Genomic DNA, 115,343 nt, shown 5'->3' with positions numbered 1-115,343 from the left:
GAAGAAAAGCCAGCTGCTACAAAGAAAGAAGAAGAGCTCCTGCTGATTGATATGCAGCTGTCTGAAGTGCTCAGTCGTTTAAGCATCGAGCCTTCTCATGAGCTTGAAGAGACGTTTCAAGCGTTGTTAAAAAGAAAGAAGTTGTTAGAGTCATAAAAAAAGCCCCTGTGTTTACTGCACAGGGGTCTGTTCGTTTCGTTCTTTTTTCAATTGTTCAAGTTCGCTGACTGTGACAAGCTGGTAGCCTTGTTTGGTGAGTTCATGTATGATCTTCACTGCTGCTCGAGCGGAGCTGTCATAAATATCGTGCATGAGTACGGTTTTGCCATCTGCTGCATGTGAGAGAACATGGTTTGTGATCTGCTGGCTGTTGCGAATTTTCCAGTCTTCAGGATCGACATCCCACAATGAAACGTTCATGCCAACCGCTTGATTGATGTCGGGATTTGTTCCTCCATATGGCGGTCTAAAGTGCGTAGGAGTATAACCGCTGGCCTTTTCAATCAGTTTCTGCGTGTCTTTTACTTGTTTGACCGCTTCTTTTAGAGGGAGTCTCGTTAATAACGGATGGTTATATGAATGGTTTCCGATCTCATTTCCGCCCTTTAAAATGTCGGCAAGCATTCCAGGATAATACTGAACCCTGCTTCCTAATACAAAAAAGGTGGCGTGTCCTTTATTTTCCTTCAGCGCTGCTAAAATGGTTGAAGTTGTGGCTGGGTTTGGACCGTCATCAAATGTGAGTGCGATGGCTTTTTTATTCGGATCAAGCTTTGGCTTTTGCGGCAGCTTGACGGCTTTTCTTTTTGGATTCGGTTCTTTGATTTCATTCTGATTTTTGGTCTTATTCATATATTCCGGCTTCAAGATATCTTTTAGCAGCGTCTTTTTGATCGCCAGCGTTTGCGGACCTAAGTCCTTTGCGGCTACTTGAGAAGCTGGGAAATAGAACTCTATATATTTCTCTTTTAAGGCGAATTGACTGAAGTTTTGATCAGTAGGGGCTGTTCCTTTTTGAAGGAGTGATAGATCCTTAGACAAGGTTTTATCTTTTTTAAGCTCCGTGTATGTAATATAGGATAATTTTTTCAAATAGTCCTTTTTGGGTTGAAATAAATCTTTTGTGTCAAGAAAGTCTTTTTTCTGAAAATCGAAATTGATTGTGACGTGATGAGTGGTTCCATTTTGCTGACCTGTATATGTGTAGGTCGTAAAATAAATGGCCGCAGATTGTTTTGCATAGTGCACCATGTCATAGTCAATATTCAGTTCAAACCGTTTGTTTTCATCAATGTCCTTTGCTTCACTAAATGTCTTTTTGAAATGCTCTAATGCTGAATTCGCATAGCTTTGAATCTTGTCATCTAGCTTTTTTTGATGAAAAAGTGGATAGTTCACCGCATATCTCATAAACTTCCCGTCATTTACAAGAGTGACAATTTCAACATTTTTATAATTCGTATCCTGCTTCACATTTTTCTTCTCTGTACCGCTTGCTTGCTGATTTTGAAAGAATGCAACTGCTCCAATGACGATGGCAAGCGCAAATAGGATGATACTCCATTTTCCCTTTACTGACACAACTTTCAATTCTCCTCTCATGACGGGTCATTCTTTATTCCTTTGACATCTGTTTGTAATATTTTTATAACATTTGACTTACTTTTGTAATTTTAGGGGATTTTCATGCGGAATGTCAACTATTTTCCTATTAAAATACTGTAAAAATTGATAGGTCTTTCAGAACGAGAAAAAGCAGAAGAAAAGAATTCTCTTATTTGCCGTCTACACATACCTTCAATAATTAAAAAAATGAGCCGTACATTGATTTTTCAGAGGCTGACGGCTATAATTTTGATGATTATGATTCTCATTTTCAAACTGACTTTTAATGAAGAAAAGGATGACACCGATTTTGCCGGATAAGCGAACATCTCAACAAAAACGATCATCACCTATTTTGTTCTTTTTATTGTTTTTTCTCGCTGTCATTGGTTTATTGGCGGCTATGTTTTTGGCTGTTTCCTACGGTGCAAAGTCATTGTCTTTGCAAACGGTCTGGACAGCTGTGTTTGACTATCAGTCTCATGTGACAGAGCAGCAGATCATTCATGAATTAAGGCTTCCACGTGTGCTAGGAGCTGCGCTTGTTGGAGCGGCGTTTGCTGTGGCAGGTGCGCTGATGCAAGGCATTACAAGAAATCCGCTGGCAGATGCGGGGATATTGGGCATTAACGGCGGTGCGATGTTTGTAGTCGCTCTCTGTTTTGCTTTTTTTCCAGGAATGCCTTATTCGGCATTGATGTTATTTTCTTTTTTTGGTGCCGTTCTCAGTACACTGCTGATCTTTGCCATTGGGGCGGCTGGCGGCGTGCTGACCCCACTTCGGCTCACTGTAGCTGGAGCTGTTGTTGCCGCATTGCTGCATGCGCTAAGCTCGGGTATCGCCATTTACTTTGATCTCAGTCAGGATCTGGCTTTTTGGTATGCAGGGGGTGTGGCAGGTGTCAAATGGCCGCAGCTGATGATCCTTGCTCCAGTCATTCTCATTGTCATCGTTTGGGCGATGTTATTAGGACGATCCCTCTCGTTATTATCACTTGGTGAAGATGTAGCTGCGAATTTAGGGGTGAAAACCCGGCAAGTGCGAATACTAGGTATGGCAGCTGCGGTTCTGCTGGCAGGCGTTTCTGTATCGGCGGTTGGGTCTATTGGGTTTGTCGGGCTTGTCATTCCGCATATTGCACGAAAGCTGGTTGGGGTCAATTATCGTTTCGTCATTCCGATGTCAGCGATTTTAGGCGCAATGCTTCTCGTCTTCGCTGATCTTGCCAGCCGGACAGTAAATCCGCCAAGAGAGCTTGCCATTGGCGTCATGGTGGCACTTGTTGGTGTTCCTTTCTTCTTATATATTGCCAGAAAAGAAGGGAGGAACCTGTCATGAAAGAGAAACGGCGTGCTCTTGTCGTGACAGCCGTTTTGCTTTGTCTGAGTGCGGCTGTCGTGCTGTATAGTTTAAATACCGGCACGCTGAAACTCAGTCCTCTCGTTGTCGTCAAAACGTTATTTGGCTTTGGAGATTTCCAAAGTGAGACGGTGCTGTTTGATTATCGTCTGCCTCGAATCGTCGTGACGATACTAGCTGGAATAGGTCTAGGCATCGCAGGTGGCATTTTGCAGAGTTTATCCCGCAATCCACTGGCCGATCCTGGGATTATCGGTCTGAATGCAGGAGCCGCATTCGGCTTAATCATCTTTGTGACGTATTTTCACGTACTAGAAGGAAATCCATCTTTACTCATTCCGCTCTTTACATTTGGTGGAGGCCTACTTGCGGCGGCAGTCATCGTTCTTCTTGCGTACGACAGGCATGAAGGGCTTGTGCCTATCCGGCTGATCCTTGTTGGAATTGCCGTAGCTGCGGGGTTTAGTGCATTGACGTTATATTTGTCATTGAAACTGGATGAAGATACATACACCTTCGCTTCAAGGTGGCTTGTGGGAAATGTATGGGGAAGAGACTGGATTCATGTACTTGCGCTCCTACCTTGGATCGTATGTCTTGTCCCGCTTACGCTCATGCAGTCCAGCACACTCAATGCGTTAACATTAGGTGATGCCGTCGCCTCAAGTGTCGGAGTACGTGTAGAGCGCAAACGACTTTTTCTTCTCACCTTAGCTGTTGGTCTAGCAAGTGCAAGTGTATCGATGACAGGCGGAATTGGTTTTATTGGCCTTGTTGCACCTCATTTGGCGAGGCGTCTTGTCGGCTCACTGCACCAATATTTTTTACCAGTGAGCGCTTTGCTTGGATTGTTGATTTTGGTCAGTGCTGATACACTCGGACGTTCCATATTTGCCCCAAATGCCATCCCAGCGGGTGTGGTTGTGGCTTTTATCGGAGCACCTTATTTTCTCTATTTACTAACAAAAACAAAATAAGAAAGAGGAACTCATCATGAAAAAAGTACTTGTGTTTGGTTTAACGCTCTGTTTTTTGATTCTGGCCGCTTGTGGTCAACAGGAAACAAAGAAGACAACAAATCAAGATGAAAACGGAACACCTAAGATTGCATCCTTGTCGATTCATTTAACAAATGATTTATTAGCACTCGGGATAAAACCTGCTGGTTCTGTTGTAGGGGGAGACTTAAAAGATTTCCTTCCACATGCGAAAAAGCAGCTTAGCCAGACGAAAAAGCTAGGCATTGCAGCAGATCCTGATATGGAGTCATTGCTTGCTTTAAAACCAGATGTCATTTACGTCGATGAAGAACTGGCTGGACAAGACTTATCAAAATACAAAAAAATTGCCAAAACCGAAGTGTTTAATTTAAATGATGGCACTTGGCGTGATCATTTGAAAAAAATCGGCAAGCTCGTCAATAAAGAAAAAGAAGCCGATCAATATATTAAGGACTACAATCAAGAAGCAAAAGAAGTCAAATCACTCATCCAGAAAAAGATTGGAAATGGAAAAGTGATGGCAATTCGTGTAACAGCAAAAGAGCTTCGAGTATTTAGTATGAAACGTCCGATGGGTCCAATTTTATACGATGATTTAGGACTGACACCTGTAGATGGTGTGAAAAAACTGGACAGCAAACGTCCATTTGAAGTCATTTCTCAAGAAGTGCTTCCTGACTTTGATGCAGATGCTATTTTTGTCGTCGTGAACCGTGATGATAAGGCGCAGCAGGCATTCAAACAGTTAGAGCAGACGCCGATTTGGAAAGGCCTAAAAGCCGTAAAGAAAAACCAAGTGTATCCGATTGCCGATCAGCCATGGTTAGATTATTCAGCTCTAGGCAACAAAATGGCAATGGATGAGGCAAAAAAGATGTTCTCTAAATAAACAGCACATAAATCAAGGCATCATTCCGCATCTAGGAATGATGTCTCTTTTTTTGATTCGTTCTTCTATTCATTCGCTTTTTGCATACATATGAGAGGGAACGAGCAGTATCGCCCGTATGAAAGGATAAGGGGAGGGGTTACAGTTGAAGGTTCAAAAAATTAGTGCAGGCACTATTGCGAGGCTTGTGCTGCTTTTATTGGCACTTGTGAACAGCGCTCTCACTGCTGCAGGAAAAAGCCCAATTCCAATTGATGAAGAAGGTGTGCAGCAATTCATTACGTTAGCCTTTCTTGGCATCACATCACTATGGGCCTATTGGAAGAACAATGATATTACGAAAAAAGCACGAACCAAAAAAGAAGAATAACAGAAAACAGAGCCTTTTCATGCAAAAAGGCTCTCAGCATGTAGACAAACCCTCGCATTCGGTGTCAGTCCTGCGCTCGGGTGCTCGTCCTTACTAGACTGCAAAGGTTTTCTATCACGCTGAAAAGAAGACAAAGGGCTAAAATAAGTTCATTTTAGCCCTTTGTCCATAAACTGAAAAGAGCCTTTTCATATAAAAAGGCTCTATTTCATCGAAGCGACAAGCGCCTCTCCCCGCAAATTGGTTTGATCTCAGTGGCTTACGCCCGGTGTTCTCCCATATTGGTAAGAAACGCTTTCACTTCCTCGATGGTTAAGCCAATGGCCTTTGCTTCACTCATGAGACGCTTCCATTCTGACATATTTGAGTCGGTTAGCTTTCTCTGATGGACATGTAACGTCTTTCCTTCCTGCTCCTTTCTGTAGGTTTGAAGCAGCTGATACAGTTCTTCTTTAGGCATGCCGGATTGGACGGCATGAACGATATGATCCCGCCACTCCTGTTCACCGCCCTCAGCGTAATGAAACATCATCGTTTCTGCATCAAACAGCTCTTGTAAATCAATGTCTAGTGATGAGGATACCTTTTTTAAAAACTGGACAGATGGATTACGATGGACACCACGCTCAATTTTACTCAAATACGATTTAGAGACATGGGCATCTTCAGCCAGCTGCTGGATTGAGTATCCTTTCCTCTTTCGGTAAATGCGTATCACCTTTCCTATCATTCGATATATGATCTCCCTTCTCCCCGGCGAATCGTTCTGCGACCTTTTCGTTCATTATAAGAAATAAATTGTTCTTTATAAAATTCAAAAACGTAAGAAACAGGAAGTAAACAAAAGAAAACGAACGATTTCGTTCTTTAAAAAGAACTATAAGACCTATTATGACATTTTTCTTTGCGGGTATTATCTTTTATAATCCAATCATTAACAAAAAGAAACCATATATAACCTTTTTATGATGAAATCGGGAGGTATCTATGAATGAGAATATAGGTTTTAAGCAGCTGTTTTCTGTCATAAAAGAGAAAATGGCCCTTCTGATCCTGATTGTCCTGATCGTAACGGGCATTTCAGCCTACTATCAGTTCTATGTCTCGACTCCTGTATATCAGGCAACCACTCAAATTCTTGTTCATAAACGAAGCAGTGATGCACAAGCGAATTTAAACGATATTCAGATGAACCTTCAATATACACGTACCTTTCAAGTCCTATTAAAAAGTCCAATCGTTATTGAAAAAGTAAAAGAAACACTCAATCTTACAGAATCGGCGGAAGGATTAAAACACAAAATTGCCACAAGTACAGAAAATGAGTCAGAGGTCATAAATATTTCTGTACAAGATGAGGACCGAGCGAAGGCAGTAGCCATTGCGAATACAGCCACAGAGGTGCTGCAAGAAGAAATCAAAAAAACCATGAATATGGATCGCATTAATGTTTTGTCTGAAGCCAAGCTGTCCAACACGATACTGATGAACTCACGTAAATTCGTTCACATCGTTCTGGCACTAGGCGCCTCTGTATTAGGGGGAATGACACTCATTTTCTTAATGAATTTACTCGATGATACGGTGAAACGAACACATCAAATAAGAGAAGAGATCGGATTGCCGTCGCTCGGCAGTGTCTATCAGATGCAGGCAGACAGGAGGGCAAAAAAAGACAAGCAGTCCGTCATAACGGGAGGACAGAACATTGATTTTTAAGAGGAAAAAACGAGAAAAAAGAGATTTATCCTGTATTTCTGTATTAAATCCTCACTCTGTCATTGCGGAACAATTCCGAACGATCCGAACGAACATCGAATTCACGTCGATTCAAACGAGGCTGAAGTCGATATTGGTCACATCCTCCTTGCCGAAGGAAGGAAAATCATTTACGGCTGCAAATTTGGCAGCTGTTTTTGCACAGCAGAAAAAACGGGTTTTGCTCATGGATGCTGATTTACGTAAACCTGCCATTCATGAATATTTTGATCTAAGCCCGCACACCGGATTGACCAATGTGCTATTAAATAATTGCAGTTTGGAAGAAGCCATTTTGCCTACACCGATTGAGCATTTAGAGCTGCTTCCGAGTGGGACCATTCCGCCAAATCCCGCTGAGCTGCTTTCCTCCTCTGTGATGAAGCAGCTATTTTACGAGATTGAGCAGCAGTATGACATGGTGATTGTTGATTCCACACCGCTTCTGCCTGTAGCCGATGCCAAAATATTAGCGAACCGGACGGATGGAAGCATTCTTGTGGTTTTAAGCGGTAAAACGAAGATTGCCGCTGTGAAGAAATCAAAAGAAGTATTAGAGGGTACGACAGGGAAACTGCTTGGGGCGATGCTAAATGGCAAGAAAGTGAAAAAGGGAAGGCACTATATGTATTAAAGAGATTGATAGGTGATGTCTCCTAATCTTTAACAACGGAGGCACTCGATCCTGCTGTGGGCATGACATATGCCTTAGATGCTCGTCATCGGTAGTGGGATGTGAGGACGGGTTTGATGCCCATTTTACGTAAGAATAGTGATGTTTTAAAAAGGGGGAGGAGCGTTGACTTACGCCCAAAGATTATCAATCATCGTGGCACTAGATTCATATCTCATCTTAGTTGCCGTCTTTTTTGGCTTTCAATTTGTCCAAGAGGCAGCGTTAACCGTATATACATTTGAAATGCTCGTCATTTCTTCGCTCAGTCTGCTTATCGGGCACCATTTGTTTTCGTATATTTTTCACGTGTACAAGCAAGTATGGGCTTATACAGGGGTTAGAGAGCTATTTTCTTTAATGAAGACCTTTGCGTGTTCATTTTTATTTTCTATGACGATGCTGTACATTTTTGTGCAGACATGGCCATTTCGCTTTTTATTTATTGTCTGGCTTTTCCATGTGTTATTCATCGGTGCATCACGAATGGCATCCAGGCTGTTTCATGATGGTGCCAAGCGGTTTCAAGTTGAAAAGGAGCGGGCACTAATCATTGGCGCTGGATCAGCCGGGACCATTATTGTTCGTCAGCTTCAGCAGTCGAGTGATGTACATATTGAGCCGGTCGCTTTCATTGATGATGACAAAACAAAGCATAAGCTTGAAATTATGGGGCTGCCTGTTCTTGGGGGAAAAGAACATATTCAAACGGCTGTTGCGATGATGGATATTCAAAAAATCATTATCGCTATTCCATCCAAAAGCAGTCACACATTAAAAGGACTATATAAGGAATGTGTAGCGACTGGAATCAAAACACAGATTATGCCGGAAATGGAACAGATTTTAAAAGGAACCCATGCGCTGAATCAATTGCGGGATGTACAGCCAGAGGATTTGCTTGGAAGAGAGCCGATTCAATTAGATACAAGCCGTCTATCCGTTCACCTAAAAGGAAAAACAATTATGGTGACAGGAGCTGGCGGGTCTATCGGGTCAGAAATCTGTCGTCAAATTTGTGTATTTTCCCCTCGGGCGATTGTGCTTGTGGGACATGGAGAATTTAGCATTCATTCTATTTTACTAGAGCTGAAAGAATTGTATGGAGACAGCATTAGCCTATATCCACAAATTGCGGATATTCAAGATAAACAAAAAATGAGTGAAATCGTTGGTCATTTTCAGCCGGATATGATTTATCATGCCGCCGCGCATAAACATGTCCCGCTCATGGAAATCAGCCCGAAAGAAGCGGTGAAAAACAATATTATCGGGACAAAAAATGTGGCAGAAGCTGCACATGAGCACGGAGTTGAAACATTTGTCCTCATCTCATCTGACAAAGCGGTCAACCCTGCCAATGTGATGGGAGCGACAAAGCGGTTTGCTGAAATGGTGATTATGCAAATGGGGGCAAGCAGTGAAACGAAATTTGTCGCCGTCCGGTTTGGGAATGTACTCGGAAGCAGGGGGAGCGTCATTCCGATCTTTAAAAAACAAATTGAAAAAGGCGGGCCAGTGACTGTCACGCACCCAGCCATGACAAGATATTTTATGACGATACCAGAAGCATCAAGGCTTGTTATTCAAGCTGGTGCACTAGCAGAAGGAAGACAGATTTTTGTTTTAGATATGGGGGAGCCAGTCAAAATTGTCGACCTCGCAGAAAACCTCATTCACCTCTCAGGCTACACCACAGACCAGATTCCAATCACATTTACGGGTATTCGTCCCGGAGAGAAAATGTACGAGGAGTTACTCAACCAGCATGAAAAAGCACAGGAGCAAATTTTTCCGAAAATCCATATTGGGCATGCCTTGGATGGTGATCCGTATGTGCTGAACCGCTTTATTCACGAATTTAATATGATGAGTGACGATCAATTAAGACAGGCCTTGTTTGCCGCCATTGAGTCGCATGATGTATTGCCTGAACCGATGCAACGAGAGGAGGAGCCACTTGCCAATGAAGAAAAAAGTCTTGTTTTGCGCAACGGTTGATTATCATTTTAAGGCGTTCCATCTCCCGTATTTCAGGTGGTTTCAGGAACAAGGATGGGAAGTGCATACAGCGGCAAATGGCCAGTTGGAGCTGCCGTATGTGGATCAAGCGCATTCCATTCCGATTCAGCGTTCTCCTTTTCATTTGCACAACCGGCTTGCTTATGTGGAGTTGAAAAAGCTTTTAGAAAAAGAGCATTATCAGTTCATCCATTGTCACACACCGATGGGGAGTGTCATTGGCAGGCTAGCGGCCAAAGGGACGCGCAAAAAAGGGACGAAAGTTTTTTACACGGCGCATGGGTTTCACTTTTGGAAGGGGGCACCGCTTCAAAATTGGCTGCTTTATTATCCAGTTGAGAGGTGGCTCGTTCAATATACGGATGCACTCATCACCATTAATGGAGAAGACTATGAAAGAGCCGATCGTCTGTCAAAAGAGAAGGCGGCTGTGCATTATGTCCCCGGTATGGGTGTCGATATGAAGCGATTTGCACCAGTTGGTGACAAAGAAAAAGACCGCCTTCGTAAAGCATATGGTTTTACCACGCAAGATTTTATCGTGCTGTGTGCTGGTGAATTAAATGACAATAAAAATCAAGGAATGCTCATCAAAGCTTGCGCGCAGGTGTATCGGAATATACCACATGTGAAAATAGTATTTGCTGGAGAAGGGACAAGTCGGTCGTCCTATGAAAAGCTGGTCTGTCAGCTGAATCTTGAGGAACATGTACAGTTTGCGGGATTTTGCAAACACATCGAAGATTGGATGCATCTGAGCGATGTATGTGTATCAACCAGCTTGAGAGAAGGACTTGGGATGAATCTTCTTGAAGCGATGTCTGCTGAAAAGCCGGTGATTGCAACAGAAAATAGAGGGCATTGTGAGCTCGTCAAACATGGAGTGAACGGCTTTTTAGTCAAACCGCATGATGTGAATGGTTTAGCCGTTTATTTACAACAGCTCTATCATAAAAAGGAGCAGCTTCACCTAATGGGGAAAGCGGGACGTTCTATGGCTCACGCATTTGCACAGGAGCAGACGGTAAGTGCAATGGAGGAAATTTACACAACGTATATGGACCAAAAAGAGAAGGTGATGTGAGCATGCGTCAGCCGAAAGTATCGATTATCATGGGTGTTTACAATTGCCAAGAGACAGTAGAAGAAAGCATTGAATCGATTCTCCGTCAAACCTATGAAAACTGGGAGCTCATCATATGTGATGATGCATCAACAGATGGCACCTATGAAAAAGTGCTGCACTATACCATGCGTGATCCAGATAGAATTCGCCTCATTCAAAACGAACACAATCAAAGACTTGCCGCCAGTTTAAATCGTTGTCTCACTGAAGCGAATGGAGAACTGATTGCAAGACAGGATGGCGACGATATATCAGTGTCTACACGATTAGAAAAACAGGTTCATTTCCTCGAAGCACATCCAGAATATGATGTGGTTGGGACGGCGATGACGGTGTTTGATGAGTCAGGGGCGAAGGGCGTTCGAGCACTTGTCTCAGAGCCTGATCGAAGGGTGCTAGCAAGAGGAACGCCTTTTTGTCATGGGACGATTATGATGAGAGCGTCTGCCTACAAAGCTTTAAATGGCTATCGTTCTGTAAAAACAACCAGACGGATGGAAGATATCGATCTTTGGATTCGTTTTTTTGCTGCGGGGAGAAAAGGCTTTAATTTGCAAGAGCCCTTATACCTTGTAAGGGAGGATGAAGCGGCCTTTCAGCGCCGGAAATTCCGATATTCAATGGACAATGCCTGGCTTGTGTTAAAAGCATGCAAGCAATTAAAATTGTCGCCATTTGATTATTTCTTTGCGCTTAAGCCTGTCATCCGTGCCTGTATGTCACCAAAGATCATGAGGTTTTATCATCAGCGGAAACTTGGAGGATCTATGGTGAAAAGGAGGACGATTCGGGATGAGTGAGCCAAAGCGTGTACTTCATGTTGTGGGCGGAATGAACAGAGGCGGAGCAGAAACGATGATCATGAACATCTATCGTGCAATCGACCGAAATGTTCTTCAATTTGATTTCATTACCCACCGGGAGGATGTCTGTGATTACGATGAGGAAATTCGTCAGCTTGGCGGGCGGATTTTTTATGTCCCAAGTATTGGAGCGTCCTCTCCATGGACGTTTGTCAAAACGTTGACGAAGACGATCAAGCAAACGGGACCTTATCAGGCGGTGCATGCACATACAGATTTTCAAACGGGCTTTTCTGCCCTTGCTGCGAAACTGGCAGGTGTGAAGATACGCATTTGCCATTCACATAATACCGCTTGGAAACAGTCTCCTAGCCGGGTTGATCATTTGATGCTCAAAGGGTTTCGTCAGCTGATCTTTGCCTTTTCTACGCAGCTTGTTGCATGCGGTGAAGATGCCGGTGTCTTTTTATTTGGGCAAAAAAGAATACACGATGGACGAGTGGACATTTTGCCAAATGGGATTGATTTGGACCTTTTTTTTCAGTTGGAGCCAGAAGCGAAGGTGAAGATGAAAAAAGACCTCCATCTTCATGAGAGAAAACTGATCATTGGGCATATTGGCCGATTTCATGAGCAGAAAAATCATGTTTTTTTCATCGAATTAGCGCAGACACTGAAAAAACAAGGGGTCTCCTTTCAGCTAGTTCTCATAGGAGATGGGCCGCTCCGGCCAGTGGTTGAATCATATGCAGAGAAAGCAGGATTAATGGAAGACATTGTGTTTACGGGCGTTGTCTCAGAGGTTCCGCAGTATATGAAAGCATTTGATGTGTTTGTGATGCCGTCTTTGTTTGAAGGTCTTCCTCTCGTATTAGTGGAAGCGCAGGCATCTGGACTCCCATGTGTGATTTCAGATCATATCACAAAGGAAGTCGATTTAGGTTGTGGGCTTGTGAAACGGAAATCTTTGCAAGATTCAGCACATGAGTGGATGAAAGCCATACTAGAAGCCTACCATGCAGATCCTCCTCTTCAGGAGACGATTATTTCTCAGCTTGGTCTTAGAGGATTTGATGTAAAACAGAACATCACCCGTGTGATGAATGTGTATGGATTGTAAGGAAGGATTGGCAGATGGCGGTTTATTTGGTGAACATGATCATGGTCTATTTATGGTCGAGCTTTGCTGCATTTTATGGCAGACGTGATGATACCATACAAAGCGGCTGGCGGCCGAACAAGCTTCTGGTGTTTTTTCCATTTTTATTTCTTTGTATTGTGGCGGGCATACGCTACAAAGTAGGAACTGATTTTGTAACCTATGGACAAATGTATGAGTTCTCCGTCAACTATGACAAGCCTTGGCATATTTTCGGATTCGGTGTAGACAAGGCCGCCACTGATCCGGGCTTTACATTGATCTTATGGATGCTCAATCAACTATCACATGAGCCGCAAATCATGTATATCACAGTTGGGATCATCACCTATTTTTTTATTATCAAAACACTTGTGCGATATGGACGGCCATTTGAGCTTAGTATGCTACTATTTCTCGGCACATTTCATTATTACGCTTCGTTTAATGGCATGCGGCAGTATATGGTGGCAGCGATTCTTTTTTATGCCATCCAGTTTGTCATCAAAGGTCAGTGGAAATGGTATTTTCCGCTCGTACTTGTATGCGCGCTATTTCATTCCTCGGCACTCATTATGATTCCAGTCTATTTCATCGTCAGAACAAAGGCGTGGTCTTGGATGATGCTTGTGTTATGTATGATTTTTCTAGGCTTAACCGCTCTGTATGACCGCTTTGTCTCCGTGTTTGTGGTGATGCTGCAAGGGAGTTCTTATGGTCATTACGAGGAGTGGCTGACAACGAATACGAATGGAATGAATGTGACGAAAATTGGTGTCTTGATTTTGCCGTTATTGCTTGCGTTCTTTTATCGAAAACGACTTCGTGAGCTGACGCCAGAGAGTGATTATATTGTGAATTTTTGCTTGCTTGGATTTTTGTTTGGCATCCTTGCAACGAAGGATGTCATTTATGCAAGATTTCATATTTACTTTGGTCTGTATCAGCTCATTTTACTGCCTTATTTCACACGGATTTTTGATCAGCGAACCAATTTTTTTATGTATATCGGAATTGGGGTTTGCTATATTTTGTACAGCATCATGCTGATGCCGTTTGATTCGTCTGTTTTACCGTACCGAACGATTTTTACAAAGTAGATTTGAAGAAAGGTGGGGCTTGCTGTCATGCCAGCTATCAGTCTATTGGTCGCAGTCTATAACACTAGTCAATATGTGGAGCAGTGTCTTCAATCGATTGCAGACCAAAGCTTTTCAGATATAGAGGTCATCCTCATTAACGATGGATCTACCGATCACAGTGGAGACATTCTTGAAGCGTTTGCTGCGCGTGATGAGCGATTTCGGGTGATTCACCAAACCAATCAAGGGCTGGGAGCGGTGAGGAACAGGGGCATAGAAGAAGCAACAGGAACGTATCTTGCCTTTGTTGATTCAGACGATGTTCTCGCTCCTCAATACTGTGAGGCTTTATATCAAGAAGCCGAAAACACCGGTGCCGATCTTGTTGTCAGTGAATATTGGATTCAGTTTGAACAGTCAAAACGGATCATACCGACGACGCTGTTAGCTCAGCAGGAAGCCGATAAGACAAGTTTAATAGAATCGTTATTACATGGTGAGATCACGGGATTCTCATGGAATAAGCTGTATCGGCGGGCATTTATCGAAAAGCATCATATCCGTTTTCCATTGAGAGGTGAGCTTGAGAATATTGAAGATCAATATGTCACGCTGCGCTGTTTTTCTTTATCACGTGTCATTGCCTTTGTTCATGAGCCGCTTTATTATTACCGGGTTCATTTGTCATCCATTGTCCAGCGATATCAAAAGCAGTATTTTCAGCATGGACTGGCGTTTTATGACGCGCAGCGTTTGTTTTTAAAAGAGCATGATGAGCTGACACCATATGAGAAGGCTTTTTACTTTTTTATCGTGAATCATACGCTGCATTGTATGCTCAATGAATGGAAGAGCCAAAATTCCCTTTCCTTTCAAAAAAAGCTTGGTCATATGCGTGAAATGGTGACACATGAAGCTTTTCAGAAGGCTGTGAAACAAGTGGAACCATCGAAGCTGACTGTGCGAAAGCGAATGATCTTATTCCTTGCTAGGATGCAGTGGGTGTATCCGCTCTCTGCCGCAGCTTCAAGCTATCAAAAATGGATTGAATATCAAACGAGAAAATCGGGGTGATGAGTGTGACATTGCAGCAATTAAAAGCACATGCCGCAGAGTGGCTGCTCTTAAAGGTCAAGTATCCACTTCAATATAGGTTGAGCCGCCAAAGACTGCCAGAGCTGCGTCATCAGAAGAAAATCATTCTCACGCTGCTGCCGGCACATGACAACTTAGGTGATCACGCGATTGCCTATGCCAGCTACTGCTTTTTACAAAAGCACTTTCCAGACTATCAAATCATAGAAGTAGACATGCAGGAGATGTATCGTCTAGCACGTCCACTGAAGCACGCGCGGCACCCAGAGGACATTGTCTGTATCATCGGTGGGGGCAACATGGGCGATTTATATCGATATGAAGAATGGACAAGACAATTTATCATGAACGCCTTTAAGTCCTATCCCGTCATTCAGCTGCCCGCTACTGCTCATTTTACAGAAACAAAGAGAGGGAAAAGAGAAGAACGCCGCGCTATTCAAGCATATCAGCAACACCCGAGGCTTCTCTTGATGGCAAGAGATCAAACCACCTATCAATGGATGAAGCAGCATTTTCCTAATAAAGAGGTGTGGAAACAGCCTGATATGGTCCTGACATTAGACGAAACATCAAAGAGTCAAACCCGTAAAGGTGTGCTACTTTGTCTGCGTGAGGATAAGGAGGCGTATCTCACGAAAGAGAAACGAGAACAACTGCAGGAGCATATCAAAGAAACGTATGATCAAGTTGGTTTTATCACAACGACCATTGGTAAGCGAGTGAATCGAACGACTCGTTTAGAGGAATTATCCACGTTATGGACGCAGTTGAGTCAGGCACAAGTCGTCGTGACAGATCGACTGCATGGCATGATCTTTTGTGCGATCACACATACACCGTGTGTTGTTATCAGGTCGTTTGATCATAAAGTCATGGAAGGATATGAATGGGTAGCGCACTTGCCGTTTATGACCCTTTTGAAGGAACCAACGGAGGAAGCGGTGAAAAAGGCCGTTCATCAGCATATGAAAACAAGCGGACAAAAGGGAGAGGAAGCTGGATGAAGGCCCTTAAACACTGCGTGAAATCACCATGAACCGTGCGTTTCTTTACAATGTCAGTGCAAATGTGATGACGTTTTTCTTGATGATGCTGATGTCTGTTTGTTTAACGCCTTACATTGTTCATACACTTGGAGTGGAAGCGTTTGGTCTGATTCATCTGACGCAAAATATGATCAATTATTTATCGGTCATTACGGCTTCATTAAGTGCTGTGGTGGTGCGTTTTTTTTCTGTTGCGGCTCATAAAGGAGAGATGGAACAAGCGCAGCGCTATCTCGCTTCCTATTTTGTCAGTTCTCTTTTTTTATCCATCTGTCTTTTTTTACTTTGTCTATTCATGTCTCAGCAGCTGGTTGACTGGCTTCATGTGCCTGCTCATCTTGCAAAAGATACACAGATCGCCTTTGTGTTAGGGGGTCTTTTATTTATGCTCAATTTCGTCATGTCTGGTATTGGGGCGGCACCGTTTTATGCGAACAAATTATATGTATCGAGTGTTGGACAGGCCATTCAGATGTTTGGCAGGGCGCTTGTGATTGTACTGTTATTTACTGTGACGACACCAGCCATCTGGCATATTCCGCTTGCAGCCGTTATGGGGAGTTTCGCCGCTTTGGGAATGGGTCTCTATTATTTTAAGAAACTCATTCCTTGGTTTTCGTTTAAGTGGCGGTACGTTTCTTTATCTTCAAGTCTCACGCTGGTTCGATCAGGGGTGTGGCATTCATTTGAGCAAATGGGCATTTTGTTGTTTTTACAAATCGATTTATTGATGACCAACTTACTGATTGGGGCAGAAGCGACTGGACAGTATGCCGCCATTTTACAATTTCCATTATTATTGCGCACCCTTGCAGGGACACTTGCGGTTGTGTTTGCGCCAACAATCACAAAATTATATTCAAATCAAGACGAGCAGGGGCTCATTCAATACGCCGCCAATGCCATGAAATGGAGCGGTTTATTTGTGGCATTCCCCGCGGCTCTGTTAGGAGGTCTTGCCGGTCCGCTCATGCTGTTATGGCTTGGACCAGCCTTTGAGGAGCTAAAATGGCTGCTGATGATTCATGCGGCTTATTTGTGTTTCACGTTGATGTTTTTACCGCTGACCTATGTACCGACTGCCTTTAACCGATTTAAAGTGCCGGCGGTTGTGACACTCATATTAGGCGGTTCCAATGTCCTGTTCGCCTATGGACTGACTCACCTACTTCAGCTTGGGTTATATGGCATTGCATCAGCAGGGGCCGTTGTTTTATTGATGAAAAATATCGTCTTTCTCCCATTGTATACAGCCAAGATCACGAAACAGAAAAGTACCATCTTTTACAAACATACAGTCGTTCCGCTGTTTGGGGCTCTATTCATATGGGGGATCTGTGCCGGCATTCAGGCTGTGTATGATGTGACGAGATGGTGGGAGCTATTTTGTATTGGCGGAATATGTTTCGTTCTCTACTTAGGTTATTTGTATCAATTTGCAGGAACAAAACAAGAGCGGATACAGCTCATGCGTAAGGTGAAACAAGCTGCTATTGAACGAGCTGTCTCCCGCTAGTGTGGAAAGGAGAAGCAATGATGAAAAGAATAATAGATGTGGTCGTGGCACTGACACTGCTCATCGCAGGGAGTCCTCTTTTCCTTCTCATCTATGGACTCATTCGGTGGAAAATCGGAGCGCCTGTGGTGTTTCGACAAGAACGGCCTGGTCTGTACGGACAGCCGTTTATGCTTTATAAATTTCGGACGATGACCGAGGAACGCGATGAACATGGCGTACTGCTTCCAGACCATCTTCGATTAACAAAAACCGGCGCCTTTATTCGCAAGCTCAGTCTTGATGAATTGCCGCAGCTTGTCAATGTACTCAAAGGGGAAATCAGTCTCGTTGGACCAAGACCGCTTTTAATGGAGTATTTACAAATGTACACAGAGGAGCAAGCGAAGCGTCATCTTGTAAAGCCTGGTATCACTGGATGGGCCCAGGTGAATGGAAGAAATACTCTCTCTTGGGAGGAGAAATTCACCTATGACCTCTGGTATGTAGAGCACCAATCGTTTTGGCTCGATATGAAAATCTTATGGATGACCTTGCTGAAAGTCATCAAAACAGAAGGGGTGCAGCAGCCAAATCATGCAACAGCTGAAAAATTCAAAGGAACCGATACGTAAAGAGCAGCCCATTGGCTTAATAGGGGCTGGTGGACACAGCAAGGTCATTCAGGAGTTGATTTTTTTGCATCCTGATTACTCATTGTGTGCTGTATTAGACGATCGATTTGAGGAGGCTGACACTCGAACCGGCATTCTGTATGGTCCGATTTCTATGAGTCAAAAGGTAAGAGAGGAAAAACCTGATATGCAATGGCTGATTGCCATTGGACAAAACGAAATCAGACAGAGGATCAAAGAACGTCTCGCATTTGAAGAGAGGGCATTTGCCACACTGATTCATCCAGAGGCAGTTGTGAGCTCGTCAACGAAGGTTGGCCGAGGAACGGTTGTGATGGCAAGGGCAGTTGTGCAAGCAGATGCAGTAATTGGTGAGCATGCCATTATCAACACCGGTTCTATCGTGGAGCATGACTGCTTTCTCGAATCCTTTACGCACCTTTCTCCGGGAGCCGTGCTCACCGGCTGTGTCTCTGTGCGAGAGGGTGCTCATATTGGAGCTGGGGCTGCTGTCATACCTGGCAGAACCATTGGAAGCTGGGCAGTGATCGGCGCAGGAGCGGCAGTGACCCGAGATATACATGATCAGAAAGTCGCCGTAGGCGTTCCTGCAATTGAGATCAAAGATCGAAGAGAAGGTGGGAAATCATGAGAGACAGGAAACGAATCTACTTATCTCCTCCTCATATGAGTGGAAAAGAACAGAAGAAAATAGAGGAGGCATTTAAAAGCAATTGGATTGCACCATTAGGACCGCTTGTAAATGAATTTGAGCAAGTCGTCGCGGATTATGCAGGCGTGAAGAGTGGAGCGGCATTGTCTTCAGGAACAGCAGCCATTCACCTTGCCTTAAAACTCATTGGCGTTCAAAAGGGGGATATGGTCTTTTGTTCCACTCTCACATTTGTTGCCAGTGCAAATCCTATTTTATATGAACAAGCGACGCCTGTTTTTATTGATTCAGAAAAAGAGACATGGAATATGTGTCCGCTGGCGTTAGAGAAAGCCCTCGCTGAAACAAAACGACTTGGGAAAAGACCCCGTGCGGTTATTGTCGTTCATTTATACGGACAAAGTGCGAAAATGGATGAAATCATAGCGGTGTGTGAGGCATATGATGTGCCAATCATTGAAGATGCGGCTGAATCGTTAGGCAGTATATATAAAGGAAGAAAAAGCGGTTCAATGGGCAGGTTCGGTGTTTACTCTTTTAACGGAAATAAAATCATTACAACATCAGGAGGCGGAATGCTTGTCAGTGATGATGAAGCAGCCATCGACCGCTGCCGATTTCTCGCGTCACAGGCAAGAGAACATGCCTTGCACTATGAACATCAAGAGGAGGGATATAACTATCGGATGAGCAACCTGCTCGCAGGTGTAGGAATCGCACAAATGGAAGTGTTAGAGGAGCGTGTTCAGCAAAAACGCCGCATTTTCGAGCGTTATCAAGATGCTTTAGCCGATATTGAAGGCCTTCAATTTATGCCAGAATATCAAGAAACCACATCGAACCGCTGGCTGACCACATTCACCATTGATCATCATGTACAGATGTCTCCAGTAGAGATGATAGATGCTTTAGAACAAAAGCAGATCGAAGCAAGGCGTGTATGGAAGCCGCTGCATCAGCAGCCGCTCTTTCATGGTTGTCCTTTTTATACAACAGCCGATGAAGTCCCTGCATCTGAGTTGTTATTTGAGACAGGTCTTTGCCTGCCATCTGGTACAAGCATGACAGACGCAGAACAGGAGCTTGTCATTGATACATTGCACAGCGCCCTGCAAAAGAAAGCATTATCCTCCACATAGGCTGCTCGTTCATCAGCAGCCTGCCTCTCTTTTTATCAATCCCTTATTTTATGGAATCATCATGACCTATGGCTTACTGTAGGGCGGTCCGGCTTTTTGATGATGTACAAATCGAAGCTGGATCAAAAGCTTTTCCTGCATGAAAAACACCCTTTGCAATCATGAGAAAGGGTGTTGTTTTTCGTCCATTTATTCGCTTTCTTTTTTCACCTTTTGGTACGCTTCATCGAGATGCTGAATTCGCTTCAAGACAACAGCATTTTTCGTCAATTGGTCCTGCACAAGTGTAGAAACCACCGAACGATAATAAGCGTTCATGGCATGAATCTTGTCTTCATGTTGATTCATGGCAATGTGCTGTTTTAAATTGTCGATAAAGTATGGAACGGAAAAAAGTTCAGACATGGAAATCACTCCTATTTCGTATATACGGTCCGTCAATCTTCATGTAAAATGATGAGAGGGAGGGGAGACAATGAGCCTTAAACTGCAACAAGAACTAGTATTAAAGCAGGTACTCACGCAAGAACTCAGGCAGGCGATTACGCTGCTGCAATTGAATTGTGCAGAGCTGGGTGAGTATCTTGATCAGTTAGCGCTTGAGAACCCTCTGATTGAGCGGAAAGACACGGACAGCTATCAACCAGTTTATCATAAAAGAACGCAAGATCGAATGACAGAGCCGTATCGTACGCATCAAAAAGAAAGCCTGCAAATGTATTTAAAGAGACAGGCCATTGATTTGAATTTAAGTGAAAAGAATCAAAGGATTTTTCACTTCATGATTGAGTCCATTGATTCCAATGGCTATTTAAATGAACCGGTTGACCAAATGGCCACTGTTTTACAGGCTTCGGCAGAAGAAGTAGAGGCCGTTCTTCATCAGCTTCAATCATTAGAGCCTGCCGGTATTGGCGCTAGATCATTGCAAGAATGTATCCTGCTCCAGCTTAGACGAAAAAAGGATCGCTGGTATGAAGCAGAGCTGATCATCGAAGGGCATTTCTTTCTTTTCGCAAGGAAGGCTTGGAAGGAAATCGCAGCTAAAACAGGTATGCCGTTGAAAACCCTGCAAGCCATACAAGATGAGGTGTCGCTTCTCGAACCAAGACCAGGCCTTCATTTCTCTTATGAAGACCAGGATGTGTATATAGAACCAGATGTGTTGATTACAGCTGCGGGAGGTCACATCACATTCGAGCTGAACCAGCGTGCTTTTCCGGACATTGAAATGAATGAAGGGTATTTCGCCATGATTCAAGATCAAAAGCGGCATGAAGCATATGCATATTTAAAGGAAAAGCATCAGCAGTACAATTGGCTTGTTCAAGCGCTTAAGCAGAGAAAACAAACGATGACAAATGTCGTTCGTGAGATTATCTTACAACAGACTGATTTTTTCCTGACAGGGAAGCATAAAATGAAACCGCTTACGATGAAGCGGGTTGCAGATATATTACAAGTGCATGAGTCGACAGTGAGTCGAACAGTCAAAGGGAAAATGGTGCAGACTCCTTATGGGTTAATGGAAATGAAACAGTTTTTCCAAGCGAAACTAGAAGGGCATTCGCTTGAAGAAGCATCCAGCTACACAGTGAAGACCCACATTGCAGAGCTGATTCAATCAGAAAATAAGAAAAAACCGTATTCGGATCAGCAAATCATGACGCAGCTTCAGCAAACCTTTGGTATCCGCGTCTCTCGCAGAACCATTGCCAAATATCGTGAACAAATGAACCTTCCGTCTTCCACGCTGCGGAAGAGATATGATTAAAAAGAAGCACATGCCAGAAACAATGGCATGTGCTTCTTTTTTGATGAGTGGAAGAGTGATAGAAGATTTCTTGAGAATTGAAAAAGGGAAGACGTGTGATCTGAATTTTGGGGTAAAGTATAAGATAGGGCATGAGGCGATAGGGTAGACAACAGTGATGAGGTGAGACCAATTGAAATATAAACAAATCAAAACGAAAAAAATATATGAAGAAATTGCGGACGCATTAGTCGAATCCATTCGAACAGGGGAGCTTCTTCCGGGCGAAAAATTAGACTCGGTTCAAGCACTTTCTGAAAACTTTCAAGTCAGCCGTTCCGCTGTGAGAGAGGCGCTGTCCGCTTTGAAAGCGATCGGATTAATAGAGATGAAGCAAGGAGAAGGCACATATGTGAAGCAGTTCGATCCTGAGCAGCTCACATTTTGTTTATCTCCTGCTTTTTTGATGAAGCAGCAGGATATCGTACAGCTTCTTGAAGTGAGATCAATCATTGAATCAGGTGCTGTCAAAAAGGCAGCATTGCTGCGGACAGACGATGACCTCCATCGACTGCAGGAGGCACTAGAACAAATGAAGCGTGCAGAAGCGCATAAAGAAATTGGTGAAGAGGCAGACCTCACATTTCATCTTGCCATCGCTAAAGCCTCAAAGAATCATTTACTAGCGGCGTTAATGAATCAGGTCTCAACCTTGTTAATGGAAACGATGCGAGAAACAAGAAAAATCGTGTTATTTTCAAGAAAAGCGTCCATACGTCAGCTTTACAAAGACCATGAACGTATTTATCAAGCTATCATGGACAAGCAGCCAGAAGAAGCAGAGCGGGCGATGCTCACACATTTGGAAAAAGTAGAACAACTTCTTGGTGATGTGCTGCAAGAACAGGAAGGAAAGCCAGATATACAATAAGCTGTGCCGAAAAGCGGCACAGCTCAGCGTGTAGACAAACCCTCGCATTCTTTGTCAGTCCTGCGCGCTGGTACTCACGGATGTCAAATTCGCTCCGTGCCAGTGCTCGTCCTTCCTAGACTGCAAAGGTTTTCTATCACGCTGAAAAGAAGACAAAGGGCTAAAATAAAGTTCATTTTAGCCCTTTGTCAACAATCTAAGCTGTGCCGCATAACGGCACAGCTCTATTATTGAAGAGAAATATGCAGCTTTTTCATTCGATATTGCAGACTTTGCCTGCTCATGCCCAATATCTTTGCAGTCTGTGAAATATTGTCGTCCATTTTATTTAAGTAATGGACGATGTATTGTTTTTCAAATCGTTCCATTTGGGTTTGGAAATCAGTCGTATGTTCTGAGCTCGTGTAGACGAAGGTATCAGCTGCAGCTGTAGGCTGCACCGGACTCATCTGCATGTGTTCACTAGGATGACCTTCTCCTTGCTTGAATCGGAAATGGTAAGGAAGGTGATGCAAGCTTAAGGATGTTTCGTCCATCATCATATTCATTCCAGCCTCAATCACATGCTCCAGTTCTCTTACATTGCCCGGCCAATGATACGTTTGGAACAGGGCAAGTACCTCTTCATCAGCCGCCTTCACATTCATTTGAAACAGTTCATTATATTTTTGAATAAAATGCATGACAAATGTGGGGATGTCTTCTTTTCGCTCAGAGAGTGGCGGGATAAACAAGGTGACAATGCCAAGCCGGTAAAATAAATCCTTTCGCATCCGTCCACCTGCGATCGCATCTACAGGGTCCTCATTCATATTAGCAATCACTCTCACATCAATGGCGATTTCTTTTGTACTGCCTAACCTTCTCACACGTTTCTCCTGCAAGACGCGCAATAGTTTTGCTTGAAGAGCCGGGTGTAATGAGTTGATCTCATCTAAAAGCAGTGTACCACCTTGTGCTTGTTCGAATAGACCGGGCTGATCTGTTGCCCCTGTAAAAGCCCCTTTTTGTGTTCCAAAAAGCAGACTTTCAATCAGGTTATCAGGTAGCGCTGCACAATTCTGCGTAATAAATGGTCCAGATGAACGGCTACTGCCATTATGAATGCTTTGTGCAAATAGCTCTTTCCCCGTCCCTGTCTCACCAACAATCAGCACATAAGAAGAGGTACGTGTGGCTCGTTTCGCATGTTCAATTACTTCTAAAAAGGCAGGACTTTCCCCAATGATTGAATCAAATGTAAAGCGTGTGTTTCCTTTTTTCTTCATATTGTGGTGAATGAGCCGTTCCAGTTTCGTGACATCATTCGAAATTTCAACTGCCCCTTGAATCAAACCGTCTCGAACGAGCGGGTATGTATGGTTAATCGTTGTGATTTCTTTTCCATTGTAGTTGTGATACGTCTGCTTTGCATGAACCGTTTGTTTCCCGGTTCGCAGCGCTTGGACAAGTGTACTGTGCATCTCATCCTGAAAAACAAAGAGGTCTAAGACATTTTTATAAAGGACATCAGAACGTTTTAAAGATTCGATCTCCATCATTTTTTTGTTATAAACAATGGTATTGCCATTTTCGTCAATGGCGTGAACCCCAACATCAATTAAATCGAGCATTTGTTTATATAGATCAATCTCATTTTCGAGCTTTGCGGTATGCTGATCTTTTTTCACTTGCGCCACCTCCAGACATTACCTCTATTTTACATGAAAAATTTTGCGGTTTCCTTTAAATAATTTTGCATATGCAAAATTATTTTGCTTTAAAGATGAGCACAATCCTAGGCACAGAGCGATCACTAAGTTGGCATGATCCTTGCATAACATAAGAGTGAAGATAAACCCAATCAAAAGAGGCAAGCTTATAGAAGGAGGAATACACGATGACACAGACAAAAGCATTGATTCATCAAACAGAACAATACGGTGCGGCGAACTATCATCCGTTGCCAATTGTGATTTCAGAGGCTGAGGGAGTGTGGGTGACTGATCCTGAGGGCAACCGCTACATGGATATGCTCAGTGCATATTCTGCAGTGAACCAAGGACATCGCCATCCCCGCATTATTGAAGCGCTTAAAACACAAGCTGACCGCGTGACACTCACATCAAGGGCCTTCCATAATGATCAGCTTGGCCCATGGTATGAGAAGATTTGCAAATTAACGAATAAAGAGATGGCATTGCCGATGAATACAGGAGCAGAGGCTGTGGAAACGGCGATAAAGGCAGCGAGACGATGGGGCTATGATGTCAAGGGTATCGAAGAGAATCGGGCAGAAATCATTGCATGTACCGGGAATTTTCATGGTCGTACAATGACGGCTGTGTCACTTTCTTCGGAAGCAGAATATCAAAGAGGTTTCGGTCCGATGCTTCCGGGCATAAAGCTCATCCCTTATGGAGATATTGAGGCGTTACGCGAAGCGATCACTCCGCAAACAGCAGCTTTTCTCTTTGAACCGATTCAAGGGGAAGCGGGCATTGTCATGCCGCCCGAGGGCTTTATAAAAGAGGCAAAAGCGATCTGTGAGAAGGAACATGTGTTATTGATCGCAGATGAAATTCAAGTGGGATTAGCGCGGACTGGCAAGATGTTTGCATGCGACTGGGAAGGCATTGAGCCGGATATGCTGATTCTTGGTAAAGCACTTGGCGGCGGGGTATTCCCGATCTCATGTGTTGTAGCAAATCGTGATATTTTAGGTGTGTTTAACCCAGGATCTCACGGGTCTACCTTTGGCGGGAATCCTCTTGCGTGCGCAGTATCGCTAGCTGCACTAGATGTTTTAATCGACGAGAAGCTTGCCGAGCGCTCATTGGAGCTTGGGGAATATTTCAAAGACAAACTGTCACACATTCAAAGTCCTGTCATTAAGGAAGTGCGCGGGCGTGGACTATTTATTGGAATGGAACTGACTGAGGCAGCTAGACCCTATTGCGAGAAGCTCAAGCAAGCCGGGCTGTTATGCAAAGAAACCCATGAGACAGTAATTCGATTTGCACCGCCGCTCACCATTTCAAAAGAAGACTTGGATTGGGCAATCGCTCATATCGAAGCGTTATTTCAAGCATAAATGATCAAGGGAGAAGACTTCAAATTCTCCCTTTCTCTTTCAATGAACGGCGAATTTTGTCAAAGGTTGATGAATAGAAGAGTGAAAGTGGGGAAGCGGATTTGAAGCCAGAACAGCATAATGAACTAGAGCGTTCCATGAAAAGTAGACATCTCTTTATGATTGCCTTAGGTGGGGTCATTGGAACAGGCCTTTTCCTTGGGTCAGGACTCATTATTCATCAGGCAGGCCCAGGGGGAGCCATTCTTTCGTTTATCATTGGCGGATTGCTCATGTATTTGGTGATGCTCTGTCTTGGTGAATTAGCAGTGGCGATGCCGACAGCTGGTTCTTTTCAGGAGTATGCCACGAAGTATATTGGTCCATCGACGGGCTTTATGATCGGCTGGCTCTATTGGTTTAGCTGGGCGTGTACGATTGGACTTGAGTTTACATCAGCAGGTATTCTACTCCAAAGGTGGTTCCCAGATATCCCTGTTTGGCTTTGGTGTCTTGCCTTTAGCGTCATCTTATTTTCCATCAATGCCATCTCGGCACGCAGTTTCGCTGAAACAGAGTTCTGGTTTTCAGCCATCAAGGTTGCTGCGATCTTATTGTTTATTATCATTGGAATTGGCGCAATTTTCGGAATGATTCACTTAAAAGGCGGGGAACCTGCCCCACTATTTCGTCATTTGACGGATCATGGCGGCCTTTTTCCTAATGGTCTTTTGGCGATTTTATTAACCATGGTCACAGTCAATTTCTCCTTTCAAGGAACAGAGCTTGTAGGGATTGCAGCAGGTGAAAGTGAAAGTCCGGAAAAAACACTCCCGCGTTCTATTCGGAATATTATTTGGCGGACGATGGTCTTTTTTGTTTTATCCATTGCGGTTCTTGCAGCCCTTCTTCCATGGCAGACCGCCGGCGCAGTGGATAGTCCGTTTGTTGTGGTATTGGACAAGGTCGGCATACCATACGCCGCAGATATCATGAATTTTATCATCATTACAGCCGTCTTATCTGTAGCGAACTCTGGATTATATGCATCATCACGTATGCTATGGGCGCTTTCAAAAGACGGGAAAGGACCTGTTTTCACGAAAAAATTATCCAAACGTAAAATCCCGATCAATGCCTTATTGGTGACAATGGGTGTATCCGCTCTATCACTGCTCACGAGTGTTGTAGCACCAAAAACGGTATATGTCTGGCTCATATCCATTTCGGGTATGGTGCTTGTCGTTGTTTGGATGTCTATTTGTTTATCCCAATACTTCTTTAGGAGACAATTCATAAAAGAGGGCGGAGATGTAAAGGATCTGGTCTTCCGAACGCCTTTCTATCCATTTGTGCCATTAGCAGGTTTTATCGCATTTGGCATTGTTCTTATCAGTTTATTCTTTATTGAGGATCAGCGGATTGGTCTTTATTGCGGAGTTCCATTTATGGCCGCCTGCTACATCATTTACTACCTCAAGATTAAACCGAAGGAAGATGCGAAACGGTTTAATGAAGAGAAAGAAACGATACCGAAAACATAAGCAGGCGGCTTTTGACCGCCTGCACCTTTTCAAAGACAAATGCATTCAATATAGAAGAAAATAAATAGTTTGAAAAAAATAAAATAGCGGAAAGCTAGATGACAAGCAGGTTATCGGTCAAAATGTGTCTATTTTTTGTCTAAATGTGTTTGTAAGAGTTGAAAATGCAAGATTATCCTGTTAAAATAATTAAAGAAAGCAGGGATTGATTTTTTTTGGCTGTGGCGGGACGTTTTTTGTCACAGTGGGACGTTTTTAGTCCAACGTGAAAAGAAAGGGTCGTTAGCCATGAATCGTTTATTGGAAGCTCAAAAAAAATTATTACCAGATCTTCTCACAGTTATGCAAAAACGCTACGACATTTTGCAGTACATCAGATTAGCTGAACCAATTGGTCGCAGAAGTCTTGCGACAAGTCTTGGTCTGAGTGAACGTATTTTAAGAGCTGAAGTTCAGTTCTTAAAGGAACAAAATCTGCTGGATGTCAAAACGAGCGGTATGATGCTGACGACTGAAGGTCATGCTTTGCTTGAAATGCTTGAAGGAATGATGAAGGACGTTTTAGGTTTAACCTTTTTGGAAAATACATTAAAGAGGAAATTAGGCCTGGAAGAAGTCATCATTGTTTCTGGTGACAGCGATGAATCCCCGTGGGTGAAGCAAGAAATGGGAAGAGCTGCTGTCCAGTGTATGAAAAAAAGGTTTACTGGAAATAATATCGTCGCCGTCACTGGCGGAACGACGATGGAAGCCGTTGCCGAAATGATGACCCCTGATGCCAAAAACAGAGACATGATGTTTGTCCCTGCGAGAGGCGGTCTTGGGGAGAATGTAAAAAATCAGGCAAACACCATTTGTGCCCACATGGCTGAAAAAGCTTCCGGTACTTACAAACTGCTGTTTGTTCCAGGACAGCTGTCAGAAGGTGCTTACTCTTCCATTATTGAAGAGCCGTCCGTCAAAGAAGTGCTTCAAACAATTAAATCATCCACGATGCTCATTCATGGAATCGGTGAAGCAAAAACAATGGCGATGAGACGAAACACACCCGCTGAAGATTTAAAAAAAATTGATGAGCATGACGCAGTGACAGAGGCTTTTGGCTATTACTTTAATCGTGATGGCGAGGTCGTCCACAAAGTGCACTCCGTCGGCATGCAGCTAGATGATTTAGAAAGCATTCCACACATCATTGCTGTTGCTGGTGGATCATCAAAGGCAGGGGCCATTGAAGCTTATTTCAAAAAACCCCGCCGAACGGTTCTCGTCACAGACGAAGGAGCCGCAAAAGAGTTATTAAGGGAGTCAATTGATCCCTCAATATAAAACATTGTGACCTATAAAAGGAGGAAACATCATGGCAGTAAAAGTCGGTATTAACGGATTTGGACGTATTGGACGTAACGTATTTCGTGCAGCATTAAACAATCCTGAAGTTGAGGTAGTAGCGGTTAACGATCTAACAGACGCTAACATGCTTGCACACCTTTTACAATATGACTCTGTTCACGGAAAACTAGATGCAGAGGTTTCTGTAGACGGTACGAACTTAGTAGTGAACGGTAAAACAATCGAAGTATCAGCTGAGCGTGACCCTGCGAAATTAAGCTGGGGTAAACAAGGCGTAGAAATCGTTGTTGAATCTACTGGATTCTTCACTAAACGTGCAGACGCTGCTAAACACTTAGAAGCTGGCGCTAAAAAAGTCATCATCTCTGCTCCTGCTAACGAAGAAGATATTACAATCGTTATGGGTGTAAACGAAGACAAATACGATGCAGCTAGCCACGATGTCATCTCTAATGCATCTTGTACAACAAACTGCTTAGCTCCATTTGCAAAAGTACTTAACGATAAATTTGGTATCAAACGCGGTATGATGACAACTGTTCACTCATACACAAATGACCAACAAATTCTTGATCTTCCGCACAAAGACTACCGTCGTGCTCGTGCAGCTGCGGAAAACATCATCCCAACTTCTACAGGTGCTGCGAAAGCTGTTTCACTTGTATTGCCTGAACTTAAAGGTAAATTAAACGGTGGCGCTATGCGTGTTCCAACACCTAACGTTTCTTTAGTTGATCTTGTTGCTGAATTAAATCAAGATGTGACAGCTGAAGACGTAAATGCGGCACTTAAAGAAGCAGCTGAAGGAGAACTTAAAGGAATCCTTGGCTACAGCGAAGAGCCATTAGTATCTGGTGACTACAATGGTAATGCAAACTCTTCAACAATCGATGCTCTTTCTACAATGGTAATGGAAGGCAGCATGGTGAAAGTCATTTCTTGGTACGATAACGAGAGTGGATATTCTCACCGCGTTGTTGACCTTGCAGCTTACATTGCAAAACAAGGTCTTTAATTTCTCACACTGAAGGAACTCACTTGGTTCTTTCCTAGAGACACGATATAATGAAGACGGACAAGGGAAGGGGAAGCATCCCTTTCCCTTTTTCTCTGTATTTATCCGTTCTGCACGATTTCTCGTTTTGATGAGGGCAAAATGGGAAAAGGATAAAGAGAGACTTGTCCAATGCGTAAGGAAACCAGAATAAAGGAGGATCTCCTGACGAGCATGAATAAGAAATCAGTAAAAGACATTGACGTAAAAGGTAAAGTTGTGTTCTGCCGCGTAGATTTTAACGTTCCAATGAAGGACGGAAAAGTGACGGATGATACTCGTATTCGCGCAGCATTACCAACGATTGAGTATTTAACAGGACAAGGCGCAAAGGTACTACTAGCTAGTCATTTGGGTCGTCCGAAAGGTCAAGTTACTGAAGAACTGCGTCTGACACCTGTAGCAAAACGTCTGCAAGAGCTTCTTGGACAAGAAGTGAAAAAAGCAGATGAAGCTTACGGCGACAACGTGAAAAAGCAAATCTCTAACTTAAAAGAAGGAGATGTGCTAGTGCTTGAAAACGTTCGTTTCTATCCTGGTGAAGAAAAGAACGATCCTGAATTATCAAAAGCGTTTGCTGATTTAGCCGATGTGTATGTCAATGATGCGTTCGGTGCTGCACACCGTGCACATGCATCCACAGCTGGTATTGCAGCGTATCTTCCGGCTGTTTCAGGCTTCCTCATGCAAAAAGAGCTTGAGGTTCTAGGGAAAGCCATTTCAAACCCTGATCGCCCATTTACAGCGATTATAGGTGGCGCAAAAGTAAAGGATAAAATCGGTGTAATTGAAAGTCTTCTTGATAAAGTGGACAACCTGATCATCGGCGGCGGACTTGCTTATACATTTGTCAAAGCACTTGGCCACGAAGTAGGGAAATCTCTATTAGAAGAAGACAAAGTAGATTTAGCGAAATCCTTTATGGACCGTGCAAAAGAAAAAGGCGTGAACTTCCTGATTCCAACAGATGTTCTGGTAGCCGACGACTTTTCAAATGATGCGAATACAAGCATTGTGCCAATCTCTGAAATTCCAAGTGATTTAGAAGCACTTGATATTGGAACAGAGACAAGAGAGAAGTATGCTGATGTCATTAAAAACAGCAAACTTGTTGTCTGGAACGGACCAATGGGTGTATTTGAAATCGATGCATTCGCTAAAGGAACAAAAGCAATCGCAGAAGCACTGGCAGAAGCAAAAGATACATATTCTGTCATTGGTGGTGGAGATTCAGCAGCAGCTGTTGAGAAATTTGGTCTTGCCGATCAGATGAGCCATATTTCTACAGGCGGCGGCGCTTCACTTGAATTTATGGAAGGCAAAGAACTTCCAGGTGTGACTGCATTAAACGATAAATAAGACCAAAACTGCTATAAGGAAGTGTCAATCATGAGAAAACCAATTATAGCTGGGAACTGGAAGATGAACAAAACACTTGGTGAAGCTGTAAGTTTCGTTGAAGAAGTCAAATCATCTATTCCATCTCCTGACAAAGTGGAATCTATTGTCTGTGCACCAGCCCTTTTCCTTGAAAAGCTGAACAGCCTTTCTAACGGAACAGACCTTAAAATTGGTGCGCAAAACATGCACTTTGAAGAAAACGGTGCATTCACTGGTGAAATCAGCCCTGCTGCGCTTAAAGATCTTGGCATCGGATACTCAGTGATCGGTCATTCAGAGCGCCGCGAATTCTTCGCTGAAACAGATGAAACAGTGAACAAAAAAGCACATGCTGCATTCAAGCATGGCATCGTTCCAATCATCTGTGTAGGTGAAACGCTTGAAGAACGTGAAGCAGGCAAAACAAACGAACTTGTCGCTGATCAAGTGAAGAAAGCACTAGCTGGTTTAACGAAGCAGCAAGTCGCTGAATCTGTGATTGCCTATGAGCCAATCTGGGCGATCGGTACAGGTAAATCTTCTACAGCGAAAGATGCAAACGATGTTTGTGCGCACATTCGCCAAACAGTTGCAAGTGAATATGGTCAAGAAGCGGCAGACAGCCTTCGCATTCAATATGGCGGAAGCGTGAAACCTGCGAATATTAAAGAATATATGGCAGAATCCGATATTGACGGTGCTTTGGTAGGCGGCGCAAGCTTAGAACCTCAGTCTTTCGTTCAATTATTGGAGGAAGGTCAATATGAGTAAGAAACCAGCTGCATTAATCATCTTAGATGGATTCGGTTTAAGAGGCGAAACAGTCGGTAACGCTGTTGCCCAAGCAAAGAAACCGAACTTCGACCGCTACTGGAACGAATTCCCGCATCAAACCTTAACGGCTTCAGGTGAGGCAGTGGGCCTCCCAGAAGGTCAAATGGGGAACTCTGAAGTTGGGCATTTGAACATCGGTGCAGGACGCATCGTGTACCAAAGCTTAACAAGAGTGAATGTGGCCATTCGTGATGGGGAATTTGAGAAAAACGAAACGTTCCTAGATGCAATGACTTATGCAAAAGAAAATGACAAGGCGCTTCATTTATTCGGCCTCTTGTCAGACGGCGGTGTGCACAGCCACATCCAGCATCTTTTTGCCTTGCTGAAACTAGCGAAAAAAGAAGGCTTAACAAAAGTATACATTCACGGTTTCTTAGACGGACGTGATGTTGGTCAGAAGACAGCGAAAGTGTACTTAAAACAGCTTGAAGAACAAATCAAAGAAATCGGTGTCGGAGAAGTCGCAACACTTTCTGGACGCTATTACTCAATGGACCGTGACAAGCGCTGGGATCGTGTGGAGAAAGCATATCGCGCGATGGCGTATGGTGAAGGCCCAAGTTATCAAAACATCTATGATGTCGTTGATGACTCCTATGAAAATGGAATCTACGATGAGTTCGTTATTCCATCTGTCATTACGAGAGAAAATGGTGAGCCGGTTGCAAAAGTAAACGACGGCGACTCTGTGATTTTCTATAACTTCCGTCCAGACCGTGCGATTCAAATTTCAAACACATTCACAAATGAAGATTTCCGCTCGTTTGACCGCGGGGAAGCACATCCGAAGGATTTACACTTCGTCTGCTTCACACACTTCAGTGAAACGGTAGATGGCTATGTGGCTTTCAAACCAGTGAATTTGGATAACACAGTAGGAGAAGTACTTTCTCAAAATGGATTGAAGCAGCTGCGGATTGCTGAAACAGAGAAATATCCTCACGTGACGTTCTTTATGAGTGGTGGACGTGAAGAAGAATTTCCTGGAGAAGACCGCATCTTAATCAATTCACCAGATGTCGCAACCTATGACCTCAAGCCAGAAATGAGCGCTTATGAGGTAAAGGATGCACTTGTTGCAGACATCAATGCGGACAAGCATGATGCGATCATTCTGAACTTTGCTAACCCAGATATGGTGGGGCATTCAGGAATGCTTGAGCCAACAATCAAAGCCATTGAAGCAGTAGATGAGTGCTTAGGAGCTGTAGTCGACGCAATCCTAGCAAAAGGCGGACATGCCATCATCACGGCAGACCACGGTAACGCAGACGTGCTCATTACCGAAGAAGGAAAGCCGCATACTGCACATACAACGAATCCTGTGCCAGTCATCGTAACGAAAAAAGATGCGAAGCTTAGAGAAGGCGGCATTTTAGCTGATCTATCTCCAACGCTTTTAGACTTACTTGGTCTTGAAAAACCAAAAGAGATGACAGGAACATCATTGATTCAAAAATAACAAATTGATTCAAAAGGAGAGAAATAACGATGCCATACATTGTTGACGTATATGCACGCGAAGTATTAGACTCTCGCGGTAATCCAACAGTTGAAGTAGAAGTTTACACAGAATCTGGCGGCTTTGGCCGTGCACTAGTACCAAGTGGTGCTTCTACTGGTGAATATGAAGCAGTAGAACTACGTGACGGAGACAAAGACCGTTACCTTGGAAAAGGTGTTTTGACAGCTGTAAACAACGTAAACGAAATCATTGCACCAGAGCTTTTAGGCTTTGATGTCACTGAACAAGTAGCAATTGACAAAATGTTAATCGAGCTTGACGGAACTGAAAACAAAGGGAAATTAGGTGCAAACGCAATCCTTGGCGTATCTATCGCTGTAGCACGTGCGGCTGCTGATTTCTTACAAATTCCACTTTATCAATACCTTGGTGGATTCAACTCCAAAACGCTTCCAGTACCGATGATGAACATCGTCAACGGTGGAGAGCATGCGGATAACAACGTAGACATTCAAGAATTCATGATTATGCCTGTAGGTGCACCGAACTTCCGTGAAGCACTTCGCATGGGCGCTCAAATCTTCCATAGCCTGAAATCTGTATTAAGCGCAAAAGGCTTAAACACAGCTGTAGGTGACGAAGGTGGATTCGCTCCAAACCTTGGTTCTAACGAAGAAGCACTTCAAACAATCGTAGAAGCGATTGAAAAAGCTGGTTTCAAACCAGGTGAAGAAGTGAAACTTGCGATGGATGCTGCATCTTCTGAGTTCTATAACAAAGAAGACGGTAAATATCATTTATCAGGCGAAGGTGTTGTGAAAACATCTGCTGAAATGGTTGACTGGTATGAAGATATGGTATCGAAATACCCAATCATCTCAATCGAAGACGGCCTTGATGAAAACGACTGGGAAGGTCACAAACTATTAACTGAGCGTCTTGGCAGCAAGGTTCAGCTAGTAGGAGACGACTTGTTCGTAACAAATACGAAGAAGCTTTCTGAAGGAATCAAAAACGGCGTTGGTAACTCAATCCTCATCAAAGTAAACCAAATCGGTACATTAACTGAAACATTTGATGCAATCGAAATGGCGAAACGTGCAGGCTATACAGCTGTTATCTCTCACCGTTCTGGTGAAACAGAAGACAGCACAATTGCAGACATTGCAGTTGCAACTAACGCTGGACAAATCAAAACAGGTGCTCCATCTCGTACGGACCGTGTGGCGAAATACAACCAATTACTTCGCATCGAAGATCAATTGGCTGAAACAGCTCAATACCACGGCATTGCTACATTCTACAACTTGAATAAGTAATGTAAAGCAACGCGCTGCGTGCGCTCTTTTGAAAAGAGCGTATCGCAGCGCTTTTTTTATGTTGAAATAAAGACGCAAAGCTGGCTCAAGCGAATAGGCTCTGCTTCCTTTGTCATATCCTATTTTTGTAAAAAATCATCCTTCAGTCAGAGGTGAAACGATGAGCTTGACGATTTATAAGCAATAAATCATGAAAACTCTTCTAAAAATATGATCTGAATTGAACTTATGCTATTTGCATGGGGGTGGTATCATTTTACATATATTAGGGGGTGATGAGATGCTGAATCCTTTTAGCCTTCGTTTTCCAGTAGGCGTGTACATGTATGTCCTTCACCTACTGGCGGCATATGATGAAAGGAAGCAACGAATTCTAACTTCTAAGAACGTACAGAAAAATGCATTTTGGATTTATGTCCTTGCCGCTATCTTAGGCATTGTGACAGCTGCAGCTTTGATTTGGGCATGCAAAACATTTGGAAAAGGCTCGAAATTTTTAGGAGAGTTCAAGTTTTTAGGCCTGTATATTAAAATCAAATGCGGCTTCTAACAAATGGTGAGAACAGATGCGAGGTCATCTGTTCTATCTGAAATAAATGGAGGGACATGATGCTGACATTACACTTAACAGAAAAAACGTATAGCCGCACCTTTTCTCTCCGCGATATTCAGTTAAATGTAGAGAAAGGACGTATGCTTCTGCTTTTGGGGCATAATGGGGCAGGAAAAACCACGATGATTCAGTCTATGTTTGGCCTGACACCATTTACGGGTGTTGTCTCTTTAGATGGTAAACAGCTGAATTTTCAATCCTCAGCACATATCTCCTTTTTGAAAGAACATGTTTCCTATATTCCTGATGATCATGCTTTGTTTGATTATTTAACGCCGAGAGAATATTTTCATTTACTCCAGCTTCCAGACAAACGAAATGGACCTCGAGAAGAGGCCTTCGTCGATCTGTTTGAGCTGAGACCTTATATGGATCAGCCAATTGCCCAGCTGTCTCATGGCAATCAAAAGAAAACCCAAATCATTTCACAGCTCCTTAGGTCTTGTGATTATTATGTATTCGACGAGCCTACAAATGGACTTGATCCAGATATGATGATCATCTTAAAAAAGGTGCTCATGAAGCTGAGAAATCAAGGTGCAGGCATTCTCATTTCTACCCATCATTTGGGCTTTGGTGAGACATTGTATGACCACCTTATGATCTTAAGAAACGGTGATATCAAGCTGGATATGTCACGTCAAGAAACAAACAAAACATTCCCTCATCAAGCACTTGAGGATATTTATAAAGAAGTGAATCAAGATTACTATATGCAGGTGGAGAGGTTGCTCAATGACTTGGACACGACACGTTCTTCATAAAATAGAATGGGGCATGCTCACAACGAAAATCAAGCAGCTCGGCAAAAAATATCCTTTGCAGCTTCTCGCCGCAGCCGTTTTTTTATTGCTGATCTACGCCATATACGTTGTCATGAGCCTGCGTTTTTTTATGCAAGTAGGGGAGAGCGAACCAGTTGCTTTATACCTTCAATTTGTGAAAATGACCCTGCTGCTTTTGGGAGCAGGTATTGTCTTTTCCCGTCATAAAATGAAGCGTCAAGAGTATCAGTTCTTCTTTTTGAATAGTGCGATGCAAAGTGTCTCATTTGTCCTTTGTGTGTATTTCTTTCCAGTGCTGTTTTGTTTCATCATGCTTGGTCTGCTTTTTTTACCCATCCTATTAGGACTGATCATTAGCGGCGTTACACTATCTTTGTATTGGATCATTGTGGTAGGGATCACTTGCTGTGGATTGGCGCTCTATACGCTTGCTTCTTGGATGCTGATACGAATTGGTGTGAGCCATTTTATATCAAAAACAAAAGAGCATTTACTGCTGCAAACGATTGGATTTGTGACGCTCGGTGCTTTCGTGTTTCTCCTTTTTCAAAAAGCGGTTGAGATGATTCACGTATGGCCGTCTATCTATCTTGTATTTCTGATGATCTTTCTATGTGCAGGGTGGTTTTGGCTGAAAGGCTTGGCGGCTTGTTATGTCAATCGGATGTTTTTGCAGCTAAAGGTAGAGGTGAAGTCGTTTTCTTACCAAAAAATCAGATCGGATTCTTCATTTTTCACACATCTGCGGCAGGAGCTTGTTTATTTTAGCCGATCAGCTGTGTTTAAAGAACAAGGTATTTTGTTCCTGTTTCTTGTCTGTTTCACGATAGGTCTCCCATTCATCTTTACTCCGGCAGAGACTGGCTGGCTGTTTGCTTTTATTGTGCAGTTTGCCTTAAAGGAGATCCTTATTATGCTACCGCTCATGATTGGCAGGGAATATCATCTCAATCAGCGAGCCATTTTTATGTTAAATACATCAAAGGGTGCCTATTTATTATCAAGAATTTTATTTTATTACACAATGAATATATTGATTTATTTTGTCTATATCGGGCTTGCTTATTTCATGATTGGGGTTGAAAGTGAAGGGCACGGTTTGGCGAGTTTGTCCATTTTATTGATCACTGTCATGGCAGCATGTGTCGGGTTTGTCGTGAAGATTAGTGATTTTAATAAACTGTTTGTGATCGTGATGATGATTGCTGTGTTTAGTATGTTGGATATGCTTTTAGTCCAGTGGCTTTCTGCAAATACCCAGCTGCTCTCAACTGCCTATATGGCTTGTTCAGCCGCATTCTTCATCTTCATATATGCTGCCATGCTAAAGAGGCCGATTGTGCGATGATGACGCTTTTATTTTGCTTAATAGCCGTTGTGCTCATTCATGAACTCGGACATATCCTGATGGTGATGGTGTGCAACAAAATCGAAAAAAAACCCATCTTTGATTATGTGGTAATGATCGATTGGAAGCACGTGTCGATTGTCCATGAGAAATTTTCACGGCCGGGTTTTAATGTGATGGTGGCACTTGCAGGTCCTGTGTTTCCAGTGATCTGCTCGGGTGTGCTTTTCTTCATGTGGAGGCATCCATTGACGCATCCATTGCTGCTATTTTCTTTATTAAATACAGTAATGCTGCATCCAGCTTGCCCAGACGGGAAAAATATCATCGCCAGTTTAAAAGAGATGAAAGGAGAGAACTAAATGGTTAAAGTATTTCATTCGTTTTCTAGCGGCTTAACGCTTGCGATGCTTTATGTGTTTGCTGTGTTTATGACACCAGTATTTTTAATGCTGCTAGAGATTCATCATGTTGAATCAAGTCCAACTCTATTTGGTATGCCATTTTATATCATGAAAATTGAACAGTATCAATTCAGCTCAGAGGCAACGCTCTTTGGGTGCGTGGTCTGTTTTTTAGCGGGTGCCGCTCTCTACTTCTTGATTCAATATGTGATTCATGCAGTGAAAAAGAGCAGAACATAAAAAAAAGCAGGCTGAATGAAGTCAGTCTGCTTGAAGAACGAGTGACAACCGCACCATATCCATACACTGAATACCGTTCTCATAAATCGGTTCATCATAGTGCTTCAGAAAGAAATCGTGATCGATAGACGCCATGCGAAAACCGCATTTTTGATAAAGGGCGAGCTGCTGAATACTAGAGTTGCCTGTGCCAATTTCAATTGTATGAAAGCCAGCTGCCTTGGCTTCTGAAATAGCATGGCGGATCAGCTGCTTCCCAATTCCTCTACCTTGCCATGACTCTTTCACGGCGACATTCATGATTTCCACTGTCTGCTGAGACAGAGGCGTCAGAACATACACACCAATCATGTCCTGTTTATGAAAAGCAACATAACAAGAACCAGATTGTACATAGGCAATGACTTTTTCAGTTGAAGGGTCAGCTAATAGTAAAAGATCCATAGGAACAGATTGATCATGAGACAATGGCCGAATCTGTATCAAATCATTTCATCCTCTCTATTCTTTGATATACCCTTGTTTAACACCCCAATCATATTGATCCTGCACCCATTGAGAAGGAGGATGATGGGTGACATTTGGGGCTTTCTTAACAGTTGTTTTCCTAGTCGTTTGTGCTGCCTGCTTATTCGCTTGAGCCGTTGCTTTCGCTGATGCCAGTTCTTTTTGAAGCTGATCTATTTTTAACTCAAGCGCTTTACGCTGTTTGGTTTCTTTTTGATGCGCCTTCTTTTCTTTCTTCAGCTTGTTTGTGACGGTGGACAATTCCTTTTTTTGACCATCCATTTCATCTTTCATATCCGTTCCTTCTGACTTTAATTGTGTCAGCTGCTCATCATTCTTTCTCATTTCTTGCTGGTGTTTTTTCTCTGCCGCGGTGAGCGACTGCTGCTGCCACACAATCCAGCCAGTTGCACCTAGGATGATCACAGACAGGACAATGATCGTGATGTTTTTTTTCATGTTCTATTCCCCTTTCGTTAAACCTCTATTATCATCGGTTAAAACAAACCAGGTTTTAACAGAACAAGGGAATATTCGCATCAGATTAGCAGACACTATGAAAAAAGGAGGGTGTCTGTTGATTTCCTTTATGATTCATGTCATTGTGTCATTATTTGCTGTCTCAAATCCCATTGGAAACGTGCCTCTTTTCATCACTTTAACAGAAGGCTACTCAGAAAAAGAACGCGCCCAGACGGCCAAAAAAGCGATTGTTGTGTCTTTTATGATTTTGATTGCCTTTCTTTTGGCAGGCAGGCTCATTTTCAAATTGTTTGGCATTGATATCCATGCACTCCGTATCGCCGGAGGTATTTTTATTTTTGGTATCGCTTACAATTTGCTGAATGCAAAAGAATCACATGTTCAAAACCCTCATTCGGATGAAAAGGCAGAGAGCAAAGAGAAGGCCGATGTTTCGGTGACCCCGCTCGCCATTCCGATCATTGCCGGACCTGGTACAATTGCGACTGTCATGAGCTTAACGCCAGGAAGCCACCAAGTAACGCTTCATCTGCTTGCGATTCTTATTGGCATTGTGGTTGTACTTGCCATGACCTATTATGCATTTCATTATTCAAGTTTCATTATGCGAAAAATGGGGAAAACAGAGATGAATGTCGTGACACGATTAATGGGATTGATTCTAGCTGTTGTGGCAGTAGAGATGATTGGCGCAGGGATCAAAGGGATGTTCCCAATGCTAATGTCATAAGTGTATATAAAAAAGCTGTTTTTTTCTACAAAATTGTAAAATAAAACAGCTTTTTTTAAGGTTTTGGCACATGTTGAAATACTTCTTCACTTTCAAAGAACTCAATTAACCGGCTAATCCAGTCATAATAATCGAGACTTTCCTTGATTTCTGAAAGAAGAAGATTGATTTTATCTACTGTTTCTTCTGGCAGGTCATCTTGTTCAAGCAGCTCCAGCAATTCCTTGCATGTCTTCTTATGTGCCTTGCGATTTTTGCTGACAACACGTGACCAATTGGCTGCAAACAATGAAATAAAGGTTTGATATTGATCTTGCTCAACGTCATATAAATCTTTGCGTATTCCTTTTTCATAAACCTTTTCAGCAATATTCAGATCAAGCATTTCTCGAACGACTTGACTCATTCTTGTTTTGCTCATGCCGGTCGCCTCTGAGAGCTCACCGAGCGTCATTGGTTTACGGTTCATATGAATGATACCAAGCACTCTACCCACTGTGGCAGAAAGACCAAAGGCATTCATGTTCTCGGCAGCTTTTTCAATATAATGATCCTGTGCTTTTTGAATGGCGCCTAACGCTTGCTTGTCCATTCCCCGCTTCATCCCTTCACGACTGACAATTTGTAACACAATATATCATATACCTGTTTGTTCATGAAAACAATAAATATTGAGTATTTGCTCGTAAGTTGGAGAAAAAAGGAGGGATCGGTACATATCAGGCCGTTAACTGAAAATTTTAAATAAATCTTATGCAATACAAACACATCGTAAACTTTTTATTTTATAAAGTTTGCACTATAATAAATAAGGTGTAAATTTTCTGAAAATATATATCCGACTAATTGGAGGTGTCTCATTTGCTGAAACTAGAGAATGTATCTAAGACGTATAAAGGCGGAAAAAAAGCTGTCAAAAATATTGATTTAGAAATAGCAAAAGGAGAATTTATTTGTTTTATTGGACCGAGTGGCTGTGGTAAAACGACAACCATGAAGATGATTAACCGACTGATTGAACCTTCCTCAGGAAACATATTGATCGAGGGAGAAAACATTATGAAAAAAGATCCAGTCCAATTAAGAAGAGAAATTGGTTATGTGATTCAGCAAATTGGACTTTTCCCTCATATGACCATCGCACAAAACATTTCCCTTGTGCCGAAGCTGCTGAAGTGGCCGGAAGAAAAACGAAAAGAACGAGCGCGTGAATTGCTCAAACTCGTCGATATGGGGCCGGAATACTTAGAGCGTTACCCGCATGAACTCAGTGGAGGACAGCAGCAGCGTATCGGCGTTCTTCGCGCACTCGCAGCAGAACCCCCTTTAATCCTGATGGATGAACCATTTGGAGCACTTGACCCGATCACAAGAGATTCATTGCAGGAAGAATTTAAGAAACTGCAAAAAACGTTAAATAAAACAATCGTATTCGTCACACATGACATGGATGAAGCGATCAAACTTGCAGACCGCATTGTCATTTTAAAAGATGGAGAGATTGTCCAAGTGGGCACACCAGATGACATTTTACGTAACCCTGTGAACGAATTCGTAGAAGAATTCATCGGGAAAGAACGTCTACTTCAGTCAAACCCGAATATGGAACGTGTGGAACAAATGATGAACACGTCTCCAGTCACAATTACCGTCGAAAAAACATTGACAGATGCCATCTTTATTATGAGAGAAAAGCGGGTTGATTCCCTGCTTGTCGTTGATGAAAATCATGTGCTGAAAGGCTATATCGATATTGAAACCATCGATGCAAACCGCAGAAAAGCAGCCTTCGTTGGCGATATTTTAAATACAGAATTTTATACAGTACAAGAAGGTGCGCTTCTTAGAGATACTGTCCGAAAGATCTTAATACGCGGCATTAAATATGTACCGGTTGTCGATGCAAAAGGGCACTTAAAAGGTATCGTCACACGTGCAAGTCTTGTAGATGTCGTATATGACTCTATTTGGGGAGAAGATACCCCGGAGGCTGTCACTGAAATGAACTAAGGGAGGTGTACACATGGATCAAATCATCGATTTTCTTGAGAAAAATGGTGGGGAACTCCTCACAAAAATGTGGGAGCATTTATACATTTCTTTAATTGCCGTTGTGTTAGGCATTATCGTGGCCGTTCCTTTAGGCGTCATTCTTACACGAATGAAAAGAGGCGCCGGTTTTGTCATCGGCGTCGTGAATATCTTTCAAACACTCCCTAGTTTAGCGATTCTTGCATTTTTTATTCCTATTTTGGGAGTTGGAAAAATACCTGCGATCGTTGCGCTATTTTTCTATTCCGTTTTGCCTATTTTAAGAAATACGTATGCCGGTGTTCAAGGTGTGAACAAAAACTTGCTTGAATCTGGTAAAGGGATTGGCATGACGACATGGGAACAAATTCGTCTTGTGGAACTGCCGCTTGCTGTTCCGGTCATTATGGCAGGGGTCAGAACCTCAACGATTTATTTAATTGGATGGACAACACTTGCTGCTTTTATCGGTGGAGGCGGTCTTGGTGACTACATTTTAATTGGGCTTCAGCTTTACCAGCCGGAATACATTATTGCGGGTGCGATCCCTGTCACTATTTTAGCCGTCATCATTGACCTTACATTGATGAAGCTTGAGAAAAAAGTAACACCAGAAGGCTTAAAAGGATTGAAGGAAGTTTCATAAGGAGTTGGCTCATGTGAAGAATCGAAAAACAAAATGGATCAGTGCACTGCTTGCCGGATGCTTGCTATTCATAAGTGGCTGTTCACTTCCTGGACTAGCCGGCTCTTCAGGGAGCACGCTGCGAATCGGTGCACAAAACTTTACAGAATCAGAAATTATGGCCTATATGGTGGGAGACATCATTGAGCATTACACAGATAAAAAGACAACCATTGTGAAGAATTTAGGCTCAAATACGGTGCAGCAGAAAGCAATGGAAAACGGGGATGTCGACATTTCGGCAACACGATATACAGGCACGGATTTAACAAGTACGCTAGGAATGGATGCAGAAAAAGATCCAAAGCGTGCAATGGAAATCGTCCAGAAAGAATTCAAAAAGCGCTATGATTATAAATGGTTTGATTCCTATGGGTTTGATAATACGTATGCCTTTGCTGTGACGCAGAAGATGGCAAAGGAAAACAACCTAGAAACAGTCTCTGATTTAAAAAAGAATGCCAAAAATTATCGCTTCGGTGTGGATAATATTTGGCTGAAAAAGAAAGGTGACGGTTACGAAGGGTTTGTGAAAACATACGGAATTGAATTTGGAAGCACTTTTCCGATGCAGATCGGTCTAGTCTATGACGCATTGAAAAATGAAAAAATGGATATTGTGCTTGCCTATTCAACAGATGGCCGGATCAAAGCGTATAATCTCAAAATCTTAAAAGATGATAAACGATTCTTCCCACCATACGATGCATCACCAGTTGTCCCTGAGAAGGTATTAAAAGATAATCCAGGACTGGACAAGGTGATCAATAGGTTGATTGGAAAAATCGATACCGAACAAATGCAAGAGCTCAATTATCAAGTCGATGGAGAACTAAAAGAACCAGCGACTGTTGCGAGAGATTTTTTAAAGAAACACAATTACTTTGAGTAAGATTGGGAGGTGTCAGAGCTGATGGACACACTGCAGCAATTATGGGCGTATTATCAACAGAACGGTTCATATGTGTTAGAAGAATTTTACCGGCATTTCCTCATGTCAGCGTATGGGGTATTATTTGCGGCAATTGTCGGAATACCAGTCGGCATCTTTGTGGCGCATTACCGCAAACTGAGCAATTGGGTGTTCGCAATAACCAATGTCATTCAAACCATTCCAGCGTTAGCGATGCTTTCTGTGTTGATGCTTGTATTAGGACTTGGCGCAAATACAGTCATCTTATCACTCTTTTTGTATTCGCTTCTGCCGATTATCCGTAACACGTACACAGGTATTGTCAGCATTGAGCATGCCTATTTAGAATCGGGGAAAGCGATGGGTATGACGAAATGGCAAGTGCTGAGAATGGTTGAATTACCGCTTGCTTTATCTGTCATTATGGCTGGTTTAAGAACCGCACTTGTGATCGCAATCGGTATTACAGCGATTGGGACATTTGTTGGTGCTGGAGGACTTGGTGATATCATCATCAGAGGATCAAACGCGACAAACGGAACAGCCATTATTTTAGCAGGTGCTATTCCAACTGCGCTCATGGCCATTATTGCCGACCTTGTCATGGGCTGGCTTGAACGCTATTTAAGCCCAACCAACAAGAAAAAAGAAAGCAAGGCGTTAGCTGAAAAAAACATGACATCCGCATAAATGCTTGAAAAGACAAAACCTCCTCTACATCTGTAGGGGAGGTTTTTTTATTATGATTAGGCGGCTCACATCAGGAGACATTTATGATTCAAGTGTGATCCATTCAGAGGACCACTTCGCAATTTCCTCAAAAACGGGTGCAAGTGAACGCCCCATATCAGTTAATGAATACTCAATACGCACGGGTGTTTCAGCAAAAACCTCCCGTTTTACAATGCCTGCTGCTTCCAGCTCTTTTAATCTCTCAGATAAAACCCTTCCGCTTAAATTGGTCAGAGCTGCTTCGATTTCACTAAAGCGCTGTGAACCTGAGAGAAGCTGAAAAACAATCAGTGCCACCCAGCGTTTACTTAATAACTCAACTGCTTTTTCAAACCGCGGGCACATATCAGATTGATTCATCTTTCTTCACTCCAATCTGAACCCATTATACCGTAATTCTGTCAAAAATCGGCGCAAAAAGCTTGTCAATGATCAAAACATTTTACGATGACGAACGGCTGTTTAGTAGAAATAATAAATAGCGGTTTAAATCCTCTATTTCATGTTTAGAAAGGGTGGACCATATGTCCCCATTAAATATTTCAAGATCATCAAGTTCATATTGCTCTGCTGCTTCTTTTATTTGGGTAAAAGCCGTTTCTTCTTCCTTTATGACATAGGCAGAAGAAGCTTCTTCAATATACCCTGCAGCCTGCATCATGTCCTCATAAGGTACTTTTAATGCACCTGCTAGTTTTTTAATTGTAGGAGGTTTCGGAATGCCGCGTTTCCCGTTTTCAATCCGAGAAATACCAGCAGCGCTGACCTCTGAATACATCGCTAATTGGTTCACCGATAGTTTCCTTTTCTCACGTAATGCTCTTAAATATGCACCGAAGTTCATCAACTCAAAACCTCACATGGTTAAAGATTAGTTATCTCTAGTGTACTCGATTTGTTGACTATTGGCAATAAGTGCACCATGAAAATATTGACATTAGTTAATAGTGGATGTATCTTATGTTTATGCCCCGCTATTTGTTCGCCTTTTTTTGGTTAATGAGCGTGAGAAAGTATTGATTCAGCTGGCTGATGTCTTGTGCGGTGAGTGTTTCCCATTGGTCTCCATCGAAAATAGGGAGATGTTCTACATCCTTTTGAAGCGCCGTTTGATAGATTTTTAATATGGATTCATATTTCGGTTTCATTTCATGCACTTTTTCCTGTTCAATATAACCGGCAAGCAGCATTAAATCCTCATAAGGCACCTTCAAAGCGCGTGCTAATTTTTTTATGGTTAAAGGCTTTGGCACACCACGCTTTCCATTCTCAATCCGAGAAATACCGGCAGCGCTTACGCCTGAATACATGGCGAGTTGATTGACAGACATCTTTCTATTCTCTCTTAAAATGCGTAATTGTTCACCAAAGTGATTCATGTCATCGAACCTCACATTTCAGTATATGACTTATTTTAGTATGATCATTGACCAAAGGAAATAGAAAGGGCGTAAAAGTGTTGACATAAGTTAATGAATCCGGGAGATATGAGAGTCCTACATGTTGTACATATTGATCCTATAGGAGGTTGTAATGATGGTCGAAAAGATTCAGATCAGGCGGGCGTTTGTGATGCAGTATATGATCGAAAACGATATGTCTTTAAATCAGCTCGCAGATGAAATTGGCATCTCTCCTGCCACACTCAGCAGGGTATTGAATGGTCACCGGAAGCCAGGACAGCTTGTCATTGGCAAAATGATTCATTACTTTGATAAAAAATTTGAAGATTTATTTTACTATGAAGATGTTGACAAAAGTCAATAAATGAAATCATCGTATGATCATTAAGGAGGCGGCTTCATTGAAAAGAACTGGAATGGTAAGACACATTGATTCGCTTGGCAGAATTGTTCTGCCTTCAGAAATGCGAAAGGTACTCAATATAAAAGAAGAGCAGCTGTTAGAAATTTTCATCGAAGATCAAACCATTATGCTGAAAAAATATGATGCAGATAAGAGCTGCTTATTAACTGGTCAAATAACGAAATACAACAAAAGCTATGGAAATGGTAACGTCGTGCTGAGTCCTGAAGGAGCTGAAAGGCTGTTAGTAGAATTAAAACAGCTCTTAAAAGAAGAAGCAACTCGCTAAAAACGCTTTTTAACCTCAAAAATTGCATATAAAAAATGCTGCATACAATCCATTGGAGCGAAATTGAATCAAAATGATAAATAAAGTCGACAATATATAGGAAATCTTTATTTTGATGTTTCGTGACATGCACCTTGTTTTCATGTAAAATAAAGTTATGTGTACCAGTTTGTCTGGAGGTGTTTTCATGCACGCATTTGTTATCACATTACTCGTAATTGTCAGTATCGCACTTATCATCGTTGTATTATTACAATCAAGTAAAAGTGCAGGACTGTCAGGCGCTATTTCAGGTGGAGCTGAGCAGCTTTTCGGTAAGCAAAAAGCGAGAGGTCTTGACTTGATTCTTCACCGATTAACTGTCATTTTGTCAGTGCTTTTCTTCATCTTAACACTTGCATTGGCATATTTAGGCGTGTAGGCGCGAGTAACAGAAGGTCTGATCTTTTTTCAGACCTTTTTTTATTATCAGCACTCTTTTGTGTTTGTTTCATACATACAAGTGGAAAATATAAACCATATCAGAAGGAAAGGAAGTCACATCATGAAAGTTGTTACACCAAAACCATTTACGTTTAAAGGTGGAGAAAAGGCGGTGCTTCTTCTTCACGGTTTTACTGGGAATACAGCCGATGTTCGCATGCTTGGGCGTTATTTGAATGAAAGAGGCTATACATGCCATGCACCTCAATACAAAGGACACGGTGTACCGCCAGAGGAGCTTGTTCATACAGGTCCTACAGATTGGTGGAAAGATGTAGAAGAAGGCTATCAATTTTTAAAAGACGAAGGTTATGAGGAAATTGCGGTCTGCGGACTATCCCTCGGAGGAGTTTTTTCATTGAAATTAGGTTACACTGTACCTGTAAAGGGAATTGTACCTATGTGTGCACCTATGTACATAAAAAGTGAGGAAGTCATGTATCAGGGTGTACTAGATTATGCCCGTAACTATAAAAAATTCGAGGGTAAGTCTGAGGATCAAATTGAGCAAGAGATGGAAGAGTTCAAAAAAACACCAATGGGCACGCTCAAAGGCCTGCAAGAACTCATTGCAGATGTCAGAAACAATGTTGACATGATTTATTCACCTACTTTTGTTGTTCAGGCACGTCATGATCATATGATTAATACAGACAGTGCAAACATTATTTATAACGAAGTAGAGACAGATGAAAAACATTTAAAGTGGTATGAAGAATCGGGCCATGTTATCACGCTTGATAAAGAGCGAGAGAAGGTTCATCAGGATGTATATGCATTCTTAGAATCACTCGATTGGTCAATTTAAATATATAGGGGGTTAGAGTGTGCAAAAAGAAGAATTTATGGATGAATTACTTGCGTTTATGCAAGAAGAGGCGTACAAACCATTAACGGTACAGGAATTAGAAGTCATGATGGAAATTACCAATCCAGATGATTATAAAGAGCTCGTCAAAGCACTTGTGATATTAGAGGATCAGGGACTTATCGTCCGTACCCGCAGCGACCGCTATGGTGTACCGGAAAAAATGAACTTGGTCAAAGGGAAGCTGTCTGCTCATGCAAAAGGATTTGCATTTGTGACACCAGAAGAGTTTGGACAGGATGATATTTTCATTCCGCCAAATGAGCTAGGCACAGCAATGAATGGCGACACCGTCATGGTTCGTGTCAGCCACAAATCAAATGGCACCAAAAAAGAAGGAACGGTCATCCGTATTCTGGAGCGTAATACTCAGACGGTTGTCGGTACCTATACAGAAACGAAAAGTTTTGGTTTTGTCATCCCTGATGATAAAAAAATCACAAACGATATCTTTATTCCAAAATCCGCTAAAAACGGAGCGGTTGAAGGTCATAAAGTCGTTGTCACGCTGACAAGCTATCCAGAAGGAAGAATGAGCGCAGAGGGTGAAGTGACGGAAATCCTTGGTCACAAAAATGACCCTGGCATCGATATTTTGTCGATTATTCATAAACACGGTCTACCAGGTGAGTTTCCGGAAGAAGCGCTCCAGCAGGCAGCAGACACACCTGAAACGATCGATGAAAAGGACCTTGAAGGTAGACGTGATCTGCGCAATGAAACGATCGTGACGATTGACGGTGCAGATGCAAAGGACTTGGACGATGCGGTTACTGTGCAAAAGTTGGATGATGGTAAATACAAACTGGGTGTGCATATTGCGGATGTCTCTCACTATGTAACGGAAAACTCTCCGATTGATCAGGAAGCCTATGAGCGCGGAACGAGTGTGTATCTTGTCGACCGCGTCATTCCAATGATTCCTCATCGCCTGTCAAATGGCATTTGCTCATTGAATCCGAAGGTAGATCGTCTCACACTCTCTTGTGAAATGATCATTGATCGAAGTGGGAAAGTCGTCAAACACGAAATTTTCCAAAGTGTGATCAAGACGACGGAAAGAATGACCTATTCCGATGTGAATAAGATTTTAGTTGACCAAGATGAAGAGCTTTTAGACAAATACGAGCCGTTAGTACCAATGTTCCAAGAGATGGAGAAGCTTGCAGAAATTCTGCGTGACAAGCGAATGGAGCGTGGAGCAGTCGACTTTGACTTCAAGGAAGCAAAAGTGCTTGTAGATGATGAAGGCGCAGCGAAAGACGTAGTTATTCGTGAGCGTTCTGTTGCCGAAAAATTAATTGAAGAATTCATGCTGGTGGCAAACGAAACAGTTGCCGAGCATTTCCACTGGATGAATGTTCCGTTCATTTACCGAATTCACGAAGAACCAAATCCTGAGAAACTTCAGCGCTTTTTAGAGTTCGTGACGACGTTTGGTTACATTGTGAAAGGGACGTCAACGAACATTCACCCGCGCGCACTTCAAAGTGTACTTGATGCCGTCCGTGATCAGCCGGAAGAAGTTGTGATTCAAACTGTGATGCTTCGCTCAATGAAACAGGCGAAGTATGATCCAGAAAGCATTGGACATTTTGGATTATCTACCGAATTTTATACACACTTCACATCGCCAATCCGCCGTTACCCTGACTTAATCGTGCATAGGCTGATCAGAACCTATTTAATAGAGAAAAAGACAGACGAAGCGACCCTTGAAAAGTGGGGTCAACTGCTGCCAGAAATCGCAGATCATGCATCTACAATGGAGCGCCGCTCTGTTGATGCTGAGCGCGAAACAGATGACCTGAAAAAGGCAGAGTTTATGCTTGATAAAATCGGTGAAGAGTTTGATGGAATGATTAGTTCTGTCACGAATTTCGGACTATTCGTTGAACTGCCGAATACGATAGAAGGTCTTGTCCATGTGAGCTACATGACTGACGACTACTATCGTTTTGATGAACAGCACTTTGCCATGATTGGTGAACGTACAGGGAATGTCTACCGTATCGGTGACGAAATTACTGTCAAAGTGGTGAGTGTGAATAAAGATGAGCATTCCATTGATTTTGAAATCGTCGGGATGAAAGGCACTCGCCGTAAATCACCAAAAGACTTCAAGTTCAAAAAACGGACAGATCCACCAGCCAAAAAAGGACGCGGAGGTCAAAAGGCCTCTGCGGAAAAAGGCAAAGAGGATAAAGGCGGCGACTGGTTTACAGGTCGTAAAAAGAAGAAAAAGAAAAAACGCGTATTTGATAACGCACCGAAACAAAAGCGCAAAAAGAAAAAGTAACGTGACAAAAAGCAAATAGGGCATCACGCTCTATTTGCTTTTTGACCACGTGGCAGCAGCATTGTCGAAAGCTGGATTGTTTGATAAAATAATCCGTACGATTTGGACCGTGTCTGTGTCAAAAGGAGGGTGTACGCCAATGCCAAAGGGAGAGGGAAAGGTTGTTTCCCAAAACAAAAAAGCCAACCATGATTATTTTATAGAAGAAACATACGAAGCCGGCCTTGTATTACAAGGAACTGAAATCAAATCCATTCGAGCAGGAAAAGTGAATTTAAAAGATTCCTTTGCCAAAATCGAACGAGGAGAAGTGTTTCTTCACAATATGCACGTGAGCCCATACGAGCAGGGGAACCGTTATAACCATGATCCGCTCAGAACGAGAAAGCTGCTGCTCCACCGCAAACAAATCAGTAAATTGATTGGTGCGACAAAGGAAGAGGGCTACTCACTTGTTCCCATTAAACTCTATTTGAAAAATGGCTTTGCCAAAGTGCTAATTGGAGTCGGTAAAGGGAAGAAGAAATATGATAAACGTGAAGATCTGAAGAAAAAAGATGCGAAACGTGAAATCGAGCGAGCTTTCCGTGACCGGCAAAAGCAATTCTAGACGCATGCAGATGGCTTGCTGAGAGCGGAAGCATTATGCTACAATATGTTATGCAGTAAACAATCACCGTCGTTTTTTTTACAGAAACCACCAGTTGTTTCGAGCGATGAGATTGTTATAATAGTCATATACGGAAGCAGTTAAGCGAAAGAACGTTTCCATCCCGTATATCCCTTTTACAAGGGGACGTTACGGATTCGACAGGGATGGTTCGAGCTTAGGCTGCGAGCCGAGAGGCGATCTCGTTAACACGCACCTAAATGTAACTGGCAAAACTAAAAGTTTTAACCAAAACTTAGCACTAGCTGCCTAATAAGCGCAGCGAGCTCTTCCTGACATCGCCTATGTGTCTGTGAGGAGCCCAATGAAGTAGGCTACGCTTACGTTTTCGTCTGAGGACGTAAGAAGAGATCCATCAGACTAGCTCTCCAAGCGCCCGTCAGCAGGCATGAGGATGAGTGAACACGTAAATATGTTGACTACGCTCGTAGACGCTTAAGTAATCGATGTCTCTGGACGTGGGTTCGACTCCCACCGTCTCCATATGATTTTAAAAAAGTGTCAAAACCCATGTTAGATAAGGGTTTTGACACTTTTTAAATACGTGAAATTTTATAGTTGCAATGAACTTTTGCTATATGTTGCTGTTACAAATATTATAGGAATTCATAATTTAGTTTCAGTTGTTTATATATAAGTGAACTTCGTTCAAGAATAGCTTGATTAACAAAAGTTAAAAATTCACTCAGATTATTTTCATCTTTGGTACTAACTGTTTCTTTAAAGTGATTGCGCCAAAATTCTTTTGGTTCACTGGTTAAATCTTTTGGGTTTTCTAAAAAGCTCTGCAAAAAATTCTTCTCCACAAAATTAGGCCAAGTTTTAAAACTTAAAATCCACTTAGCGGATTCAATAATATATTTTTTATACTTAAAAGTGTTATTGTTCATTGTGTTTTCTAAAAAAATCTCAATAGAATCATTACTATTCATAAAATCATTTAAAATGACTTTAATATGGTTCAAAGTTAGATCCCAATAATCATAGGTAGATTTATAACGTTTGCTATTAAAAGGAGAAAACCAATTTTTATTATTTTTGATGGCGTATACAGGTATAAAATTACCTACTGTGTGTGTTAATTTTGCATAATCTTTAAATATAGGATTAGATAAATCATATGTCTCCTTATAAAAGGCTTTGTAAGGAGTTACAAATGAATTCATTGTTTCTCCATTTGCCTCAACAAAATCTGTTTGTTTAGTATTCCAGAATTCAAATTGATTTCCCCATAAGCGTTTGTATATTTCGAGGGTCAAAGGTAATCTATCACAATCAGATTGGGAACCATAAATATTACCTTTATATAGAATAATATTTGCAATAGGGTTTTTTTCATCATATATTAAATTTCTTAAATCAAAAACCTCTCTTTTGAAATCATAATTTATAAATTCTTCTTCTGAAAGTTCTATTAATTCATCAAAAGTCATTCGTAAGTTCTCCTTTATTTATTAGAAGATTATCTAACTTCATTTTATAACCTCTTTATTATACTTTAATATACTTCATCTAATTCATTTCACACTTAAAATTCAAAAATTAAGAAGCGATTCGGCAATGTAGCTTGTTTCTAAACTTTCAGAAGCCGTCGTATCTAGTGTCTGGAAGATAGATGCTTAGGTTGTTTCTTATAGAATTTTTTATTAGAAAGTTAGGGAGAATACCTAAATATACCTATTTTTTAACCGATGATAATTTGTAGGGAAATATCACCAGATAATGACAGGGGGACAATTTAGTTAAAAGAAAAAAGTTCGAATAGACCCTACAAAGCATATGATGAAACTGCTAAAGTAGTTGACGAATTAGAAAAAGTCTCAAAGGATAAGGAGTAATTCATAAAAATGAAAACAAACAAAAAGACAATCATTTCAGTATTTCTTTTAGTATTTACATTGATGATGGGTACAGCATGCGGTAAAAATGAATCAGCAAACGGTTCATCAAACAAAGCAGCAGCAAAACAAGAAAAAATAGAAAAAATGACTGATAGCGAATATGCATCATGGTATAAGGGATATCTAAAACGGTTTGAAGAAAGAATTATGTCTTTTGTTTTATCGTTGGTTCCTTTAGACGAGGTTTACGATAAAGAATGGGCTAGTGATGTTGAGACAAAGATTGATAGCATGAGAGAATTACTCAGCGAAGCCAAAGACAAAGAAGTTAAAGTTCCTGATACGTATAAAAAAGTAAACGAGTACTTGGTGAAAGCGGATGACAAATTTGAATCACTTTTCAAAGATATCTTAAAAGTAATCAAGCGAGATAAAGTCAGTGATGATGATTTAAGTTTCATGAATTCTAGAATGAAAAAAGCTTTAGAAGAAGTGGATAATGCTAAAAAAGAGATGAGTAAAATGAAAGACAATAAATCAAATGAAAAACAAAAAGATAAATCAAATTCATAATTAAGTAAAGAAAAAGACGTCTGCTTTACAAAGCTCAGTGGGTCTTAAGAATAACGAGTTTAGTTCACAACATAAGAAGGATGCTACATACTGTCATCCTTCTTACTTTTCATGTAAGTTCCTCGAGGAAAACCGGACCAACCGAACAAACAAAGGGCAAACCACAATCACCGCCATCATCATCAAAAGCCCATCAGGCATAATCTCCACAAATGTTGTCTGAATCACATAAACTGCAATCAGCAGCAAATAACTCATTAAAAATAACAGCCCAGATCGTTTCTTTTGAAATGGCTTCTCTAAAAGAATCAGCATAAACAAACCTGCCATGATGATCAAAAAAGTCATCTCCTTTCAAGCCTCCTTTTCATTCATCTCCACATTGTACAGATATTTCACTTGCTACAATATGCTTTATCCTTAAATTAAGTAAAAAGTAATGAACAGATGAGGCACCACGACTAGTAAAATGACGAACGCTTTCCAAAAAACCGCCAACCAATTCAAAATCACATCTTCCCATTTGAGACGTCCTCATATATAGTAAGATTAGACTAGTTCTAAATAACTGAAATTGGGGCGTTTACATGGATTCGATTGTTTTACATTTTATTGTGATCATGAGTGTTTCTGGCATTCTGTCCGTAATATTATCAATCATTGCTCATGCAAATCGCCATCGGTATATTGGCTGTCAATTGTTTATGTATATGTCTGGAGCAACTGCGATTTATATTTTTGGACATACATTTGAATTATTGGCGCGCACCCCTCAAGAAATTACATTCTGGGTTAGTTTTCAATACATAGGTCTTCCGTTTATTGCACCGTTCAGCCTGATGATTGTGCTGCAGTTTACTGGTTTCCATCAATATGTAACAAAGCGCCGCGTGCTTCTCTTCTTGCTGATTCCAATTTTAACCACCATTCTGGTGTTCACCAACTCTTTTCATTCACTCTTTTACCGAAGCATCACGATGAATACAGTAGACGGGTTTTTATTAGCTGATTTTACCATTGGTTATTGGTATATCATTCATGGGGTCTATACATTTGGTTGTTCCATGCTCGCTATTTTTATGCTGCTTTGGTTTTTACGTGTGAAGAAAGATTATTTGAAACAGGTTCTGATCTTGCTCGTTGGAATATTATTACCGATCACGACTTCTTTTATCTATTTATTAGGTGTCACGCCCTTTCACATTGACCCAGTACCAGTGGTGATGTTTTTAACCAACGCACTCTACTTATGGGCGATTATGTCTTTTCATCTCTTTAAGCTCTCTCCCATTGCGATGGAGCGTGTGTTTGAACATATGTCAGAAGGTGTTCTTATATTGGATCGATACCGAACACTGATTGATTATAACCCTGCGGCTGCATTGATCATTCCTGTGCTCGCTAAAAAGGGAATCGGCTATAAAATCGATGATATATTCTCAGGGATCATCAAAGAGCCGGCGTTTATCCAGTGGCTGCGTTCTCCGCAGGATCATTCACAGTATGATTTAATGTGGGAAAAAGAGCAGCCCTTCTATTATCATCTCACTGCTTCTTCTCTTTTTAATAGAAGAGGCGAAGTCGAAGGCAGGCAAATTGTGATCAGCGATGTTACTGAGCAGCGACTATTGCAGGAAGAGCTGGAGCGCCGAGCATATATTGATGGTTTGACGAATATCTTCAATCGGTCTTCCTTTATTGAACGAACGCAGATGTTATTGGAAGAGGATGCGCAGGATACTGCGATATTGCTATTTGATATTGATTTCTTTAAACAAATCAATGATACGCACGGACATCACATTGGAGACGAGGCATTGCGTCATGTTGTGTCCATTTGTCAGCAACATTTGAAGATGGATGATTTATTTGGGCGATATGGCGGAGAAGAGTTCGCCATTTGTCTGCCGCATCATTCATTTGAAGAGGCATGTCATATTGCGGAACAAATGAGACATTCATTTGAAGTGAGTTTCTTTCAGACAGATGAGAAAAAAGTAAGAGTGACAGCAAGTTTTGGCGTCGCCCATACAGCGAATGATCCCTCTATATTAGAAACGCTTCTATTTGAGGCAGATCAAGCCTTGTATATGTCAAAACGCCAGGGACGTAATCGGATTTATGCATCAACTGGTTCGGACTATATGCTGTACCAAAAGCAGGATCTTCCGCCTGCTTCTCATTGACTGTTGTCCTTCATTTAGATATGATAAACATAACATTTGAACGGTTTCCTAAAGGGGAGTAGCTTTTACGGTTTGGTCGTCATTACAGAAACATCCGTTGTTTCTCGGCCATTCCGGCATGAACATGTTAGCCAGACCTTTGCCTATCACACTTGAGGCAAAGGTCTGGCTTTTTTTAAGGTCTTTTTGCATCTGTGTGGTTGGGAGCTGGACAAATGAGGGGTTTCAACATAGCAGATGAAAGGATGATGGATCTTGAAACAATATGTGATGGCGTTTCTATTTACCGGTACGTTTTTGTTAAGTGGATGTTCTGGACTGCTAGACCAAGTAAACGATACAACGACATATGTCACAGAGGCAAATGAGTATGTGACAGATATTCAGCAATTCACAGAGGATTTTCCACAGCTTGCGGAAGAAGCTGTACAAGATGTTGCCAAAAGAGCAGATTTGACGCAGCAGCTGGAATCATTGAAAGCAGACATTCAAGAATTTAATGAACTCACAGCCCCATCAATAGCAGAAGACCTGCATGCACAAATCATAGAGAAAAATAAAGTGCTGTCAGAGGAGATTCAAACCTATTTACAGCAATTGAAAATGGACAACTTCGATGCTGCAGCTATTTTAGAGGATCAGCAAGGCCTCATGAAGCAGCTTCAGCAATCTGTCAACCTTTTGCAAGATATTGAACAGTTGACAAACTAGGATAAACAAACGGTGATCACAGCATATCTTTGCCTTTTCAGGTGAAGATATGCTTTAATTGAATGTAAGACAAGTATGATAGAAAAAAGGTGATCAGATGACAGAACATGAAGAAAGACATATCGCTTCGCCTAGAGCTGAGAAGGAAAAAGAGCAATTAATCAATCGCTTAAAACGAGTGGAAGGTCAAGTGCGAGGGATTCAGCAAATGATTGAAAACGATCGCTACTGCATAGATGTCGTGAATCAAATTTCTGCTGTCAATGCAGCTTTAAAAAAAGTGAGTCTTCAATTAATGGAAAAGCATACACACCACTGCGTAGCGGATGCCATTAAGAGCGGTAATGGGGATGAAGCCATTGAGGAGTTAATGAATGTCTTCACGAAGCTGACAAAATCGTAGCAAAAAGCGGATCATTTATGTTTACAATGATACCCTACTAGGGTATAGTAAAAATAGAAAATGATTGATGGAGGCGATGAGAAGTGGAACAAGCAACACTACAAGTGCAAGGCATGTCTTGCGGACATTGTGTGAAAGCAGTCGAAGGAAATGTAGGAGAATTAGCAGGTGTTGAATCTGTGAAAGTCCATTTAGATAAGGGTCAGGTGGAGGTTTCCTTTCACCCAGATCAAATCACGTTACACCAGATCTCTGATGTCATTGAAGAACAGGGATATGATGTCGTATAAAATGAGCATACGTGCTGCATAAGACAGCACGTATTTTTTTAAAAATAAAAATACCCCCATGGAGTATGTGGAGAGGTGAGATAAATGAAAAAAGAAATTGATTTTCAAATTACGGGAATGACTTGCGCCGCCTGTGCAGGCCGCATTGAAAAGGGCTTGAACAGGTTGGAAGGTGTGGACGACGCCAGTGTGAACTTTGCGCTTGAAACATCCCACATTGTGTATGAAACAGAACAACTCACAGCAGAGGATCTAAAACAAAAAATTCAATCTCTTGGCTATGATGTGGTGATGGAGCAAGCTGAATTTGATATAGAGGGAATGACATGTGCGGCTTGTGCAAACCGAATTGAGAAAAAAGTCAACCGAATGGACGGTATTGATCAAGGATCAGTGAACTTTGCGCTTGAGTCACTTCAGGTGACATATCATCCAGGGAAAATATCTCCAAGTGACATAAAAGAGGCTGTGAAATCCATTGGATATTCATTAACCGAACCAGCCGAAGAGCATGCGGAGGAAGGAAAAAAAGACCATCGCCAAGTAGCGATTGAGAAACAAACGGCACGCTTTTTGTTCTCGATGATTTTGTCATTGCCTCTTCTTTGGGCAATGGTCAGTCATTTTTCTTTCACATCGTTTATTTGGCTGCCAGAAGCGTTTATGAATCCATGGGTTCAGCTCGCATTAGCAGCGCCCGTCCAGTTCATTGTCGGATGGCCTTTTTATGTAGGTGCTTATAAAGCGTTGAAAAATAAAAGTGCCAATATGGATGTCCTTGTGGCATTAGGGACATCAGCTGCTTTTTTCTATAGTTTATATGAAAGTATTCAGTCAGCGGTTCAAGGCACACATGAGGCGGGCCTCTATTATGAAACGAGTGCCGTGCTCATTACGCTAATTGTGCTCGGAAAGTTAATGGAAGCAAGAGCGAAAGGGAGATCATCAGAAGCGATTCAAAAACTGATGGGCTTACAAGCGAAAGAAGCTGTGATAGAGCGAGATGGGAAAGAAATGACCGTTCCTATTTCTGAAGTGAAAGTGAATGATCTTGTGTTCGTCAAGCCGGGTGAAAAAGTTCCGGTAGACGGAGAAATCATCGAAGGAACAACAGCGATCGACGAATCGATGATTACAGGAGAAAGTCTGCCGGTTGATAAAACCATAGGAGATACAGTCATCGGGGCAACCATCAATAAAAATGGATTTGTGAAAGTGAAAGCAACAAAAGTAGGAAAAGAAACGGCTCTTTCACAAATCATTCGAGTCGTCGAACAAGCGCAAGGCTCAAAAGCACCAATTCAAAGAATGGCAGATCAAATTTCAGGGATATTTGTCCCCATTGTTGTAGGATTGGCTGTGCTCACTTTTCTGACTTGGTATATCTTTGTTGATCCAGGAAATGTGACATCGGCACTTGAGACGTTTATTGCTGTGATCGTGATTGCATGTCCTTGTGCTCTTGGCCTTGCTACACCGACCTCTATTATGGCAGGCAGCGGCCGGGCAGCTGAATCAGGGATTTTGTTTAAAGGCGGAGAACACTTAGAGGTAACCCAATCACTAGATACAGTAGTGCTAGATAAAACAGGGACTGTGACAAAAGGGGAGCCGAGTCTTACAGATGTGATCGCGTCTGCCAATTGGACAGAAGATACGCTGCTTCAGTTAGCAGGATCGGCAGAACAGCAGTCAGAGCATCCACTTGCCAGAGCGATTACAGAAGGCATGAAGAACCGGGGTCTCCAAGCGGTAGAGGTAGAAGCTTTTCAAGCAGATCCTGGTCATGGAATTGAAGCAAGAGCTGCAGGACATGAGCTTTTGATTGGCACACGGAAGCTCCTAAAGAAACATCATATCAGCTGCGAAGCACTAGAAGCAGTTGTGACTGAGCTTGAAGAACAAGGAAAAACGGCGATGCTCATTGCCATTGACCGCGAGCCAGCAGGTATTGTTGCCGTTGCAGATACGATCAAATCGTCTTCTTCTCAAGCGGTCGCTCGTCTCAAAGAGCAAGGGATTCACGTCGTGATGATGACAGGAGATAACAAACGAACAGCAGAAGCGATTGCGAGTGAGGCAGGCATAGATCATGTGATCGCTGAAGTTCTTCCTGAGGAAAAAGCGGCTCATATTGCAGCGCTTCAGAAACAAGGAAAAAAAGTGGCGATGGTTGGAGACGGCATCAATGATGCCCCTGCCCTTGCAACAGCAAATATCGGGATGGCCGTCGGAACAGGTACAGATGTTGCCATGGAAGCGGCAGATATTACGCTCATGACAGGAGATCTCCATGCCATTGCAGATGCACTTGAATTTAGCAGAAAAACGATGAGAAACATTAAACAGAATCTATTTTGGGCGCTTGCTTACAATTGTATTGGTATACCGATCGCTGCATTTGGGTTCCTGGCGCCATGGCTTGCAGGAGCCGCAATGGCCTTTAGTTCTGTATCGGTTGTACTGAACGCACTAAGATTACAGCGGTTGAAACCTGTCAGAGAGGGTGTGGCAGAATGAAGCTGAATGTCAAATGGGTGTGGACGTTGAGTGCTGTGATTTATGTAGCCATTGTACTGATAGGCTATGCGGTTTATGTCGAACTTTCTCCTCTTCAAGAGCCGCCAGCTGATCATATGTAACATGAGACTTCATCAGAAGCGAAGTCCTCGCATTCGGTGTCAGTCCTGCACTTCGGTGCTCGTCCTTTCTAGACTTCAAAGGTTTTCTATCACACTGAAAAGAAGACAAAGGGCTAAAATAAAGTTCATTTTAGCCCTTTGTCAATAATCTGAGACTTCGCCAAAAGCGAAGTCTTTTTTTAACAATTTTGTGGAAAAACCCACCTTTTAAAAGATTTTTCATAAAAAATTCACTTCTTTTTGTTCCTTTTTGTCGTTTTTTGTAGGTTCATCGTTAAGATGCGATTAAGCAACAAAGAAAGCGTTATCAAAAAAAGGGGGTCCACGTATGAAAAAGTTAGGGTTAGCTTCTCAAATACTCATCGCACTTGTCTTGGGTGTTGTCGTAGGAGCGCTGTTTTATCAAAATGAAACCGTTATTAATGTGTTAACGCCAATTGGCGATATATTCATCCACTTAATTAAAATGATCGTTCTTCCAATTGTTATTGCTGCATTGATTGTAGCTGTTGCAGGTGTAGGCGATATGAAAACCATCGGAAGACTCGGTGGGAAAACGATTCTTTACTTCGAAATTGTGACAACGATTGCATTAGCAGTTGGACTGCTTGCAGCAAACGTTTTCCATCCTGGTACAGGAATTGATATGAGCAACATGGAGAAAGGCGATATCTCTAAATATGAAGAGACATCTAAGTCTTCTGCCGAAAAAGCTAGTTTCTCTGAAACGATTGTGCATCTTGTGCCAACAAACGTGTTCCAATCCATTGCAGAAGGTGATCTATTACCAACAATCTTCTTTACAGTGTTATTCGGATTAGGAATTGCAGCAGTTGGAGACAAAGGAAAACCAGTGTTAGGATTTTTTGAGGGCATCCTCGAAGCGATGTTCTGGGTGACCAATAAAGTGATGAAGTTTGCACCATTTGGTGTATTCGCGCTCATCAGTGTGACGGTGATCAAATTCGGGGTCGGAGCGCTTCTCCCGCTAGGTAAACTGGTACTTGTCGTTTACGGCACAATGGCATTCTTCGTTATTGTCGTACTTGGCATTATCGCAAAATTAGCTGGAACAAGCGTCTTTACACTATTTAGAGTGTTAAAAGAAGAAATCATTCTTGCATTCTCAACAGCAAGTTCAGAAGCTGTATTGCCTAGATTAATGGACAAAATGGAGAAGTTCGGATGCCCGAAAGCGATCACGTCGTTCGTTATCCCAACAGGCTATACCTTTAACTTAGATGGAAGTGCCATTTATCAATCCATTGCTGCCATATTTGTTGCACAAATGTACGGCATGCCTCTTTCCATCTATGAGCAAATTACGTTACTATTAATCTTAATGCTCACATCAAAAGGAATGGCTGGTGTACCAGGTGCATCGATCGTTGTTGTCATCACAACACTTGGAGCAATGGGACTTCCACTTGAAGGACTTGCCTTCATCGTTGGGATCGACCGTATCCTTGACATGGTTCGTACAACTGTTAACGTATTTGGTAACTCACTTGCAGCCATTGTCATGTCTAAGTGGGAAAAAGTGTTTGATCAAGAGAAATCGAAGAAGTATATTGAGGAATTAAAACAACAAACAAAAGCAGCGTAAAAGGAGATCTTTTCAAATGACGAAGCTACAGGACAAGCAAGTTCGAATCGAACGAGACTTTCTAGGTGAAAAGGAAGTAGACACTCAAGCGTATTATGGAATTCAAACATTACGTGCAGTAGAGAACTTTCCAATTACTGGCTACCATGTTCATGAGGAACTCATCAAAGCATTAGGGATTGTCAAAAAAGCAGCCGCACTTGCAAATATGGATACAAAGCGACTATATGCTGGTCTTGGAGAAAAAATTGTTCAAGCCGCAGATGAAGTGATTGAAGGAAAATGGAACAATCAATTTATTGTCGATCCAATTCAAGGCGGGGCTGGCACTTCAATGAATATGAATGCCAATGAAGTCATTGCAAACAGAGCGCTTGAACTACTAGGAAAGGAAAAAGGCGCTTATACTGAGCTAAGTCCAAACACGCATGTGAACATGTCGCAGTCAACAAACGACGTTTTCCCAACAGCGATTCATATTTCAACATTGAATATGATTGAAAAACTACTTTATACGATGGAAAACATGCATCAAGTCATGACAGAAAAAGCGCAAGAATTCGATCATGTCATCAAAATGGGACGTACGCATCTTCAGGACGCTGTTCCAATTAGACTTGGTCAAGAGTTTAGTGCATATGCAAAGGTTCTTGCTCGTGATATTAAACGAATCAAGCAGTCTAGACAGCATTTATATGAAGTCAATATGGGCGCAACCGCAGTTGGAACAGGACTGAATGCTGATCCTAAATATATTCGCCAGGTAGTTGGTTATCTAGCTGACATTAGCGGATTGCCGTTAGTTGGAGCAGAAGATTTGGTCGATGCTACGCAAAATACAGATGCTTATACAGAAGTATCAGCTGCACTGAAAGTATGTATGATGAATATGTCCAAAATGGCAAACGATATTCGTTTGATGGCTTCAGGTCCTAGAGCAGGATTTGGTGAGTTGCACTTGCCGCCAAGACAGCCAGGTTCATCCATCATGCCAGGGAAAGTCAACCCAGTGATGCCTGAGGTCATGAACCAAGTGGCATTCCAAGTCATCGGAAATGACCACACGATCTGCCTTGCATCAGAGGCTGGTCAGCTTGAACTGAACGTCATGGAGCCAGTTTTAATATTCAACTTACTACAGTCTCTCAGTATGATGAAAAATGTATTTGAATCCTTTGTCGATAACTGCTTGCGTGACCTAAAAGCAGATGAATCGAGATTAAAAGAATATGTAGAAAAGAGTGCTGGTGTCATGACGGCGGTCAACCCGCACATTGGTTATGAAGCTGCTGCACGAATTGCGAGAGAAGCGATACTTACAGGCGTATCTGTACGTGAGCTTTGTCTGCAAAATGATGTGTTATCAGAGGAAGAGCTTGATATCATCTTAAATCCTTTTGAAATGACGAAACCAGGTATTGCTGGCGCATCACTTTTAGAAAAGGATCGTTTAGAAGATTAAGCGGCATCATGAGAAGCGCACACCGACAAATATCCGGTGTGCGTTTTTTCATGGACTGTTTGTTTTTCTGAAGCGCACATAGTATACTATCGTCAATTATTAGGGATGTGACTGCGTTTGAATCTACTGAAAAAATGGTTGAATACAGAGCCTTATTTAATTATCATGCTCATTGTTCTGACTCCGATTGGGGGAGAGCTGAAATTTTATCCATTTGAGGATAGCTTTCGTGTCAGCTTTGGAACCGTTGTCTTTTTCTTTATCCTGCTTCAAATGAAAAAATTCCCGGCATGGGCAAGCGGCATCATTGCGGGGGGATCCGTGTTTGCATTCCGGGTGCTTCTTGATACCGCTGTGTCAGGCCACCTAGCGCTGGAAGAGGCCGTTTCTTTAAGATTTCCTTCCCTGCTGTATTACGTCGTCTATGGTACGCTTTTTTATGTATTACAGGTCAGACGTTTCCGTGATAAGCCTTGGCTCATTGGGGCGACAGGGATTATCATGGAACTATGCGCAAGTGTAGTTGAAATGATTGCACTCAGGGGAGCCATTGATGAAATTTTAACAGTGAGAACGCTGTTTCAACTATTTGTATTGGCGATTTTCAGAAGCTTTTTCGTATTGGCTTGTTATACGATGATTCGATTATACGAAGAACAGGCGAGAGAGCGCCAAATGAAGAAGGAAAAGGAACACCTGCTGATGCTGCTGTCAAATCTTTATACGGAATCTACATATTTTTATAAAACCCTTGCACATGCTGAGCACATTACAGCTACTTCATATCAATTGTATCAATCTCTGCATCATGCAAAGGATACGGAATCATTAGATTTGAAAAAACTCGGAAAAACAGCCCTGCAAATTGCAGGTGAGGTACACGAAATCAAAAAGGATAATCAGCGGATTTTTTCTGCCTTATCAAAACTGATTCATGAGGAAAACTTTCAGGAGTATGCAAGTCCTGCTCATATTGCTGGACTTGTGATCCGTATCCATGAAAATTACGCGGAATCTCTTAAAAAACACATCGTTTTTCATTATGATGAAGAAGGACAGCACCCTGCTTATCATGTGTATACCATTCTATCTTTATTAAATAACATTGTATCCAATGCCATTGAAGCCATTCCGGTGAATGGAGAGGTATCACTATCCATTTCACGGAAAGAGAATGATGTGATCTTTCAAGTCAGTGACAACGGGCCAGGCATTAAAGAGCGTAACCATCATGTGATCTTTAAACCGGGCTTCACTTTAAAATACGACCAGGCCGGGAACCCATCAAGCGGCATCGGTCTTTCCTATGTGAAAGACACAGCCGAGAAGCTTGGCGGAAGTGTTGAAATGAAGAGTATCCCAAATCAACAAACGAAGTTCACTTTAACGATACCAATTGATCAAGTCAGCAGAAAAGAGGGAAATGGGAGATGAGATTTTTTATTGTCGATGATGATGAAGCCGTTCGTTCTTCACTCGCACAGCTCATTGAAGATGAAGAGCTTGGCTTTGTGGCCGGGGAAGCAGAGGATGGTGCTGAAGTAACAGCGAGCTACTTAAATGATTTGCACATTGATATTTTGTGTATTGATCTATTGATGCCGGAAAGGGACGGTCTTGAGACGATTCGAGCGATCAAGGATGAATTTCATGGGAAATATTTAATGCTGTCACAGGTAGAAACAAAGGAACTCATCGGCCAGGCATATACGCTCGGTGTCGAGTATTATGTGACAAAGCCGATCAATCGGGTAGAGGTCTTAAGTGTGCTCCACCTCATGATTGAACGTCTGCATTTAGAGCACTCAATTGAAAATATTCAGCATTCGCTCAAATCGGTCATGCAGTTCCAGCAGCGCGGACAGACGAAAACGAAGCAGAGGGGGAAAAGTCTTGCAGAGGCAGGTCAGTTTTTGCTCGCGGAGCTTGGGATTGTCGGCGAAAAGGGGTCTAAGGATTTACTAGATATGATTCTTTTCACAGATCAGTATTTAGCGTTACATGCCGATCAGCATGACTCTTTCCCTTCATTAAAAGTGATTTTCACTGGCATCACAGAGGATAAATTAAACGAACCTTTTACATCAGCAGACATCGCAAGAGAAGCAAAAGCAGCGGAACAGCGGGTAAGACGTGCGATCAACCAATCATTGAAACACATCGCCTCGCTCGGGTTAACCGATTTTTCTCACCCAACCTTTGAAAACTATGCATCAAAATTTTTCGATTTTACCATTGTGCGTAAGAAAATGAGTGAACTCACAAAAGAGACAAGTGGAAGAGAAGAGCACACACGTATCAATGTGAAGAAATTTGTGCAGGTGCTTTATTACGAGGCGAAACGTATTTTCATGGAAGATTAAAAAAGACATGCTCTCTATAAGGAGGGCATGTCTCAGCGTGTAGACAAACCCTCGCATTCGTTGTCAGTCCTGCGCTTCGGTGCTCACGAATGTCAAATTCGCTCCGCGCCGATGCTCGTCCTTCCTAGACTGCAAAGGTTTTCTATCACGCTGAAAAGAAGACAAAGGGCTAAAATAAAGTTCATTTTAGCCCTTTGTCAACAATCTGAAGACATGCTCACTATAAGGAGGGCATGTCTTTTTTTGTGATGGATTGAAGATGCATCTGTAGCACGGAGCGCATGAGCTGTGGCGGTAAACGATGGGGCTGTACGATTCCATTCAATGCAAGCCCATTGATGACCGCATAAAGCCGCTCAGTTTCTAATAAAAGATCGAGATGATCTAGCAGTAGCTCATCCTCTTTCAATTTCATTAAGCAAAATTGAACGGTTTGAAAAAGCTCGTCATACATCTTTGCATTGAGCGGCTGTAAATCTGGTTCAGTCAGTGCCTTGACTGTAAAAGCCTGCCACACCTCCATTTCAAATATTCGTTCTTCGTCTAGTGGAAGAACCTGCTCCAATAATGTGAATACATTTTCCTCTGTTGAACCGTTTAATGGAAGCTTAGCAATTCGCTCCTTCACTCTTTCCTGAATTAAATTCATGGAGAATAGAAATAATTCTTGCTGTGTGGAAAAATAATGACGCATAGAGCCGGCTGAAATGCCAGCTTCTACGGCTATTTTTCGTACAGAAGCGCTTTCCAATCCCTCTTGTTTAATCACTCTCATAGCAGCTTGAGCGACCTTTTGTTTTTGTTTATGGTGATCGACGATTTTTGGCATACCTTGATTTTAGCACAGCTATTGTTTTTTTAACACAGTTGTGTTATTTTTTATTTAATACAATCGTGTTAAAAAGGATGTGGGAAAATTGGTCGGTTTATTGATTGTGGCCTGTGAAATTGGTTTTTGGTTGTTTATTCTTATGGGCTTAACACTGCGTTATGTGTTTAAACAGAAAAAATGGGGTGCTTTCTTTCTTGTCTGTACGCCGGTTTTAGATCTCATCCTTCTTGCGGCTACTTATATAGATTTAAAGCAAGGGGCTGTGGCGAGCGTCATTCACGGGCTTGCGGCTGTCTATATTGGTGTGAGTCTGGCCTTTGGACATCAAATGGTGAAATGGGCGGATGCCCGGTTTGCTTATCGTTTTGCAGGTGGTCCTAAGCCGAAGGGGAAACCAAAGTACGGGAAGGAGCGGTCTTTGTATGAAATGGTGGGCTGGACGCGTCATTTCATCTCTTATGTCATCGGAGCGGGGCTATTATATGGATTGACCTATCTCATCCAAGCACCAGAACGAACGGAATCTCTGATGCAGCTTGTCAGTGTGTGGGGGATGGTCTTAACCATTGATTTCATCATTAGCATCAGCTACGTCATTTGGCCGAAAAAACACCCAGAAAATATAGCAGGTTGACAAAAAAGACAGGCGGATTTACTCCACCTGTCTTTTCTTATGATGACAGTCCTTTATAAATGGTGTCAATATTCCATTTCATCATCTTATAGTAGCTGTCCCCATCTTCACCTTCTTTGCCAATAGAATCCGTAAATACTTTCCCCTTAATCGGAACTCCGGTTTCCTCAGATAGGCTTTCAAGGCTGCGCTTATCTACACTTGTTTCAAGAAAAAGGGCAGGAACTTGATGGTCTTTGACAAAATGAATGATGCGCTTCATTTGTCCAGGTGTTCCTTCACTTTCTGTGTTGATCTCCCAAATGTAGCCGGCTTTCAGTCCATACGCGTCCGCAAAATATTTGAATGCCCCTTCGCTTGTGACAAGGAGTTTTTTGTCTTTTGGCAGTTGACCAAACTTGTCTTTTGCTTCATCGTGAAGCGTTTGAAGCTTTTTGATATAGGTTTCAGCATTTTTCTCGTAATCCTCTTTATGCTCAGGATCTGCTTGAATGAGCGCATCTCTGGCATTTTGCGCATAAAGAATCCCATTCTCGACATTCAGCCATGCGTGTGGGTCCTGCTGGCTTTCAAGCCCTTTTGAGGACAAATGCTTCACTTTGACGCCTTTACTTAGCTCGACTACAGGTGCATCATCCCCGTCCTTTCCGCTCGATTCAAGCAGTTTTTGAAACCAGCCATTTCCTGTTTCAAGGTTCAAGCCATTAGATAGAACAAGGTCTGCATCCGTCGTATACTGAACATCCTTTGGCAGTGGGTCAAATTCATGTGGGTCTGTACCAATGGGAACAATGCTGTGAATAGAGACATGCTGTCCTCCTACTTCCTTCACAATGTCATAAAGAATGGAGTAGGTTGTGACAACTTTTAATGTACCGTCATCTTTTCCAGAACTCTTTTGCTGAGTAGAACAGCCTGCGATGACCAAAAGGGCAATACATACTGCGGCCAAACGGATTGCTAATACCTTCTTCATATATGTCCTCCTTTTACATAGACGCTTCCTTTTTTAACTGTGTTCGTTTTCGCTTCGATTTTAAGGATCTCCACAATATCCCTTGTTTCGGTGAAAAGATAAAGGCACTGCCGAATAATATGGTCGCGACCAGCACAATGGAAGCACCAGACGACAAGTTATACGTAAAGCTGAGCCCAAGTCCTACGACGGCTGAAACTGCTCCAAAAAAAGCAGATAAATAAATCATGATCCATAGCCGGTCTGTCAGTAAATAAGCGGTGGCAGCTGGTGTAATAAGCATTGCAACAACAAGAATAATACCTACAGTTTGCAGGGATGCCACGGTCACTAAGGTCAATAAGGTCATGAGGAAATAATGGATCATGCGATTCGGTAAACCGTAAACCGAAGAAATCACTGGATCAAATGAACTAATGAGCAGTTCTTTGTAGAAAACAATAACAGCTAGCAAAATGAAAATGCCGATGCCAAGCGTGATCCACATATCAGATGAACGAACGGCTAGTACGTTTCCAAACAAGATATGATATAAATCGCTAGAACTTTTCAAAAATGTAATCAAAATGATCCCAATGGAAAAAAAAGCAGTGAATACGATCCCGATGGCAGAATCATTTTTAATACGGCTATTTTGACTGACATATCCGATGCCGATGGCTGTCAGTATACCAGTTAGAACCGCACCAAAGAAAAAGTTAATGCCGAGCATATAAGAGATGGCGACACCTGGAAGTACAGCGTGTGAAATCGCATCTCCCATCAAAGCCATTCCCCGTAATATGATAAAGCAGCCAATGACGCCGCAGATGATCCCTACCATCACGGATGTAAATAACGCTTTTTGTAAAAACGCATATTCAAAAAGTCCGGTTAAGAATTCCATTACGCGTCTCCTCCTGCTGATTTTAAAAATGGCAGCTGTGTTTCATATGCTTGGAGCATGACCTCAGGACGAAGAATATCATGGACAGGCCCTGCTTTGACCAGCTTCTTATTTAGAAGAACGAGATGGCTGAAGTAATCATCGGCTTTACTTAAGTCATGGTGGACGACCAGAATGGTTTTTCCTTCATCTCGTAATTCCTTCAAAATGCCGATCATCGTTTCTTCACTTGCCATATCAATTCCGACAAATGGTTCATCTAAACAAAAGAGCTGTGCGTTTTGAGCGAGTGCTCGCGCAAGGAAGACACGCTGCTGCTGACCGCCGGATAATTCCCCAATCTGTCTTTTGGCAAAGTCCTGCATCCCGACCTTTTCTAAGCAATGGTACGCATAGGCACGGTCCTCTTTTTTCGGTCGTTTGATCAATCCGAGCTTTGGGTATGTGCCAAGCAGTACGGTATCCAGTACATGGATAGGAAACGTCCAGTCTAGATCATTTCTTTGCGGTACATAGGCGATCTGTTTTCTCACTTGTTTAAAGGGTTGTTCAAAAAAACGAATGTCGCCTTGATCCTTTTCAATTAAATCCAAACATGCTTTCAATAAAGTCGATTTACCAGCACCATTTGGACCAATGATTCCAGTCATTGTTCCTTCCTGTATGGAAAGAGAGACGTTTTCTAGTGCATCCTGTCCGTGGTATGAGACATACAGGCGGTCGATTGTTAAAGCATTTGACATCTCTTGCGGCCCCTTTCGATCATCAATTGCGTTTCCTAAAAATATATGCATACATTTAATAATTTTGACTAAAGGATGAAATGATTCTCTAACGCTAATTTGTTTCCTTAAGGAAACTTTTATCTTATTCTAATCGTATGTCCTTCTTTTGTAAAGAGAAATGCTGAAATATTCCCATCAAGCGATCGTTTTTATGTTATGCAACGAAGAGGGGACATGAGCATGGATTATTGAAAATTCACGTGACATCCTTGAATACAAAAATCTCAAACATTTGCTTATAAATGATTGACAGTTTGTAAGAACTCCTCATATAATAAGGGTAATTCAATATATGAATATGTGCTCATATATAATATCTACAGCAGCTGATAGGTTTGATTGAATCAGGGAAGGCTACTTATATAGAAAAAGGTGAGAACATGAAAAAGATGAAGGATGAATACGTATTAAGCGGTCTCGATTGTGGAAACTGTGCACGTAAAATTGAAACAGGTGTCAGCAAACTCGAAGGAGTGGAAGCTTGCTCAATTAATTTTGCGACGGGTACATTAACTGTGACACATGCTGATGCACAAGAAACGATGTCAAAGCGTATTGAAAAAACCGTTCAGTCCATTGAACCTCATGTGAGTGTATCACCAAAAGAAGAAGGACATCACCACGATCACGATCATGGAACAAAGAATTTAAAAACGATTGTACTGAAATTAATTGGTGGTGCAGTCATTGGAACGGCGGCTTATTTTATACCTGACAATGGCTTACTGAAGTTCATCATGTTTTTCGCCGCGTATTTACTAGTTGGCGGAGATGTTGTCTTGAAAGCACTGAAAAATATTGTGCGCGGTCAAGTATTTGATGAGAACTTCTTAATGACCATAGCTACAGTTGGTGCTTTTGTGATTCAGCAGTATCCTGAGGCACTGGCAGTCATGCTGTTTTACCAAATTGGAGAACTGTTCCAAGGGGCAGCTGTGAATCGCTCTAGAAAATCAATTAGCGAATTAATGAATATCCGTCCAGAATACGCAAACCTCAAAGTGGGGCAAGAAACAAAAAAGGTAAAGCCGGAAGAAGTCAAAGCTGGTGACCGTATTGTCGTCAAACCAGGTGAAAAAATTCCTTTAGATGGACGCGTGATAGACGGTTATTCTCTTGTGGATACCTCTGCACTAACTGGGGAGTCTGTTCCAAGAGATGTGGAAGCAGGAAAAGATGTGCTTGCTGGATTTGTGAACCAAAACGGCATTCTTGAAATTGAAGTGCAAAAAGAGCTCAGTGAGTCAGCGGTTACGAAGATTTTGGATTTAGTGGAAAATGCAAGCAGCCGTAAAGCGCAGACAGAAAACTTTATCACAAAGTTCGCTAAATATTATACACCTGCTGTGGTCGTGCTAGCTTTATTGCTTGCCTTTGTACCACCGCTTCTCATCCCATCAGCTCAATTGTCTGATTGGGTGTACAGGGCACTTGTCTTCCTTGTCATTTCGTGTCCATGTGCTCTCGTTGTATCCATTCCATTAGGTTTCTTTGGCGGGATTGGTGCCGCATCAAAACGAGGTATTTTAGTGAAAGGCAGTAACTACTTAGAAGCTTTGAACTCTGTCCGCTATGCGGTGTTTGATAAAACAGGTACTTTGACAAAAGGGAACTTTACAGTCACTCATATCGAAGCAGCAAATGAGAAATGGTCAGAAGAGGAATTGCTTTCTTTTGCGGCACTGGCAGAAGCGCATTCTTCGCATCCGATTGCAGAATCGATTAAGGCGGCTTACGGAGCGTCTCTTGATGAGAGCCAGATCGAATCTTACGAGGATATTGCGGGTCATGGGATCAAAGCGACAATTCGCGGAGCCCGTGTATTGGCAGGTAACCATCGCCTTATGGAACGAGAGGGCATTGCTTTTGAAAAAGAAAAACGAAGCGGAACGGTTGTGTATTTAGCAATAGACGGTGAGTTTGCGGGATCTATCTTGATTGCAGATGAAGTAAAAGACGATGCAGTTGAAGCGATATCTTCTCTAAAAGCTGCGGGCATTCAAACCGTGATGCTTACAGGGGATGCTTCGCAAGTAGGAAATGCAGTCGCACAGCAGATCGGCATTGACGAAGTTCACACTGAATTATTGCCACAGGATAAAGTCGCCAAAATCGAAGACATGTATGAGAAAAAAGCATCTCAAGACAAATTATTGTTTGTTGGTGATGGCATAAACGATACGCCGGTTTTGGCAAGAGCGGATATAGGTATTGCCATGGGTGGACTTGGTTCAGATGCAGCAGTTGAAGCGGCTGATATTGTGATTATGACAGATCAGCCATCGAAGGTAGCGGAAGCCATTGCTGTTGCTAAAAGAACGAGAGCCATCGTATGGCAGAATATTGCGTTTGCTCTTGGGGTGAAGGCCGTCTTCCTCATACTTGGTGCATTCGGTATTGCAACGATGTGGGAAGCCGTCTTCTCGGATGTTGGTGTCACTGTACTGGCTGTTTTAAATGCGATGAGGGTCATGAAATAAAATTGTAAGGAAAAATTCATGAATAGCGTCTTTCATAATAGACCCCCTCTTGTTAAAATAGAAGAAGTTGGATAATGGCATTTTCCTGAGCTGTTATCCTTTTTCTTTGTGAAGGAATGAATGAAAAAGATAAGGTAGGTGCTTTTGTGAGTAAAAAAAATAATCAATCTTCATCCATCAAGTTTGCAGTTATATTAACCATCATTGCAGCTCTTCTCATCGGTATTTTCGTTGTGATCGGTAACAACAACAGCCAAGAAGCACAAACGGTCGACAGTAAGCCGTCTATTAAAGGACAGCCTGTCATGGGAGATCAAAAGGCAAAAGTGCAAGTTGTCGAGTTTGGGGATTACAAATGTCCATCATGTAAATCATTTGAGACTGACATTTTCCCAAAATTGAAAGCAGACTACATAGATAATGGCGATGTATCCTTCTCATTTATTAACTTACCACTGCCTGTTCATGGGGACGGTGCGGTATTAGCAGCACTGGCTTCTGAAGAAGTGTGGAAAGAAGATCCGAAAAACTTCTGGGCATTTCATGAAGCGGTCTACAACGCACAGCCAGATAGTGAAGCAGAATGGGTAACGCCAGCAAAGCTCACCGAATTGGCGAAGAAGACAACGAAAATTGATACGGACAAGCTGAAAGATAACCTATCAAAGAAAACATATCAGCCACAGCTTAACACAGATGATCAGCTGGTGAATCAATACAAAGTAAATGCAACACCAACTATTTTCATTAACAATAAACAAGTCCAAAACTTTTATGACTATGATGAAATCAAAGAATTAATTGATCAAGAGCTGAAAGGGAAAAAATCATGAAGAATAAACTGATTTACTTATACAGCGCTTGGATCGTCTCGATTGTGGCGACGATGAGCAGCCTGTATTTAAGCGAAGTAAAGAAGTTTATTCCATGTGATATGTGCTGGTTTCAGCGCATTTTCATGTATCCGCTTGTGCTTTTACTTGGAATTGCTACATTCCGTGGCGATGTCAAAGTGAAGTACTACGTTCTCCCTTTGGCCGGGATTGGTGCTTGCTTTTCCATCTATCATTATATGGAACAAAAGATTCCAGGCTTTGCATCGATTCGTCCTTGTCTAAGCGGTATTCCTTGTTCCGTTGATTATCTGAACTGGTTTGGTTTTATCACCATTCCACTCTTAGCTCTCATTGCATTTATTCTGATCATCATTAGTATGCTGCTTTTAAATGCAAAAGAAGATTGAGGAGATAGCCTGCTTAAAAGTAGGCTATTTTTTATTTTTGCAAAAAGATAAAATTTAAAGAAAATTTGTATTGCTTTTCATTTGTGTCAGATATACATTAAGGGGAGAGTGTTAGATGATCAGACAAAGGTAAGGAGATAAGCGGAAAATGGCATGGGAAGTGTTAAGTATTATTGGCATTGTGGCATTCGCCATTAGTGGTGCGATTGTCGCAATGGAAGAAGAGTACGATATTCTTGGTGTGTACATTTTAGGGATTGTCACAGCATTTGGCGGTGGAGCGATTCGGAATCTATTAATTGGTCTTCCGGTGTCTGCTTTATGGTCGCAGGGCAAAATGTTTACCATTGCCCTTGTATCCATTACGATCGTGTTCCTGTTTCCAAAGCTTTTGCTCAAGCACTGGAGCACGTGGGGGAATTTCTCGGATGCGATCGGTTTAGCAGCGTTTGCGATTCAAGGTGCATTATTTGCTGTACAAAGAGAGCTCCCGCTCAGTGCGGTCATTGTGGCAGCCATTTTGACTGGAAGCGGCGGCGGCATTGTGCGTGATTTATTAGCAGGACGAAAGCCACTTGTGCTAAAAGCAGAGATTTACGCGGTATGGGCAGCCCTTGGCGGCTTACTCGTGGGACTCGGCTTAGCGCAAGGAGAGCTTGCTTTATATCTGCTGTTTGTCATCCTCGTTATATGCAGGGTTTGTTCCTACTTATTCAAATGGCGGCTTCCCGCTAGGTCTTATTTTTTAAATAAAGGGTAAAACGAAAAGAGGGCGATGTGTCGCTCTTTTTTTATGTGTTATTCGAGCTTGATGTCAGCAGGTCAAGCTGTTTTCGTGTAAAATAAAAGTAGGTTCTTTATTCATCATTGGAACAATACACGAGATGAAAATGTTGTCATTTGACTGAATATGTAGATTCAGTCTTTTTTTGCCTAGATGGATTGTTATGTGTTGGTTTCGCTTTTTGCGGGATACTAAAGAAACGCTCATGACCGAACGGATGGATCTGAAAGAAATGAACACATCTTTGCATGTAAGCAAAACATGACGGAAAAAATGAAATGGGAGGGACATGTACTTGGAGATTTTTTTGGCAGTGCTCGTACTACTAGCACTCATTGCATCATCTAATATTATCAATCGTTTTCTGCCCTTTATTCCAGTTCCATTAATCCAAGTGGGTTTAGGGATATTGGTCGCAGCTTTTCCTTCAGGTTTACATATTTCTTTAAATCCTGAGCTATTCTTCGTTTTATTCATTGCACCGCTGTTATTTAATGATGGGAAGCGTACCCCAAGGGACGAGCTGTGGAAATTAAGAGCGCCCATTCTTCTATTAGCTTTAGGGCTCGTATTTGCGACAGTCATTGTCGCAGGATATACCATCCATTGGATGATTCCAAGCATACCACTTCCAGCTGCATTTGCGCTTGCAGCGATTTTATCACCGACAGATGTCGTTGCTGTAAGTGCCCTTTCCAGCCGTGTGAATATGCCAAAGGGGATCATGAGACTGCTGGAAGGCGAAGGGCTGATGAACGATGCGTCAGGACTTGTTGCCTTTAAATTTGCTATTGCAGCGACGGTTACAGGGGCATTTTCCATTGCAGAGGCATCCTTTAGCTTTGTTCTTATTGCTGCTGGCGGATTATTGACTGGATTTATTCTGTCGTTTTTTATCATTCGTTTTCGCTACTTTCTCCGCCGTTTAGGCATGGACGATGTCACAATGCACATCATCCTGCAAATCCTCACGCCGTTTGTGATTTATTTAGCAGCGGAAGAAATTGGCGTATCCGGCATTTTAGCCGTTGTTGCCGGTGGTGTGACACATGCCATCGAGCAAGACCGAATGGAAGCGAATTTAGCAAAACTGCAAATTGCTTCTTCAAACACGTGGAATATTATTTTATTTATTTTAAATGGCCTTGTTTTCGTTTTACTTGGGTTACAAATTCCTGATGTATCGACCGTCATTTTCCAAGATGAAGCCTTTAATAATATGCAGGTGATCAGTTACATTTTAATCATTACATTCTGTCTAATGATTCTCAGATTCCTATGGGTATGGCTGTTCTGGGCAGGAAACTGGAGTGTATCGAAAAAGAAGAACGCGAAAAAACCGAAGCTGCGTGCTTCTATGCTGATGACATTCTCTGGTGTTCGTGGTGCTGTTACATTAGCGGGTGCTTTCTCCATTCCGTTTACGCTTGCAGACGGGTCACCATTTCCTGAGCGCCATTTAATTATTTTCCTCGCAGCAGGCGTCATTTTATGTACACTCATTTTAGCGAGTGTCTTGCTGCCTATTTTATCGGAGAAAAAAGATAAGCAAGTGGATGTGGACTTAGATACAAAGATTCAGCACGCGAAACGGAAGCTGCTGAGAAGTGCCATTAAAACCCTAAAAGAAGGAATGAATGAAGACAATCGAGAAGTCTCCCTTGCACTCATCAATGATTACCGAATGAAGCTACGAAATATTCAGCGGGAACCGTACCAGTTTGGGATGAGAAAACAAGAGAGAAAAATCAGACTGCACGGCATTAAAGCAGAACAGATGAAACTTCAGCAGTTGATTGAGGAAGAGAAAATCGACAAAGAAGAAGCATATGAGCTGCAGGAGAGATTTCATGAGCTGGAAATGCTCTATTCCAACTCCTTTAAAATTCGTTTCTCAAAAGTGAAGTTTCTGCGCTTACTACAATGGCTTCAATTGTGGCGTCCGCATCAGCGTATTTCGAGCGGCATATTAGAAAACGAGGAATCGTATAAACAAATCCGTAAGAAAACGGCTGAAGCTGCGGTGGATTCTATTAAGCACCATATGACCGAAGACAATCAACAAACGTGTCATCAAGTCATTGGGTTTTACAATCAAGTGATTTTCCGCTGTGAACATGGTCCTTCTTTCTTCCAGCAAAAGGATCGTACGTTTGACCGGAAGAAGAAAGAGCTTAACTTCCAAGCCGTACAGACGATTCGTAATGAAATTCAAACCTTATATGAAAATGGCGAAATCAATCGTGATATTGCCCATCATTTAAGGGAATATATCAATGACATGGAAGCAGTCTTACTGACCAATACATGATGTTGTCATCTTCTCCCCTATGTTTTATGATGAAAAAAAGAGACGAGCAGGGGGAGAGGCAGGATGACATATTACGGAGCGATTGAAGCTGGGGGGACAAAGTTCTGCTGTGCCATTGGCAATGAGCATGGGGATATCATAGAGGAATTAACCATTCCAACAGAGCACCCGGAAAAAACCATCCAATCACTTATTCCATTTTTTCAGCAACATGAAATTGCAGCATTAGGGGTCGGTTCCTTTGGACCAATTTGTGTCCAGAAAGACGATCCTTCTTACGGTTACATCATGAATACGCCGAAAGTGGAATGGAAGCATTACCCGTTGATACCTGAGCTGGAGAAACAATTAGGCGTACCGGTGTCCTTTACGACAGATGTCAATGCCGCAGCATTAGGTGAACTGACAAAAGGGGCCGCCAAAGGGCTAAGCAGCTGTCTGTATATCACGGTCGGTACGGGGATTGGTGCCGGGGCTGTTGTGAAAAATGAGCTTCTCCACGGTCACTCACATCCAGAAATGGGACACATCCTGGTCAGGCAGCATGAATCAGATCAGTTCGCAGGTGTCTGCCCAGCGCATGGTACTTGCTTAGAAGGACTGGCGGCAGGTCCAGCTATTGAGGCAAGGTGGGGAAAGCCGGCTAAAGAGCTTACCGAAGAAGAAGCAGTTTGGTCTCTTGAAGCAGATTATTTAGCACAGGCATTAATGCAATACACGCTGATATTAAGCCCAGAACGCATTATAATGGGTGGAGGCGTCATGAAGCAAAAACAGCTATTTCCGCTCATTCGAGAGAAGCTGGCTGCGTATGTCAATGATTATGTCGACATGCCGCCGCTTGATACATACATTGTCTCTCCTGGACTTGAGGACAAGGCAGGTATGACAGGTGCTTTGCTACTAGCGATTGAAGCGAAGAGAAACGCCTGATAATAGAGTTTTCAAACGCAACATGAGATAATGAAAAAGATGGAATCTATGAAAAGGTGGTTGTTAACATGGTCAAAAGCTTGAATGATACCGTAACACTAAATAACGGAGTAGAAATGCCATGGTTTGGTTTAGGTGTATTCAAAGTGGAGGACGGCAACCAAGTGGTTGATGCCGTCAAAGCAGCCATACGAAACGGTTATCGCAGCATTGATACGGCTGCCGTTTATAAAAACGAGACAGGCGTAGGGAAAGCCATTAAAGAATCTGGCGTCAAAAGAGAAGAATTGTTCATTACGTCAAAAGTATGGAACACAGATCAAGGATATGACAAAGCACTCGCTGCATTCGATGCAAGCTTAAACCGGCTCGGTCTTGATTACTTAGACCTCTATTTGATTCATTGGCCTGGACCAAATGCAGATACATTTAAAGAGACATGGCGTGCGCTTGAGAAGCTTTATAAAGATGGAAAAGTAAGAGCGATTGGTGTCAGCAACTTCTACGTGCAGCATTTAGAAGAGCTGTTAAAAGATGCAGAGGTTGTTCCAGCGGTGAACCAAGTAGAGTTTCATCCAAAACTGACACTTGTCGAATTACGACAATATGCGAAAGAAAAAGGCATTCAAATTGAAGCATGGTCTCCGCTGATGCAAGGAAAGCTTTTGGATCATGACGTATTAAAGGAAATTGCAGCACAATACAACAAATCTGTGGCTCAAGTGATCTTGCGTTGGGATCTGCAAAGCGGCGTTGTCACTATTCCAAAATCAATCAATGAAGAACGAATTAAACAAAATGCCGACATTTTTGACTTCGAGCTTTCACAAGAAGACATGGAAAAAATCAATGCACTTAATAATAACGAACGTGTCGGGTCTAATCCAGAAACGATGACGGTTGGGTTTGAATAAATAAAATTATCCCCTCAGCGTGTAGACAAACCCTCGCATATTTTGTCAGTGAGTACTGGTGCTTCCTAGACTAGCAAAGGTTTTCTATCACGCTGAAAAGAAGACAAAGGGCTAAAATCAAGTTCATTTTAGCCCTTTGTCAACAATCTGAATCCCTTTCTCTTTTTGAGAAGGGGATTTTTTAATTCCTGCTTCGGCGAACAGCCAACAGCATCAGGAAAGACAGGATCACAATACAAATGGTCCAAGCCCACGCAAGTTCCATTCGTCCAGAATCAATCGCCACATAGATGGCTGTTGGGAGGGTTTGCGTTTTCCCAGGAATGTTGCCGGCGAACATTAAAGTCGCTCCAAATTCTCCTAAGGCCCTTGCAAAACTTAGAACCGCACCAGAGAGAAGAGATGGCAGTGCGAGTGGGACGGTAATATAGGCAAAGACCTGGAAAGAATGCGCACCATCAACTTTTGCAGCACCTTCAATGTCTGACTCAATCGTAGAAAAACCAGCTTTCGCTGATTGATACATGAGCGGGAATGCGACAACCGTCGATGCAATGACCGCTGCCCAATAAGTGAAGATGACAGGCTGATGGAAGATCCATTCAATGGCTTGTCCAATCACACTGTGCTTCCCGAACGCAACGAGCAGCAGAAATCCTACGACCGTTGGCGGCAGGACAAGTGGCATCATGAGGAGCGTTTCCACGATCATTTTCCCTTTGAAAGATGTACGGGCCATCCAAAAACCAATGGACGTTCCTAAAACGACAGCCAATAATCCGCTGAAAGCAGCCACTTGTACGGACAGCCAGATAGGTGAAAGAAAATCTTCGGTCAGCATCGGCATTATTTCACTTGAAAGCCGTACTTTTTAAAAATCGCTGCGGCTGGATCTGATTGGAGATATTGAAAAAATGCTTTCGCCTCTTTCATGTGATCGGTCTGTTTGACAATGCCAACAGGATAAATGATGGGGGAATGCATGTCTTGATTTGCCTCATCTACTATCTTTACTTTGCGAGAAACGAGCGCGTCCGTCTTATACACGACACCAGCTTCCACATTTCCTGTTTCGACATAGTTTAATACTTGACGAACATCCTTGCCATAGACAGCATTCTGTTTCACTTGGTCCCATATATTCAGTTTTGTGAAAATCTCTTTTGCATATGTACCAGCAGGAACAGATTCAGGTGTGCCAAGCGCTATCTTTCCTTTTATGTGATCAACATCGCGAAAGGTTTTGATAGAAGAGGAACTTTCTTTTGGCACGATGAGGACAAGCTCATTTTGTATGGCATCCTTTGTATGATCCTGATCGATGTCGCCAGATTGAACAAGATCATCAAAAGGCTCTTCAGCTGCTGAGAAGAAGAGATCCGCTTTTGCTCCTTGAGCGATTTGCTGCTTCAATGCGCCGGATGACCCGAAATTATTCGTGAGTGTCACGTTTGGGTGATCATCTTCATAGGCAGATTCAATCTCTTTCAAAGCATCCTGCAGGCTTGCCGCCGCTGAAATCACAAGTTCTGTCTTTTTGCTTTGATCTGGTGACGTCGACTCCGTTTGACACCCAGTCAGGAGCAAACAGATGGTGACGAAGGTTAAGAATAAATATTTCATGATCACACCTCTTTATCATTCAACATCATGTGTATCCTTTATTATAATCAAACTTATTTGACCATTCATAGGTTTTCAGGAAAAGAGAAAAGAAAAAGCCGCCAGAGGGCAGCTTTTAGTGCTGATAAAAACGTAGTAAGTTCCCGTTGATCACTTTATCTGATAGAGACAGCTCTTTATTGGCTTTTTCTATATAAGGCTGGCATATTTCGTCTTGTTCAACAGGCTGTTTTGTTTTTTGATCATAGCACGTGTTTTTCGTATAAAGATAATCATCCGTAATAAAGTTTCCATTTCTCAGCACAGCGAACGGTGTACGCTCATTGGAGAAAAGGTCATTTCCAAATTGAATGGCATCTTTTGATTCAATGCCGAGTAAATGAAGAAGTGTCGGTTTGACATCCATTTGACCGGCTGTTTCAGAAATGGTTTGAGGGGCCTCGTCTGTCACCCCAGGAATGTAAATCAAAAAAGGGACCCGCTGCAGTTTAACCGCATCAAACGGTGTGATTTCATCCTGCTTCAGCAGCTCTGCCATTGCCTCATGATGTGCTTCTGAAATGCCATAGTGGTCTCCCATGAGGACAAACATTGTATTTTCATATAGTCCTTCTTCTTTCATTCGTTCAAAGAACCTTTTGATGGCTTCATCTTGATAGCGGACGGTGGTCACATAGCGGTTTAAAATGGTGCTAGTCGAATCGTATTCATCAATGAACTGATCCTTTGGATCAATTTCAAATGGGAAGTGATTGGTTAAGGTAATAAACGTGCTGTAATAAGGCGTCTTCAGCTTTTTTAAATAATCGATGGATTGGTCAAAAAAGTCGATATCCTTTAAGCCCCATCCAGTCGAATTCTGTTCATTGACATCAAATGAATCGACATCATAAAAGCGGTCAATCCCAAGAGATTCATACATCACATCACGATTCCAGAACGTTTTATTATTCGCATGAAATTGGACGGATTGATAATTCTCTTTTTTCAATTGCTTGTACAGTGTGTCATATTCGTTGTCACTCGCTGTGAAAAAGACAGCGCCACTGCTAGATGGATAGAGGGAGTTTGCGACGATAAACTCTGAGTCCGACGTTTTGCCTTGCTCTGTCTGCTGATAAAATTCATCGAAATAGAAGCTTTTTTTGGCAAGTTGATTTAAAAATGGTGTGATGTATTGTCCATTCACCTTTTGATTCATGACAAATTGCTGCGTTGATTCAAGTGAAATGAACACGACATTTTTGCCTTTAGCAAGTCCAAAGTAGTCTTCATTTGGTGCACTGTAATCAGCTTTTGTGTAGTTTGCCACTGTTGAAAGTGTATCTTCGTCAGCAAAGGCTTTTTGTCCAATTCGTGCTGTTTGAGCGGCACCGTCATACAAATGGAATTGAAACAGCCCAAGGTTTCGTACAATGACTTCTCGATCATACGAGCTTGTCAAAAAACGAGGGTGGTCCATCAAAGCTGAGCTGACATGGAACAATAGCAAGCTGCAGCAAACCACATAGTATGTTTTGATCGTCTTAAAAGACGCTTTTGGTGATAGCGGTTTCCGTTTTAAGAGCCATGCCAGCACTACAAAATCAATCAGCATGAGTATAAATAGCGGGTGAAACAATTCAGTCATACTGCTGCCCATATCTCCCATGTTCTTTGCTTGAAATAAGACAGGAATGGTAATGAAATCAATATAAAAACCGTAAAAGATCGTATTCGATATCAAAATAGCTGTCAAAATAAAATTTGTGGTCAATAAAAAGACCTTTTGTTTCGTTTCATTTAAGAAAAGAGCAATCCCAAACAAAGGGAGCAAAAAGCTAAGTGGATTGATCAAAAGCAGCCATTCGTGAAACAGATTGGCCGTTCGTATATGAAATCCGAATTGATAAATGATGTATGTTTTCATCCACATAAAGAGGATGGAGTACACTAAAAACCAGTGATTTTTGAAAAACGCTTTCATTTATGTAACTCCTCACCATTCTGTATTCAGCTGCAAGGCAAAAACACTTATCTTAAAACTACTAAAAAAATGAGGAATGATCAATTCATATCCTGCTTTTTTGCAAAACTCTTTTTTCTTTTTCTAAAACGGCAATGGGATGGATATTCCGCAAATGACAGCCATGTAATAGCAGGTGACAATGGTCAGAGCAGCTAGTACGACTTGCTCTCCTGTGCTGCCTGTTTTGACATAAAAGGGGAGACGTACTTTTATGGTCGCAGGGAACAAAAATTTAATACCGTTCACTGTGCCTGCATCAAGGATGAGGTGGCTTGCCATCCCAACTAGTAACCCGGTACTGAGGCTGTCATTTGGAATGTATGTTGTCGCAATAAAATAAATGATCAGCAGAAATAATAAACTATGTGTAAAGGTGCGGTGCCCGAACACACTACTGATCAGTGTGGAAAGCAGCGGGAATTTCCTGCCGATTTTGCTTTTTGTATGACATAGATCTGGGATGAGGGCACCTACTGATCCTGCAGCAGCCATCGTCACTGGTTCGAATCCGTAATAATAGGCGACGGCTGTGGAGGCGGCAATTCCGCCCATAATATGTGTTTTTCCTGTCATGATGCGTACTCCTGTTCTGTTTTTTGTTCAAGTACTCACTATATCAAGGGTGAATCCATTCAGCAAGGCTTATTTCTAAAGAAAAATGGGATAAAATAGTTGGCTGTTTGGAAAAACATTCTATAATAAGAAGGAAGTCATGTTGACACTAACGATAAGGATGCGATTCGGATGAGTAATGCAGACATTTTAAAAGAAATTGTTCTTGTACATTATGAAGTCAGCCGTAAATTAAACCGCAAGTTACTTGAGTTAGAAAAAGACATCACGCCTCCACAGATATATGCTCTTTCTATATTGATACAAGGAAAAGTATCACATGCTGAAGAGCTCAAACAAAGACTCTCTCTCAACCCAGGTGCCGCTTCCATTGCCCTCAATAAATTATGTGAGCAAGGCTACATTCAGAGAGAGAGGGACAAGGACGATCATTCCCTTGTTCGGCTAGAAGCCACGGAAAAAGGGCTGGCTATTTACGAAAAGCATACACGTCTTTTTGGAAAGGTGATTCAGCATATGATGTCAGACTTCACAGAGGAAGACTTAAAGACCTTTCTAACGTATTTGCAAAAAATGAGACAGACCTTTCACGATGAATGAACCGCTCCTCTTTGTATAATGCTGAGCGCTGTAGCACAAATTAAACAGGCAAAGGCATTTTATGAAAAGGGGGGAAATAGCGATGTCATTTTTCCAAAAGGATAAAAAGGCGAAAAGCGAGAAAGACCATCAGCAGGTCGATCAGCTGTTAGAAGAAGCAAGTAAAGAACTAGCAGGCGATCCGCTTCAGGAAGCTGTCCAAAAGAAGAAAAACAACCATCAATAAGCTGACAAAAAGGCGGAGAATCATTTCTCTGCCTTTTTTCTATGTTTTTCCCTTTGACAGATATGAGAATGTTTGATAACCTTCGTGTAGTAAAAATGAATAGAAATCCTCACGCTATGTCTCAGTGAGGTAGAGGTTGCGCGGATGATGAGTCACTCATGGGAGAGATGGAATCGTTGATCATGAGAAAAAAGGCATCAGCGCCGAAGTGTAGAGAGAGCTCCAACTTTCTTTATGCTGGGTCTGCATTGAACAAATGCAGGACTGCCACGTCTTTGAAGCGTGGAGGGCTATCCGGAGATCAAGGTGTATGTTTTGAAAAGCATGGACTTTTGTTCAGGCTTTTTTTTATGTTCTGATTGCCTAAGAAAAGGGTATGCTGGTAAGAAAGTGACCCAACATGAACATAAAGAATGCAAGTCATTGCTTCACAAATATATCAATGAAGATACTGCCGGGTCTGGTCCAAAGTGAATATAACGGAGGTACGAAAATGGAACAGACAAAAAAATGGGGTTTTTGGTTATTGACGGCTTTTGTCGTCGGAAATATGGTAGGTTCAGGCATCTTTATGCTGCCTAGTACACTTGCCCAGCATGCAAGTCCTTTAGGTGTGACGATGGCATGGCTTGTCACAGGTGGCGGCGTACTGATGATTGCCTTTGTGTTTGGACATTTGTCCATTCATAAACCGCAGCTAACAGCTGGACCACAAAGCTATGCAAGAGCGCTTTTTAAAGATCCGAAAAAAGGAAAAGCAGCCGGTTTTACAATGGTTTGGGGATATTGGGTGGCAAGCTGGATTAGTAATGTCGCCATTATCACAAGCCTAGCTGGTTATTTAACAACCTTTTTCCCAATTTTAACCGTGAAAACGGAGGTCTTTACTTTTGGAAAAGAAGCGATCACACTTGGTCAGCTCACAACGTTTATCGTATGTACAATCCTTCTATGGGGGACTCATACGATTTTAATTACAAGCTTAAGCGCAGCAAGTAAGTTAAACTTTATTACGACCTTTTCAAAGGTGCTTGGATTCGTCCTTTTTATTGTCGCAGGCTTATTTGCATTCCAAACCGCATTATTTGAACATTATTACTTCCCTGTTGAAGCAGCAAGTGGTGAAGGAGTGCTCGGACTTGGAGGCCAAATTCATCATGCGGCCATTTCCACACTATGGGCATTTATCGGCATCGAATCTGCTGTCATTTTATCAGGAAGAGCTTCCTCGCAGCGTGATGTCAAACGTGCGACGATTACAGGACTTTTAATTGCACTGTCTATTTATATGATTATTACCTTGATTACAATGGGCGTTCTGCCGCATGATCAATTGCAAGGCTCTGATAAACCATTCGTAGACGTGCTTCAGCTCATTATCGGACCGGCTGGCGGCATTGTCATGGCACTTCTTGCGATCATTTGTTTATTTGGTTCGATGCTCGGCTGGATTTTGCTTGGTTCTGAAGTCCCTTATCAAGCAGCAAAGGCTGGCGATTTCCCAGCAGTGTTTGCAAAAACAAACAAAAAAGGCAGTCCTGTTTTTGCTTTGACTGTCACAAATATCATGTCACAGCTGTTTATTTTCTCAGTCATGTCACGTACGATTAATGAAGCCTTTACTTTCTTAACAACATCAGCGACACTTGCGTATCTCATTCCGTATATCGTGTCGTCGATCTACAGCTTTAAGGTCATCATGCAAGGTGACACATATGAGCTCCAAAAAGGAAATCGGACAAGAGACGGGATCATTGCGCTTGTGGCCATGGGGTATTCCGCTTGGGTCATTATTTCAGGCACAGCTGATTTAAAAACATTTGGTCTTGGTATTGGATTGTTTTTAGTTGGCATTTTACTTTACCCATTCATGTCCAAAAAATTTGCCAAAGGTACAGTATAAGAAATACGTTTCTCCAGCATTGGAGAAACGTATTTTTTTATGAGGCAGATGTTAATTGATCCACAATAAATTCGAGCTGACCTTCTAGTGACACAGGGTCATTAAAGAAGTAACCGACTGTATCTGTTTCAAATACGCGTTTGTTTTGGACAGCAGGAAGTGATGCCCAGATGCTGCTTTTATACACTTGATCGCCATTACTTTTTGAACCGCTCCATGGGCTTGTGAAAATATAATCACCTGCAAATTCTGGAAGCTTTTCAAGAGAAATGTTTGCATAACCGACACCACTGTCGATGGCTTCTTTTTGGACGGCCTTCGGGGCTTTTAATTTCAGCTCGTCATAAATGATTTCACCACCGCGTGCAAAAGTGTTACCGAAAATGTAAATGCCCTTATCGAATGGTGATACGATCGAAACGGTTTTGTTTCCTACAGCTTTTGTTACTTTTGGTTTCACTTCAGCAATTTTGGCATCCCATTTTGTGATCCAATCCGTTGCTTTTTTTGATGTGCCTGTCATTTTACCGAATTCTTTTAGCTGGTCTTTAAACGAATATTGATTGTATTGAATGGCAACTGTAGGTGCAATTTTTTTGTATTGATCAAATTTCTCATCTTCTCCCCAAGCAATGATCATATCCGGCTTCAAAGAGGCTACTTTCTCAACAGAGGGAGATTTTCCAATATTTTTCACTCCATCTGTTTTTCCTTTATAGAAAGGGTTTTTAAAGATGGGCGCAGTGGCAGCAATTGGGGTTTTGCCGAGTGTGACGAGATCCCCGTAATAGCTTTCCGCCAGAAGCACAATACGTTGTGGGTTTTGAGGCAGTTTCACTTCACCCTTTACATCTTGATAGGTGATCGTGTCATTTTTTTTGGCTCCCGATTCTTTATTGGAAGTGCTGCCGCAAGCAGCAGTAAAAATCATAAGGGTCATGAAGGAAATCAAAAGAAGTCCAGTTCGTTTTTTCACTAAAGTTCGCTCCTATTCAATTGTTTATGATAATGATTCTCATTCGCGATTATATCTTAACATGATAGAAGAAAAAATGCATCGGCTATTTTATGACCAAAATGAAAATGGTGAAATTCTCCCGGTTTTTTGATGAAAATAAAGAAATTTATTAGAACAAGGATTTCAAAACGTGAAGAAAGTGATATACTAGACTCCGAGATTGATAATCATTATCACTAATAACGAATAGATATGAACGGAAAGGAAGAGACTGGTTTTGGGCTCACAATCGAATAAACAGCTGTCAGCTAAAGATGATGCGATAGATATTGTGACAAAGCCTTTTGGTACAGCAGCTGTTGTCATCATAGGAATCATTGCTTTAGCATTCGGTCTTTTTTTATCAGTATCGCTAGGAGCGGCAAACATTCATTTACACACGGTATGGGAAGCCGTCTTTCATTTTGATTCACAACAAACCTCACATCAAATCATTAGGGAACTAAGGCTGCCGCGTACAGTTGGTGCCGCACTTGTCGGTGCCTTTTTAGCAGTATCGGGTGCCATCATGCAAGGCATGACAAGAAATGCGCTTGCGTCTCCTGAAATCATGGGTGTGACAAATGGCTCTGCATTTGCGATTGCCATTGCGTTTGCTTTTTTCCCAGGCCAATCTTCTTTTACATTAATTCTTTGGTCATTTTTGGGTGCAGCACTTGGCGCCTCTATTGTATTTGGGGTTGGAACCCTTTCAAAAGGGGGACTTACTCCTGTGAAGCTCGCATTAGCCGGTACGGCTGTTGGCGCACTTTTAAGCTCAATTTCCTCAGCGATTGCCATTCGATTTGACGTCGCGCAAGATATGAGTTTTTGGTACGCAGGCGGTGTGGCTGGTGTGAATTGGAGCAATATTAAGATCATCATTCCAGTTGCGGCTGTAGGACTGATCATCGCAATGATTCTTGCCCGCTCCATCACGGTTTTAAGCTTAGGTGATGAATTAGCAAAAGGGCTTGGACAATATACACGAACAGTCAAGGTACTTGGCATATTGGTCGTGATCCTTTTAACAGGTGCAGCCGTGTCAGTTGCAGGTTCTATTGGCTTTATCGGGCTTGTGATTCCTCATGTTACGCGTTTCTTGGTCGGCGTTGACTATCGCTGGATTATACCTTGCTCAGCTATTTTAGGGGCTATTTTGCTCATTTATGCAGACATTGCGGCAAGGCTTGTCAATGCGCCGTTTGAAACGCCAGTTGGTGCCATTACAGCCATTATAGGCGTTCCTTTCTTCTTATATTTAGCGAGACGTGAAAGGAGCGGAATTTAAATGGAAATGGTGCAGCAGGCAAAGAAAAAGAAATACAAACGAACGATGGTCATGATCTTTTTAGCCATCGTGGCTGTGTTCCTGATTAGTTTAAATACCGGAGAGATAAGGATTTCTCCGATGGATACATTCAAAACATTTTTTGGACTCGGAAGTGAAATGGATGAGCTTGTATTATTCGAGTTCAGACTTCCAAGGATGGTCATCGCTTTACTTGTTGGCGCTTCTATCGCTGTATCAGGTGCCATTTGGCAAGGTGTTTCTCAAAATGGTTTAGCTGATCCCGGCATTCTAGGTGTAAATGCGGGTGCAGGTTTTGCGGTTGTTTTGTTTATCTTTGCCTTTCAGGGCTCGATGTCGAACTTAGGTGATTTTACGATATTTGTACTGCCGCTTTTCGCTTTCGCAGGTGCAGCCTTTGCTGCATTTCTCATTTATGTGCTAGCGTGGAAAAAGGGCATTACGCCTGTTCGATTGATTTTAACTGGTATTGGGATCAATGCTGCATTTTCGGCAGCAATTGTAGTCATTCAATTAAAGATGAGCCCAAATGATTTTAACCAAGCCATTGTGTGGCTGTCAGGAAGTATTTGGGGCTCAAGCTGGACATATGTCTTATCAGTCGTGCCATGGATGCTGATTTTTCTTGTATTAGCGATGGTGAGGGCACACTACTTAAATATCATGAATTTGGGTGATCAGATATCTTATGGCTTAGGGATTTCAGTTCATAAAGAAAGAAGTTTTCTCATGCTGATTGCAGTTGCATTAGCCGGTGCAAGTGTCGCAGTTGCAGGGAGTATATCGTTCCTAGGGTTAGCGGCACCACACCTCGCAAGAAAGCTAGTTGGGCCGAAACATCAAGGAATGATACCGGCGTCCGCTATGATTGGTGCACTGCTGTTATTACTTGCAGATACACTTGGGCGTGTCATACTTGCTCCATCAGAGGTGCCCGTTGGACTTGTCGTTTCTGCTTTAGGCGCACCTTACTTCATTTACTTATTGATGAAAACGAACTAATGAGGAAGGAGAGTACAACAGATGAAATCACTTGAAACAGAAAAGCTTTGTATTGGCTATCATGACCGTTTGATTGTAGACGATTTAAATATCAGCATCCCAAAAGGCAAGGTGACCACATTAATTGGGCCGAATGGGTGCGGGAAGTCAACGATTTTAAAAACAATGTCTCGTATTATGAAGTCCCATCAAGGTGCTGTTTATTTAAATGGCCAGGCGATCCATCAAACACCAACAAAAGAAATTTCAAAACAAATGGCTATCTTACCGCAGACGCCTGAAGCCCCAAGTGGTCTGACCGTTTATGAGCTTGTGTCATATGGACGTTTCCCACATCAAAATGGATTTGGCCGCTTATCAAATGAGGACAAACGAATCATCAGATGGGCACTTGAGGAGACGGGAATGATTGCATTTCATGACCGGCCAATTGAAGCACTCTCCGGTGGACAGCGTCAGCGGGTATGGATTGCGATGGCACTCGCTCAGGAAACAGAGCTGCTTTTATTAGACGAACCAACGACGTATTTAGATCTTGCTCATCAGCTGGAGATCCTTCAGCTATTAGAACGCTTAAACAGAGAGCAGGGCAGAACGGTGCTGATGGTGATTCATGACCTCAATCATGCTGCACGCTTTTCACATTACATGATTGCCCTCAATCAAGGGAAAGTCATTAAAGATGGTACGCCTCATGAAGTCATGACAAAAGAGGTGCTCAGTCAGGTGTTCCACATCGATGCAGAAATTGTGCTTGATCCGAGAACGAATAAGCCGATCTGTTTAACATATGACTTAATGAATCATGAAAGAAAGCTTGAAGCTGTGAACGGATAATAGATGGACAAAAACTCGGTATGTATGACCGGGTTTTTTTTTGCATTTTTTGATATTACCTTGTTATGCCATTTTCTCCAGTCGATCTTTTTTCGCTTTTATGTAGAAAAGAGGTACTTTTTTACTTTGGACAATGGTAATATACGGTTAGAGATCATAGCTAGAAAGGAAAGAGATGCGTGGAAACAGCAAAAATATTGATTGCAGATGACGAAGAAGCAATTGTAAAAATGGTTGAACGCGTATTAAAAAAAGAAGGGTTTCAACATATTTATAAAGCCTATCATGCAGATGAAGCATTAGATATTGTCAAAAACGAGGACATCCACCTCTTACTTCTAGATGTGATGATGCCCGGTAAGTCTGGCTTTGATGTTCTGCCTGACATCAGGAAAATGACGAAGGCACCGATTTTCTATTTAACAGCAAGAACGTCTGATGTAGACAAATTGACTGGATTTGCACAAGGTGCAGACGATTACATCACAAAGCCATTTAATCCGTTAGAGCTAGTAGCTAGAATTAAGGCGCACTTAAACCGAACTTATATCTCCTTACAGGAGGAGCAGGAAGAAGCTCACAGTCAATATGAATATGCTCATTTCTCGTACCATCCTCATGCAGCCGAATTGAAAGTAAGGGGAAAGGTGACGGCTTGCTCAGCGCAGCTTTTGTCCTTGCTGAAGTATTTTTGTGACCATCCGAATGTAGTACTTTCAAAAGATCAAATCTATGAGAAAGTATGGGGTGTTCCGTCATATGGTGACAACAACACCGTCATGGTTCATATCCGAAAGCTGAGAGAAAAAATAGAGTTAGATCCAAGTCAGCCTGAATATATTGTGACGATCCGTGGTATGGGCTATAAGTTCATTCCCCAACCTGTGAAGGTTCTTCAATAGTTTATGAATTTACGAACAAAACTTTTCTTTCACTTTGTCGGACAAATGTTTATTGTCATCGTCATTCTAACGATCGGGCAAACATTCTCTGAAAATCTTTATTTTCAAAAGCGCTATGAGAATATGACTGAAACTGGTTTAACGAAGGCAGATGGAGATACACTCATGAGCTGGCTTTATTTTAACGAGGATGGAAAAATGGAAGCCGATGATCAGCTCAAACAAGCAGTGGAAAAACGTGATGGCTGGCTACAAGTGATTGATTCCAAAAAACGCAACGTCTATAGCTATCAACTCCCTAAAAACATTCCAACATCCTATCAAAAGGATGAAATGATCAAGATCTTTGAAAAAAGACAATTTAAAGATTACAAGATGTACTTCTGGCCAATTGAGATTGATCAAGAAAGCTTTATCGTCTTATATGGATTTAAAACGAACAGCACAAAGGTAGCCAATTATCTCAAGCAGCATGAAAAAAATCTGGCTGCATTGTCTCAATATTCAGTTGAAACAAAAGAATTTTTGAAAAGAATGAATGGATCGGTGCATCTGTTTAATGAAGAAGGAAAATACTTAAAAGGTATCCGAGCCAAAAATAATTTGAAAAATAACGTAACGGATGTTGAACTGCTCAAGTATCAATCGAAGCCTTGGGAGTTTAGAAGCGACCTGTCGTATATCAAAGTGAATAAGGATTTGTATATGATTGTTTCGGTGCCAAACAAAGTATACAGCCCAGACGAGCTTTATGATAAAGAGACAGAGGCTTTAAACCAATATACAACGCTTTTGATTGCAGGTCTTGCGCTTACGATTATTATCGTTATGACATTATGGTACTCGTATCGCTATGGGCTACCGATCTATCACATTATCCGCTGGCTGATTTTCTTATCAAGAAATAAATTGCAGGAGCCAACAAATAGAAAAGGTATTCCAGTAAGTAAAAATAAAAAGGGCCGTATTAAGCGGGAGTATCGGCTGTTTGAGGATATTCTCAAAACAATGGATCAGCTCACCAATACGTTAAAAGAGAATGAAGCAAACCGAAGAAAAATTCAAACCACGAGGGAAGAATGGATCGCAGGGCTGTCTCATGATCTAAAAACGCCTCTTAGCACGATTTACGGCTATGGATTAATGCTAGAATCAGATCAATACCAATGGTCCAAGGAAGAAGTCATGGAAATGGGACAAGTCATTCGTGAGAAATCAGAATACATGTCGACGTTGATTGAGGATTTAAACCTCACGTATCGATTGAAAAATGGTGCATTGCCTATTAATCGAAAACCTGTTGAGCTTGGTGAATTTTTAGCCTCCATTATGGACGAGTTTTCAAGAAGCACGCTTTCAGAAGATTATTTGTCATCCTTTGAAGATCAAACAGAGGGTGTCATGTTTGAGATCGATAAAGCCTGGTTTAGACGAGTCATTGAGAACCTGCTGGCAAACGCAGTGAAGCATAACCAGAAAGGTACTCTTATTCAAGCTGTTCTATCTGAAACAAATGATGAAGTTCGGATCGAAATGAAAGATAACGGACGCGGAATGGCGCAAGAAACGGTGGATCATTTATTTAATCGTTACTATAGAGGGACAAATACGAATGATCCAACAAATGGAACAGGACTAGGACTGGCGATTGCAAAAGAGCTTGTCTTACTGCACGATGGCGATATTCAAGTAGAAAGTGAATTAGGTCAAGGAACAACTATTGCGATTATCCTAAAGAAAACACCATCTGTAAAATAGCCAAAAAACGATTTTCTTTTCTAAAGGAGATCGTTTTTTCTTGTTTTAGGATTGAAATCGATTTTGTAAACGATTACAATAAAATTGTTAACGTGAACAAATTGATTTTCATCATTATAAGAGATGGGGGAGTTTGATGAAAGCTTTTTTAGATGAGCAGTTTTTATTAAACAGTCAAACGGCGGAAAAGCTATACCATGAGTTTGCAAAGAACCTTCCGATTATTGATTACCATTGTCATTTAAGTCCAAAAGAAATCTATGAAAATAAAACGTTCCGAAATATAACCGAAGCATGGCTTTACGGGGATCATTACAAATGGCGCGCCATGAGAGCAAATGGGATACCTGAAACACATATCACAGGAGATGCCTCAGATGATGAGAAATTTTTAGCATGGGCGAAAACTGTTCCGATGACGATTGGAAATCCTCTCTATCACTGGACCCATCTAGAGCTAAGACGATATTTTGATGTTGAAGAACTTTTGAATGAAGAAAGCGCAGACATCATCTGGAAAAAAGTAAATGAAAAGTTGCAAGGAGATGGATTTGGTGCGAGAGATTTCATTGTGAAATCAAATGTTGAAACGGTTGTGACGACAGACGATCCGGTTGATTCGTTGATTTATCACCAACAACTGCGGGAAGAAGGCTTTTCTGTGCAAGTACTGCCAGGGTTTCGGCCAGATAAGGCATTAGATATCACAAATGACTTGTTTATCGAGTATGTTCATCAGCTGGCGGAGGTTTCATCTATCAAGATCGAATCCTATCAAGACTTCATAAAAGCACTTCATATGCGAATCGATTTCTTTCATGAACAGGGCTGTTTGATTTCAGATCATGCCATCAATGAAATGACTTACGAAGACACGACGGAAGAAGAAGCTACGATCATTTTTCATAAAAGAATGTCTGGACATCCATTGACGGAAAAGGAGAAGGTTCAATTTAAAACGCACACATTCATTGAACTAGGTCAGGCATATGCTCAGCGGGGATGGGCGATGCAGCTTCATATCAATGCGCTCAGAAACAACAATTCAAAAATGTTTGAGCGGCTTGGACCAGATACCGGATATGATGCAATGAATGATGAAGACATTGCAAAACCTCTTTGCCGCGTATTAGATCGGTTAGAACAAGCATATGCATTGCCAAAAACCATCCTCTATTCCTTGAATCCAAGGGACAATGTGGTGATTTCAACGATCGCTGGAAGTTTTCAAGATGGAAAGACTCCTGGGAAAATGCAGCATGGAACAGCCTGGTGGTTTAATGATACAAAGCAGGGAATGACAGAGCAGATGATGGCACTTTCCAGTATCGGACTGATCAGCCGATTTATTGGGATGCTGACAGATTCACGAAGCTTCCTGTCTTACACAAGACATGAATATTTCCGTAGACTGTTATGTGACATCATTGGAAATTGGGTGGAAAAAGGTGAAGCGCCTAATGATCTCAATTTGCTAGGGGGAATGGTAAAAGGAATCAGCTATGAAAATGCAAAGCAGTATTTTCAATTTGAACGGGCAAATGAGCTACCGCATAAAAGCAAGATGATATGAACAAAAAGCAAGATTATGAAAGCGTTTTTATGATAAGATGATAAAAAATCATAAAAGGCGGAATAGCATGACAGTCACAATCAAAGATATAGCAAAATTGGCAAACGTTTCTCATACCACAGTATCAAGGGCTTTAAATAATAGCCCTTTTATTAAAGAGAAAACAAAACAAAACATCTTGTCGATTGCAAAACAGCTGAATTACTCACCGAATGTCCATGCCAGAGGCCTTGTCTCGCAAAAATCATTTACAATTGGTCTGTTTTTTACGAGTTTAACAGAAGGCACATCCTCAAGTTTCTTTGTTGATGCATTAAAAGGCGTCAACAGTGTGATAACAGAAAACTATCATTTGGTTGTAAGAGGAATTGACGATTTTCACGATTACACAACCATTCATAAACAGCGGTATGATGGTATTTTGCTCATGAGCCAAAGCGAGCATGATGAAGCGTTTATCCATCATGTGAAAAAGCAGGGCATTCCCATTATTGTACTGAATCGCCGTGTAGAAAGTAATCAAGTGATGAATATATTAGCGGATGATGGTGAAGGGGCATACCAAGCTGCACACTATTTCATTCAGCAGGGGCATAAACAAATTGCCATTATTGAAGGGAAAGAAGGGTTTAAATCCACACAGGAAAGAAAAGCTGGTTTTCTGCAAGCACTCATTGACCATCATGTACCCATGAAGAAGGAATACATGATCACAGGCGACTATCATATGAAGAGCGGCTATGAATCAATGGAAGCCTTACTCACTCTTGATGATCCGCCAACTGCCCTTTTTTGCTCCAACGATGACATGGCGATTGGTGCGATGAATGCATTGTTTGCAAAAGGTAAAAGGTGTCCTGATGATCTTTCTATTATTGGTTTTGATGATATTTCATTTTCATCTTATACAACGCCTGCCCTCACAACAGTCAAAAAGCCAATTGAAAAAATGTGTGCGCTTGGAGCAGAAGCCATCCTTTCAGTCATCAACGGTGAAAAGCAAGAAGACGATCATCTGGAAAAAGTGTATGTCCACACAGAGCTGATGATTAGAGATTCAGTAAAAAAGGTGCAGTAATCAGCATCTTTTAAATGAAAATGTTCACGTGTGCAAAAAATGCAGGGAGGAAAAGCGTTTGAGACGATTATCCAAAGATGTGTACCCAGTGGCTGAATATCCTGAAACCATTCTACAAATTGGCGAAGGAAACTTTATGCGGGGATTTATGAATTGGCAGATCCAGAAGCTAAACGACTGTACAGATTTTAAAGGAAGAGCAGTGGTCGTTCCTCCTCGAAAAGGATCAGTGACCGCTCTAAATGAACAAGATGGTTTGTACACTTTATGTATTCAAGGGTTTCATGACCAAAAAGAAATGAACGAACGGATCGTCATTCAATCCATCAGCAGGGGAATCAGCACATATACAGATTATGAAGCCTTTTTACATGTAGCGGAAAGTCCTGATGTGCGCTTTGTCTTTTCTAATACAACAGAGGCAGGACTTGTGTTAAGAAAAGAGGACCGATTAGAAGATCGGCCGCAAGCAAGTTTTCCAGGAAAGCTGACAGCCTTCTTGTATCACCGCTTCAAAGCTTTTTCTGGAGATGAGAAAAAGGGCTTGATCATTTTACCTTGTGAATTGATTGAACAAAACGGTGATCGATTAAGAGAATATGTGATCACAATGGCAGCTGAGTGGAATCTTCCGCCTGATTTTGTGGCTTGGGTCAAGGAAGCCAACACGTTCTGTAATACGTTAGTTGATCGGATTGTCCCAGGATTTTCTCAGAAAGCAGCGGAGACTGTTCAAAAAGAAGAGGGGTATATTGATGAATTGCTTGTCACGGCAGAATATTATCACCTGTTTGTCATTGAAGCACCTCCGTTTGTTCAAAAAGAGCTTCCTTTTCAAGAAGCAGGGTTAAACGTACTTTTTGTGGAAGATATCGCTCCCTATCGTATGAGCAAGGTTCGCATTTTAAACGGTGCGCATACAGCGATGGTGCCGATTGCATATTCATGTGGCTTGGATACTGTCAAAAAAGCGGTGGATGATGAGCATGTTGGTGTGTTCATTCGCCGCATGCTTGAGGAGGAAGTGCTGCCAGGTTTGCCACTTCCTGAAGAAGAGCTGCTGCTTTATACACAATCCGTTTGGGATCGATTCTGCAACCCTTTTGTCAAACATCAATTACTCGATATTGCCTTAAATGGTGTATCTAAATTTCGGGCACGTATTCTCCCGTCTCTTCTAGATTATATAGAGCTAAAAAAACAGTTGCCTACGAAACTTATGTTCTCACTGAGCAGTTTGATTTATTTTTATCAAATCCAAGCAGAGCAAATAAAGGATGATGAGTCTGTGATGACATTCATGAAGGAAGCATGGGAGGAAGTGGAACATTCCTATGAATTAATGGTCGATCAACTTCTTTCAAACGAAGTTTTATGGGGGATGGATTTGACGAAGATCGCAGGGCTGAAGGATGCAGTAGCCGAGCAGCTCACCTTCATACATGAAAATGGCATGAGAGCTGCTGTTCACCAAATACTTCAATATGAAAGTCAGGGGGAGAAGGCATGAGGGACTTTGTTGTGATTCATCCTTCAGATAATGTTGGTATCGCTTTAAAAGTGCTTGAGCAAGGCGAAGAGCTTCAGCACCAAGGTCATACAATCATTTTAAAAGAAACCGTTCCTAAAGGTCATAAATTTGCATTGGCTGAGATCAAAGAAAAAGAGAATATCATCAAATATGGCTACCCCATTGGTCATGCAGCCACTAAGATTTCTGCTGGAGAATGGGTGCATACGCACAATATCAAAACGAATCTATCAGGTAAGCTCGATTACGAATACCGTCCTTCTTTAACAGAAAACCCCTATGAAAAAACGAATCTTACATTTAAAGGGTATAAACGGAAAAATGGCGCAAGTGGTATACGAAATGAGCTTTGGATTGTCCCAACAGTTGGGTGTGTCAATGGCATTGCCGATCAAATCATTCAAATATTTACCGCTGAAATGGGGGGAGACATCCATCCTTTTGAAACGGCTCTCGTATTAAAGCACAATTATGGGTGCTCACAGCTTGGGGATGATCATGAAAACACAAAAACCATTCTTCAAAATGCCGTAAAGCACCCAAATGCTGGAGGGGTTCTCGTTCTAGGTCTTGGCTGTGAAAACAATGACATTGAGGATTTTCAGGCAACATTAGGGGAGTATGACCAGGCGAGGGTGAAATTTTTAAGAAGCCAAGAAGTAGGGGATGAGATTGAGACGGGTGTCGCTTTGCTCAAGGAAATTTATGACGCAGCGAAAGAAGATCAGCGTGAAGACATTCCGTTATCTGAGCTGAAAATTGGCTTGAAATGCGGAGGATCAGATGGATTTTCAGGCATTACCGCAAATCCACTTTTAGGCAGACTGTCCGATTTCATTGTGGCTCAAGGCGGAACCACCGTCTTAACAGAAGTACCGGAAATGTTCGGGGCTGAAACAATCTTAATGGAGAGAGCGGAATCAAAAGCGACATTCGACAATATTGTGCAGATGATCAATGATTTTAAACAATACTTTATGGATCATCGACAGCCAGTATATGAAAATCCTTCCCCGGGAAATAAAGCAGGAGGAATTTCGACATTAGAAGATAAATCTCTCGGCTGTACACAAAAAGCGGGTACTTCCGTTATAAAGGATGTTTTAACATACGGTGAGCTGCTAAAACGAAAAGGATTGAATTTATTAAGTGCGCCTGGGAATGATTTGGTTGCTTCATCTGCTCTCGCAGCGTCTGGCTGTCAGCTCGTCCTCTTTACAACAGGCAGAGGCACACCGTTTGGCACATTTGTTCCAACGATGAAGGTATCGACCAATACTGCGTTATATGAAACAAAAAAACATTGGATTGACTTTAATGCGGGGGAATTGCTTGAGGATGTATCAGAAGATGTGGTGCTAGAGAAGTTCATTGCCACGGTGATTGATGTGGCGAGTGGAAAGCTGTTAAATCATGAAAAAAACAATTTTAGAGAGTTGGCTATTTTTAAAACAGGTGTGACACTTTAAGGCGTCTGGGGGATAAGGAAATGTCTAAAAAACGGAATTTGATGTATGTGACAGCAGGAACAGTACTAACAGGAATTGGACTCGCACGTTTAGCAAAGCAAGGGAAAAAAGACAAAGAAACAAATGGCATAGATCAGGTGTTAAAGCAGATAAAAGCACCAAAGTTCCCAGATCGTGAATTCAATGTCATTCATTATGGTGCAGATAACAAAGGGATAGAGCTTTCGACAAATGCTATTCAGTCTGCCATCGATGATGCACATCGTTTGAAAGGAGGGCGTGTGCTGATTCCTGAAGGGACATTTTTGACAGGCGCTTTAGAATTGAAAAGCAATGTAGAGCTTCATCTTCATGAAAACGCCTATGTGGCCTTTAGCCAAGATACACGTGATTATCTCCCACTTGTTCTAACAAGATATGAAGGCATTGAGCTCTATAATTATTCACCACTTATTTATGCCCATCATGCAGAAAACATCGCGATTACAGGAGCAGGCACGCTGGACGGGAGAGGGGATGAACACCACTGGTGGCCTTGGAAGTATGGAACAAATGGTCAACCCTCTCAAGATCGGGATCGACAGCTTCTTTTTGAAATGGCTGAAAAAAGAATACCAGTGGAAGAAAGGGTGTTTGGCGAAGGACATTATTTAAGATCAAGCTTTATCCAGCCATACAATTGCCAAAACATTCTCATTGAAGGAGTAACAGTAAAGGATTCACCGATGTGGCAAGTCCATCCGGTGTTAAGTGAAAACGTCATCGTCCGTGGGGTGAATATCATCGGTCATGGCCCAAATACAGATGGTGTGAATCCAGAGTCGTGCCGACATGTGCTCATTGAAGATTGTTATTTTGATAATGGCGATGATTGTATTGCCATTAAATCGGGCAGAAATGAGGACGGCCGGAGAATCGGTGTTCCATCTGAAAACATCGTCATTCGTAGAAATACGATGCGTGATGGTCATGGCGGAGTAACGATCGGGAGTGAAATCTCTGGAGGCGTCAAGTATGTATATGCAGAGGATAATGTCATGGACAGTCCGAACCTCGACAGGGCATTGCGCATTAAGACCAACTCTGTCAGGGGCGGTACCATTGAACACATCTATTTTAAAAACAATCTAGTGAAAAGCTTAAAGCATGAGGTGGTCTGTATCGACATGATGTATGAGGAAGGGGATGCCGGTCCGCATAGACCTGTAGTCCGTCATATTGAAGTAGAAGGGTTAAAAAGTAGCGGAGGGCGATATGGCGTGAAGATCGCCGCATACTCACATTCCCCGGTCACACACTTTAAAATGAAAGACTGTGTCATTGACGATGTCACGTACCCTCTTTCATTGGAACATGCAGTATCTCCTTCATTTCAGAAAGTTGTCATTAATGGTGAAGATATCAACCAATAGCGGAAGTGAAAACAGCCACGTCAAAGGCTGTTTTTCTTTTATAAGGGCAAAAAAACGTATTGGCCGTCACATATACAACCTATCTGCTCTGTAGTATAATATTCCCGAAATTAGAAAAGAATTGACGAAAGAGATGACGTCAAGCAGTACATAAAGCAGGGGGTTTATTGATGAAGAAGTTAACTGGTATTTGGCTATCATTGTTACTTGTGATCGGTGTTTTAGCAGGGTGTGCAGGTGCGGAAACGGACCAAAAAACAAACAGTTCAAAGCCTAAAGAGACAGCGGCTGCCGCATTTCCTGTATCCATCAAAGATGCAGCTGGTAAAACAGTTGAAATCAAAGAACAGCCTAAACGAATTGTTTCGTTAATTCCAAGTAATACAGAGGTTGCCTATGCCCTTGGTCTTGGAGATAAAATCGTTGGTCGATCAGACTTTGACAACTATCCAAAGGAAGTAGAAAAGGTGGAGAAGATTGGCGGTCTTGATTTCAATGTAGAGAAGGTTATTTCCTTAAAGCCTGATCTTGTCTTAGCACATGCATCACAAATGAGCTCAAAAGACGGATTTAAACAGCTTGAAGATGCAGGTATTCAAGTGCTGACTGTCAATGATGCGGCTTCCTTCAAAGATGTTTATAAGTCTATCCATATGATTGGTGAAGCAACCGGCGTAAAAGAGGCATCAACGAAGCTTGTAGATGAGATGAAATCAAAACTGAATGACATCAAAAAACAAGCAGAATCCATCTCCAAAGACAAACAAAAAACAGTTTTTGTCGAAGTATCAGGTGCGCCTGAAATTTATACAACAGGTAAACAAACGTTTATGGACGAAATGTTGTCTGTCATTCATGCAAAAAATGCTGCTGGCGACCAAACAGGCTGGGTGCAAATGACGGAAGAATCAATTATTAAACGAAATCCTGATGCCATCGTTACGATTGATGGCGCAAGTTTAGCTGATCTGAAAAAAAGAGACGGCTGGAAGGCGATCAAAGCAGTCAAAGAAAAACAAGTCTTTCAATTGAATACGGATCTGGCATCACGACCGGGACCGCGATTGGTTGAAGGAGTGGAGGCTCTTGCGAAAAGCATCTATCCTGACACGTTCAAATAAAATCATCATCGCATACACAGCAAGTGCTTTACTTCTTGTGGTGAGCATTGGAATGGGAATCTCATTTGGCAGCTTAGGGATTCCCATTCCTTCTATACTTCGGATCTTTGTTCATGAAGTATTTGGAATCGAGGCCGGAACCATTGATGCAATTGACCGCAATATTATGATGAATATCCGGCTGCCGAGAGTGATATTAGCGGCGTTAGTCGGAGCAGCTCTGGCGTTATCTGGTGCAGCCTTTCAAGGTTTATTAAAAAATCCTCTCGCTGACCCTTATACACTTGGGGTATCTCAAGGGGCATCTGTGGGGGCTGTAGCCACACTGTTTTTCAGTTTGCAGTTTCCTTTGCTCGGCAGTTTTACACTGCCTTTTTTGAGTATGACAACAGCGCTTGTCACACTATGTCTCGTCCTCTTTTTTGCCCGTCTGGTTCACCGAGGAATGAGCATTTCTTCTTTAATTTTGACGGGGGTCATCTTTAGCTCTTTTTTAGGAGCCCTCATTTCATTAATGATTGCGTTAACAGGTGATGATTTAAAAGAGATTATTCATTGGCTTCTAGGCAGTGTGTCTATGAGAGGCTGGCGATATATTGCTCTTTTTCTTCCTTTTTTCCTCATTGGTACATTTGCATTGATCTTGATGGGAAGAGATTTAAATGTGATGACGTATGGCGAAGAAAAGGCAAAACTGTTAGGGGTTCATGTAAAAAGGAGCAAATATGTGGTGCTGCTTGCTGGTTCGATTCTGACTGGAAGTGCGGTGGCTGTGTCAGGAACGATCGGATTTGTAGGACTGGTGATTCCGCATTTTATCCGTCTTTTATCCATTACGGATCATCGTCATTTGCTGCCTTTGTCGATGCTGAATGGTGCTTCCTTTCTCGTTTTAGCAGATGTGCTCTCCCGTACGATCATTGAACCGACTGAATTGCCTATTGGCATCATTACAGCGTTAATTGGTGCACCTGTCTTTGGCATCATCCTCATTCGCAGATATAGAGGAGGGACGCATCTATGATTCAAGTGAAGGAAGTTAGAGGAGGATATGGAGAAAAAGAGGTCATTCACGGCGTGAGTTTTGAAGTGGAGCGAGGGGAATTCCTCGGCATCCTTGGTCCAAATGGGAGCGGTAAGACGACACTGCTTAAAATGATCGCAGGTATTTTAGCACCTGAGAGCGGCCAAGTAACACTAGATGGCCATCCAGTTCAATCCTACCGGCCAAAGGCACTTGCGCAAAAATTGGCGGTTCTTCCCCAGAAGACCGATCAAGCCTTTTCATTTACAGTGGAAGAAACGGTCCAGTTTGGGCGTTATCCTTATCAGAAAGGTTGGCTGCAATCTGTTACGAAAGCAGATATCGAGATTGTCAGCAAGGTGATGGACCAAACAGATATTGCTCAATTTAAAGATCAATCCATTCATGAGTTAAGCGGTGGAGAACAGCAGCGGGTTTACTTAGCTCAAGCGCTGGCTCAGTGCCCTGACTATTTATTGCTGGATGAACCAACGAGTTTTCTTGATTTAGCTTATCAAAAAGAGTTACTCGATTTGATTAAACAAGAGACGGTTTCCTCTAACTTAACGGTGATCGGTGTGTTTCATGATGTGAACATTGCCAGTTTGTATTGTGACAGTCTGCTTTTGCTGAATGAAGGAAAGACGGACATGCTGGGAGAACCGCATCATGTGTTGACCACCGAACGGGTGAACCGGGTGTATGAAACAAATGTAACACCTCTCCAACATCCACTGCGGGCAAACCCTCAGCTGGTAATTGAACCTGCGTCCATCTCTGAACATTCAAGGCTGAACTTAGCGGATGGGTGGAAAACATATGGCGCAAACGGAATGACATTTTCTACTCATCAGCCATTGCGCATCCTTTCATCACATGAGAAAAGCGGGGGTTTCTTTTGGACACGGTCCCTTGGAACGGGAACTGAAGCACTCCAAGACATGCTGGATGATGAGGAAGGGTATTTATTTCTTGGTCAATCTGATGGGCCGAAGCAATACGCCGCTGAAGATGATGATGAAGATGTCCTTCTTTATGGAATGCATCAAGAAGGAGAGCTGTCCGTTTGGCTTGTGCTGAAAGGAACGATATCAGATGGTGCGTCTGTCCAGATAATGGGCGAGCTGATGCACTTCATTAAACAAGAGACAAGTATCCAGGTACATCACCTTTGTATCGCTGCTGCCAATGCAGAAGAAAAGGAGCATACTGCTCATTTACATGAAAGAGTCAGACTGAAAGTGAAGCATCTTCTTCATACATTGAATGCCATGAAAAAGTGAACCGGCTGGTTCACTTTTTTTGTTGAAAACATCAACATCTACTTATGTCACCCACTGAATATTTGAAAAAAACGAAAAAGATGTTGCTAAATAAATCATATTGCTTTTATAATAAGAATCATGAAAGCGTTTTAATAATTAGTTGTTTAAAAATGCAACAACCGAAAGGGGAGGATCATTTGAACATTCAGGGAATCATTCCAGCTATTTTGACACCGCTTACAGAAGAAGAGCATTTTCATCCAGAAGTGACAAAGCAACTTATTGATCATTTAATCGACTCAGGTGTGCACGGCATCTTTGCTTTAGGGACAAACGGCGAATTTCATTTGTTTTCAGAGGAAGAAAAGCTTCAAATTGCTGAAACTGTTGTAAAGGCTGCGGGCGGCAGGGTGCCTGTATACATGGGAGCAGGTGAGAATAGCACTGATGCAACCATTAAGCTGTCAAACAAGTTCGCAGATTTAGGCGTAGATGTCTTGTCGGTTATCACCCCTTATTTTGTTGCGCCATCACAAGAGGAGCTGTATGAGCATTTTCGTCATATTTCAGAGAATGTGACCATCCCTATTTTACTTTATAACATTCCATCAAGAACAGGTGTGTCACTTGCGCCAGAGACGGTTGCAAGGCTCAGCGTCCTACCGAATGTGTTAGGTATTAAAGACAGTAGTGGAGATATTGCCAATATCAAAGCGTATCTCGATGTCACAAAGGATGAAGAGTTTGTCGTGCTTGCAGGAACGGATTCCCTCATTTTAGAGACATTGAAGCTAGGCGGAACAGGTGCAGTGGCGGCAACGGCAAATGTGCTTCCCAAAACCGTCGTTGGCATTTATGAATCGTTTCAGCAAGGAAATCTTGACCAAAGTGAGCAATGTCAGCAGCAGCTGCAGCCGTTAAGAGCGACATTCACATTAGGAACGTTACCAGCACCTTTGAAAAAAGCAGCTGAACTTTCAGGGATTCCTGTAGGTCCGCCAAAAAGCCCGGTCAAAGCATTATCCGGCGAATCTTTAGAAGCTGTGGCGAACATGATGGAGAATTATCGGATACAAGCAAAAGCAGCAAAGGAGTCGTGAAGAGATGACGATATCACATTATCACTTTCAAACGGCATCACACATTGTTTCTGGCGCCCACTCTCTAGAGCTCCTTGGGGAGAAACTAGAGCTATTAGGACTTAGCAAGTTGAGATCGATCTTTATTTTAACGCAGCCATCCATCGTATCTCTTGGTTACGCAGATCAAATCAAAACAGAACTTGCAAAAAAAGGGGTTGCGAGTGAGATCAGCACAGAGATTAAGCCTGAACCAACGGAAGAAAATATCGAGGACGTATTCCAGATATTTTTAAAAGGGGAGCATGAAGCCATTATTGGGATTGGTGGCGGGAGTGTGCTGGATGCGGCCAAAATATTAGCTGTTCTAAAGACGAATGATCAGCCAATTTCTGATCTCGTTGGCACGAACCTTGTTAAAAAAAGAGGAGTTCCAACGATTCTCATTCCAACAACCTCAGGTACGGGATCAGAAGTGACACCAAACGCGATTGTTACCTTTCCGGAAAAAGAATTAAAAATTGGCATGGTCAGCCCATACCTTTTGCCTGATCTTGTGATCTTAGATCCCGCACTGACACTCAAATTGCCAAAAGCCATTACCGCAGCTACAGGGATGGATGCGTTTACGCATGCGCTTGAATCGTATATTTCAAATAAAGCCAATCCATTTAGTGATATGTTTGCACTCGAATCGATGAGGCTCATTTCAGCAAGTATTCAGGAGGCCTATCATCACGGGGATAATATGACAGCAAGGGAAGATATGCTGGTTGGTGCCATGTATGGCGGGATGGCGCTCACAAGTGCTGGAACCGCTGCTGTTCATGCAATGGCTTATCCGTTAGGGGGGAAATTCAAAATTTCACACGGTGTCGCTAATTCCATGCTGCTTCCTCATGTCACGGCGTTTAATGCAGACCATATCAAAGATCGTCTTGAAGTTATTGCTAGAGTGATAGGGATCGAAGAGAAAGGCTCAAAGCATACGCTTGCAGAGCAAGTAATTCGTCAAGTTGAAGAGTGGACAGCGGATTTACACATTCCTCAACAACTCAAAGCCTTCGGCGTGTCAAAAGAAGATGTGCCGGCACTTGCTGAAGCTGCTTCAGAGGTGAAGAGATTAATGGATAACAACCCGAAGCCGATGTCTGTCTCTGATATTGAACAGGTCTACATGAAACTGCTCCACGTTTAACACTTCATACGTCACTGGGATGGGACATAAGAAGTTGCTTCATACGGCTTGCACACAAAGGGGGATTTTAAGTGAATGTCTTAAGCAGTTCTGTCATCACATTTATTTTAATCGTCATTATTCTCTATATTCTGTTTACGACCTGGCTGACGATGCGTTTCCGTAGTAAGTCTAACTCAGAATTTAACAATGCCGCTAAGTCACTTCCAGCTATTGTGGTCGGTATTTTGTTAATGAGTGAATTCATTGGGACGAAGTCAACTGTCGGAACAGCTGAATCTGCTTTTACACACGGGCTTTCCGCTTCATGGTCTGTTATCACAGTTGCTATTGCCTTTTTTATTTTTTCCTTTTTCTTAGTGGGAAAGTTTTATCGAACAGGACAATACACGATTTCAGGTATTATTGATCAAAAATTTGGAAAATCAACAAAGCTTGTTGTCTCTGTCATTATGATTGCAGCCCTGCTCTTAGTGAATCTAGGAAACTATTTAAGTGGTTCAGCTGCCATTGCATCCATTCTTGGCCTTCCTTTAATGACCTGTGCCATCATCACGGCGGTTGTGAGTACATTTTATTTTACTTTCGGAGGAATGAAGGGGGTTGCATGGGTCACGATCCTTCATTCAATTGTGAAGTATGCGGGGATTTTAATTACACTAGGGGTAGCCCTTTATTTAACAAAAGGCTTTGAGCCAATGAAACAAACATTACCCGACCATTTCTTTACATGGGATGGGACCATCGGTTGGGGAACGATTGGAGCTTGGTTTATAGGAAACATGGGGGCCATTTTTGCGACGCAGTTTATCATTCAAGCGATCACCTCGTCGAAAAGTGAGCGAGAAGCGAAAAAATCGACCCTGTATGCAGCACTCCTTTGTTTGCCGCTTGCCATTGCGATCGGGATCATCGGTGTCGCAGCCCGTTATTTGTATCCAGACATTGACCCTATTTATGCTTTCCCTGTCTTTTTACAGCATATGAATCCGATTTTGAGCGCTATTGTGGCAACATCGCTTGTCGCATCCATTTTTGTTGGTGTCTCGACGGTTGCACTTGCTACAACCACGTTGATTATTGATGACTTTTATGTACCGAAAAAGAAACCATCACCAGAGCAGCGTATGAAGGTGACTCGGTATGTAGCTGTCATGGTTGGGATTGTGCCGCTTGTGGGGGTCGCACTTGCACCAGAGTTGCTGTCACTTTCCTTTTTTACACGAGCACTTCGAACATCGATTGCTGTTGTAGCAGCAATGGGATTTTACTTGCCATACTTTAATTCAAATAGAGGAGCAACCATTGGTCTTGCCGCTTCAGGCATCGCCACGACGGTGTGGTATTTACTCGATAATCCATTTGGAATCGATAATATGTATGTGGCCATTATCATTCCTTTCCTAGTTCTGGTGATGGATCGATGGATCAGCCCGCCCGCTAAAAAGGATCAATCACTGAAAGGAGAATTATGATGACAAATGAAGACATTATGATCAAAATAGATGGAAAATTGCGACAAAATGAACAAGACGCAGCTAGAAAAGAAGCCTTTTTACCAACAGATTGCGTGCAAAACCATGCGGCTAATCTCATCGAACTGGATAATGGAGATTTGCTGTGTGTATGGTTTGGCGGTACGCAAGAAGGAATTCCTGATATCTCTATCTATATGTCAAGGCTCAAGCAAGGAAGTAATCAATGGACGAAGGCTGTGAAGCTGTCTGATGATTCTACACGATCTGAACAAAATCCAGTTCTTTTTCAAGAGAAAGATGGCAGGCTGTGGCTGCTTTATACAGCACAACTTTCTGGCAATCAAGATACAGCTCTTGTGAGATATCGTTTATCGGAGGATAGAGGAGAGACTTGGGGAGAGATTGGTACTTTATTTGATCAGCCGGGGACGTTTATACGACAGCCTATTGTTGTATTGGATAATGATGATTGGCTCCTTCCGGTGTTCTATTGTAAAACGATTCCTGGCGTAAAATGGACAGGAAACCGTGATGTCAGTGCTGTGAAGATTTCCTCAGATCAAGGGAAGACCTGGGAAGAGGTCACTGTGCCCAACAGTACTGGCTGTGTTCATATGAATATCGGAAAATGTGCGGATGGTTCCCTGCTTGCCCTCTTTAGAAGCCGGTTTGCTGATTCGATTTATATGAGCCGTTCAGTGGATCATGGACGGACATGGTCTGAGCCAAGAGCAACAGAGCTGCCAAACAATAACTCATCCATTCAATTTACGGTGCTCCATAATGGTCATCTTGCCCTCGTTTATAACCATATCAATGCGGATGATCAAACAGAAAGAAGAGCGTCCTTGTATGATGAGATTGAGGATGAAGGCGATACACGAACGGCTGTTGATACAGAGGCGCGTCCAGCCTTTTGGGGAACACCGCGTGCGCCAATGACACTTGCCATCTCGACGGATGACGGTGCGACATGGCCCGTCAGACGTAACCTTGAAATTGGCGATGGATATGCCATGACAAACAACTCAAAGGACAAATTGAATCGAGAGTATTCCTATCCATCCATCACAGAAGGAAAAGATGGTAGTCTGCACATTGCGTTTACTTTTTACCGGCAGGTCATCAAGTATGTGTGTGTGAAAGAAGAATGGACTCATCACACGTCTTAACCGCAAGGGATCAGTGTTTCCGTGAATTGTAACCCTCATTTTCTTCATTTATAATTGATGTTTGGAGGGTTGTCTCAATTTGCTAACATTTGGACTCCCTCAACGCATGTCTCACGATGAAGAGATAAAAAATGGGGGGTCCTTTTCATGAATATAAAAGTATTAGGTATTGCGCCGTATAAAGGATTAGGCGATGTATTAATCGACCTTGCCAAAGACGAAAAAAGCATCACATTCCAGCTTGAAGTCGGAGATCTTAGGTCAGGTGTTGCACTGGCAGAACAGGCCGAGGCTCAAGGAATGGATATTATTATGAGCCGCGGGGGGACAGCTGCGCTTATTCAAAAACACGTCAACATTCCAGTGGTGGATATCCCTGTGTCAGGCTACGACTTGCTTCGTGCCCTCACGCTGATTAAAGATTACCAAGGGAAAAAAGCAGTAGTTGGATTTGAAAATATTACACAAGGTGTACGCACCATCGGAGAGTTATACGGGATCAAAATTGATATTTATACGATACAGCAAGAGGAAGAAGTGTGGGATCTTTTACAGCAGTTACAGGAGCAAGGGACACAGGTTGTACTGGGTGATGTGATTACAGATAAAGCGGCCAAGGAGCTGGGGATGCAAAGCATGCTCATTACCTCAGGACGTGAATCTGTCAAAGAAGCGTTTCATCAAGCAAAACAAATGTACCGTTTATATAAAGAGGCGACAGCTGAGCAGCGCCTCTTTCGTGAAATGATTGACCAGGAGTCAAAAGGGATGCTGATCATTGATCAGCACAATCAGCTTTATTTTATCAATCAACAAATGAAAGAATGGACAGAAAAAGGGTTATTTGCACCGTTTACGTCTCATGTTGATGTGATGGCTTGGTGCCCGGCGCTTGAACCAGCAGTAAAAGCGGTTCGAGAAGGAAAACAAAATGGATATTCTCAAATCTCCTTTCAGCAGCAAGTGTGGCATGTCAAAGGAAGCTTATTATCTAAAGGGGAGCTGCTTTTGACGATTGAGAAGCCTTCTGCTGTGATTAATAGGGAGGGGCAGCGTATATGGACGCTGGCTGCACCTGTTCATTCAGCACATCCATTTGCTCTTTTTACTGAGCAGAGTTCAAATATGAAAGATGTGATTAAAAGGGCAAAGGCGTTCAGCCAAACAGAACGATCGATTTGTCTCTATGGTGAACAAGGAACTGGTAAATCAAGCCTTGCTTTTGCTATTCACCAAATGAGCGAGAGGAAAAATGAGAGCTTTATGACGGTGCATTGCAGCCGTTTGACTGAATTAGATGATGTAAACATAATTCCGGTGCATCAAAAAGGGACGATCTTTCTGAAGGATATTGATCGTGTCCCAATGGCTATGCAGTCCATCATGGCCGAGCAGCTTATTCATCATCAGCAGAACATTCGCTGGATGGCTGCATCTACAGTTGATTTGTTCAAATTGATGCAATCTGGGGCGTTTCATGAAGACCTATATACGTGTTTGCAGGAGCTCGTCATTCATGTCCCGCCGTTATCTGAACGGGCAGAAGATATTGAGGATATGAGCCGGTTATTTATAGCTGAATTAAATTCTCTTTATGGGACGCAGGTTGTTGGGCTGTCAGCAGAAGTGATTGCCGCCTTTCAAAACGAGCGATTTAGAGAAAATGTCCGGCAGTTCAAGCGGATTATGGAAGAACTGGTGCTGACAACAAAAAGTGGATATATCACGTTGAGTAAAGCAAAGCCGGCAATTGAGCAACTTGCTTCTGAGAATGAAGAAAAACAGCTGTCCAGCTATTTACATGGCACGCTTGACGAGATTGAAAGACGAATCATTCGGACGGTGCTGGAAGAAGAAAATATGAATCAATCAAAAGCAGCAAAGCGGCTAAATATTAACCGCACGACGCTGTGGAGAAAGCTAAAGGAATAATATGCAATGAGACCGAGGTGTCTAAATGACAAACGATCTATTAAAAAAAGGAGCGAACTTAGAGCAAAAGGTGATCATTGTGGCTGATGATTTAACAGGCGCAAGTGATACAGGTGTTCAATTTGTGAAGGCCGGTTTAAAAGCCTCTGTGCTGTTCCAGCCGTCACTTGAGGATATGAGCCGGTACAAGGAGGAAGATGTACTGATTGTCGATACAGACTCACGAAGTATGTCTTCTGAAAGAGCGTATAATGAGGTCAGTCAAGTGATTCAGCCGTTTCTACAAGGGGATTCGCACCTTTTCTTTAAAAAAATAGATTCAACGTTAAGAGGAAATATAGGAGTAGAGCTTCAGGCACTAATGGATCTTGGCCGGTTTGATGCGGCAGTCATTGCCCCCGCTTACCCCGATGCGAATAGATCTACGGCCTATGGGATTCATTATGTGGAGGGTATGCCTGTTCATCTATCAGAAGCAGCGAAGGACCCAAAAACGCCTGTCCTGACATCCAGTATTTCAGACTTAATTGACGAGCAGACAAACATCAAGCCAAAACATCTTTCGCAGCAAGCGGTCTATTCAGAGCTAAACGAAACGAGTCATGACGTTTCATCTTTATTAAAACATGGTCATCAATGGTTTGTGTGTGATGCAGAAACGAACCATGATTTAACACAGATCGTTGATTTGTTTATGAAGATCAATCAAAGAGTGCTTTGGGTCGGGTCAGCCGGACTCGCTGGCGCATTATCATCCTATATCGCGAAATACCGCAATCTTTCTCATGCAAAAAAGCATGAATCTGTTCTCATCGTTTCAGGAAGTGCTTCTCAAAAAACAAATGAGCAGTTTGCTTTTTTAAGAGAAAAACACGATTGTCTCGAGGTGAAAGTGAACCCGTTGAATGTATTAAACGGCCGTGAAGCATGGGAAAGGAAATCAGTCATGGATCAGCTGCTCATGCGTCAGGATGAAGATATTCTCCTTTATACAGACGCAAGGCCAGAAATGGTTGAACAGATGTTGGCATACGGTGAAGCGAATGGTATGACAAGACAAGAAGTAGGAAGTACCTTATCTGTCTGTCTTGGTAAGATCACAAAAGACATTGTTGAATTAACAGGGATAAAACGCCTTTTTTTAACTGGTGGAGATACGGCGCGTGCGATATGCCATGAGCTTGGAGCAGGCGGGATTCAGCTGTTGAAAGAAATTGAACCCGGCATCCCGCTTGGGCGGCTCGTTGATACGAGTGTATATGCGGTCACAAAAGCAGGGGCATATGGTCAAAAAGATTCTGTGCTCCATGCGGTTGAAGTGTTGAAAAACATAGAGGGGGTAGACGAATGGCAAAACCAATCATTGCTGTAACAATGGGAGATGCTTCTGGGGTTGGTCCTGAAATTATTTTAAAAGCCTTCCAGCAAAGCCGTTTACATGAAGAAGCCGTTCTATTTGTCATTGGAGACACCCATATATTAAATAGGGCGAAAGATTTTGTGAATACAGATGTGGAGATTGTCAGTATTAAAGAACCGGAGGAAGCGGAACAAGTAAAATCTGGTGCCGTTCCTTGTCTTGATCTTCATCTATTAACAAGCGATATTCCAGTAGGAGAGATTTCAAAAGAAGCAGGGAATGCTGCTTTTCGATATCTTGAAAAAGCCATTACACTTGCGAATGACCGTAGAATTGACGGCATTTGTACAGCACCGTTAAACAAGGAAGCACTTCATAAGGCTGGTCATATGTATCCAGGGCATACAGAGATTTTAGCTGACCTGACAGGTACGGACGATTATGCCATGATGCTGGCAGCTCCTAATTTAAAAGTGGTGCATGTGACGACACATATCGGATTAATGGATGCCATCTTAAAAATCAATCCTGAGCGTGTATACACAACGATTAAACTGGCTCATGATACCCTCGTTCGATCTGGTATCCCTGCACCTAAAATTGCTGTGTGCGGGATTAATCCGCATGCCGGGGAGAATGGTCTGTTTGGAAACGGAGAAGAAGAGGAGAAGATCATTCCAGCGGTAGAACGAGCACAGGATGAAGGGGTTCAAGTATTTGGCCCGCTACCAGCTGATACACTGTTCTTTAGGGCGACAAGAGGCGACTTTGATATCGTTGTGGCGATGTATCATGATCAAGGGCATGGACCAATCAAGGTGCTTGGCTTAGAATCAGGCGTGAACATTACAGTTGGATTGCCTATAATCCGTACAAGTGTCGATCATGGGACGGCATTTGATATTGCAGGAACAGGAAAGGCTGATTCTGCGAGTATGGAAGAAGCCATTCGGCAGGCAATCATGCTTTCTGGTACGAGAGAGAACCGATAGTAAAAGAGAAAGAGCCTTCCAATGGAGGCTCTCAGCGTGTAGACAAACCCTCGCATTCGGTGTCAGTCCTGCGCTTCGGTGCTCACGAATGTCAAATTCGCTCCGCGCCGATGCTCGTCCTTCCTAGGGCTGCAAAGGTTTTCTATCACGCTGAAAAGAAGACAAAGGGTTAAAATAAAGTTCATTTTAACCCTTTGTCAACAATCTGAGAGCCTTCCAATGGAGGCTCTTTCTTTAGTTCATATACGTTCCGCCATTCATGTTGATGGTTTCCCCTGTGATGAAATCTGACTGATCAGAGGCTAAAAAGGTAACGGCGTTTGCGACTTGCTGCGGTGTTCCAATTGTTTTCAGAGGAATTCTTTCTAAAACAGATCTACGGTATTCATCACTCCACTGTTTGCTCATGTCTGTCTCAATTGGCCCAGGACAGACAGCATTTACATGAATGTGGTGTGCTGCTAATTCTTTGGCAAGATGCATCGTTAAGTAATTGATACCTGCCTTTGAAACGCCGTAAGCGGGTGATGCATTGTGATGAGGGGTTTTGCCAGTAGTTGAACTCATGTTGACAATCTTCCCGCCTTGCTGTTTGATCATGTCAGGAATGACTGCTTGACACATGAGAAACGTACCCGTCAAATTAATATCAATTAGTCTTTTCCATTCATCAACAGATGTATCGACTGTTGATTTCCGCAAATTGATCCCAGCATTGTTGACCAATATATCAATCTGTCCAAAATGGTTTTTTGCCTTCTCAACGAGGGAGGCAGCTGTCGCTGGTAAACTAGCATCACCAGCGACAGAAACAGCGCGTGTCTCTTTTTTATTCAGAGAGGAGCAAACGTCTTGCAATAGCACTTCATTCGTTCCGTTCAGCACCACTTTAGCTCCTTCAGAGACAAATGCCTCCGCAATGGCGCGGCCAATCCCTCTGCTTGCACCTGTAATGATGGCTACTTTGTTTTGTAAAGTCATCTATCATCCCACCCATCTGTCATAATTAAAAAGCGCTTTCATTTATTATAAAATGTGATATTTCATCATTCAACATATAAAGTGGAAATGAAGAGGTTTTGAATAAAAGTGTTTCATAATAAAACAAATACATCTTTTCCACTTCAGGGTATACTAAAAGGAACAAGCAATGGATAAGGGGGAACCTCAATGAAACTTTATACAAAAACCGGAGATCAAGGTCAAACAGGTTTGATTGGCGGGCGGGCTGATAAAGATGACGCAAGAGTAGAAGCGTACGGTACATTAGATGAGGCGAATAGTTTGATTGGACTTGCCCAGGCAAACTTAAGGCAGCATGGCGAATTGTTTCAAGATGTTCTGTCAGAGCTGATGGTCATTCAGCATGAACTGTTTGACTGCGGTGGTGATTTGGCAGCGGTGAAACCACCGAAAGAAGGCAAGTTAACAGAAGAATCTGTGACAGTCCTTGAAAAGCGAATGGACGTGTATGTAGAAGAAGCCGCACCGCTGACTAAATTTATTTTACCTGGCGGCCAGGAAGGCGCTGCCCTCTTACATGTGGCTCGAACAGTTGTCAGGAGAGCCGAGCGGCATATTGTGACACTCGCAAAGCAGGAGGAAATTCCAGCAGTTACGCTCACATATGTGAACCGTCTATCCGACTATTTTTTTGCTGTCGCCCGTATTGTGAATCATCGGCTCGGTGAAGCGGATGTTGAATATGAACGAAGTGCAGACGTGTTTCGTTCTAAATGAGGAAAAGCACTCTTCTAGTCGAAGAGTGTTCAGCGTGTAGGCAAACCCTCGCATTCTTTGTCAGTCCTGCGTGCCGGTGCTCACGAATGTCCAATTCGCTCCGCAAAAGTAACTGTTCTTCCTAGACTGCAAAGGTTTTCTATCACACTGAAAAGAAGACAAAGAGCTAAAATAAAGTTCATTTTAGCGCTTTGTCAATAATCTGAGCACTCTTCTAGTCGAAGAGTGCTTTTTCTATAGATTCAACCGCTCAGTCTGAGCCATGTTACGACTCTGGTCGCAATCAAAGATCAATCTACGACACGTTTTGCCAGCTTCCTTTTTTGACTATAGTGAAAGCAAGGAGCAAGAAAGGAGGCATGAAGATGAAAATCACAAGTAAAACCATCATCGGTTCAATCCTGATGTTTATCGGTTTATCCATCTTCTTTGGTGGTTCATTGGGCGGGCTGATCCCGACTTTGATTGGGGCGTGGCTCATTTATGTAGGTGTCAAAAAATATGATAAAGGCAGTAAAACAACAGGGGTCATACTCACTATTATCGGTGTATTGCTCGTCGCACAGTCGCTGCCATTTTTACTCGGAATCGCATTTGCTGGAGTACTTCTCTACTTTGGCTGGAAGATGATCAATGGTGAATCTGCTAAGGAATCATCCGGCAGAACAACATATATGGAGCCAAACACGGCACCGAACATGGAAGAACCGATGCACACGACATTTGATCAAGAATGGGAAGACTTTTTAAAGAAAAAATAAAGGGAGGAATATGAAATGGTATTAAGAAGAGTACGTGATATGTTTGTTGCAACAGTCAATGAAGGTTTAGATAAATTGGAGAATCCGCGTGTCATGCTGAATCAATATGTTCGTGATATGGAGGACGATATTGCTAAAGCGAAGCATGCGATCATTAAACAGCAAACCATTCAGCAAGGTTTCTTGAGAAAAGCAGAAGAAACAGAAGAATTTGCTGATAAGCGAAAGAAACAGGCGGAGCTGGCGTTTCATGCAGGAGAAGAAGAACTTGCACGGAAAGCACTGACTGAAATGAAGTATTTTGAAGAAAAGCACAACGAATATCAAGAAGCCTATCAGCAATCTGTTAAACAGCTGAAAGAGCTGAAAGAACAGTTGCAGCATCTAGAAACAAAGCTGCGTGATGTTAAAGACAAGAAGCAAGCGCTGATTGCAAGAGCCAATGCCGCACAGGCAAAGCAGCATATGAATGAATCTATGAATAAGGTTGATAGTGAAAGTGCTTATAAAGAATTTCTACGCATGGAGAACCGTATAGAGGAAATGGAGACAAAAGCGGGCAGCTATGCACAATTTGCCGATCAGGGTGCATATGCTCATCTTGATTACGCTGATGAGGTTGAAAAGGAATGGCAAAAGCTTAAGCGATCAAAGCAGCTTGAGAAACAGCCGGCAAACTAATGGAAATGTGTCAAAACGGAAGAAAAACAGGATTTTTCTTCCGTTATTTGATTTCTTTCTGTTTCGCTTTTCCTTATAATAAAAAGGTCAAAGGATAAAGGGATGATATAAATGAAACGGTTCATTGGTCTAATTTGTATACTTGTTGGTGTTTTTTTGATGATTGGGATGCTTTTCAAAAATGGAGATCTCTTTCATTTGAGCTTTTCTCGTGATAAAGCGGTCACAACAGCTTCAGCGAAAAAGGATGAGGTTGAACAATTAGATATCTCTCTTTCTGGATTTCGCATCAAGGTGGAGCCGGAAGATCGTTCGGATATTTCTGTGATGGTTGTGAATGGAAAAGGGAAAATGTATGCGGAACAAACAGGCGGAACATTCAAAGTCCGTGCTGAAAATAAAGGATTTTTGTTTTTCTCTGCATTTGAAAAAGGAGAACTCTTAGTCAAAATTCCAACAGATTATCATAAAGATGTGAAAATAACAGGTGGAATCGGCGTGAGCGAAGTAAATGGCGAAGGAAAGCTGTCTCTTCAAGATGTGACGCTCAAATCAACGAGCGGAAACCTCACAGCTGAGAACTTCTCAGCAAATCGTGTGGAAATCAAAGCGACTTCTGGCAGACTTTCAGTGTCTCATATTGATGCGAAGGAAAGTGATATTGGTGCCACTTCTGGTCGTGCTGATATTCAAGATGTAAAAGGAAAGCTGCAATTAGGCATGACAAGCGGCAGGCTGACAGCAAGCTTTGATACAATTGATTCACCAGTCGACTTTCACATGACATCAGGCAGTGCAAAATTTAACTTGCCAGATGAGGGAGATTTCAAAGTCCAAGTGAAAAAAACGAGTGGACGTATTGATCATTCGTATGATTTTGACCAAGCGGACAGTGAAGGCCGAGGTTTTACCGGCACGCATGGGAAAGGGACACACTTAGTCGATATTGAGATGACAAGCGGAAACTTAAAATTGCGGTAAACAAACGTAAAAAGGAAGGAGGCGAGTCAACTGCGTTTTTCTAGAAATCAAATTTTAGGCATCATTGTGGTAATTTTTGGTATTAATCTTTTTCTCAAAATTATTGGGATTGGGGCAGACTTATTTTGGCCAGTGTTTTTTGCTCTAGCTGGTTATTGGCTGCACTCTCGATCTAAACGTTGGCTCGGTTCGGTTTCCTATATTTTTGCAGGCTTTCTCTTCTTGAAGTTTCTACTAAATATCACGTTTAGTTTGACTGGGTATTTATTTGCTGCCTTTTTGATCTATGCGGGCTATCGTTTATTGAAAAACAAACCTGTTTTTGATGTCGATAAAAAGGAATCATCAGACGATGGGAAGCCTTCACTGAAAGTCAATCTTGAAAAAGAGGGCGATCAGAAGAAAACAAAAAGCCA

113 protein-coding genes, 1 other RNA gene and 1 riboswitch (2 of these 115 running past the window's edge) are annotated in these 115,343 nt (G+C 42.2%); of the genes, 92 read left to right on the top strand and 22 right to left on the bottom strand.

The window, feature by feature from the left end; translation table 11 throughout:
* Positions 1–156: the final stretch of a ribosomal protection-like ABC-F family protein gene (gene abc-f, locus ES896_RS01855; RefSeq protein ID WP_205687762.1), read on the top strand. 1,404 nt of this gene lie to the left of the window's left edge; the window shows 156 of its 1,560 coding nt (coding positions 1,405–1,560); the start codon falls outside the window, past its left edge; it ends in the stop codon at positions 154–156.
* A 15-nt stretch (positions 157–171) separates the two neighbouring features.
* Here abc-f and ES896_RS01850 read toward each other — a convergent pair whose 3' ends face one another.
* Positions 172–1,581 (bottom strand): polysaccharide deacetylase family protein, encoded by a 1,410-nt coding sequence (locus ES896_RS01850; RefSeq protein ID WP_017359186.1) that lies wholly within the window; start codon positions 1,579–1,581, stop codon positions 172–174.
* A 310-nt stretch (positions 1,582–1,891) separates the two neighbouring features.
* Between ES896_RS01850 and ES896_RS01845 the strand changes: the two genes are divergently transcribed.
* The 4 genes from ES896_RS01845 to ES896_RS01830 all read left to right on the top strand — a co-directional run bounded on the left by ES896_RS01845 (position 1,892) and on the right by ES896_RS01830 (position 5,225).
* Entirely contained in the window at positions 1,892–2,944 is a 1,053-nt protein-coding gene (locus ES896_RS01845) for a FecCD family ABC transporter permease (RefSeq protein ID WP_038475387.1), read from the top strand.
* On the top strand, positions 2,941–3,942 hold the full coding sequence (locus tag ES896_RS01840) for a FecCD family ABC transporter permease (RefSeq protein WP_025208010.1): 1,002 nt from the start codon (positions 2,941–2,943) through the stop codon (positions 3,940–3,942). Before ES896_RS01845 ends, ES896_RS01840 begins: the two co-directional genes overlap by 4 nt.
* Positions 3,943–3,958: 16 nt before the next feature.
* Positions 3,959–4,855, top strand: coding sequence for an iron-hydroxamate ABC transporter substrate-binding protein (locus ES896_RS01835; RefSeq protein WP_007500130.1), 897 nt, complete (start codon positions 3,959–3,961; stop codon positions 4,853–4,855).
* A gap of 145 nt (positions 4,856–5,000) precedes the next feature.
* Positions 5,001–5,225 carry a phage holin gene (locus ES896_RS01830; protein ID WP_008347764.1) on the top strand — a complete coding sequence of 75 codons (225 nt, stop codon included), beginning with the start codon at positions 5,001–5,003 and terminating at the stop codon, positions 5,223–5,225.
* A 259-nt stretch (positions 5,226–5,484) separates the two neighbouring features.
* Here ES896_RS01830 and slrR read toward each other — a convergent pair whose 3' ends face one another.
* The gene (slrR, locus tag ES896_RS01825) at positions 5,485–5,955 is read right to left on the bottom strand and encodes an HTH-type transcriptional regulator SlrR (RefSeq protein ID WP_045034019.1); all 471 of its coding nucleotides are present in this window, start codon (positions 5,953–5,955) and stop codon (positions 5,485–5,487) included.
* 257 nt (positions 5,956–6,212) lie between these two features.
* Between slrR and ES896_RS01820 the strand changes: the two genes are divergently transcribed.
* From ES896_RS01820 to ES896_RS01760, 13 genes are all read left to right on the top strand, one after another.
* Positions 6,213–6,944 (top strand): YveK family protein, encoded by a 732-nt coding sequence (locus tag ES896_RS01820; protein WP_024719858.1) that lies wholly within the window; start codon positions 6,213–6,215, stop codon positions 6,942–6,944.
* A complete protein-coding gene (locus tag ES896_RS01815) occupies positions 6,934–7,617 on the top strand; it encodes a CpsD/CapB family tyrosine-protein kinase (RefSeq protein WP_008347761.1) in 684 nt (227 codons plus the stop codon). The genes ES896_RS01820 and ES896_RS01815 overlap by 11 nt, the downstream gene beginning before the upstream one ends.
* Before the next feature lie 165 nt (positions 7,618–7,782).
* Entirely contained in the window at positions 7,783–9,657 is a 1,875-nt protein-coding gene (locus ES896_RS01810) for a polysaccharide biosynthesis protein (RefSeq protein ID WP_024719856.1), read from the top strand.
* Positions 9,623–10,762: a glycosyltransferase family 4 protein gene (locus ES896_RS01805; RefSeq protein ID WP_135226287.1), complete on the top strand. Its 1,140-nt coding sequence runs from the start codon at positions 9,623–9,625 to the stop codon at positions 10,760–10,762. Before ES896_RS01810 ends, ES896_RS01805 begins: the two co-directional genes overlap by 35 nt.
* A 2-nt stretch (positions 10,763–10,764) precedes the next feature.
* Positions 10,765–11,604: a glycosyltransferase EpsE gene (gene epsE, locus ES896_RS01800; protein ID WP_135226286.1), complete on the top strand. Its 840-nt coding sequence runs from the start codon at positions 10,765–10,767 to the stop codon at positions 11,602–11,604.
* Positions 11,597–12,727, top strand: a complete 1,131-nt coding sequence (locus tag ES896_RS01795) for a glycosyltransferase family 1 protein (protein ID WP_135226285.1) — start codon at positions 11,597–11,599, stop codon at positions 12,725–12,727. The genes epsE and ES896_RS01795 overlap by 8 nt, the downstream gene beginning before the upstream one ends.
* Before the next feature lie 14 nt (positions 12,728–12,741).
* Positions 12,742–13,845 (top strand): EpsG family protein, encoded by a 1,104-nt coding sequence (locus ES896_RS01790; protein WP_135226284.1) that lies wholly within the window; start codon positions 12,742–12,744, stop codon positions 13,843–13,845.
* A gap of 27 nt (positions 13,846–13,872) precedes the next feature.
* Positions 13,873–14,901: a glycosyltransferase family 2 protein gene (locus tag ES896_RS01785; RefSeq protein ID WP_025208004.1), complete on the top strand. Its 1,029-nt coding sequence runs from the start codon at positions 13,873–13,875 to the stop codon at positions 14,899–14,901.
* On the top strand, positions 14,901–15,929 hold the full coding sequence (locus ES896_RS01780) for a polysaccharide pyruvyl transferase family protein (protein ID WP_135226283.1): 1,029 nt from the start codon (positions 14,901–14,903) through the stop codon (positions 15,927–15,929). Before ES896_RS01785 ends, ES896_RS01780 begins: the two co-directional genes overlap by 1 nt.
* A 28-nt stretch (positions 15,930–15,957) precedes the next feature.
* Positions 15,958–17,487, top strand: a complete 1,530-nt coding sequence (locus ES896_RS01775) for an MATE family efflux transporter (RefSeq protein ID WP_135226282.1) — start codon at positions 15,958–15,960, stop codon at positions 17,485–17,487.
* 20 nt (positions 17,488–17,507) lie between these two features.
* Complete coding sequence (locus ES896_RS01770; RefSeq protein ID WP_017359198.1) at positions 17,508–18,101, top strand: sugar transferase; 594 nt, start codon at positions 17,508–17,510, stop codon at positions 18,099–18,101.
* Positions 18,064–18,753, top strand: a complete 690-nt coding sequence (locus ES896_RS01765) for an acetyltransferase (RefSeq protein ID WP_135226281.1) — start codon at positions 18,064–18,066, stop codon at positions 18,751–18,753. Before ES896_RS01770 ends, ES896_RS01765 begins: the two co-directional genes overlap by 38 nt.
* On the top strand, positions 18,750–19,913 hold the full coding sequence (locus tag ES896_RS01760; protein ID WP_135226280.1) for a DegT/DnrJ/EryC1/StrS family aminotransferase: 1,164 nt from the start codon (positions 18,750–18,752) through the stop codon (positions 19,911–19,913). Before ES896_RS01765 ends, ES896_RS01760 begins: the two co-directional genes overlap by 4 nt.
* Positions 19,914–20,102: 189 nt before the next feature.
* On the opposite strand, the gene yvfG is transcribed toward ES896_RS01760, so the two are convergent.
* Complete coding sequence (gene yvfG, locus ES896_RS01755; RefSeq protein ID WP_017359206.1) at positions 20,103–20,318, bottom strand: protein YvfG; 216 nt, start codon at positions 20,316–20,318, stop codon at positions 20,103–20,105.
* Positions 20,319–20,388: 70 nt separating this feature from the next.
* Here yvfG and rpoN point away from each other — a divergent pair, with 70 nt between their 5' ends.
* Both rpoN and ES896_RS01745 read left to right on the top strand, forming a co-directional pair.
* Positions 20,389–21,687, top strand: coding sequence for an RNA polymerase factor sigma-54 (rpoN, locus tag ES896_RS01750; protein WP_135226279.1), 1,299 nt, complete (start codon positions 20,389–20,391; stop codon positions 21,685–21,687).
* Between the two features lie 172 nt (positions 21,688–21,859).
* Positions 21,860–22,597, top strand: coding sequence for a FadR/GntR family transcriptional regulator (locus tag ES896_RS01745; RefSeq protein ID WP_048001975.1), 738 nt, complete (start codon positions 21,860–21,862; stop codon positions 22,595–22,597).
* Between the two features lie 227 nt (positions 22,598–22,824).
* Here ES896_RS01745 and ES896_RS01735 read toward each other — a convergent pair whose 3' ends face one another.
* Positions 22,825–24,267 (bottom strand): sigma-54 interaction domain-containing protein, encoded by a 1,443-nt coding sequence (locus ES896_RS01735; RefSeq protein ID WP_079920163.1) that lies wholly within the window; start codon positions 24,265–24,267, stop codon positions 22,825–22,827.
* A gap of 209 nt (positions 24,268–24,476) precedes the next feature.
* Between ES896_RS01735 and ES896_RS01730 the strand changes: the two genes are divergently transcribed.
* From ES896_RS01730 to ES896_RS01670, 13 genes are all read left to right on the top strand, one after another.
* A complete protein-coding gene (locus tag ES896_RS01730; protein WP_135226278.1) occupies positions 24,477–25,670 on the top strand; it encodes an ornithine--oxo-acid transaminase in 1,194 nt (397 codons plus the stop codon).
* Between the two features lie 137 nt (positions 25,671–25,807).
* On the top strand, positions 25,808–27,193 hold the full coding sequence (locus ES896_RS01725) for an amino acid permease (protein WP_048002953.1): 1,386 nt from the start codon (positions 25,808–25,810) through the stop codon (positions 27,191–27,193).
* A gap of 288 nt (positions 27,194–27,481) precedes the next feature.
* A complete protein-coding gene (locus tag ES896_RS01720; protein WP_008347711.1) occupies positions 27,482–28,519 on the top strand; it encodes a sugar-binding transcriptional regulator in 1,038 nt (345 codons plus the stop codon).
* 31 nt (positions 28,520–28,550) lie between these two features.
* Positions 28,551–29,558 carry a type I glyceraldehyde-3-phosphate dehydrogenase gene (gene gap, locus ES896_RS01715; RefSeq protein WP_007500174.1) on the top strand — a complete coding sequence of 336 codons (1,008 nt, stop codon included), beginning with the start codon at positions 28,551–28,553 and terminating at the stop codon, positions 29,556–29,558.
* Positions 29,559–29,771: 213 nt separating this feature from the next.
* Positions 29,772–30,956 (top strand): phosphoglycerate kinase, encoded by a 1,185-nt coding sequence (locus tag ES896_RS01710; RefSeq protein WP_008347708.1) that lies wholly within the window; start codon positions 29,772–29,774, stop codon positions 30,954–30,956.
* Between the two features lie 30 nt (positions 30,957–30,986).
* Positions 30,987–31,748: a triose-phosphate isomerase gene (tpiA, locus tag ES896_RS01705; RefSeq protein WP_008347706.1), complete on the top strand. Its 762-nt coding sequence runs from the start codon at positions 30,987–30,989 to the stop codon at positions 31,746–31,748.
* Complete coding sequence (gpmI, locus tag ES896_RS01700) at positions 31,741–33,276, top strand: 2,3-bisphosphoglycerate-independent phosphoglycerate mutase (protein ID WP_008347705.1); 1,536 nt, start codon at positions 31,741–31,743, stop codon at positions 33,274–33,276. The genes tpiA and gpmI overlap by 8 nt, the downstream gene beginning before the upstream one ends.
* A gap of 29 nt (positions 33,277–33,305) precedes the next feature.
* Complete coding sequence (eno, locus tag ES896_RS01695) at positions 33,306–34,598, top strand: phosphopyruvate hydratase (protein WP_003212752.1); 1,293 nt, start codon at positions 33,306–33,308, stop codon at positions 34,596–34,598.
* 280 nt (positions 34,599–34,878) lie between these two features.
* Positions 34,879–35,148: a hypothetical protein gene (locus tag ES896_RS01690; protein WP_008347702.1), complete on the top strand. Its 270-nt coding sequence runs from the start codon at positions 34,879–34,881 to the stop codon at positions 35,146–35,148.
* 59 nt (positions 35,149–35,207) lie between these two features.
* Positions 35,208–35,975, top strand: a complete 768-nt coding sequence (locus ES896_RS01685) for an ATP-binding cassette domain-containing protein (RefSeq protein ID WP_008347699.1) — start codon at positions 35,208–35,210, stop codon at positions 35,973–35,975.
* Positions 35,947–37,344: a hypothetical protein gene (locus tag ES896_RS01680; protein WP_135226277.1), complete on the top strand. Its 1,398-nt coding sequence runs from the start codon at positions 35,947–35,949 to the stop codon at positions 37,342–37,344. Before ES896_RS01685 ends, ES896_RS01680 begins: the two co-directional genes overlap by 29 nt.
* Complete coding sequence (locus ES896_RS01675; RefSeq protein WP_135226276.1) at positions 37,341–37,706, top strand: hypothetical protein; 366 nt, start codon at positions 37,341–37,343, stop codon at positions 37,704–37,706. The genes ES896_RS01680 and ES896_RS01675 overlap by 4 nt, the downstream gene beginning before the upstream one ends.
* A complete protein-coding gene (locus tag ES896_RS01670) occupies positions 37,707–37,988 on the top strand; it encodes a hypothetical protein (RefSeq protein WP_116306227.1) in 282 nt (93 codons plus the stop codon).
* 21 nt (positions 37,989–38,009) lie between these two features.
* Here the strand turns inward: ES896_RS01670 and ES896_RS01665 are convergent, their stop codons facing one another.
* Together ES896_RS01665 and ES896_RS01660 are read right to left on the bottom strand one after the other, a co-directional pair.
* Positions 38,010–38,474 (bottom strand): GNAT family N-acetyltransferase, encoded by a 465-nt coding sequence (locus ES896_RS01665; protein ID WP_035389418.1) that lies wholly within the window; start codon positions 38,472–38,474, stop codon positions 38,010–38,012.
* Positions 38,475–38,489: 15 nt separating this feature from the next.
* Positions 38,490–38,954: a hypothetical protein gene (locus ES896_RS01660; RefSeq protein ID WP_135226275.1), complete on the bottom strand. Its 465-nt coding sequence runs from the start codon at positions 38,952–38,954 to the stop codon at positions 38,490–38,492.
* A gap of 118 nt (positions 38,955–39,072) precedes the next feature.
* On the opposite strand from ES896_RS01660, the gene ES896_RS01655 reads away from it, so the two are divergent.
* Positions 39,073–39,708 (top strand): MarC family protein, encoded by a 636-nt coding sequence (locus tag ES896_RS01655; RefSeq protein WP_035389414.1) that lies wholly within the window; start codon positions 39,073–39,075, stop codon positions 39,706–39,708.
* Positions 39,709–39,763: 55 nt separating this feature from the next.
* Here ES896_RS01655 and ES896_RS01650 read toward each other — a convergent pair whose 3' ends face one another.
* Complete coding sequence (locus ES896_RS01650; protein ID WP_017359221.1) at positions 39,764–40,300, bottom strand: GbsR/MarR family transcriptional regulator; 537 nt, start codon at positions 40,298–40,300, stop codon at positions 39,764–39,766.
* Between the two features lie 269 nt (positions 40,301–40,569).
* Between ES896_RS01650 and ES896_RS01645 the strand changes: the two genes are divergently transcribed.
* The 4 genes from ES896_RS01645 to ES896_RS01630 are packed head-to-tail and all read left to right on the top strand — an operon-like array spanning position 40,570 to position 44,027.
* The gene (locus ES896_RS01645; RefSeq protein WP_017359222.1) at positions 40,570–41,718 is read left to right on the top strand and encodes a betaine/proline/choline family ABC transporter ATP-binding protein; all 1,149 of its coding nucleotides are present in this window, start codon (positions 40,570–40,572) and stop codon (positions 41,716–41,718) included.
* A 13-nt stretch (positions 41,719–41,731) separates the two neighbouring features.
* Positions 41,732–42,385 (top strand): ABC transporter permease, encoded by a 654-nt coding sequence (locus ES896_RS01640; RefSeq protein ID WP_008347681.1) that lies wholly within the window; start codon positions 41,732–41,734, stop codon positions 42,383–42,385.
* 13 nt (positions 42,386–42,398) lie between these two features.
* Positions 42,399–43,316 (top strand): osmoprotectant ABC transporter substrate-binding protein, encoded by a 918-nt coding sequence (locus ES896_RS01635; protein ID WP_041507780.1) that lies wholly within the window; start codon positions 42,399–42,401, stop codon positions 43,314–43,316.
* A 21-nt stretch (positions 43,317–43,337) separates the two neighbouring features.
* Complete coding sequence (locus ES896_RS01630; protein ID WP_008347676.1) at positions 43,338–44,027, top strand: ABC transporter permease; 690 nt, start codon at positions 43,338–43,340, stop codon at positions 44,025–44,027.
* A gap of 81 nt (positions 44,028–44,108) precedes the next feature.
* Here ES896_RS01630 and ES896_RS01625 read toward each other — a convergent pair whose 3' ends face one another.
* The 3 genes from ES896_RS01625 to ES896_RS01615 all read right to left on the bottom strand — a co-directional run bounded on the left by ES896_RS01625 (position 44,109) and on the right by ES896_RS01615 (position 45,448).
* Complete coding sequence (locus ES896_RS01625) at positions 44,109–44,429, bottom strand: winged helix-turn-helix transcriptional regulator (RefSeq protein WP_007500199.1); 321 nt, start codon at positions 44,427–44,429, stop codon at positions 44,109–44,111.
* Positions 44,430–44,511: 82 nt separating this feature from the next.
* Entirely contained in the window at positions 44,512–44,913 is a 402-nt protein-coding gene (locus tag ES896_RS01620; RefSeq protein WP_008347673.1) for a helix-turn-helix domain-containing protein, read from the bottom strand.
* A gap of 130 nt (positions 44,914–45,043) precedes the next feature.
* The gene (locus tag ES896_RS01615; protein ID WP_007500204.1) at positions 45,044–45,448 is read right to left on the bottom strand and encodes a helix-turn-helix domain-containing protein; all 405 of its coding nucleotides are present in this window, start codon (positions 45,446–45,448) and stop codon (positions 45,044–45,046) included.
* Positions 45,449–45,602: 154 nt separating this feature from the next.
* Between ES896_RS01615 and ES896_RS01610 the strand changes: the two genes are divergently transcribed.
* From ES896_RS01610 to ssrA, 7 genes are all read left to right on the top strand, one after another.
* Positions 45,603–45,836: a helix-turn-helix domain-containing protein gene (locus tag ES896_RS01610; protein ID WP_008347669.1), complete on the top strand. Its 234-nt coding sequence runs from the start codon at positions 45,603–45,605 to the stop codon at positions 45,834–45,836.
* A 37-nt stretch (positions 45,837–45,873) separates the two neighbouring features.
* Positions 45,874–46,164 carry an AbrB/MazE/SpoVT family DNA-binding domain-containing protein gene (locus tag ES896_RS01605; RefSeq protein ID WP_008347666.1) on the top strand — a complete coding sequence of 97 codons (291 nt, stop codon included), beginning with the start codon at positions 45,874–45,876 and terminating at the stop codon, positions 46,162–46,164.
* A 187-nt stretch (positions 46,165–46,351) separates the two neighbouring features.
* Positions 46,352–46,585, top strand: a complete 234-nt coding sequence (gene secG, locus ES896_RS01600) for a preprotein translocase subunit SecG (RefSeq protein WP_003212746.1) — start codon at positions 46,352–46,354, stop codon at positions 46,583–46,585.
* Positions 46,586–46,708: 123 nt separating this feature from the next.
* The gene (locus ES896_RS01595; protein WP_039963774.1) at positions 46,709–47,455 is read left to right on the top strand and encodes an alpha/beta hydrolase; all 747 of its coding nucleotides are present in this window, start codon (positions 46,709–46,711) and stop codon (positions 47,453–47,455) included.
* A 19-nt stretch (positions 47,456–47,474) separates the two neighbouring features.
* Positions 47,475–49,814, top strand: a complete 2,340-nt coding sequence (gene rnr / locus ES896_RS01590) for a ribonuclease R (RefSeq protein ID WP_125589640.1) — start codon at positions 47,475–47,477, stop codon at positions 49,812–49,814.
* Positions 49,815–49,953: 139 nt separating this feature from the next.
* Entirely contained in the window at positions 49,954–50,424 is a 471-nt protein-coding gene (smpB, locus tag ES896_RS01585) for an SsrA-binding protein SmpB (RefSeq protein ID WP_008347658.1), read from the top strand.
* A 182-nt stretch (positions 50,425–50,606) separates the two neighbouring features.
* Positions 50,607–50,970: a transfer-messenger RNA gene (gene ssrA, locus ES896_RS01580) on the top strand.
* A gap of 110 nt (positions 50,971–51,080) precedes the next feature.
* On the opposite strand, the gene ES896_RS01575 is transcribed toward ssrA, so the two are convergent.
* A complete protein-coding gene (locus tag ES896_RS01575; protein ID WP_017368065.1) occupies positions 51,081–51,917 on the bottom strand; it encodes a hypothetical protein in 837 nt (278 codons plus the stop codon).
* 414 nt (positions 51,918–52,331) lie between these two features.
* On the opposite strand from ES896_RS01575, the gene ES896_RS01570 reads away from it, so the two are divergent.
* Positions 52,332–52,898 carry a hypothetical protein gene (locus ES896_RS01570; RefSeq protein ID WP_017368064.1) on the top strand — a complete coding sequence of 189 codons (567 nt, stop codon included), beginning with the start codon at positions 52,332–52,334 and terminating at the stop codon, positions 52,896–52,898.
* A gap of 102 nt (positions 52,899–53,000) precedes the next feature.
* Here the strand turns inward: ES896_RS01570 and ES896_RS01565 are convergent, their stop codons facing one another.
* Complete coding sequence (locus tag ES896_RS01565) at positions 53,001–53,246, bottom strand: hypothetical protein (protein ID WP_017368063.1); 246 nt, start codon at positions 53,244–53,246, stop codon at positions 53,001–53,003.
* A gap of 239 nt (positions 53,247–53,485) precedes the next feature.
* Between ES896_RS01565 and ES896_RS01560 the strand changes: the two genes are divergently transcribed.
* From ES896_RS01560 to ES896_RS01515, 10 genes are all read left to right on the top strand, one after another.
* A complete protein-coding gene (locus tag ES896_RS01560) occupies positions 53,486–55,084 on the top strand; it encodes a histidine kinase N-terminal 7TM domain-containing diguanylate cyclase (RefSeq protein WP_017368062.1) in 1,599 nt (532 codons plus the stop codon).
* A gap of 255 nt (positions 55,085–55,339) precedes the next feature.
* Positions 55,340–55,795 (top strand): DUF6376 family protein, encoded by a 456-nt coding sequence (locus ES896_RS01555; RefSeq protein WP_017368061.1) that lies wholly within the window; start codon positions 55,340–55,342, stop codon positions 55,793–55,795.
* A gap of 97 nt (positions 55,796–55,892) precedes the next feature.
* Positions 55,893–56,198 carry a metal-sensing transcriptional repressor gene (locus ES896_RS01550; protein WP_017359234.1) on the top strand — a complete coding sequence of 102 codons (306 nt, stop codon included), beginning with the start codon at positions 55,893–55,895 and terminating at the stop codon, positions 56,196–56,198.
* 83 nt (positions 56,199–56,281) lie between these two features.
* Entirely contained in the window at positions 56,282–56,488 is a 207-nt protein-coding gene (copZ, locus tag ES896_RS01545) for a copper chaperone CopZ (RefSeq protein ID WP_017368060.1), read from the top strand.
* Between the two features lie 84 nt (positions 56,489–56,572).
* A complete protein-coding gene (locus ES896_RS01540) occupies positions 56,573–59,008 on the top strand; it encodes a heavy metal translocating P-type ATPase (RefSeq protein ID WP_135226274.1) in 2,436 nt (811 codons plus the stop codon).
* Complete coding sequence (locus tag ES896_RS20365; protein WP_265784893.1) at positions 59,005–59,130, top strand: hypothetical protein; 126 nt, start codon at positions 59,005–59,007, stop codon at positions 59,128–59,130. Before ES896_RS01540 ends, ES896_RS20365 begins: the two co-directional genes overlap by 4 nt.
* A gap of 328 nt (positions 59,131–59,458) precedes the next feature.
* Entirely contained in the window at positions 59,459–60,736 is a 1,278-nt protein-coding gene (locus ES896_RS01530) for a cation:dicarboxylate symporter family transporter (RefSeq protein WP_007500222.1), read from the top strand.
* Between the two features lie 16 nt (positions 60,737–60,752).
* The gene (gene aspA / locus ES896_RS01525) at positions 60,753–62,198 is read left to right on the top strand and encodes an aspartate ammonia-lyase (RefSeq protein ID WP_007500224.1); all 1,446 of its coding nucleotides are present in this window, start codon (positions 60,753–60,755) and stop codon (positions 62,196–62,198) included.
* 117 nt (positions 62,199–62,315) lie between these two features.
* Complete coding sequence (locus ES896_RS01520; protein ID WP_060832649.1) at positions 62,316–63,632, top strand: ATP-binding protein; 1,317 nt, start codon at positions 62,316–62,318, stop codon at positions 63,630–63,632.
* Positions 63,629–64,561 (top strand): response regulator, encoded by a 933-nt coding sequence (locus ES896_RS01515; protein ID WP_048002947.1) that lies wholly within the window; start codon positions 63,629–63,631, stop codon positions 64,559–64,561. The genes ES896_RS01520 and ES896_RS01515 overlap by 4 nt, the downstream gene beginning before the upstream one ends.
* 220 nt (positions 64,562–64,781) lie before the next feature.
* Here ES896_RS01515 and ES896_RS01510 read toward each other — a convergent pair whose 3' ends face one another.
* Entirely contained in the window at positions 64,782–65,390 is a 609-nt protein-coding gene (locus tag ES896_RS01510) for a TetR/AcrR family transcriptional regulator (protein ID WP_025207976.1), read from the bottom strand.
* An 88-nt stretch (positions 65,391–65,478) separates the two neighbouring features.
* Between ES896_RS01510 and ES896_RS01505 the strand changes: the two genes are divergently transcribed.
* Positions 65,479–66,027, top strand: coding sequence for a hypothetical protein (locus ES896_RS01505; RefSeq protein ID WP_017368056.1), 549 nt, complete (start codon positions 65,479–65,481; stop codon positions 66,025–66,027).
* A 37-nt stretch (positions 66,028–66,064) separates the two neighbouring features.
* Here ES896_RS01505 and ES896_RS01500 read toward each other — a convergent pair whose 3' ends face one another.
* From ES896_RS01500 to ES896_RS01490, 3 genes are read right to left on the bottom strand one after another with little or no spacing between them, the layout of a single operon-like run.
* Entirely contained in the window at positions 66,065–67,003 is a 939-nt protein-coding gene (locus tag ES896_RS01500) for a metal ABC transporter substrate-binding protein (protein WP_135226273.1), read from the bottom strand.
* Positions 67,004–67,016: 13 nt separating this feature from the next.
* Positions 67,017–67,889, bottom strand: coding sequence for a metal ABC transporter permease (locus ES896_RS01495; protein WP_099496753.1), 873 nt, complete (start codon positions 67,887–67,889; stop codon positions 67,017–67,019).
* Positions 67,889–68,632 carry a metal ABC transporter ATP-binding protein gene (locus ES896_RS01490; RefSeq protein ID WP_008347622.1) on the bottom strand — a complete coding sequence of 248 codons (744 nt, stop codon included), beginning with the start codon at positions 68,630–68,632 and terminating at the stop codon, positions 67,889–67,891. Before ES896_RS01490 ends, ES896_RS01495 begins: the two co-directional genes overlap by 1 nt.
* A 422-nt stretch (positions 68,633–69,054) precedes the next feature.
* Between ES896_RS01490 and ES896_RS01485 the strand changes: the two genes are divergently transcribed.
* From ES896_RS01485 to ES896_RS01455, 7 genes are all read left to right on the top strand, one after another.
* Positions 69,055–71,154, top strand: coding sequence for a heavy metal translocating P-type ATPase (locus ES896_RS01485; protein WP_052320428.1), 2,100 nt, complete (start codon positions 69,055–69,057; stop codon positions 71,152–71,154).
* A 146-nt stretch (positions 71,155–71,300) separates the two neighbouring features.
* Positions 71,301–71,987, top strand: coding sequence for a DsbA family protein (locus tag ES896_RS01480; protein WP_017359241.1), 687 nt, complete (start codon positions 71,301–71,303; stop codon positions 71,985–71,987).
* Positions 71,984–72,397 (top strand): disulfide oxidoreductase, encoded by a 414-nt coding sequence (locus tag ES896_RS01475; protein WP_007500241.1) that lies wholly within the window; start codon positions 71,984–71,986, stop codon positions 72,395–72,397. The genes ES896_RS01480 and ES896_RS01475 overlap by 4 nt, the downstream gene beginning before the upstream one ends.
* Positions 72,398–72,545: 148 nt before the next feature.
* Complete coding sequence (locus ES896_RS01470; protein WP_007500242.1) at positions 72,546–73,157, top strand: trimeric intracellular cation channel family protein; 612 nt, start codon at positions 72,546–72,548, stop codon at positions 73,155–73,157.
* A 319-nt stretch (positions 73,158–73,476) separates the two neighbouring features.
* Positions 73,477–75,492, top strand: coding sequence for a Na+/H+ antiporter (locus tag ES896_RS01465; protein WP_039963778.1), 2,016 nt, complete (start codon positions 73,477–73,479; stop codon positions 75,490–75,492).
* A 63-nt stretch (positions 75,493–75,555) separates the two neighbouring features.
* Positions 75,556–76,425 (top strand): ROK family protein, encoded by an 870-nt coding sequence (locus tag ES896_RS01460; RefSeq protein WP_076821115.1) that lies wholly within the window; start codon positions 75,556–75,558, stop codon positions 76,423–76,425.
* A gap of 68 nt (positions 76,426–76,493) precedes the next feature.
* Entirely contained in the window at positions 76,494–77,339 is an 846-nt protein-coding gene (locus ES896_RS01455) for an aldo/keto reductase (protein ID WP_017359243.1), read from the top strand.
* A gap of 181 nt (positions 77,340–77,520) precedes the next feature.
* Here the strand turns inward: ES896_RS01455 and modB are convergent, their stop codons facing one another.
* The 4 genes from modB to ES896_RS01435 all read right to left on the bottom strand — a co-directional run bounded on the left by modB (position 77,521) and on the right by ES896_RS01435 (position 81,543).
* The gene (modB, locus tag ES896_RS01450) at positions 77,521–78,186 is read right to left on the bottom strand and encodes a molybdate ABC transporter permease subunit (RefSeq protein WP_060781412.1); all 666 of its coding nucleotides are present in this window, start codon (positions 78,184–78,186) and stop codon (positions 77,521–77,523) included.
* Positions 78,186–78,962: a molybdate ABC transporter substrate-binding protein gene (modA, locus tag ES896_RS01445; protein ID WP_008347120.1), complete on the bottom strand. Its 777-nt coding sequence runs from the start codon at positions 78,960–78,962 to the stop codon at positions 78,186–78,188. The genes modB and modA overlap by 1 nt, the downstream gene beginning before the upstream one ends.
* 115 nt (positions 78,963–79,077) lie before the next feature.
* Positions 79,078–80,928: an LTA synthase family protein gene (locus ES896_RS01440; RefSeq protein ID WP_008347119.1), complete on the bottom strand. Its 1,851-nt coding sequence runs from the start codon at positions 80,926–80,928 to the stop codon at positions 79,078–79,080.
* Positions 80,929–81,051: 123 nt separating this feature from the next.
* Positions 81,052–81,543: a metal-dependent hydrolase gene (locus ES896_RS01435; RefSeq protein WP_007500253.1), complete on the bottom strand. Its 492-nt coding sequence runs from the start codon at positions 81,541–81,543 to the stop codon at positions 81,052–81,054.
* A 171-nt stretch (positions 81,544–81,714) separates the two neighbouring features.
* On the opposite strand from ES896_RS01435, the gene ES896_RS01430 reads away from it, so the two are divergent.
* The 3 genes from ES896_RS01430 to ES896_RS01415 all read left to right on the top strand — a co-directional run bounded on the left by ES896_RS01430 (position 81,715) and on the right by ES896_RS01415 (position 84,272).
* Positions 81,715–82,143, top strand: a complete 429-nt coding sequence (locus tag ES896_RS01430; RefSeq protein ID WP_007500254.1) for a MarR family winged helix-turn-helix transcriptional regulator — start codon at positions 81,715–81,717, stop codon at positions 82,141–82,143.
* 82 nt (positions 82,144–82,225) lie between these two features.
* Complete coding sequence (sspJ, locus tag ES896_RS01425; protein WP_008347117.1) at positions 82,226–82,369, top strand: small acid-soluble spore protein SspJ; 144 nt, start codon at positions 82,226–82,228, stop codon at positions 82,367–82,369.
* Positions 82,370–82,491: 122 nt separating this feature from the next.
* Positions 82,492–82,670, top strand: a riboswitch (Lysine riboswitch).
* A gap of 192 nt (positions 82,671–82,862) precedes the next feature.
* Positions 82,863–84,272: an amino acid permease gene (locus ES896_RS01415; protein WP_025207968.1), complete on the top strand. Its 1,410-nt coding sequence runs from the start codon at positions 82,863–82,865 to the stop codon at positions 84,270–84,272.
* A gap of 37 nt (positions 84,273–84,309) precedes the next feature.
* On the opposite strand, the gene ES896_RS01410 is transcribed toward ES896_RS01415, so the two are convergent.
* A complete protein-coding gene (locus ES896_RS01410; protein ID WP_135226272.1) occupies positions 84,310–85,248 on the bottom strand; it encodes an ABC transporter substrate-binding protein in 939 nt (312 codons plus the stop codon).
* A gap of 259 nt (positions 85,249–85,507) precedes the next feature.
* Here ES896_RS01410 and ES896_RS01405 point away from each other — a divergent pair, with 259 nt between their 5' ends.
* The 20 genes from ES896_RS01405 to pdxA all read left to right on the top strand — a co-directional run bounded on the left by ES896_RS01405 (position 85,508) and on the right by pdxA (position 110,764).
* The gene (locus tag ES896_RS01405; RefSeq protein WP_008347113.1) at positions 85,508–86,560 is read left to right on the top strand and encodes a FecCD family ABC transporter permease; all 1,053 of its coding nucleotides are present in this window, start codon (positions 85,508–85,510) and stop codon (positions 86,558–86,560) included.
* Entirely contained in the window at positions 86,561–87,583 is a 1,023-nt protein-coding gene (locus ES896_RS01400) for a FecCD family ABC transporter permease (RefSeq protein WP_135226271.1), read from the top strand.
* Between the two features lie 21 nt (positions 87,584–87,604).
* Entirely contained in the window at positions 87,605–88,420 is an 816-nt protein-coding gene (locus tag ES896_RS01395) for an ABC transporter ATP-binding protein (RefSeq protein ID WP_017368048.1), read from the top strand.
* A gap of 179 nt (positions 88,421–88,599) precedes the next feature.
* A complete protein-coding gene (locus tag ES896_RS01390; protein ID WP_017359250.1) occupies positions 88,600–89,322 on the top strand; it encodes a response regulator transcription factor in 723 nt (240 codons plus the stop codon).
* 3 nt (positions 89,323–89,325) lie between these two features.
* Positions 89,326–91,080, top strand: coding sequence for a HAMP domain-containing sensor histidine kinase (locus tag ES896_RS01385; RefSeq protein WP_017359251.1), 1,755 nt, complete (start codon positions 89,326–89,328; stop codon positions 91,078–91,080).
* Between the two features lie 136 nt (positions 91,081–91,216).
* Complete coding sequence (gene uxaC / locus ES896_RS01380) at positions 91,217–92,653, top strand: glucuronate isomerase (protein WP_135226270.1); 1,437 nt, start codon at positions 91,217–91,219, stop codon at positions 92,651–92,653.
* A gap of 67 nt (positions 92,654–92,720) precedes the next feature.
* On the top strand, positions 92,721–93,731 hold the full coding sequence (locus tag ES896_RS01375) for a LacI family DNA-binding transcriptional regulator (protein ID WP_017359253.1): 1,011 nt from the start codon (positions 92,721–92,723) through the stop codon (positions 93,729–93,731).
* Positions 93,732–93,789: 58 nt separating this feature from the next.
* Positions 93,790–95,241, top strand: a complete 1,452-nt coding sequence (locus tag ES896_RS01370; protein ID WP_135226269.1) for a tagaturonate reductase — start codon at positions 93,790–93,792, stop codon at positions 95,239–95,241.
* Positions 95,238–96,731 (top strand): UxaA family hydrolase, encoded by a 1,494-nt coding sequence (locus ES896_RS01365; RefSeq protein WP_025207964.1) that lies wholly within the window; start codon positions 95,238–95,240, stop codon positions 96,729–96,731. The genes ES896_RS01370 and ES896_RS01365 overlap by 4 nt, the downstream gene beginning before the upstream one ends.
* Positions 96,732–96,751: 20 nt before the next feature.
* Positions 96,752–98,143, top strand: coding sequence for a glycoside hydrolase family 28 protein (locus tag ES896_RS01360; protein ID WP_135226268.1), 1,392 nt, complete (start codon positions 96,752–96,754; stop codon positions 98,141–98,143).
* Positions 98,144–98,313: 170 nt separating this feature from the next.
* Positions 98,314–99,264, top strand: a complete 951-nt coding sequence (locus ES896_RS01355) for an ABC transporter substrate-binding protein (protein WP_008347105.1) — start codon at positions 98,314–98,316, stop codon at positions 99,262–99,264.
* Positions 99,230–100,288, top strand: a complete 1,059-nt coding sequence (locus ES896_RS01350) for a FecCD family ABC transporter permease (protein ID WP_019743893.1) — start codon at positions 99,230–99,232, stop codon at positions 100,286–100,288. The genes ES896_RS01355 and ES896_RS01350 overlap by 35 nt, the downstream gene beginning before the upstream one ends.
* Positions 100,285–101,571 carry a heme ABC transporter ATP-binding protein gene (locus ES896_RS01345; RefSeq protein WP_135226267.1) on the top strand — a complete coding sequence of 429 codons (1,287 nt, stop codon included), beginning with the start codon at positions 100,285–100,287 and terminating at the stop codon, positions 101,569–101,571. The genes ES896_RS01350 and ES896_RS01345 overlap by 4 nt, the downstream gene beginning before the upstream one ends.
* Before the next feature lie 179 nt (positions 101,572–101,750).
* Positions 101,751–102,653 carry a 4-hydroxy-tetrahydrodipicolinate synthase gene (dapA, locus tag ES896_RS01340; protein ID WP_135226266.1) on the top strand — a complete coding sequence of 301 codons (903 nt, stop codon included), beginning with the start codon at positions 101,751–101,753 and terminating at the stop codon, positions 102,651–102,653.
* A gap of 4 nt (positions 102,654–102,657) precedes the next feature.
* Complete coding sequence (locus ES896_RS01335; RefSeq protein WP_135226265.1) at positions 102,658–103,830, top strand: iron-containing alcohol dehydrogenase; 1,173 nt, start codon at positions 102,658–102,660, stop codon at positions 103,828–103,830.
* Between the two features lie 71 nt (positions 103,831–103,901).
* Complete coding sequence (locus ES896_RS01330) at positions 103,902–105,305, top strand: sodium:solute symporter family protein (RefSeq protein WP_025207958.1); 1,404 nt, start codon at positions 103,902–103,904, stop codon at positions 105,303–105,305.
* Positions 105,305–106,480 (top strand): sialidase family protein, encoded by a 1,176-nt coding sequence (locus ES896_RS01325; RefSeq protein WP_135226264.1) that lies wholly within the window; start codon positions 105,305–105,307, stop codon positions 106,478–106,480. The genes ES896_RS01330 and ES896_RS01325 overlap by 1 nt, the downstream gene beginning before the upstream one ends.
* A gap of 147 nt (positions 106,481–106,627) precedes the next feature.
* Positions 106,628–108,412, top strand: coding sequence for a sigma-54-dependent Fis family transcriptional regulator (locus ES896_RS01320; RefSeq protein WP_135226263.1), 1,785 nt, complete (start codon positions 106,628–106,630; stop codon positions 108,410–108,412).
* Positions 108,413–108,437: 25 nt separating this feature from the next.
* On the top strand, positions 108,438–109,784 hold the full coding sequence (locus tag ES896_RS01315) for a four-carbon acid sugar kinase family protein (RefSeq protein WP_135226262.1): 1,347 nt from the start codon (positions 108,438–108,440) through the stop codon (positions 109,782–109,784).
* On the top strand, positions 109,760–110,764 hold the full coding sequence (gene pdxA / locus ES896_RS01310; protein WP_041091886.1) for a 4-hydroxythreonine-4-phosphate dehydrogenase PdxA: 1,005 nt from the start codon (positions 109,760–109,762) through the stop codon (positions 110,762–110,764). Before ES896_RS01315 ends, pdxA begins: the two co-directional genes overlap by 25 nt.
* A 234-nt stretch (positions 110,765–110,998) precedes the next feature.
* Here the strand turns inward: pdxA and ES896_RS01305 are convergent, their stop codons facing one another.
* Positions 110,999–111,745, bottom strand: a complete 747-nt coding sequence (locus ES896_RS01305; RefSeq protein ID WP_039168189.1) for an SDR family NAD(P)-dependent oxidoreductase — start codon at positions 111,743–111,745, stop codon at positions 110,999–111,001.
* A 189-nt stretch (positions 111,746–111,934) separates the two neighbouring features.
* On the opposite strand from ES896_RS01305, the gene ES896_RS01300 reads away from it, so the two are divergent.
* The 5 genes from ES896_RS01300 to liaF form a co-directional block, all read left to right on the top strand.
* Entirely contained in the window at positions 111,935–112,504 is a 570-nt protein-coding gene (locus ES896_RS01300) for a cob(I)yrinic acid a,c-diamide adenosyltransferase (protein ID WP_135226261.1), read from the top strand.
* Between the two features lie 365 nt (positions 112,505–112,869).
* The gene (locus ES896_RS01295) at positions 112,870–113,265 is read left to right on the top strand and encodes a hypothetical protein (protein WP_050826601.1); all 396 of its coding nucleotides are present in this window, start codon (positions 112,870–112,872) and stop codon (positions 113,263–113,265) included.
* 15 nt (positions 113,266–113,280) lie between these two features.
* On the top strand, positions 113,281–113,946 hold the full coding sequence (liaH, locus tag ES896_RS01290; RefSeq protein ID WP_039168185.1) for a stress responsive protein LiaH: 666 nt from the start codon (positions 113,281–113,283) through the stop codon (positions 113,944–113,946).
* Between the two features lie 111 nt (positions 113,947–114,057).
* Entirely contained in the window at positions 114,058–114,927 is an 870-nt protein-coding gene (liaG, locus tag ES896_RS01285; RefSeq protein WP_017359270.1) for a LiaG family protein, read from the top strand.
* A gap of 30 nt (positions 114,928–114,957) precedes the next feature.
* Positions 114,958–115,343: the 5' portion of a cell wall-active antibiotics response protein LiaF gene (gene liaF / locus ES896_RS01280; protein WP_007500301.1), read on the top strand. The gene runs 379 nt beyond the window's last position; the window shows 386 of its 765 coding nt (coding positions 1–386); its start codon is at positions 114,958–114,960; the stop codon falls past the right edge of the window.

This window comes from Bacillus sp. 005/A4HT-01/001, assembly GCF_004634445.1.
GTDB lineage: Bacteria > Bacillota > Bacilli > Bacillales > Bacillaceae > Bacillus > Bacillus altitudinis.
The sequence above is the reverse complement of the archived record's forward strand: the minus strand, read 5'-3'. Positions and strand labels throughout refer to the sequence as shown.

Excerpts from the sequence above, each read along its gene's own strand:
- ES896_RS01845 (WP_038475387.1), top strand. The coding sequence starts at position 1,892 with ATGAAGAAAAGGATGACACCGATTTTGCCGGATAAGCGAACATCTCAA.
- ES896_RS01840 (WP_025208010.1), top strand. The coding sequence starts at position 2,941 with ATGAAAGAGAAACGGCGTGCTCTTGTCGTGACAGCCGTTTTGCTTTGT.
- ES896_RS01835 (WP_007500130.1), top strand. The coding sequence starts at position 3,959 with ATGAAAAAAGTACTTGTGTTTGGTTTAACGCTCTGTTTTTTGATTCTG.
- slrR (WP_045034019.1), bottom strand. The coding sequence starts at position 5,955 with ATGATAGGAAAGGTGATACGCATTTACCGAAAGAGGAAAGGATACTCA.
- ES896_RS01820 (WP_024719858.1), top strand. The coding sequence starts at position 6,213 with ATGAATGAGAATATAGGTTTTAAGCAGCTGTTTTCTGTCATAAAAGAG.
- ES896_RS01805 (WP_135226287.1), top strand. The coding sequence starts at position 9,623 with ATGAAGAAAAAAGTCTTGTTTTGCGCAACGGTTGATTATCATTTTAAG.
- epsE (WP_135226286.1), top strand. The coding sequence starts at position 10,765 with ATGCGTCAGCCGAAAGTATCGATTATCATGGGTGTTTACAATTGCCAA.
- ES896_RS01795 (WP_135226285.1), top strand. The coding sequence starts at position 11,597 with ATGAGTGAGCCAAAGCGTGTACTTCATGTTGTGGGCGGAATGAACAGA.
- ES896_RS01790 (WP_135226284.1), top strand. The coding sequence starts at position 12,742 with ATGGCGGTTTATTTGGTGAACATGATCATGGTCTATTTATGGTCGAGC.
- ES896_RS01785 (WP_025208004.1), top strand. The coding sequence starts at position 13,873 with ATGCCAGCTATCAGTCTATTGGTCGCAGTCTATAACACTAGTCAATAT.
- ES896_RS01780 (WP_135226283.1), top strand. The coding sequence starts at position 14,901 with ATGAGTGTGACATTGCAGCAATTAAAAGCACATGCCGCAGAGTGGCTG.
- ES896_RS01775 (WP_135226282.1), top strand. The coding sequence starts at position 15,958 with ATGAACCGTGCGTTTCTTTACAATGTCAGTGCAAATGTGATGACGTTT.
- ES896_RS01770 (WP_017359198.1), top strand. The coding sequence starts at position 17,508 with ATGAAAAGAATAATAGATGTGGTCGTGGCACTGACACTGCTCATCGCA.
- ES896_RS01765 (WP_135226281.1), top strand. The coding sequence starts at position 18,064 with ATGCAACAGCTGAAAAATTCAAAGGAACCGATACGTAAAGAGCAGCCC.
- ES896_RS01760 (WP_135226280.1), top strand. The coding sequence starts at position 18,750 with ATGAGAGACAGGAAACGAATCTACTTATCTCCTCCTCATATGAGTGGA.
- yvfG (WP_017359206.1), bottom strand. The coding sequence starts at position 20,318 with ATGTCTGAACTTTTTTCCGTTCCATACTTTATCGACAATTTAAAACAG.
- rpoN (WP_135226279.1), top strand. The coding sequence starts at position 20,389 with ATGAGCCTTAAACTGCAACAAGAACTAGTATTAAAGCAGGTACTCACG.
- ES896_RS01730 (WP_135226278.1), top strand. The coding sequence starts at position 24,477 with ATGACACAGACAAAAGCATTGATTCATCAAACAGAACAATACGGTGCG.
- ES896_RS01725 (WP_048002953.1), top strand. The coding sequence starts at position 25,808 with ATGAAAAGTAGACATCTCTTTATGATTGCCTTAGGTGGGGTCATTGGA.
- ES896_RS01720 (WP_008347711.1), top strand. The coding sequence starts at position 27,482 with ATGAATCGTTTATTGGAAGCTCAAAAAAAATTATTACCAGATCTTCTC.
- gap (WP_007500174.1), top strand. The coding sequence starts at position 28,551 with ATGGCAGTAAAAGTCGGTATTAACGGATTTGGACGTATTGGACGTAAC.
- ES896_RS01710 (WP_008347708.1), top strand. The coding sequence starts at position 29,772 with ATGAATAAGAAATCAGTAAAAGACATTGACGTAAAAGGTAAAGTTGTG.
- tpiA (WP_008347706.1), top strand. The coding sequence starts at position 30,987 with ATGAGAAAACCAATTATAGCTGGGAACTGGAAGATGAACAAAACACTT.
- gpmI (WP_008347705.1), top strand. The coding sequence starts at position 31,741 with ATGAGTAAGAAACCAGCTGCATTAATCATCTTAGATGGATTCGGTTTA.
- eno (WP_003212752.1), top strand. The coding sequence starts at position 33,306 with ATGCCATACATTGTTGACGTATATGCACGCGAAGTATTAGACTCTCGC.
- ES896_RS01690 (WP_008347702.1), top strand. The coding sequence starts at position 34,879 with ATGCTGAATCCTTTTAGCCTTCGTTTTCCAGTAGGCGTGTACATGTAT.
- ES896_RS01685 (WP_008347699.1), top strand. The coding sequence starts at position 35,208 with ATGCTGACATTACACTTAACAGAAAAAACGTATAGCCGCACCTTTTCT.
- ES896_RS01680 (WP_135226277.1), top strand. The coding sequence starts at position 35,947 with ATGACTTGGACACGACACGTTCTTCATAAAATAGAATGGGGCATGCTC.
- ES896_RS01675 (WP_135226276.1), top strand. The coding sequence starts at position 37,341 with ATGATGACGCTTTTATTTTGCTTAATAGCCGTTGTGCTCATTCATGAA.
- ES896_RS01670 (WP_116306227.1), top strand. The coding sequence starts at position 37,707 with ATGGTTAAAGTATTTCATTCGTTTTCTAGCGGCTTAACGCTTGCGATG.
- ES896_RS01660 (WP_135226275.1), bottom strand. The coding sequence starts at position 38,954 with ATGAAAAAAAACATCACGATCATTGTCCTGTCTGTGATCATCCTAGGT.
- ES896_RS01650 (WP_017359221.1), bottom strand. The coding sequence starts at position 40,300 with ATGGACAAGCAAGCGTTAGGCGCCATTCAAAAAGCACAGGATCATTAT.
- ES896_RS01640 (WP_008347681.1), top strand. The coding sequence starts at position 41,732 with ATGGATCAAATCATCGATTTTCTTGAGAAAAATGGTGGGGAACTCCTC.
- ES896_RS01630 (WP_008347676.1), top strand. The coding sequence starts at position 43,338 with ATGGACACACTGCAGCAATTATGGGCGTATTATCAACAGAACGGTTCA.
- ES896_RS01625 (WP_007500199.1), bottom strand. The coding sequence starts at position 44,429 with ATGAATCAATCTGATATGTGCCCGCGGTTTGAAAAAGCAGTTGAGTTA.
- ES896_RS01620 (WP_008347673.1), bottom strand. The coding sequence starts at position 44,913 with ATGAACTTCGGTGCATATTTAAGAGCATTACGTGAGAAAAGGAAACTA.
- ES896_RS01615 (WP_007500204.1), bottom strand. The coding sequence starts at position 45,448 with ATGAATCACTTTGGTGAACAATTACGCATTTTAAGAGAGAATAGAAAG.
- ES896_RS01610 (WP_008347669.1), top strand. The coding sequence starts at position 45,603 with ATGATGGTCGAAAAGATTCAGATCAGGCGGGCGTTTGTGATGCAGTAT.
- secG (WP_003212746.1), top strand. The coding sequence starts at position 46,352 with ATGCACGCATTTGTTATCACATTACTCGTAATTGTCAGTATCGCACTT.
- ES896_RS01595 (WP_039963774.1), top strand. The coding sequence starts at position 46,709 with ATGAAAGTTGTTACACCAAAACCATTTACGTTTAAAGGTGGAGAAAAG.
- smpB (WP_008347658.1), top strand. The coding sequence starts at position 49,954 with ATGCCAAAGGGAGAGGGAAAGGTTGTTTCCCAAAACAAAAAAGCCAAC.
- ES896_RS01575 (WP_017368065.1), bottom strand. The coding sequence starts at position 51,917 with ATGACTTTTGATGAATTAATAGAACTTTCAGAAGAAGAATTTATAAAT.
- ES896_RS01570 (WP_017368064.1), top strand. The coding sequence starts at position 52,332 with ATGAAAACAAACAAAAAGACAATCATTTCAGTATTTCTTTTAGTATTT.
- ES896_RS01565 (WP_017368063.1), bottom strand. The coding sequence starts at position 53,246 with ATGACTTTTTTGATCATCATGGCAGGTTTGTTTATGCTGATTCTTTTA.
- ES896_RS01560 (WP_017368062.1), top strand. The coding sequence starts at position 53,486 with ATGGATTCGATTGTTTTACATTTTATTGTGATCATGAGTGTTTCTGGC.
- ES896_RS01550 (WP_017359234.1), top strand. The coding sequence starts at position 55,893 with ATGACAGAACATGAAGAAAGACATATCGCTTCGCCTAGAGCTGAGAAG.
- ES896_RS01540 (WP_135226274.1), top strand. The coding sequence starts at position 56,573 with ATGAAAAAAGAAATTGATTTTCAAATTACGGGAATGACTTGCGCCGCC.
- ES896_RS20365 (WP_265784893.1), top strand. The coding sequence starts at position 59,005 with ATGAAGCTGAATGTCAAATGGGTGTGGACGTTGAGTGCTGTGATTTAT.
- ES896_RS01530 (WP_007500222.1), top strand. The coding sequence starts at position 59,459 with ATGAAAAAGTTAGGGTTAGCTTCTCAAATACTCATCGCACTTGTCTTG.
- aspA (WP_007500224.1), top strand. The coding sequence starts at position 60,753 with ATGACGAAGCTACAGGACAAGCAAGTTCGAATCGAACGAGACTTTCTA.
- ES896_RS01515 (WP_048002947.1), top strand. The coding sequence starts at position 63,629 with ATGAGATTTTTTATTGTCGATGATGATGAAGCCGTTCGTTCTTCACTC.
- ES896_RS01510 (WP_025207976.1), bottom strand. The coding sequence starts at position 65,390 with ATGCCAAAAATCGTCGATCACCATAAACAAAAACAAAAGGTCGCTCAA.
- ES896_RS01500 (WP_135226273.1), bottom strand. The coding sequence starts at position 67,003 with ATGAAGAAGGTATTAGCAATCCGTTTGGCCGCAGTATGTATTGCCCTT.
- ES896_RS01495 (WP_099496753.1), bottom strand. The coding sequence starts at position 67,889 with ATGGAATTCTTAACCGGACTTTTTGAATATGCGTTTTTACAAAAAGCG.
- ES896_RS01490 (WP_008347622.1), bottom strand. The coding sequence starts at position 68,632 with ATGTCAAATGCTTTAACAATCGACCGCCTGTATGTCTCATACCACGGA.
- ES896_RS01485 (WP_052320428.1), top strand. The coding sequence starts at position 69,055 with ATGAAAAAGATGAAGGATGAATACGTATTAAGCGGTCTCGATTGTGGA.
- ES896_RS01475 (WP_007500241.1), top strand. The coding sequence starts at position 71,984 with ATGAAGAATAAACTGATTTACTTATACAGCGCTTGGATCGTCTCGATT.
- ES896_RS01470 (WP_007500242.1), top strand. The coding sequence starts at position 72,546 with ATGGCATGGGAAGTGTTAAGTATTATTGGCATTGTGGCATTCGCCATT.
- ES896_RS01460 (WP_076821115.1), top strand. The coding sequence starts at position 75,556 with ATGACATATTACGGAGCGATTGAAGCTGGGGGGACAAAGTTCTGCTGT.
- ES896_RS01455 (WP_017359243.1), top strand. The coding sequence starts at position 76,494 with ATGGTCAAAAGCTTGAATGATACCGTAACACTAAATAACGGAGTAGAA.
- modB (WP_060781412.1), bottom strand. The coding sequence starts at position 78,186 with ATGCCGATGCTGACCGAAGATTTTCTTTCACCTATCTGGCTGTCCGTA.
- modA (WP_008347120.1), bottom strand. The coding sequence starts at position 78,962 with ATGAAATATTTATTCTTAACCTTCGTCACCATCTGTTTGCTCCTGACT.
- ES896_RS01440 (WP_008347119.1), bottom strand. The coding sequence starts at position 80,928 with ATGAAAGCGTTTTTCAAAAATCACTGGTTTTTAGTGTACTCCATCCTC.
- ES896_RS01435 (WP_007500253.1), bottom strand. The coding sequence starts at position 81,543 with ATGACAGGAAAAACACATATTATGGGCGGAATTGCCGCCTCCACAGCC.
- ES896_RS01430 (WP_007500254.1), top strand. The coding sequence starts at position 81,715 with ATGAGTAATGCAGACATTTTAAAAGAAATTGTTCTTGTACATTATGAA.
- sspJ (WP_008347117.1), top strand. The coding sequence starts at position 82,226 with ATGTCATTTTTCCAAAAGGATAAAAAGGCGAAAAGCGAGAAAGACCAT.
- ES896_RS01415 (WP_025207968.1), top strand. The coding sequence starts at position 82,863 with ATGGAACAGACAAAAAAATGGGGTTTTTGGTTATTGACGGCTTTTGTC.
- ES896_RS01400 (WP_135226271.1), top strand. The coding sequence starts at position 86,561 with ATGGAAATGGTGCAGCAGGCAAAGAAAAAGAAATACAAACGAACGATG.
- ES896_RS01395 (WP_017368048.1), top strand. The coding sequence starts at position 87,605 with ATGAAATCACTTGAAACAGAAAAGCTTTGTATTGGCTATCATGACCGT.
- ES896_RS01385 (WP_017359251.1), top strand. The coding sequence starts at position 89,326 with ATGAATTTACGAACAAAACTTTTCTTTCACTTTGTCGGACAAATGTTT.
- uxaC (WP_135226270.1), top strand. The coding sequence starts at position 91,217 with ATGAAAGCTTTTTTAGATGAGCAGTTTTTATTAAACAGTCAAACGGCG.
- ES896_RS01375 (WP_017359253.1), top strand. The coding sequence starts at position 92,721 with ATGACAGTCACAATCAAAGATATAGCAAAATTGGCAAACGTTTCTCAT.
- ES896_RS01365 (WP_025207964.1), top strand. The coding sequence starts at position 95,238 with ATGAGGGACTTTGTTGTGATTCATCCTTCAGATAATGTTGGTATCGCT.
- ES896_RS01360 (WP_135226268.1), top strand. The coding sequence starts at position 96,752 with ATGTCTAAAAAACGGAATTTGATGTATGTGACAGCAGGAACAGTACTA.
- ES896_RS01355 (WP_008347105.1), top strand. The coding sequence starts at position 98,314 with ATGAAGAAGTTAACTGGTATTTGGCTATCATTGTTACTTGTGATCGGT.
- ES896_RS01345 (WP_135226267.1), top strand. The coding sequence starts at position 100,285 with ATGATTCAAGTGAAGGAAGTTAGAGGAGGATATGGAGAAAAAGAGGTC.
- ES896_RS01335 (WP_135226265.1), top strand. The coding sequence starts at position 102,658 with ATGACGATATCACATTATCACTTTCAAACGGCATCACACATTGTTTCT.
- ES896_RS01325 (WP_135226264.1), top strand. The coding sequence starts at position 105,305 with ATGACAAATGAAGACATTATGATCAAAATAGATGGAAAATTGCGACAA.
- ES896_RS01320 (WP_135226263.1), top strand. The coding sequence starts at position 106,628 with ATGAATATAAAAGTATTAGGTATTGCGCCGTATAAAGGATTAGGCGAT.
- ES896_RS01315 (WP_135226262.1), top strand. The coding sequence starts at position 108,438 with ATGACAAACGATCTATTAAAAAAAGGAGCGAACTTAGAGCAAAAGGTG.
- pdxA (WP_041091886.1), top strand. The coding sequence starts at position 109,760 with ATGGCAAAACCAATCATTGCTGTAACAATGGGAGATGCTTCTGGGGTT.
- ES896_RS01305 (WP_039168189.1), bottom strand. The coding sequence starts at position 111,745 with ATGACTTTACAAAACAAAGTAGCCATCATTACAGGTGCAAGCAGAGGG.
- ES896_RS01300 (WP_135226261.1), top strand. The coding sequence starts at position 111,935 with ATGAAACTTTATACAAAAACCGGAGATCAAGGTCAAACAGGTTTGATT.
- ES896_RS01295 (WP_050826601.1), top strand. The coding sequence starts at position 112,870 with ATGAAAATCACAAGTAAAACCATCATCGGTTCAATCCTGATGTTTATC.
- liaH (WP_039168185.1), top strand. The coding sequence starts at position 113,281 with ATGGTATTAAGAAGAGTACGTGATATGTTTGTTGCAACAGTCAATGAA.
- liaG (WP_017359270.1), top strand. The coding sequence starts at position 114,058 with ATGAAACGGTTCATTGGTCTAATTTGTATACTTGTTGGTGTTTTTTTG.